The organism is Burkholderia alba, assembly GCF_034721475.1.
In the GTDB taxonomy this organism is placed as follows: Bacteria; Pseudomonadota; Gammaproteobacteria; order Burkholderiales; family Burkholderiaceae; genus Burkholderia; species Burkholderia alba.
In genome coordinates, this window is sequence record NZ_JAWJWL010000006.1 from 57107 (window position 1) to 171905 (window position 114799).

Annotated in this window: 103 protein-coding genes and 2 pseudogenes (2 of these 105 cut by a window edge); 60 read left to right on the forward strand and 45 right to left on the reverse strand. The window is 66.7% G+C overall.

The annotated features are described in order from the left end of the window. The 10 genes from RZR99_RS08230 to RZR99_RS08275 all read right to left on the reverse strand — a co-directional run. Positions 1-1498 carry the 5' portion of a site-specific DNA-methyltransferase gene (locus tag RZR99_RS08230; RefSeq protein WP_323119259.1) on the reverse strand. It extends 515 nt beyond the left edge of the window, so the window shows 1498 of its 2013 coding nt (coding positions 1-1498); the start codon lies at positions 1496-1498; its stop codon lies off the left edge, out of view. A 738-nt stretch (positions 1499-2236) separates the two neighbouring features. Continuing rightward, positions 2237-3019 (reverse strand): flagellar biosynthetic protein FliR, encoded by a 783-nt coding sequence (gene fliR / locus RZR99_RS08235; RefSeq protein ID WP_323119260.1) that lies wholly within the window; start codon positions 3017-3019, stop codon positions 2237-2239. Positions 3020-3062: 43 nt separating this feature from the next. Beyond that, positions 3063-3335, reverse strand: coding sequence for a flagellar biosynthesis protein FliQ (fliQ, locus tag RZR99_RS08240; protein WP_323119261.1), 273 nt, complete (start codon positions 3333-3335; stop codon positions 3063-3065). An 11-nt stretch (positions 3336-3346) separates the two neighbouring features. Then, a complete protein-coding gene (fliP, locus tag RZR99_RS08245) occupies positions 3347-4105 on the reverse strand; it encodes a flagellar type III secretion system pore protein FliP (RefSeq protein ID WP_323119473.1) in 759 nt (252 codons plus the stop codon). Between the two features lie 74 nt (positions 4106-4179). Further along, positions 4180-4701 (reverse strand): flagellar biosynthetic protein FliO, encoded by a 522-nt coding sequence (fliO, locus tag RZR99_RS08250; protein WP_323119262.1) that lies wholly within the window; start codon positions 4699-4701, stop codon positions 4180-4182. After that, positions 4698-5174 carry a flagellar motor switch protein FliN gene (gene fliN / locus RZR99_RS08255; protein WP_323119263.1) on the reverse strand — a complete coding sequence of 159 codons (477 nt, stop codon included), beginning with the start codon at positions 5172-5174 and terminating at the stop codon, positions 4698-4700. The genes fliO and fliN overlap by 4 nt, the downstream gene beginning before the upstream one ends. Then, positions 5167-6165, reverse strand: coding sequence for a flagellar motor switch protein FliM (gene fliM / locus RZR99_RS08260; protein ID WP_323119264.1), 999 nt, complete (start codon positions 6163-6165; stop codon positions 5167-5169). The genes fliN and fliM overlap by 8 nt, the downstream gene beginning before the upstream one ends. Before the next feature lie 22 nt (positions 6166-6187). Further along, positions 6188-6721 (reverse strand): flagellar basal body-associated protein FliL, encoded by a 534-nt coding sequence (fliL, locus tag RZR99_RS08265; protein WP_323119265.1) that lies wholly within the window; start codon positions 6719-6721, stop codon positions 6188-6190. A gap of 181 nt (positions 6722-6902) precedes the next feature. Next, entirely contained in the window at positions 6903-7625 is a 723-nt protein-coding gene (locus RZR99_RS08270) for an LrgB family protein (RefSeq protein ID WP_323119266.1), read from the reverse strand. A 34-nt stretch (positions 7626-7659) separates the two neighbouring features. Further along, positions 7660-8115 carry a CidA/LrgA family protein gene (locus tag RZR99_RS08275; RefSeq protein ID WP_323119267.1) on the reverse strand — a complete coding sequence of 152 codons (456 nt, stop codon included), beginning with the start codon at positions 8113-8115 and terminating at the stop codon, positions 7660-7662. Between the two features lie 121 nt (positions 8116-8236). On the opposite strand from RZR99_RS08275, the gene RZR99_RS08280 reads away from it, so the two are divergent. Further along, positions 8237-9160 carry a LysR family transcriptional regulator gene (locus tag RZR99_RS08280; RefSeq protein ID WP_323119268.1) on the forward strand — a complete coding sequence of 308 codons (924 nt, stop codon included), beginning with the start codon at positions 8237-8239 and terminating at the stop codon, positions 9158-9160. 24 nt (positions 9161-9184) lie between these two features. Here the strand turns inward: RZR99_RS08280 and RZR99_RS08285 are convergent, their stop codons facing one another. Then, positions 9185-10744, reverse strand: coding sequence for a DHA2 family efflux MFS transporter permease subunit (locus RZR99_RS08285; protein ID WP_323119269.1), 1560 nt, complete (start codon positions 10742-10744; stop codon positions 9185-9187). Between the two features lie 118 nt (positions 10745-10862). Then, entirely contained in the window at positions 10863-11357 is a 495-nt protein-coding gene (locus tag RZR99_RS08290) for a MarR family winged helix-turn-helix transcriptional regulator (protein WP_323119270.1), read from the reverse strand. 204 nt (positions 11358-11561) lie between these two features. Here RZR99_RS08290 and RZR99_RS08295 point away from each other — a divergent pair, with 204 nt between their 5' ends. Beyond that, on the forward strand, positions 11562-11837 hold the full coding sequence (locus tag RZR99_RS08295; protein ID WP_323119271.1) for a multidrug ABC transporter ATPase: 276 nt from the start codon (positions 11562-11564) through the stop codon (positions 11835-11837). 198 nt (positions 11838-12035) lie between these two features. Then, positions 12036-13574, forward strand: a complete 1539-nt coding sequence (locus tag RZR99_RS08300; protein ID WP_323119272.1) for an efflux transporter outer membrane subunit — start codon at positions 12036-12038, stop codon at positions 13572-13574. Positions 13575-13594: 20 nt separating this feature from the next. On the opposite strand, the gene RZR99_RS08305 is transcribed toward RZR99_RS08300, so the two are convergent. The 8 genes from RZR99_RS08305 to gspG all read right to left on the reverse strand — a co-directional run bounded on the left by RZR99_RS08305 (position 13595) and on the right by gspG (position 19641). After that, positions 13595-14380, reverse strand: coding sequence for a type II secretion system protein N (locus tag RZR99_RS08305; RefSeq protein WP_323119273.1), 786 nt, complete (start codon positions 14378-14380; stop codon positions 13595-13597). 85 nt (positions 14381-14465) lie between these two features. Next, a complete protein-coding gene (locus tag RZR99_RS08310; protein ID WP_323119274.1) occupies positions 14466-14969 on the reverse strand; it encodes a type II secretion system protein M in 504 nt (167 codons plus the stop codon). Beyond that, positions 14966-16381, reverse strand: coding sequence for a type II secretion system protein GspL (gene gspL, locus RZR99_RS08315; protein ID WP_323119275.1), 1416 nt, complete (start codon positions 16379-16381; stop codon positions 14966-14968). The genes RZR99_RS08310 and gspL overlap by 4 nt, the downstream gene beginning before the upstream one ends. 24 nt (positions 16382-16405) lie before the next feature. Further along, positions 16406-17479 carry a type II secretion system minor pseudopilin GspK gene (gene gspK, locus RZR99_RS08320; protein ID WP_323119474.1) on the reverse strand — a complete coding sequence of 358 codons (1074 nt, stop codon included), beginning with the start codon at positions 17477-17479 and terminating at the stop codon, positions 16406-16408. 64 nt (positions 17480-17543) lie between these two features. Next, positions 17544-18245, reverse strand: a complete 702-nt coding sequence (locus RZR99_RS08325; protein WP_323119276.1) for a PulJ/GspJ family protein — start codon at positions 18243-18245, stop codon at positions 17544-17546. Beyond that, positions 18223-18633 (reverse strand): type II secretion system minor pseudopilin GspI, encoded by a 411-nt coding sequence (gene gspI, locus RZR99_RS08330; RefSeq protein ID WP_323119277.1) that lies wholly within the window; start codon positions 18631-18633, stop codon positions 18223-18225. Before gspI ends, RZR99_RS08325 begins: the two co-directional genes overlap by 23 nt. 2 nt (positions 18634-18635) lie before the next feature. Further along, positions 18636-19145: a GspH/FimT family pseudopilin gene (locus RZR99_RS08335; RefSeq protein WP_323119278.1), complete on the reverse strand. Its 510-nt coding sequence runs from the start codon at positions 19143-19145 to the stop codon at positions 18636-18638. 43 nt (positions 19146-19188) lie between these two features. Beyond that, positions 19189-19641 (reverse strand): type II secretion system major pseudopilin GspG, encoded by a 453-nt coding sequence (gene gspG, locus RZR99_RS08340; protein ID WP_323119279.1) that lies wholly within the window; start codon positions 19639-19641, stop codon positions 19189-19191. A 158-nt stretch (positions 19642-19799) separates the two neighbouring features. Here gspG and RZR99_RS08345 point away from each other — a divergent pair, with 158 nt between their 5' ends. Continuing rightward, positions 19800-20210 (forward strand): hypothetical protein, encoded by a 411-nt coding sequence (locus tag RZR99_RS08345; protein WP_323119280.1) that lies wholly within the window; start codon positions 19800-19802, stop codon positions 20208-20210. An 86-nt stretch (positions 20211-20296) separates the two neighbouring features. Here the strand turns inward: RZR99_RS08345 and gspF are convergent, their stop codons facing one another. Genes gspF through gspD form a run of 3 tightly spaced genes read right to left on the reverse strand, consistent with a single transcriptional unit; the run spans position 20297 to position 25321 of the window. After that, positions 20297-21514, reverse strand: coding sequence for a type II secretion system inner membrane protein GspF (gspF, locus tag RZR99_RS08350; protein WP_323119281.1), 1218 nt, complete (start codon positions 21512-21514; stop codon positions 20297-20299). Positions 21515-21518: 4 nt separating this feature from the next. Further along, positions 21519-23027, reverse strand: a complete 1509-nt coding sequence (gene gspE, locus RZR99_RS08355) for a type II secretion system ATPase GspE (RefSeq protein WP_323119282.1) — start codon at positions 23025-23027, stop codon at positions 21519-21521. Then, complete coding sequence (gene gspD / locus RZR99_RS08360) at positions 23024-25321, reverse strand: type II secretion system secretin GspD (RefSeq protein ID WP_323119283.1); 2298 nt, start codon at positions 25319-25321, stop codon at positions 23024-23026. Before gspD ends, gspE begins: the two co-directional genes overlap by 4 nt. A 394-nt stretch (positions 25322-25715) precedes the next feature. Here gspD and RZR99_RS08365 point away from each other — a divergent pair, with 394 nt between their 5' ends. Then, complete coding sequence (locus tag RZR99_RS08365; protein WP_323119284.1) at positions 25716-26177, forward strand: lytic transglycosylase domain-containing protein; 462 nt, start codon at positions 25716-25718, stop codon at positions 26175-26177. A gap of 277 nt (positions 26178-26454) precedes the next feature. Further along, positions 26455-27756, forward strand: coding sequence for a GTP-binding protein (locus RZR99_RS08370; protein WP_323119285.1), 1302 nt, complete (start codon positions 26455-26457; stop codon positions 27754-27756). A 102-nt stretch (positions 27757-27858) separates the two neighbouring features. On the opposite strand, the gene RZR99_RS08375 is transcribed toward RZR99_RS08370, so the two are convergent. Then, positions 27859-28137: an HU family DNA-binding protein gene (locus RZR99_RS08375; protein WP_006401505.1), complete on the reverse strand. Its 279-nt coding sequence runs from the start codon at positions 28135-28137 to the stop codon at positions 27859-27861. A 391-nt stretch (positions 28138-28528) separates the two neighbouring features. Between RZR99_RS08375 and mnmC the strand changes: the two genes are divergently transcribed. The 7 genes from mnmC to RZR99_RS08410 all read left to right on the forward strand — a co-directional run bounded on the left by mnmC (position 28529) and on the right by RZR99_RS08410 (position 37419). Then, positions 28529-30493 (forward strand): bifunctional tRNA (5-methylaminomethyl-2-thiouridine)(34)-methyltransferase MnmD/FAD-dependent 5-carboxymethylaminomethyl-2-thiouridine(34) oxidoreductase MnmC, encoded by a 1965-nt coding sequence (mnmC, locus tag RZR99_RS08380; protein ID WP_323119286.1) that lies wholly within the window; start codon positions 28529-28531, stop codon positions 30491-30493. A 707-nt stretch (positions 30494-31200) separates the two neighbouring features. After that, positions 31201-32415 (forward strand): cation:proton antiporter, encoded by a 1215-nt coding sequence (locus RZR99_RS08385; RefSeq protein WP_323119287.1) that lies wholly within the window; start codon positions 31201-31203, stop codon positions 32413-32415. A 57-nt stretch (positions 32416-32472) separates the two neighbouring features. Next, positions 32473-33588: a YbdK family carboxylate-amine ligase gene (locus tag RZR99_RS08390; RefSeq protein ID WP_323119288.1), complete on the forward strand. Its 1116-nt coding sequence runs from the start codon at positions 32473-32475 to the stop codon at positions 33586-33588. Positions 33589-34103: 515 nt separating this feature from the next. Continuing rightward, positions 34104-34745 carry a MarR family winged helix-turn-helix transcriptional regulator gene (locus RZR99_RS08395; RefSeq protein WP_323119289.1) on the forward strand — a complete coding sequence of 214 codons (642 nt, stop codon included), beginning with the start codon at positions 34104-34106 and terminating at the stop codon, positions 34743-34745. Between the two features lie 38 nt (positions 34746-34783). Further along, positions 34784-35494: a glutamine amidotransferase gene (locus RZR99_RS08400; protein WP_323119290.1), complete on the forward strand. Its 711-nt coding sequence runs from the start codon at positions 34784-34786 to the stop codon at positions 35492-35494. A gap of 94 nt (positions 35495-35588) precedes the next feature. After that, positions 35589-36701 (forward strand): NADH:flavin oxidoreductase/NADH oxidase, encoded by a 1113-nt coding sequence (locus tag RZR99_RS08405; protein ID WP_323119291.1) that lies wholly within the window; start codon positions 35589-35591, stop codon positions 36699-36701. Positions 36702-36906: 205 nt separating this feature from the next. Further along, positions 36907-37419, forward strand: coding sequence for an SET domain-containing protein (locus tag RZR99_RS08410; RefSeq protein WP_323119292.1), 513 nt, complete (start codon positions 36907-36909; stop codon positions 37417-37419). 60 nt (positions 37420-37479) lie between these two features. On the opposite strand, the gene RZR99_RS08415 is transcribed toward RZR99_RS08410, so the two are convergent. Further along, positions 37480-38991, reverse strand: coding sequence for a sensor histidine kinase (locus RZR99_RS08415; RefSeq protein ID WP_323119293.1), 1512 nt, complete (start codon positions 38989-38991; stop codon positions 37480-37482). 98 nt (positions 38992-39089) lie between these two features. Beyond that, positions 39090-39782: a response regulator transcription factor gene (locus tag RZR99_RS08420; protein WP_004195796.1), complete on the reverse strand. Its 693-nt coding sequence runs from the start codon at positions 39780-39782 to the stop codon at positions 39090-39092. Positions 39783-39903: 121 nt separating this feature from the next. Here RZR99_RS08420 and RZR99_RS08425 point away from each other — a divergent pair, with 121 nt between their 5' ends. Beyond that, positions 39904-40134 carry a DUF3717 domain-containing protein gene (locus tag RZR99_RS08425; protein WP_323119475.1) on the forward strand — a complete coding sequence of 77 codons (231 nt, stop codon included), beginning with the start codon at positions 39904-39906 and terminating at the stop codon, positions 40132-40134. Between the two features lie 82 nt (positions 40135-40216). Here RZR99_RS08425 and RZR99_RS08430 read toward each other — a convergent pair whose 3' ends face one another. After that, positions 40217-40522: a 4a-hydroxytetrahydrobiopterin dehydratase gene (locus tag RZR99_RS08430; protein WP_323119294.1), complete on the reverse strand. Its 306-nt coding sequence runs from the start codon at positions 40520-40522 to the stop codon at positions 40217-40219. Positions 40523-40610: 88 nt separating this feature from the next. Continuing rightward, positions 40611-41504: a phenylalanine 4-monooxygenase gene (phhA, locus tag RZR99_RS08435; protein WP_323119295.1), complete on the reverse strand. Its 894-nt coding sequence runs from the start codon at positions 41502-41504 to the stop codon at positions 40611-40613. A 141-nt stretch (positions 41505-41645) separates the two neighbouring features. Here phhA and RZR99_RS08440 point away from each other — a divergent pair, with 141 nt between their 5' ends. Next, positions 41646-42137 (forward strand): Lrp/AsnC family transcriptional regulator, encoded by a 492-nt coding sequence (locus RZR99_RS08440; protein ID WP_323119296.1) that lies wholly within the window; start codon positions 41646-41648, stop codon positions 42135-42137. 30 nt (positions 42138-42167) lie between these two features. Here RZR99_RS08440 and RZR99_RS08445 read toward each other — a convergent pair whose 3' ends face one another. Then, positions 42168-42698 carry a class IV adenylate cyclase gene (locus tag RZR99_RS08445; RefSeq protein ID WP_323119297.1) on the reverse strand — a complete coding sequence of 177 codons (531 nt, stop codon included), beginning with the start codon at positions 42696-42698 and terminating at the stop codon, positions 42168-42170. Between the two features lie 103 nt (positions 42699-42801). Further along, the gene (locus RZR99_RS08450) at positions 42802-43701 is read right to left on the reverse strand and encodes a LysR family transcriptional regulator (RefSeq protein WP_323119298.1); all 900 of its coding nucleotides are present in this window, start codon (positions 43699-43701) and stop codon (positions 42802-42804) included. A 132-nt stretch (positions 43702-43833) separates the two neighbouring features. On the opposite strand from RZR99_RS08450, the gene RZR99_RS08455 reads away from it, so the two are divergent. The 28 genes from RZR99_RS08455 to RZR99_RS08590 all read left to right on the forward strand — a co-directional run bounded on the left by RZR99_RS08455 (position 43834) and on the right by RZR99_RS08590 (position 75561). Then, a complete protein-coding gene (locus RZR99_RS08455) occupies positions 43834-45357 on the forward strand; it encodes a CoA-acylating methylmalonate-semialdehyde dehydrogenase (RefSeq protein WP_323119299.1) in 1524 nt (507 codons plus the stop codon). 157 nt (positions 45358-45514) lie between these two features. Further along, the gene (locus tag RZR99_RS08460; protein ID WP_323119300.1) at positions 45515-47203 is read left to right on the forward strand and encodes a GMC family oxidoreductase; all 1689 of its coding nucleotides are present in this window, start codon (positions 45515-45517) and stop codon (positions 47201-47203) included. Between the two features lie 413 nt (positions 47204-47616). Beyond that, positions 47617-48396 carry an ABC transporter ATP-binding protein gene (locus tag RZR99_RS08465; RefSeq protein WP_323119301.1) on the forward strand — a complete coding sequence of 260 codons (780 nt, stop codon included), beginning with the start codon at positions 47617-47619 and terminating at the stop codon, positions 48394-48396. Then, on the forward strand, positions 48393-49148 hold the full coding sequence (locus RZR99_RS08470) for an ABC transporter ATP-binding protein (RefSeq protein WP_323119302.1): 756 nt from the start codon (positions 48393-48395) through the stop codon (positions 49146-49148). Before RZR99_RS08465 ends, RZR99_RS08470 begins: the two co-directional genes overlap by 4 nt. A gap of 85 nt (positions 49149-49233) precedes the next feature. Further along, entirely contained in the window at positions 49234-50430 is a 1197-nt protein-coding gene (locus tag RZR99_RS08475; RefSeq protein WP_323119303.1) for an ABC transporter substrate-binding protein, read from the forward strand. Between the two features lie 118 nt (positions 50431-50548). Beyond that, complete coding sequence (locus RZR99_RS08480) at positions 50549-51433, forward strand: branched-chain amino acid ABC transporter permease (RefSeq protein WP_323119304.1); 885 nt, start codon at positions 50549-50551, stop codon at positions 51431-51433. Then, positions 51433-52407, forward strand: a complete 975-nt coding sequence (locus RZR99_RS08485; protein WP_323119476.1) for a branched-chain amino acid ABC transporter permease — start codon at positions 51433-51435, stop codon at positions 52405-52407. Before RZR99_RS08480 ends, RZR99_RS08485 begins: the two co-directional genes overlap by 1 nt. Positions 52408-52871: 464 nt before the next feature. Next, on the forward strand, positions 52872-54032 hold the full coding sequence (locus RZR99_RS08490) for an ABC transporter substrate-binding protein (protein ID WP_323119305.1): 1161 nt from the start codon (positions 52872-52874) through the stop codon (positions 54030-54032). A 259-nt stretch (positions 54033-54291) separates the two neighbouring features. Then, complete coding sequence (locus tag RZR99_RS08495) at positions 54292-55449, forward strand: ABC transporter substrate-binding protein (RefSeq protein WP_323119306.1); 1158 nt, start codon at positions 54292-54294, stop codon at positions 55447-55449. A 155-nt stretch (positions 55450-55604) separates the two neighbouring features. Continuing rightward, positions 55605-56660: a branched-chain amino acid ABC transporter permease gene (locus tag RZR99_RS08500; protein WP_323119307.1), complete on the forward strand. Its 1056-nt coding sequence runs from the start codon at positions 55605-55607 to the stop codon at positions 56658-56660. A gap of 4 nt (positions 56661-56664) precedes the next feature. Continuing rightward, on the forward strand, positions 56665-58449 hold the full coding sequence (locus RZR99_RS08505) for a branched-chain amino acid ABC transporter ATP-binding protein/permease (protein WP_323119308.1): 1785 nt from the start codon (positions 56665-56667) through the stop codon (positions 58447-58449). Further along, on the forward strand, positions 58449-59204 hold the full coding sequence (locus RZR99_RS08510; protein ID WP_323119477.1) for an ABC transporter ATP-binding protein: 756 nt from the start codon (positions 58449-58451) through the stop codon (positions 59202-59204). Before RZR99_RS08505 ends, RZR99_RS08510 begins: the two co-directional genes overlap by 1 nt. A 163-nt stretch (positions 59205-59367) precedes the next feature. Next, positions 59368-61347: a tRNA uridine-5-carboxymethylaminomethyl(34) synthesis enzyme MnmG gene (gene mnmG, locus RZR99_RS08515; protein ID WP_323119309.1), complete on the forward strand. Its 1980-nt coding sequence runs from the start codon at positions 59368-59370 to the stop codon at positions 61345-61347. Beyond that, positions 61344-62036, forward strand: a complete 693-nt coding sequence (rsmG, locus tag RZR99_RS08520; RefSeq protein WP_323119310.1) for a 16S rRNA (guanine(527)-N(7))-methyltransferase RsmG — start codon at positions 61344-61346, stop codon at positions 62034-62036. Before mnmG ends, rsmG begins: the two co-directional genes overlap by 4 nt. A gap of 53 nt (positions 62037-62089) precedes the next feature. Further along, positions 62090-62860 carry a ParA family protein gene (locus tag RZR99_RS08525; RefSeq protein ID WP_323119311.1) on the forward strand — a complete coding sequence of 257 codons (771 nt, stop codon included), beginning with the start codon at positions 62090-62092 and terminating at the stop codon, positions 62858-62860. Between the two features lie 37 nt (positions 62861-62897). Next, positions 62898-63785, forward strand: coding sequence for a ParB/RepB/Spo0J family partition protein (locus RZR99_RS08530; RefSeq protein WP_323119312.1), 888 nt, complete (start codon positions 62898-62900; stop codon positions 63783-63785). A 9-nt stretch (positions 63786-63794) separates the two neighbouring features. Further along, positions 63795-64925: an SLC13 family permease gene (locus tag RZR99_RS08535; protein ID WP_323119313.1), complete on the forward strand. Its 1131-nt coding sequence runs from the start codon at positions 63795-63797 to the stop codon at positions 64923-64925. 277 nt (positions 64926-65202) lie between these two features. Continuing rightward, complete coding sequence (locus RZR99_RS08540; protein ID WP_323119314.1) at positions 65203-65730, forward strand: ATP synthase subunit I; 528 nt, start codon at positions 65203-65205, stop codon at positions 65728-65730. Positions 65731-65845: 115 nt separating this feature from the next. Continuing rightward, the gene (gene atpB, locus RZR99_RS08545) at positions 65846-66697 is read left to right on the forward strand and encodes a F0F1 ATP synthase subunit A (protein WP_323119315.1); all 852 of its coding nucleotides are present in this window, start codon (positions 65846-65848) and stop codon (positions 66695-66697) included. Between the two features lie 75 nt (positions 66698-66772). Next, positions 66773-67042: a F0F1 ATP synthase subunit C gene (gene atpE / locus RZR99_RS08550; RefSeq protein ID WP_025990054.1), complete on the forward strand. Its 270-nt coding sequence runs from the start codon at positions 66773-66775 to the stop codon at positions 67040-67042. Between the two features lie 130 nt (positions 67043-67172). Continuing rightward, entirely contained in the window at positions 67173-67643 is a 471-nt protein-coding gene (locus RZR99_RS08555; protein WP_323119316.1) for a F0F1 ATP synthase subunit B, read from the forward strand. A 2-nt stretch (positions 67644-67645) separates the two neighbouring features. Beyond that, entirely contained in the window at positions 67646-68185 is a 540-nt protein-coding gene (locus RZR99_RS08560) for a F0F1 ATP synthase subunit delta (protein WP_323119317.1), read from the forward strand. A 48-nt stretch (positions 68186-68233) separates the two neighbouring features. Further along, positions 68234-69775, forward strand: a complete 1542-nt coding sequence (atpA, locus tag RZR99_RS08565; protein WP_323119318.1) for a F0F1 ATP synthase subunit alpha — start codon at positions 68234-68236, stop codon at positions 69773-69775. Positions 69776-69846: 71 nt separating this feature from the next. Further along, positions 69847-70722, forward strand: a complete 876-nt coding sequence (gene atpG / locus RZR99_RS08570; protein WP_323119319.1) for a F0F1 ATP synthase subunit gamma — start codon at positions 69847-69849, stop codon at positions 70720-70722. Between the two features lie 72 nt (positions 70723-70794). Further along, positions 70795-72189 (forward strand): F0F1 ATP synthase subunit beta, encoded by a 1395-nt coding sequence (gene atpD, locus RZR99_RS08575; RefSeq protein WP_323119320.1) that lies wholly within the window; start codon positions 70795-70797, stop codon positions 72187-72189. Between the two features lie 147 nt (positions 72190-72336). After that, entirely contained in the window at positions 72337-72762 is a 426-nt protein-coding gene (locus RZR99_RS08580; protein WP_323119321.1) for a F0F1 ATP synthase subunit epsilon, read from the forward strand. Positions 72763-72920: 158 nt separating this feature from the next. Then, entirely contained in the window at positions 72921-74648 is a 1728-nt protein-coding gene (locus RZR99_RS08585) for an AMP-binding protein (protein WP_323119322.1), read from the forward strand. Between the two features lie 475 nt (positions 74649-75123). Next, complete coding sequence (locus RZR99_RS08590; protein WP_323119323.1) at positions 75124-75561, forward strand: CoA-binding protein; 438 nt, start codon at positions 75124-75126, stop codon at positions 75559-75561. A gap of 23 nt (positions 75562-75584) precedes the next feature. Here the strand turns inward: RZR99_RS08590 and RZR99_RS08595 are convergent, their stop codons facing one another. Then, positions 75585-76361, reverse strand: a complete 777-nt coding sequence (locus RZR99_RS08595; RefSeq protein WP_323119324.1) for a transporter substrate-binding domain-containing protein — start codon at positions 76359-76361, stop codon at positions 75585-75587. Positions 76362-76511: 150 nt separating this feature from the next. Here RZR99_RS08595 and hemE point away from each other — a divergent pair, with 150 nt between their 5' ends. Both hemE and RZR99_RS08605 read left to right on the forward strand, forming a co-directional pair. Further along, positions 76512-77606, forward strand: coding sequence for a uroporphyrinogen decarboxylase (hemE, locus tag RZR99_RS08600; RefSeq protein ID WP_323119325.1), 1095 nt, complete (start codon positions 76512-76514; stop codon positions 77604-77606). Positions 77607-78026: 420 nt separating this feature from the next. Next, positions 78027-80279 (forward strand): primosomal protein N', encoded by a 2253-nt coding sequence (locus RZR99_RS08605; protein ID WP_323119326.1) that lies wholly within the window; start codon positions 78027-78029, stop codon positions 80277-80279. Positions 80280-80283: 4 nt separating this feature from the next. On the opposite strand, the gene RZR99_RS08610 is transcribed toward RZR99_RS08605, so the two are convergent. Further along, on the reverse strand, positions 80284-80454 hold the full coding sequence (locus tag RZR99_RS08610; RefSeq protein ID WP_323119327.1) for a hypothetical protein: 171 nt from the start codon (positions 80452-80454) through the stop codon (positions 80284-80286). Between the two features lie 283 nt (positions 80455-80737). Here RZR99_RS08610 and putA point away from each other — a divergent pair, with 283 nt between their 5' ends. From putA to RZR99_RS08625, 3 genes and pseudogenes are all read left to right on the forward strand, one after another. Continuing rightward, complete coding sequence (putA, locus tag RZR99_RS08615; protein WP_323119328.1) at positions 80738-84664, forward strand: trifunctional transcriptional regulator/proline dehydrogenase/L-glutamate gamma-semialdehyde dehydrogenase; 3927 nt, start codon at positions 80738-80740, stop codon at positions 84662-84664. An 85-nt stretch (positions 84665-84749) separates the two neighbouring features. Further along, positions 84750-85889: a branched-chain amino acid ABC transporter substrate-binding protein gene (locus tag RZR99_RS08620; protein WP_323119329.1), complete on the forward strand. Its 1140-nt coding sequence runs from the start codon at positions 84750-84752 to the stop codon at positions 85887-85889. 139 nt (positions 85890-86028) lie between these two features. Beyond that, positions 86029-86118, forward strand: a pseudogene (locus RZR99_RS08625) (ion transporter); the annotation flags it as partial. 550 nt (positions 86119-86668) lie between these two features. On the opposite strand, the pseudogene RZR99_RS08630 reads toward RZR99_RS08625, so the two are convergent. Then, positions 86669-86758, reverse strand: a pseudogene (locus RZR99_RS08630) (ion transporter); the annotation flags it as partial. Positions 86759-87070: 312 nt separating this feature from the next. Here RZR99_RS08630 and RZR99_RS08635 point away from each other — a divergent pair. Genes RZR99_RS08635 through RZR99_RS08645 form a run of 3 tightly spaced genes read left to right on the forward strand, consistent with a single transcriptional unit; the run spans position 87071 to position 89203 of the window. Continuing rightward, the gene (locus RZR99_RS08635) at positions 87071-88225 is read left to right on the forward strand and encodes a pyridoxal phosphate-dependent aminotransferase (RefSeq protein ID WP_323119330.1); all 1155 of its coding nucleotides are present in this window, start codon (positions 87071-87073) and stop codon (positions 88223-88225) included. Between the two features lie 37 nt (positions 88226-88262). Then, on the forward strand, positions 88263-89063 hold the full coding sequence (locus tag RZR99_RS08640; protein WP_323119331.1) for a transporter substrate-binding domain-containing protein: 801 nt from the start codon (positions 88263-88265) through the stop codon (positions 89061-89063). Positions 89064-89077: 14 nt separating this feature from the next. Further along, complete coding sequence (locus RZR99_RS08645; protein ID WP_323119332.1) at positions 89078-89203, forward strand: hypothetical protein; 126 nt, start codon at positions 89078-89080, stop codon at positions 89201-89203. A gap of 200 nt (positions 89204-89403) precedes the next feature. Here the strand turns inward: RZR99_RS08645 and RZR99_RS08650 are convergent, their stop codons facing one another. The 4 genes from RZR99_RS08650 to RZR99_RS33280 form a co-directional block, all read right to left on the reverse strand. Continuing rightward, positions 89404-90771: an FAD-dependent oxidoreductase gene (locus RZR99_RS08650; RefSeq protein WP_323119333.1), complete on the reverse strand. Its 1368-nt coding sequence runs from the start codon at positions 90769-90771 to the stop codon at positions 89404-89406. A gap of 13 nt (positions 90772-90784) precedes the next feature. Then, positions 90785-91408: a PadR family transcriptional regulator gene (locus tag RZR99_RS08655; protein WP_323119334.1), complete on the reverse strand. Its 624-nt coding sequence runs from the start codon at positions 91406-91408 to the stop codon at positions 90785-90787. A gap of 98 nt (positions 91409-91506) precedes the next feature. Then, a complete protein-coding gene (cadR, locus tag RZR99_RS08660) occupies positions 91507-91938 on the reverse strand; it encodes a Cd(II)/Pb(II)-responsive transcriptional regulator (RefSeq protein ID WP_323119335.1) in 432 nt (143 codons plus the stop codon). 61 nt (positions 91939-91999) lie between these two features. Then, positions 92000-92389, reverse strand: a complete 390-nt coding sequence (locus RZR99_RS33280) for a hypothetical protein (RefSeq protein ID WP_407655419.1) — start codon at positions 92387-92389, stop codon at positions 92000-92002. Positions 92390-92494: 105 nt separating this feature from the next. Here RZR99_RS33280 and RZR99_RS08665 point away from each other — a divergent pair, with 105 nt between their 5' ends. Both RZR99_RS08665 and RZR99_RS08670 read left to right on the forward strand, forming a co-directional pair. Next, positions 92495-94597, forward strand: coding sequence for a heavy metal translocating P-type ATPase (locus RZR99_RS08665; RefSeq protein ID WP_407655420.1), 2103 nt, complete (start codon positions 92495-92497; stop codon positions 94595-94597). 11 nt (positions 94598-94608) lie between these two features. Further along, on the forward strand, positions 94609-94932 hold the full coding sequence (locus tag RZR99_RS08670) for a zinc ribbon domain-containing protein (RefSeq protein ID WP_323119337.1): 324 nt from the start codon (positions 94609-94611) through the stop codon (positions 94930-94932). 94 nt (positions 94933-95026) lie between these two features. Here the strand turns inward: RZR99_RS08670 and RZR99_RS08675 are convergent, their stop codons facing one another. Beyond that, positions 95027-95923, reverse strand: coding sequence for an AraC family transcriptional regulator (locus RZR99_RS08675; RefSeq protein ID WP_323119338.1), 897 nt, complete (start codon positions 95921-95923; stop codon positions 95027-95029). 271 nt (positions 95924-96194) lie between these two features. Between RZR99_RS08675 and RZR99_RS08680 the strand changes: the two genes are divergently transcribed. From RZR99_RS08680 to eutC, 4 genes are all read left to right on the forward strand, one after another. After that, complete coding sequence (locus RZR99_RS08680; RefSeq protein ID WP_323119339.1) at positions 96195-97661, forward strand: mechanosensitive ion channel; 1467 nt, start codon at positions 96195-96197, stop codon at positions 97659-97661. A 323-nt stretch (positions 97662-97984) separates the two neighbouring features. Further along, positions 97985-99394 (forward strand): ethanolamine permease, encoded by a 1410-nt coding sequence (eat, locus tag RZR99_RS08685; protein ID WP_323119340.1) that lies wholly within the window; start codon positions 97985-97987, stop codon positions 99392-99394. Positions 99395-99484: 90 nt separating this feature from the next. Further along, positions 99485-100882, forward strand: a complete 1398-nt coding sequence (locus RZR99_RS08690) for an ethanolamine ammonia-lyase subunit EutB (protein ID WP_323119341.1) — start codon at positions 99485-99487, stop codon at positions 100880-100882. Then, positions 100879-101664, forward strand: coding sequence for an ethanolamine ammonia-lyase subunit EutC (eutC, locus tag RZR99_RS08695; RefSeq protein ID WP_323119342.1), 786 nt, complete (start codon positions 100879-100881; stop codon positions 101662-101664). Before RZR99_RS08690 ends, eutC begins: the two co-directional genes overlap by 4 nt. A gap of 38 nt (positions 101665-101702) precedes the next feature. Here the strand turns inward: eutC and RZR99_RS08700 are convergent, their stop codons facing one another. After that, entirely contained in the window at positions 101703-102593 is an 891-nt protein-coding gene (locus RZR99_RS08700; RefSeq protein ID WP_323119343.1) for a LysR family transcriptional regulator, read from the reverse strand. Positions 102594-102759: 166 nt separating this feature from the next. On the opposite strand from RZR99_RS08700, the gene RZR99_RS08705 reads away from it, so the two are divergent. After that, positions 102760-104352, forward strand: coding sequence for an MFS transporter (locus RZR99_RS08705; protein ID WP_323119344.1), 1593 nt, complete (start codon positions 102760-102762; stop codon positions 104350-104352). Between the two features lie 226 nt (positions 104353-104578). Here RZR99_RS08705 and adh read toward each other — a convergent pair whose 3' ends face one another. Further along, positions 104579-106099, reverse strand: coding sequence for an aldehyde dehydrogenase (adh, locus tag RZR99_RS08710; RefSeq protein ID WP_323119345.1), 1521 nt, complete (start codon positions 106097-106099; stop codon positions 104579-104581). A gap of 308 nt (positions 106100-106407) precedes the next feature. Between adh and RZR99_RS08715 the strand changes: the two genes are divergently transcribed. Beyond that, on the forward strand, positions 106408-107427 hold the full coding sequence (locus RZR99_RS08715; protein WP_323119346.1) for a helix-turn-helix domain-containing protein: 1020 nt from the start codon (positions 106408-106410) through the stop codon (positions 107425-107427). 91 nt (positions 107428-107518) lie between these two features. Here RZR99_RS08715 and RZR99_RS08720 read toward each other — a convergent pair whose 3' ends face one another. Together RZR99_RS08720 and RZR99_RS08725 are read right to left on the reverse strand one after the other, a co-directional pair. Further along, positions 107519-108598 carry a glycosyltransferase family protein gene (locus tag RZR99_RS08720; RefSeq protein ID WP_323119347.1) on the reverse strand — a complete coding sequence of 360 codons (1080 nt, stop codon included), beginning with the start codon at positions 108596-108598 and terminating at the stop codon, positions 107519-107521. Beyond that, positions 108595-110298, reverse strand: coding sequence for a thiamine pyrophosphate-binding protein (locus RZR99_RS08725; protein ID WP_323119348.1), 1704 nt, complete (start codon positions 110296-110298; stop codon positions 108595-108597). Before RZR99_RS08725 ends, RZR99_RS08720 begins: the two co-directional genes overlap by 4 nt. Positions 110299-110640: 342 nt before the next feature. On the opposite strand from RZR99_RS08725, the gene RZR99_RS08730 reads away from it, so the two are divergent. Beyond that, on the forward strand, positions 110641-111906 hold the full coding sequence (locus tag RZR99_RS08730; RefSeq protein WP_323119349.1) for a sodium:proton exchanger: 1266 nt from the start codon (positions 110641-110643) through the stop codon (positions 111904-111906). Between the two features lie 61 nt (positions 111907-111967). Here RZR99_RS08730 and RZR99_RS08735 read toward each other — a convergent pair whose 3' ends face one another. From RZR99_RS08735 to gcvP, 3 genes are all read right to left on the reverse strand, one after another. After that, on the reverse strand, positions 111968-113356 hold the full coding sequence (locus RZR99_RS08735) for an L-serine ammonia-lyase (protein ID WP_323119350.1): 1389 nt from the start codon (positions 113354-113356) through the stop codon (positions 111968-111970). 29 nt (positions 113357-113385) lie between these two features. Beyond that, entirely contained in the window at positions 113386-114510 is a 1125-nt protein-coding gene (locus tag RZR99_RS08740) for an alginate lyase family protein (protein ID WP_323119351.1), read from the reverse strand. Between the two features lie 148 nt (positions 114511-114658). Beyond that, a protein-coding gene (gene gcvP / locus RZR99_RS08745) for an aminomethyl-transferring glycine dehydrogenase (protein WP_323119352.1) crosses the window boundary here: on the reverse strand, positions 114659-114799 show its final stretch. 2787 nt of this gene lie beyond the right edge of the window; only the last 141 of its 2928 coding nucleotides appear in the window; the start codon falls outside the window, past its right edge; its stop codon occupies positions 114659-114661.

A 114799-nucleotide genomic window follows, 5' to 3' on the forward strand; every position in this document is an offset into this window, starting at 1 on the left:
GCGGCTTTTTCAGCTTGGCGCAGAATTCGGCGGCCGCCTTCTGGTCCTTGTTGCCCGCATCGAGCGGCTCCGGCAGCTGCACCAGCGCATAGCGGCGCCGGGCGCCGTCGGCCGCGTTCAGCGCCATCACCGCGTGCGCGGTGGTGCCCGACCCGCCGAAGAAATCGACGATCAGGTCGTCCGCGCCGGTGCACCAGCCGACGATCGATGCCGCGAAGTCGGTCGGCTTCGGCTGGTCGAACGGTATCGCCAGATCCTTGAGGCGCGCGTCGTCCGACCCGCCGAACGGCAGGATCGACGGAACGTTCTCGAACATGTTCTCGTCGAGAAAATAGATCCGCTGCGGCTGCGTGGTCTCGTCCGCGCCGAACTCGACGAGCCCCTTGGCGAGCAGCTCGCGCATCGTGCCGGGCGGATTGCGCCAGCCGCGTTCGGGCACCGGGCAGGGCCGCTTCGTCAGCGGATGCACGAGCGGGATGAAATAGTCGTCCGGCGCCTTCTTCTTGTTCGGCCACGCCATCGACACCAGCCTGTACACCCGCCCGTCGGGCGAGATCCGGTCGTACATCGCCTCGCCGCCGGACAGCGTGGTCTGCGCGCGCACCCAGCCCCGGTAGGACTGGGTCGCCTCCGCGATCGACGCCGCGCTGCCGAGCGCCTGGCGCGCGGCATCCAGCATCCGCTGCGCGTTGCGCTTCGGCCGCTTGAGCGGCGCGTGTTCGAACAGCCAGTCCGCGTTGCGCGCGAACAGCACGATCGACTCGTGCTGGTACGCGATCCCGCGCGCATCGCCTTTCGGATTGCGCTTGTCCCAGACCGCGACGCCCAGTTCGTTTTCCTCGCCGAAGATCTCGCGCATCACCAGCACGAGCGCATGCAGTTCGTGCTCGTCGATGTGCACGGCGATCAGGCCGTCCTCGGCGAGCAGGTCGCGCGCGAGTTTCAGGCGCGGGTAGATCATGCTGAGCCAATCGGTATGGAACCGGCCGCTCGCGTCGGTGTTGCTGCTGACTTTCTGCCCGCCCGCGACCTGGCCCGTCAGCGCCAGGTAGTGGCGAATGCTGTCGGTGAAGTTGTCCGGGTAGACGAAATCCTTGCCGGTGTTGTACGGCGGGTCGATATAGACCAGCTTGACCTGGTTCGCGTAGCTCTTCTGCAGCAGCTTCAGCACCTCCAGGTTGTCGCCCTCGATCATCAGGTTGCGGGTCGACGCCCAGTCGACGCTTTCGTCGGGGCACGGGCGCAGCGTGCCCGTCGACGGAGTCAGCGCGAGCTGGCGGGCGCGGCGCTTGCCGTACCAGCCGAAGCCGTATTTTTCCTCGGCGTCGGTGACGCTGTGCTCGCCGACCAGCATCTTCAGCGCGTCGACGTTGACCGACGCGCCGTGCGGCCCCTCGGTCACGATCTCCGGGAACAGCGCCCTGAGCCGTTCGATGTTCTCGGACACGAGATCCGCGGATTGCGCTTCCGGACTGGACGCCTCGATTTTCTGCATCATCTTTCCCATCAATTGCCTGTCTGCCTGCCGTGTGCCGCTCCGCGCGCGGAATCCGCCCGCGGCAAAGGCGAAACGCTAACGATCCGCCCCGCGCAGGTCAAGGACCGGCGGAGCGCGCCCGCGGGAAATCCGCGCTCGGCGCCGGTGATGTATTACCACAAGTCCGGACCAGGACCGGCAATTCGGCCGCCCGCCGCCCAGGCAGCCCGGCGGGCGCAAGGGCAGGCGGGGCGGCTTGAACCGGGCGGGCGGGGCCGGGCAACGCAACGGGCGCCGGTTGCCGGGCAGGCATGACGCCGCGAAAGCGGGGTGGGGACACGGGACGGGCGAGTGGGTACGGCGCGCAACGGGGCGAAGCGGTCGCGCAACGGCCGGGCGGGGTTGGCTCGCGAAATCCGGCCGATTCGCGCAATCCAGGCCGCTTTCTTCCTGGCGTGAAGCCCGTCTCCGTCGCTCCCCGGGCGCCGTGCGCTCCGCAGCCGGCCCGCGCCGGCGGGCGCGCGAAGGCGCGTCGATCGGCCTTCCCCGGCGGGCGATGCCGCCGGCACGGCGAGCAGGGGGAGGCGGAGCCGTCCGACCGACCGGGATGTCCGGAAAGACATCCTCTTGACGAACCCGCGACGACCGGCGCCGCGATCCGGCTCGAACGGCATCCCTCAGGGGCGGCTCGCGATGCTTTCGCTCTCCATTCGAAGCGCGCCCTCACGCGGCCGGCCGCGCGTAGCGACGCGAGCCGCCCTAGCGCAGCCCGCTCGCCACCCGGCCCATCATGTCGATGCCCGTATCGAACAGCCGCGAGAAGAACGGAATCATGTTCGGCACCATCAGCTGCACGAGCAGCAGGCCGACCAGCATCGTCACGGGGAAGCCGACCTGGAAGATGCCGATCTGCGGCGCGGCGCGATTGAGGATGCCGAGCGCCAGATTCGCGATCAGGATCGCCGCGACCACCGGCAGCGCAAGCAGCAGGCCCATCGCGAACACCGCCGAGCCGAACGCCGCGAGGGTCTGCCAGCCGGGCGCGCGCAGCAGGTCGGCGGAGACGGGCAGCAGCCGGAACGACTCGACGAGCGCGGCGAACACCTGCAGGTGCCCGTCGAACGCGACGAACGCGAGCACGGCGATCGCGTTCAGGAAGCGGCCCAGCACCGGCGTCGCGCCGCTCGCGTGCGGATCGAAGAAGGTGGCGAAACCGAGGCCCATCTGCAGGCCGATGAAATCGCCCGCCGCCTCGATCGCCGCGAACACGACCTTCATCGTGAAGCCGAGCGCCGTGCCGATCAGCATCTGGTTGACGATGATCCACACGCCCTGCGCGGAGAACACCGTAACAGTCGGCATCGCGCCGAGCGTCGGCGCGACGATCAGCGCGATGAAGGCCGCCAGCCCGATCTTCACGCGCATCGGCACCGCGCTGTTGCCGACCACGGGCGCCGTCGCGACCAGCGCGAGCATCCGCACGAACGGCCACAGGAACGCGGTGAGCCAGCCGTTCAGCTGCGCGTAGGTGACGGTGAACATCGGTCGAAGGAAGGGAAAGGGAAGAGACCGGGCGCGGGCCGGATCAGCCCGCGCCGAGCGTCGCGACGCGCAGCAGGATCTCGCGCGTGTAGTCGAGCATCGTCGACAGCATCCACGGGCCGGCGATCACCATCGTCGCGGCCACCGCGAGCAGTTTCGGGATGAACGACAGCGTGGTTTCGTTGATCTGGGTCGCGGCCTGGAACAGGCTCACCACGAGGCCGACGCCGAGCGCGACGAGCAGCAGCGGCGCGGCGAGCAGCAGGCCGACGTACATCGCCTGGTGGGCGAGCGTCATTACGTTTTCGGGCGTCATCGCGATCCTCCTCAGACGAAGCTTTGCGCGAGCGAGCCGATCAGCAGCTGCCAGCCGTCGACCAGCACGAACAGCATCAGCTTGAACGGCAGCGAGATCGTCGCCGGCGACACCATCATCATCCCCATCGACATCAGCACGCTCGCGACCACCATGTCGATGATCAGGAACGGGATGAAGATCGTGAAACCGATCTGGAAACCCGTCTTCAGTTCGCTCGTCACGAACGCGGGCACCAGCAGCGACAGCGGCACGTCTTCCGGGCCCTGCATCGGCGCGGCCCGGGCGATCTTCGCGAACAGCGCGAGATCGGTCTCGCGGGTCTGTTTCAGCATGAAGGTCTTGAACGGCGCGACGCCGCGCTGCACCGCCTGATCCATCGTCAGCGCGCCTTCCGAGAACGGCTTGTAGCCGTCCGCGTACGCCTTGTCGAGCACCGGCGACATCACGAACAGCGTCAGGAACAGCGCGAGCCCGACCAGCACCTGGTTCGGCGGCGTCGTCGCCGTGCCGAGCGCCTGCCGCAGCAGCGACAGCACGATGATGATCCGCGTGAAGCTCGTCATCATCAGCACCATCGCGGGCAGGAACGACAGCATCGTGAGCAGCAGCATCGTCTGCACGCTCAGCGAATAGGTCGTACCGCCGTTCGGGCCGGGGCTCGTGTTGAACGCGGGCAGGCCGGCCGCCTGCGCGAACGCGAGGGCGGGCATCAGCCCGAGGACGAGCGCGGGAAGATAGCGCGCCGCGCGGCGCATCGCTGTGATCATCGTCGAACTGCGGTCGGGGAAGAAGCGGGCGGTCGCCCGCGCGCGTGGCGTCGCGATCCGGGGCGGCGTCATCGTCAGCGGTCCTGGCGGCCGAGACGCTTGCCCGCTTCGCCGCGCAGCGCGTCGCGAAAACGCTGGCCGAACGTGCCGGGCAGTGCCGGATCGGCGGCGGCCGGGCCGCCCGACGGCACGCTCACGCCGCCGGAGCCGGCGGGCAGCGTGTGCAAGAGGCGCACGTTGCCGGGCGCGACGCCGAGCACCAGCCAGGTGTCGCCGATCTCGACGACCGTCGCGCTTTCCTTCGCGCCGACGACGACGCTCGCCACCACTTTCAGCGCGCCGCTGCGGCGCGCCGGCTGGAAGCCGAAGCGGCGCGCGAGCCATGCGCAGCCGAACACGAGACCGATCACGATCGCGAGCCCGACGAGCGTCTGCAGTACCGCACCCACGCCGAGCGACGGCGCGGCCGAACCGACCACCACGCCGGACGCGATCGAACCGGGGTGATTCACCGCGTTCATGTCGGCGGCGGCCGCCACGCCGGCGAGCGGCGCGGCGGCCAGCGCCGCGATCGTGCTGGCAACCCGTCGGATCATCGGTTGAGCTTCCGGATCCGTTCCGACGGCGTGATGATGTCGGTCAGGCGAATCCCGAACTTGTCGTTGACGACGACCACCTCGCCCTGCGCGATCAGGCAGCCGTTCACCAGCACGTCCATCGGCTCGCCCGCGAGGCCGTCCAGCTCGACCACCGAGCCCTGCGCGAGCTGCAGCAGGTTGCGGATCGCGATCTTGGTGCGGCCCAGCTCCACGGTCATCTTGACCGGGATGTCGAGGATCATGTCGATGTCGTTGTGGGTCGACGTCGCGGCCGCCTTCGACAGCGGCTGGAACACGCCCGCGCCGGACGCGCCGGTGTCGAGCGGCTGCTGGTTCTGCTCGGCGAGCGCCGCCGCCCAGTCGTCCATGCCCGCGTCCTCCTGGGGCGCCGCGGCGCCCGCGGCCGCGAGCGCGGCGTCGGCGAGCGCCTGCGGATCGTCCGCGTCGGGCGTCTGGTTCAGTTCAGTCATATCCACCTTCCTTCATCGTGTCGCTGGCGCTGACCATTCGTTGCACGCGCAGCGCGTATTGACCATTGAAAATGCCGTAGCCGCACTCCATCACCGGCACGCCGTCGACCTTCGCGGTGATCGTGTCCGCGATGTCGAGCGGCAGCACGTCGCCCGTGCGCAGATTGAGAATCTTCTCGAACGTCGTCGGGATCTCGGCGAGATCCGCGGTGAGTTCCACTTCCGCCGCCTGCACCTGCTGCGACAGCACGCGCACCCAGCGGCGGTCGACTTCGAGCGCCTCGCCCTGGATCGGCGACGACAGGATGTCGCGGATCGGCTCGATCATCGAGTAGGGCATGCAGATGTGCAGCGTGCCGCCCGTCGGCCCGAACTCGATCGAGAACTGCGTGACGATCACGATCTCGTTCGGCGTCGCGACGTTCGCGAACTGCGTGTGCATCTCCGAGCGGACGTATTCGAACTGCAGCGGGCGCACGCTTTTCCACGCGCTCGAGTAGTGCTCGAACACCAGGTTGAGCAGCTTGCCGATGATCCGCTGCTCGGTCGCGGTGAAGTCGCGGCCCTCGACGCGCGTGTGAAAACGCCCGTCGCCGCCGAACAGGTTATCCACCACGAAGAACACGAGGTTCGGATCGAACACGAACAGCGACGTGCCGCGCAGCGGCTTCACGTGCACCAGGTTCAGGTTGGTCGGAATCGGCAGGTTGCGGGTGAACTCGCTGTACTTCTGCACCTTCACCTGGCTCACGGAGATTTCCGCCGTGCGCCGCATGAAATTGAAGATGCCGATCCGCAGGAGGCGAGCGAAGCGATCGTTGATGATCTCGAGGCCGGGCATCCGGCCGCGTACGATCCGCTCCTGCGTCGCGATGTTGTACGGGCGGACGCCCGATGCGTCGCCCTGCTCGGAGACCGAATCGATTTCACCCGTAACGCCCTTGAGGAGTGCATCGACCTCCTCCTGGGACATGAACTCTTCGTGGCCCATGCGCGCTCCTTCGCCGGCGGCGTTATTGGACGACGAATTCGGTGAACAGCACGTCGTCGACGCGTGCGCTCTGATTGCCCGGCTGGGTCGGCTGCTCGATCAGCGTCTTCAGTTCGTCGGCGAGCGCGTGCTTGCCGTCGAGGGTGGCCAGTTCTTCCGGGTGTTTGTTCGACAGCGCGAGCAGGATCCGGCTGCGGATCTCCGGCATGTGCTGGGTCAGGTGCTCCTGCGCCTTCGGATCGGTGAGCTTCAGCGACAGCCCGACGCGCAGATAGTGCAGGCCGTCGTCCGACTGCAGGTTGACGGTGAGCGGCTCGAGCGCGAAGAAGGTCGGGACCGGCAGCGGCGCCGGCGCGCGGACCGAGGCGGGCGCGTGCAGCCCTTCCTTGGTCAGGAAGACGTACATGCCGCCCGCGGCCGCGGCGGCGGCGCCGAGCCCGACCAGGACGATGAGCGCCATGCGCTTGAGCTTGCCGGTCGGGGCGGGTTTGTCTGCGGGCTGGTTTGCGGTCGTGGTGGCCATTGGGATGCGTGCGTGATGACTCGTAGCATGCATTGTTCGGCATCCGGGGCCGGCGCGATGGGCGGAATAGAAGGGGGAATTACGGCTATCTCAGCCGTTTGTCAGTGTCGCCGTCAGCCCGATGACAGCCCGGCGGCGGCGCCGGCGCGTCCCGACGTCGGCGCCGGGGCTGCCCCGGGCCGGCGGCGCTTCGGTCCCGGCGGGCCGGGTGCCTTCAGACGGGCAGCAGCGTCAGCAGCGGCGCGAGCAGCACCATCGCGACCCCGGCGATCATCATCGTGAGGCTCGACACCACGCCTTCCTCACCGCCGATCTCGCGCGCCTTCGCCGTGCCCACCGCGTGGGCGGCCGCGCCGAACAGCGCCCCGCGCGCGAGCCGCGTGCGCAGCGGCACGACGGCGAGCACCAGTTCGCCGATCAGCATCCCGCAGATGCCCGTCGCGATCACGAACAGCGCGGTCAGGTCGCGCGGCGCATGGATCTTGTCGGAGACGGCGAGCGCGAACGGCGTCGAGACCGAGCGCGTCATCAGGCAGCGCTGCAGCTCGGGCGACAGGTGCAGCAGCTTCGCGAGGAGCAGCGAGCCGCACACGGCCGCGGCGATCCCGACCACGACGCCGACCGTCAGCGACAGCCAGTGCCGCTTCATCAGATCGCGGTATTCGTAGATCGGCACCGCGAACGCGATCGTTGCCGGGCCGAGCAGCCACATCAGCCAGCGCGTGTCGTGGAAGTAGACCGGATAGGGCATGCCGGTGAGCGCCACCAGCGCGACGAGCACCGACGGCACGAGCACGAGCGGCGAGAACAGCAACGTCTTCCGGTACGCGTAGAGCCGCTTGGACGCGAAGTAGAGCGCGACCGTCAGCACGAAGCTGCCGGCCGACAGCGCGGCGTTCGCGCACGCGGACAGGGAGATGGAGGCAAGCGGAGTCATGGGCCGGGCGTTGAAGGTGACGAGCGCACGTCGTTCAGGCGCGGGCGCGGCGCCGTCCGGCGCGCACCCGGACCAGCGCGAGCCGCCGCTCGAAGCCCGCCGCGACGTCGACCGCGATCGCGACCGCGAGCATCACGAGGGTGGTGCCCGCGACGACGACGAGCGCGAGCCGCCAGCCGTCGGCGCGAAACAGGCCGCCGTACTGCACGGCCGCGACCGTCGCCGGAATGAAGAACAGCAGCATGTCGGACAGCAGCCAGTTCGCGCCGTCCTTCACCCAGCCGGGCGCGATGCCGCCGCTCCACAGCAGCGCGAGCAGCACCGCGAGGCCGATCACGCCGGACGGGACCGGCAGCGCGAGCGCGCGCACCGTCCAGTCGATCGCGAACCACAGCGCCGCGAGTCCGGCCGTTTGCAGCGCGATCCGGCCGCCGCGCGCGGCGGGTCCGGTGCGGACGGCGGAGAAAACGGCGGCGAACGACTTCGACATGATGATTCCAAGGCCTTGATTCGATTGACGAAGCCAGTATAGGATTCGCGTCATCATAAATAAAATGACTTACCTCTATTAAAATCATTCCATTTTGGAATTCACTGCCGAAGGAGACGCGATGGAGCTGCGTTCGCTGCGTTATTTCGTCGAGGTGGTCCGGCAGCAGAGCTTCACTGCCGCGGCCGAGCTGATGTTCGTCACCCAGCCGACCATCAGCAAGATGGTGAAGGCGCTCGAGGACGAGATCGGCTCGCCGCTGCTGCTGCGCGACGGGCGCCAGATGGTGCTGACGGACGCCGGCCGGATCGTGTTCCTGCGCGGCCAGGACGTGCTCGCCGCACAGGCGCAGCTGCAGGCCGAGCTGAACGACCTCGGCACGCTCGGGCGCGGCGAGCTGACGATCGGCATTCCGCCGCTCGGCGGGTCGCTCTTCACGCCGGCGATCGCGGCGTTCAAGCAGCGCTATCCGAAGATCGAGCTGAAGCTGATCGAGCAAGGCGCGCGGGCCATCGAGGCGGCGCTCGTCGCGGGCGAGCTGGAGCTGGGCGGCGTACTGGAGCCGGTCGATCCGGCGGTATTCGACGTACTGCCGATGGTGCGCGCGCCGCTGTGGCTTGTCGCGCGGCGCGGCGCGCGCTGGGAAAACGACGTCACGGTGCCGCTCGCCGACCTGTCGGACGAACCGTTCGTGTTCTACGGGGAAAGCCTCGCGCTGCACGACGCGGTGCTCGAGGCGTGCCGGCAGGCCGGCTTCGCGCCGTCGATCGTCAGCCGCAGCGGGCAGTGGGATTTCATGGCGGCGCTGGTTCACGCGGGGGTCGGCATCGCGCTGCTGCCCGAGCCGTATTGCCGGCGGCTCGACACCGCGCAGTTCTGCTGCCGGCCGATCGTCGAGCCGGAGATCTCCTGGGCGATCGCGGTCGGCTGGCTGAAGAAGGGGTATCTGTCGCACGCGGCGCGCGCGTGGCTCGACGTCGCGCGGGAAGCCCGCCCCGTCGATCCGGGCGACGATCTCGCGTTCGGGGGACTGCGGGCGCGGTGACGGCGGGGGAGCGCCGCCTCGCCGTCAATGCCCCATTGCCGGTCCCGCGCCTTTCCTCGGCTTCGTCACCCACACGAGCGCCGCGAGCCCGATGAACGCGAGCCCCGAGATGTGGAAGAAATCGTTCGTCGCCATCATGAAGCCCTGCTGGGTGACGATCTGGTTGATCTGCGCGGTCGACACGTCGCCGAGAATGCCGAGCTGCGCGAGCGCGCTTTGATACGACTGCGTGTTCTGCGCATAGACGTTCACCGATTCGGACAGCACCGCGTGATGATAGATCGCGTCGTTCTCCCAGAAGGTCGAACTGACCGCGGTGCCGATTGCGCCGGACAGCGTGCGCAGGAAGTTCGACAGCCCCGACGCGCTCGCGAGCCGCTCGTCCGACACGCTCGACAGCGTGATCGTCGTCATCGGCACGAAAAAGCATGCGACGCCGATCCCCTGCACGAGACGCGGCAGGATCACGTGGTTGAACGGCACGTCGAGGGTGAACGTCGCATTCCAGAACGACACGCCGGCGAACACGACGAACGCGAAGCTCGCCACCATCCGCAGGTCGAGCTTGTGCATGTTGCGGCCGATCAGCGGCGACAGCACCAGCGCGAGCAGCCCGACGGGCGCGGTCGCGAGGCCCGCCAGCCCCGCCGTGTAGCCCATCACCGTCTGCAGCCACAGCGGGAAGATCACCACCGAGCCGAAGAACGCCATGAAGCCGAACGAGATGATCATCGCGCCGAGCGCGAAGTTGCGGTCCTTGAACAGCGACAGGTCGACGACCGGCTCCTTCTCGGTCGCCTCCCAGACCAGCATGAACGCGAGCGACACCACCGCGATCAGCGCGAGCGCGACGATGAAGCCCGAATTGAACCAGTCGCGGTCCTTGCCCAGGTCGAGCATCATCTGCAGGCACGACACGCCGATCACCAGCAGCGCGAGCCCGATCGCGTCGATCCGCTGCTTGCTCGTCCTGGTCTCGCGGCCGCGCAGCAGGAAGTACGCGCACACCGCCGAGAAAATCCCGATCGGCAGGTTGATGTAGAAAATCCACGGCCACGTGTAGTTGTCGGTGATCCAGCCGCCCATCACGGGGCCGAAGATCGGTGCGACGATCACCGTCATCGCCCATAGCCCGAGCGCGAGGCCGCGCTTGGCGGGCGGATAGCTGCGCATCAGGATCGTCTGCGACAGCGGCACCATCGGACCGGATACGAGCCCCTGCAGCAGCCGGAACGCGATCAGCGATTCGAAATTGGTCGCGAAGCCGCACAGCGCCGATGCGATCGTGAACGCGAGCACCGACAGCGTGAACAGCCGCACCTCGCCGACCCGCCGTGCGAGCCAGCCGGTCAGCGGCACGGCGATCGCGGAGGCGACCGAGTACGACGAGATGACCCAGGTGCCTTCGCTGGTCGCGACCCCGAGACTGCCGGAAATCGTCGGCACGGCGACGTTCGCGATCGACGTATCGAGCACTTCCATGAAGGTGCCGAGCGCGAGCCCGATCGTCAGCAGCGCAAGGATGCCGCCCGACAACGGCGCGGGTTCGGCGGCTGGAGCAGTGGCGGGGGCCATGGCGGCCATGTGCATCTCCTAAGGGGCGCTCGCCCCGGCGTTCTTGCGTCCGGACAGTAAGTGCATTGTCATCTTCTGCCCAGACAGAGAAATAAGTGACCGCTGAGTCGCTTTTTGCGCGATTCCGTCAGTCCGCGTGCGCGCCCTCCGGCTGCGCGCACGCATGGGCCGTTGTTACAGGCCCGTTGGCGATGAAGCGTTGCAGCAGGCTCGTCAGCAGCGCCAGCTCCTCGGCGGAAAACCCCGTCAGCTGCGCATTCAGTTCGGTGGCGATCAGGCCCGGCAGCGCCTGCGCCGCGAGCCCGCCGCGTTCGGTCAGCGCCAGCTCGATCACCCGCCGGTCCGATGCGCTGCGGGTCCGCGCAATGAAGCCCTTCTTCTCCAGCCGGTCGAGCATCCGGGTCATCGAACCGCTGTCGTAGGACAGCTTGCGCGACAACTCGAACGGCGTGCGCGCATAGCCGCGCCCGAGCAGCAGGATCACGCTGATCTGCTGCGCCGTCAGGTCGAGCGGTCCGAGCGCGCGGTCCATCCGCTCGACGAGCGCTTGCCGCGCCTTCGTCAAGTAATAGCCGAGGCTCGATTCGAGCTCGATGTGCTGGGGGTCGTAAAGTCCGCTCATCGTGCGTGGTGGGTTCCGTTGCGTCCGTTGCAACAGTGCATTGCCGGGAAAAACGCGCCCAGTATCTTGAATATTGATTGCATAGTCAATATTATTTCAGTCAATGAGTTATGCGCTGCGAGCGCCGCCCGAGACGATGTTCTGACCGCTTTGACCCACGCACCGCGCCGCGCCCGCGGCGGCTGCGTCCCGAGGATTTCCGCGATGCTGTTCCTGAAAAATGCCGCCGGCGCGCTGCGCCGCAACCTGTCCGATACCGCTCACCACGTGTTCTCCGGCCCGCATCGCGGCTGGAAGATCGCGCTGTACGTGGCCATGCTGGTCGTGCCGGGCGGCTCGCTCGCGGCGCTCGGGTTCGCGTGGTTCGACCAGCGCCGGCATCGCGCCGCGAAGTCGGGCGCGCAGGGTTCGCGGACCGCCTCTGTCCAGGAGCCGTCACCGTGGCCGGCCGCCGCCGCGCCCGCCGTCCGCTGCCCGTGAATCGCCCGCCCCGCCGCCCGTAACGGGCGGTAAACCGGTCATCCGCACCGGTAACACATCGCACCCCGTCCCCGCTTTACCCTTACATCTGCGCATTCCCGCATCCGTCAGTTACCATTTCGGCCACGCCCCGCGCGACTCGGCCGCATCGTCCGCATGCCCGACCCACGGGTGGCCGCCTCGACAGGAATCCAGAACATGCCGTTTGCCCCCCAACCGCGCGCACCCCGCACGCTGAGCGCGGCGGTTGCCGTTGCCGCCGCCGCGCTGCTTGCCGGCTGCGCCGTCGGGCCCGACTACCACCGTCCGGACACGCCGGTGCCCGCCGCGTTCAAGGAAGCGCCGGCCGGCTGGAAGGTCGCGCAGCCGGACGACCGCACCGACCGCGGCGCATGGTGGTCCGTCTACGACGATCCGCAGCTCGATACGCTGGTAACCCGGCTCAACGCATCGAACCAGACCGTCGCGCAATACGCGGCGGCCTACCGGCAAGCCCGCGCGCTCGTCGCCGAAGCCCGCGCGTCGTATTTCCCGACCCTCGGCCTGACGGCGGGCGGCACCCGTTCCGGCAGCGCGGTATCGTCGAACGGCAGCAGCGCATCCCGCACCGTCAGCAACAGCTTCAACGCCGGTCTCGACGCGTCGTGGGAGCCGGACCTGTGGGGCAAGGTCAGCCGCACGGTCGGCGCGCAGAAGGCGGGGGAGGCCGCGGCGGCGGCCGATCTGGCGAACGCGCGGCTGTCCGCGCAGGCGACGCTCGCGCAAACCTACTTCCAGCTGCGCGCCGCCGATTCCGCGCAGCAGCTGCTCGACGAAACCGTCGCGTCGTACCAGAAATCGCTGCAACTCACCGAAAACCAGTATGCGCAAGGCGTCGCGGCCCGCGCGGACGTGATCCAGGCGCAGACCCAGCTGCAATCGGCCCAGGCCGCCGCGATCGACAACGGGGTCGCCCGCGCGCAGTACGAGCACGCGATCGCCACGCTGATCGGCGAACCCGCGTCGACGTTCTCGCTGCCGGCGATGCCGCTCACGGCCGAGCCGCCGACCACGCCGCTCGAAGTGCCGTCGGCGATCCTCGAACGGCGCCCGGACGTCGCCGCGGCAGAGCGGCGCGCGGCCGCCGCGAACGAGCAGATCGGTGTCGCGATCGCCGCGTTTTTCCCGACCCTCACGCTGTCGGCGACGGGCGGCTTCCAGAATTCGGTGCTGTCGCAGCTGTTCACGCTGCCGTCGCGCATGTGGACCGTCGGGCCGCAGCTGGCCGCGACGCTGTTCGACGCCGGCCTGCGCGCCGCGCAGACCGACGCCGCGCGCGCGACCTACGACCAGGACGTCGCGACCTACCGGTCGACCGTGCTGTCGGCATTCCAGGACGTCGAGGACAACCTCGCGTCGCTGCGAATCCTGGAGCGCGAAGTCGTCGTGCAGCGGCAAGCGGTCGATTCCGCGCAGCACGCGCTCGACATCACGCTGAATCAGTACAAGGCGGGCACCGTCGCGTACCTGAACGTGCTGACCGCGCAAACCACCGCGTTCAGCGCGAAACAGAAGCTCGAAAGCCTGGCGGGGCAGCGGATGGTGTCGTCGGTGGGACTCGTGAAGGCGCTCGGCGGCGGCTGGGATGTGTCGCAGATGGCCCGCGAGACGGGCAGCGCGCAGGCACCCGCCGCGTTGCCGGCGTCCAGCGTGCCCGCCGCAAGCGCCCCGATAGCCGTGCCGGTCGCGCAGAACTGACGCCGCTCAGGCGCCCGCGCTCACCGCGCGGCGTCGCCGTAGATCAGCGACACCGATCCGTCGCCGACCGGATGACCGAGCAGGTTCAGCAGCCCGGCGAGATTGTCGCGCTGTTCGGGCGTCGCGCTTGCGCTGCCGCGAAACGACGCCTGATTCGGGCCGAAGGTGCCGCGCCCCGTCATGAGCAGCGGCCCCTTGAGCGTCGTCAGATCGAGCGTGGATGCCGCGCCCTGCGCCTGCAGCACCGCGCGATAGGAGCCGAGCGGCTTCACGCGCGACACGCGCGACGTCATGTCGGTAATCGTCACGGTCATCTGGCCGAACGCGTCGTTGCCGAACAGCCGCCAGTCGCTCCAGTCGATCCGCACGTCGCCCTGCAGGTCGAGCGTGTTGAACGGCGTGCCGAGCCCGGCCAGCAGCGACGCGGGCACCGACATCGACCCGGCGGACAGCACCGCGCCGCGCAGCGTCGCATCGAGCGTCACCGCATTGGGCATCGCATCGGTCTGGCGCATCTGCATCCGCACCCGCCCGGTGAACAGCGGCCAGAACTGCGTGTGCCATTCGACCCGGCCCGGCAGCAGCGTCGACGCGCTGCGATCCGCGCCCGGCGCAAGCAGCAGCGTCGCCGAGCCTTCCCACAGCGAACCGGACGGATTGACGAGATTCACGTGCCCGCCCGTCGCCTGCGCGAATTGCGGCGTGACCCACGCGGCGGGCAGCAGCGTCACGAGCGTCAGCAGGATCGCGAGGCCGCCCGCGGCGATCCACGGCAGAGCAGCGCGCAGGCGCATCCAGCGTGTCATCGAAAGAGGCGCCCCGCGCAACGTGCGCCGGCTAGGCGCCCCGGCTTCATCGAACCCGTGTCCATCATTCTCCGCATCGGCGCGCTCATTTCGCCGCGGCAGGCTGCATCACCGCGCTCAGGTCGACCTGGCCGTCCGCCTTCAGCGCGGTCACGTGCGCTTCGCCGACCTGCACCTTGAACTGCCGGCGCACGTCGTCGAGCCACTGCGTCCAGACGGGAAACGCCGCGTTCTTCAACTGGATCTGCACGCCGCTGCCGACGATCTGCAGCTGCGCGGCGGCCAGTCCGTGATCGGACAGCGACGCGGTGAGCGCGTCCTTCAGCGCGAGCCCGGTCGGCGCGACGCCCTGCGCGGCGGCGGCCAGCGATCGCGCCTCGTTCGCCTGCGCGGTCATCTGCGCGAGCTGGCGCTGCATCGTCGGCAACTCGCGCCGGATCTTGTCGCGGCCATCCTGCGCGGGCGACCACAGCATCGAATAGGCGATCGCCAGCAGCAGCAGCGCGCCGCCCCAGCCGATCATCACCTTCTCGCGGCCGGTGCGGCCTTCCCAGAAGTTGGTCCAGGTTTCGTTCAGCTCGGCTTTCATGACCGGCTCCGGATAGTCCACTTGCCCGTGCTGCTGTCGATCTCGCCCGTGAGACCGTTGCGCGCCAGACGCTGGTTGAAATCGGGATCGACCTTGACCTCGGGCTTGAACCCGACGTCGAGACGGCGATCGTGATAGTCGAGCGACGCGATGCCGTTCGCGGGCAGCGGCCCGAGCGAACGCGATACGCCGCTCGCGAGCGACAGAAAATCGTTCGGCGACAATTCGCCGGCGGACACCCTCAGCTGATCGAGCTGGCGCGACATCTGCGCGGCCGGATCGAGCACCGTCGTGGTCTTCGGGAACGCGGACAGCAGCGTCTCGGTGATCTGCGCGGACAGCGCATCGCGCTCGCGCGACAGCTTCCACCAATCGAGATTCATGCCGACGAGCGCCACCAGCAGCGACAGCGCGGCAAGCGCGATCGGCACGCGCAGGCGCTTGAGCGTCGCGCGGTCGAAGCGCCACGGCGTGACTTCGAATTCGAACTGGCACAGGTCGAACCGCTCGTCGAGCGCGCGGCGCGCGAACGTATCGAACGGCAGGTTGGCCGCCCCGGCCAGCAAGCGCGCGTCGTCGCGCTGCTTCACCGACGACAGCTGCGGCTCCGCGCCCGGTTCGCCAAGCTCGTACAGCTCGAGCGGCGCGCCGCCCGTCAGCGCCGCGAGCGTCGCGTGCGCGGCGGTGGCCGGCGCGGCGAACCCTTCGCCCAGCCGACCGCGCGCGAGCGCCAGTTCGAGACGCGGCGCGGCGGGCGCCGCGGGAGCCAGCGCCGATTCTTCCGCGAGCGACGGCGCGGCGGTTTCGGCGATGCCGAGCACCACGGCCACCACCGCCTCGCGCGGCGGGGCGGTCTCGACGGCCGGATCGCCCGAGCCGGCGGCTTCGGTCGCTTCGCCGTCCAGCGCGGCAGCGGCCGCCGCCTCGCTGACCGCGGCGAGCGCATCGGTTTCGCGCTGCACGGGGGCTGTCGGCAACGGCAGGCAGCGGGTCGCGGACACCGCGCGCATATGGCGATGGCCCGCGGCCGTGAAGGCCTCGATGACGAACTTGAACCATCCGCGATCGACGATCGCCAGCACCCGGCGGCCGTCGTCGAGCGCGGCGGGATCGAGCGCGATGTGGCAGCCTTGCGGATCCTGGATCAGCTGATCCTCGACGATGTTCGGCAGCGCCTGCTTGAGCTTCTGCCCCTTCAACGGCGGCACGGCCGTCGCCAGCATCAGCAGGTCGCGCGCGGCGACGACGAGCACCGCCGAGGCCGCGTGCGGCAGCAGGGCCAGCGACGCGCGACCCGCGCGCTGCAGATGGCCGCCCTTGTCGATCAGCGCGAACGACAGCTCGGGCCATTGCCATTCCTGCAACGACACGGCCGGCTCGCGCGGCGGCAGTAAAACAATCAACGTGCTCAAGAGCTCCTCTCCCGAATGGCGTTGTTATAGCTGATCGCGGACGCGGACGATCCGCGTCGTATGCGTGGTCGGATCACGATACACGAGCGACGTGCGATCCACCTCCGCGCGATCGTGTTCGATCCGGCCGCGCACGATGAAATAGCTGGTCGTGACGTCGATCTGGCTCGAATCGAGGTTCGCGTTCGGCGCGCCCGCGCCGCGCAGCGCGAGCTGCACGTCGCCGACGTTACGGAAAAACACGGTCTCGCGGCGCGACACGAGCGACTGCGCCGACGACACCGACATGCCCGGCACCAGCGCCGCGATCACTTCGGCGGGCGCGGTATTCAGGTTGACCGGCGTGGTCGTCGGCAGCACGGTGACGAACGGGCGCAGCCGTTCGACCATCTCGGGCGTGAAGCCGTCCACGTCGAGCAGCGAATCGACGCTCGTCATCATCAACGGCGCGGGCCCGCGGCTGTCGTTGCTGTCGGACGAACCCGGATCGTCGGTGAAGTTGCCGTTGCCGGTGGTGCCGCCGCCGTCCGGCATCACCGCGGGCGCGCTCGCCGAACCGGGCAGCGCCGCCGACTGGAAGCGCGTCGCCGACTGCGACAGCCCCGAGCGCACGTATCGCGCGACGATCTTCGCGAGCTGCGAATCCAGCCCGAGCGACAGCAGCAGCCGCTGGAACGTCTGCACCTGCGAGGCGTTCAGCTGCAACTGGCCGGGCGCGGGCGAGGTCACGAGATTGCGCAGGTTGAACTTCGCCTGCGCATCCTCGATCGAGCCGGACAGATAGGTGTCGGACCCGTCGCGCGCATCCGTCACGCCGATCTTGCCGAGGAAATCGGACAGCTTGGTCTTCGCGATCGGCACCGCCCAGATGCCGCCCAGGTAGGTCACGCCCGGCGCGGTGTCGCCCTCGGAGCGCAGGATCATCCGGGTCCAGTCGAGCGCGCCGCGCGCGACCCACTGCGCCTGCGCGATCAGCCGCTGGTTCTCGATCCGGCGGATCTGCACCTGCTGGCGCCACAGCATGCCGGACACCAGGATCGCCGACAGCGCGACGACGAGCAGCGCGGTGATGATCGCAACGCCGCGTTGCGGGCCGATGACGGCCGCGCGGCCGGTGCGGCGCGAACGGGAAGCGGAGCGGGGCGGGAAGGAGGCACGCATATCACTCGCCCACCAGGAAAATGCGCGTGACGGGCACTTTCAGCGACGTCGCGCCGATGCTCACCTCGAGCCCCGTCACCGCGCGCGGCGGCGGCGCATTGCCGAGCAGCGGCACCTTCAGCGCGTTGTTGTTCTGCGCGAGCGCATCGTCGGCGTCGGGCATGCTGGTGGTCCAGCCGACCTTCGGTACATACAGGCGCGCGGTGATCGCGCCGACGCCGCGCATCAGCGGCACCGAACTCCAGCCCTCGGTGTCGCCGCCGCGCAGCGCGCTGCGCAATTCGTTGACGTTGCCGATCGGCGGCGACGCGAAGCGCACGACGCGGCCGTTGGAGATCCGGTAGCGGACCACCTGCAGGCGCGGCGCCGCGTCCGGCGCATCGAGGTCGCGCACGATCTGCAGCGTGTCGCCCGCGACCCGCACGGCCGGCTCGCCGGCTTCGTCGTCCGTCGCCGCGCGACGCACGTCGATGCGCATCTGGTCGAACATCTGCGCGAACACGCGCTCGTCCTCCATCGCGCTCGATACCTTGTCGCGGCCGCGCATGATCTGGTCGAGCCCGCGCCACGACAGGATCGCGACGACCGCGAGAATCGTGATCGCGATCATCAGCTCGATCAGCGTGAAGCCGCGCACCCCACGGGGGTTGCCCGCGGCACGCGTGCGGCGCGGCGCGCGCTCAGAGCGAACGGCTGGTTTCATTCGCCACCACCGTCACCATTTGCGCGAGCACGCCCTTGCGGCCGTTCAGCGTGACCGCGACCTCGACCCGCCGGAACACCGGGTTGGGCGTCGAACTCACGCGCTGCGTGCAGGTCATCGGCACGTTGCCCTGCGAACAGTCGAAGCTCTGCTCGCCGATCTCGGGCCACGCGTGCGCGAGGTGCAACTGGGCGAGCGCGTTGTCGGCGCTCCAGCCGGCCAGCAGACGTTCGTGCAGTTCGGAGGCTTCCGTCGCCATCGTGCCGACCGCGCGGATCGACGCGGCCAGCGCGACGGCGATGATCGCGAGCGCGACCAGCACCTCGATCATCGTGAAACCGCGCGCGGCGCGGCGGCGGGGCATGAAAGGAACCGGGAGGACACGCATCGTCAGCGCACCTCGTAGCGGCCGTTGCCGGTGCCGACGATCACCGCGCTGCCTACCGCGGAATAGAGCGTCACGCGCACCGGCGTGTCGATACTTTCGGTGCCGAACACGATCCGGGCGGGCTGCGTGTCCGAACCCGGATAGTCGATCGCGGCGCCCGTGACGCCGCCGTCCCAGCCGCGCGGGCGCAGCAGGTCGTCGCGCAGCGGGCGCCAGCCGTCGGCCGTGCGCACGTCAAAGCTGAAGCCGCGCTCGGTGGGCTGCCATGCGATCGGGCGAGCGCGCACCTGTGCCTCGTCGCCCGCCGTTTCGAACAGCAGCGCGAGCCGCTGCGCTTCTTCGCGCAGATCGGTGCGAGGATTGCGCCGCATCGACAGCGACGCGAGCGACACGAGCAGGCCCGCGATCACGAGCACGACCAGCATCTCGAGCAGCGTGAAGCCGCGTCCGTTCCGACGGAAGCCCGCCCGTGGAGCGGGGCCGCGAAGGGGAGTCGTGCCGGAGTCGTGCATGAAGGAAGCCGGTGGGCGTGCCTGGGGACGTGCCGTCAATCGCTCACTGCCACGAGCCGATGTCGGCATCGTTGCCTTCGCCGCCTTCCTTGCCGTCCGCGCCGTAGCTGAACACGTCGATCTCGCCGTGCACGCCGGGGTTCAGGTACTTGTACGCATTGCCCCACGGGTCGTTCGGCAGACGCTCGAGATAGCCGCCGTCCTTCCAGTTGTTCGGAATCGGATCGTTGGTCGGCTTCGCGATCAGCGCGCCGAGGCCTTGATCCTGCGTCGGGTAGCGGCCGTTGTCGAGACGGTACAGCTTGAGCGCCTGCATGATCGTGCCGATGTCCTGCTTCGCGGCGACCGCGCGGGCCTGATCCGGACGGCTCATGATCTTCGGCACGATCAGCGCCGCGAGAATGCCGAGAATCGCCACCACCACCATGATTTCGATCAGCGTGAAGCCGCGCTGACGGCGTGCGGCCTGCGAGCGGCGAGTGATCCACGTTTGCATGAGTAACTACCTCTTTTTAAAAAAATGATCGATGAGCGATGAACGCGGACGGCGTGCCGGAAGGCCGCGCCTGCCCGTGTGAAGCCGCATTGTAAGGCTGGCCGGGCTTTAGTCTTTCACTCAACGCAAATTTCACATTCATCCGTACAATAGGGCACATGAACGCGCTCTCGATCCGGATCCTTTCCCTTGCCCTCTTCGCGGTACTCTGCGCGACGGCCACTTATTGGGTCGTCACGGTGTCCGCGCATCAGGCCCCTCTACCCGCCGCCGCCGCCCATGCGCCGGCCCGCACCGAGGACGCCGCGGTGCTGTTCGGCGGCCAGCTGACGCACAACCCGGTGCAGGACATCCACCTGTTCGGCATCCTCGCGCTGCAGCGCGGCGCGGCAGCCATCATCGGTACCGGCAGCGACGCCCCGCGCGCGATCTCGCTCGGCGGCGAAGTCGCCCAGGGCACGACGCTCGCCGAGGTGCGCGACCGCTCGGTCATCGTCGACCGCAACGGCGCCCGCTCCGAAATCTTCCTGCCCACCAACACGCCGTCGCCCGCCATCTACGTTCGCTGAACGCCCGGCGCCGCATCCCGGCCGCTCCCGCATGATGCCGGGGCGGCCACCCCCTCCTGTCGATCTCCGCTTCCCGCCATCCCGCCTTACTGCACCATGTTGTTCAGTTCGATGATCGGCAGCATCACCGCCAGCACGATCACCAGCACGATGCCGCCCATCGCCAGGATCAGCAGCGGTTCGAGCAGACTCGTCAGGAACATGGTGCGGCGCTCCAGTTCGCGCGATTCGCCTTCCGCCGCGCGGTCGAGCATCGTCGTCACGTCGCCCGTCGCTTCGCCCGAACGAATCAGGTGAACCAGCACGGGTGGGAACGTCTTCACGTTGTTCAGCGCGCGCGACAGCGCGGAGCCTTCGCGAACCCGCACGATCGCATCGTCGATGTTGCCGCGCATCGCGCGGTTCGACAGCGTCTCGCCGGCAGCCTGCAACGCGCGCAGGATCGGCACGCCGGCTGCGCTCAGAATGCCGAGCGTACTCGCGAAACGCACCGTGTTGTAGCCGCGCACCAGCTTGCCGAGCAGCGGCGCGGTCAGCAGCCAGCGGTCGAACGCGAGACGCGGACCGTCGCGCGACAGCGTCGCTTTCACCAGATAGACGATCACGGCCACCGCGATCAGCATCGCCCACCACCAGTGCCGGACGAAGTCGGACAGCCCCATCATCACGATCGTGAGCAGCGGCAGCTGCTGCTTGGTGCTCGCGAACACGTTGACGACCTGCGGCACCACATAGCTCAGCAGGAACGTGACGATGCCGAGCGCGATCAGGGTCACGATCGCCGGGTAGGTGAATGCGAGCACGATCTTCTGCTTCAGCGCGTTGCGCTCCTCGATGTAGTCGGCGAGCCGCGACAGCACGATGCCGAGCTTGCCGGTGTGCTCGCCGGCCGACACCAGCGCGCGGTAGATCTCGGGAAAATCGCGCGGGTGCTCGCCGAGCGCGTTCGCGAGCGAATGGCCGCCCAGCACCTCGGCGCGGATCGCCGCCATCAGTTCGCGGATGTAGTCGCGCTCGGCCTGTTCGGTCAGCACGGACAGCGCTTCGTCGAGCGGCAGGCCGGCCGTCAGCAGGCTCGCGAGCTGGCGGGTCAGGATCGCCTGCTCGCGCTGCGACAGCTTGCGGCCGAGCGCGAGCCGCTGACTGCGCTCGCCGCGCGTGCGGCTCGCCGCCGGTTCGACGACGAGCGGCGTCAGCCCTTGCGTGCGCAACTGGCCGCGGGCGGACCGCGCGCTGTCGGCTTCGATGACTCCTTTCTGCGCACGCCCCGCTGAATCGATTGCTTCGAAACGGAATGCCGGCATCGCGCTATGCGCCTCCTGTCACACGCAGCACTTCCTCGAACGACGTGGCGCCCGCCGCGAGCCAGCGCTCGGCGTCGTCGCGTAGCGTGCGCATGCCGCCCGCACGGCCGGTCGCGAGGATCTCCGCATCGGCCGCGTTGCGGTGGATCAGCGACCGGATCGGTTCGTCGACGACCAGCAGTTCATACACGCCGCGCCGGCCCGAGTAGCCCGAGTGGCTGCACTTGTCGCAGCCGACCGGATGCCACGCCGTGCGGCCGTCCTCGTGCCGCTCCTCCTTGCACGCCGGACAGAGCTGGCGCACCAGCCGCTGCGCGAGCACGCCCAGCAGCGACGACGCGAGCAGGTAGGGTTCGACGCCCATGTCGGTAAGCCGGGTCACGGCGGACGCCGCGTCGTTGGTATGCAGCGTCGCCAGCACCAGGTGGCCCGTCAGCGACGCCTGCACCGCGATCTGCGCGGTTTCGAGGTCGCGGATTTCGCCGATCATGATGACGTCCGGATCCTGCCGCAGGATCGAGCGCAGCGCGCGCGCGAAGGTCATGCCGATCCGTTCGTTCACCTGGGTCTGGCCGATGCCACCCAGGTCGTATTCGATCGGATCCTCGACCGTCATGATGTTGGTGGTGGCCGTTTCGAGCCGCGACATCGACGCATACAGCGTCGTTGTCTTGCCCGAGCCCGTCGGGCCCGTGACGAGCACGATGCCGTGCGGACGGGAAATCAGCTTGTCGAATTCGGCGAGCGTGTCGCGGCCCATCCCGAGCGCTTCGAGATTCAGCCGCGCCGCGTCCTTTTCCAGCAGCCGCAGCACCGCGCGTTCGCCGTGCCCGGTCGGCAGCGTCGACACCCGCACGTCAACCGGACGCCCGCCGACCCGCAGCGTGATCCGGCCGTCCTGCGGCAGGCGCTTCTCGGCGATGTCGAGCTGCGCCATGATCTTGATCCGCGAGATCAGCGCGCCGTGCAGCGCCTTCTTCGGACGCACGACATCGCGCAGCGTGCCGTCGACGCGAAAGCGCACCACCGATGCATTCTCGAACGGCTCGATGTGGATGTCCGATGCCTGTTCGCGTGCCGCTTGCGTGAGCAGCGCGTTGATCATCCGGATGATCGGCGCGTCGTCTTCCGATTCGAGCAGATCCTCGACTTCGGGGATGTCCTGCATCAGCCGCGACAGGTCGACTTCGCCTTCGACCTCGCCGACCACCTGCGCCGCGCTGCCGTCCTGGCGCGCGTACGCCTGATTGATCGCCTGCGCGAGGTCCGCGGCCGGCAGCCGCTGCACCGACACCGCGCCGAAGTTGCGCGCGACCTCGGCCAGCGCCGCGTCGCTCGTACGCTCGCTGATCCATACCTCGAGCGTATCCGCGTGCTGATGCGCGATCAGGATCTGACCGGCTTTCGCAAAGCCGTACGGCAGCAGCCGCGCGGCGAGCGGCGACGGCGCCGCGCGCTCGCCCGCCGCCGCGTCCGGCTGGCCGTGGGTGGCCGCTTCGAGCGCGGGTGTCACGGCTGGGCTCCCGGCGACGCCGTGGCCGGCACCGTGCCGAACGGAACCGATCCCGCGGGCGCCGCGGCAGGTGCGCTCGCGCTCGCGGGCGGCGCCGCCTGCTGGCGGCGCATCTTGTCGAGATCGAACAGGTTCATCGCCGGCGACACGCCCTGGCTCGGGCCGAGCGGCATCGGCGGGACGACCGGATCGTCCTTGTCCTTGATGATGTTGTTGTCCGACTTGTACGCGCCCTGCACGCCCTGGATGTAGTCGTAGCGGTTCGACGTGACCGCCTGCGCGGTGCTGCGATCGGTGATGATCACCGGGCGCAGGAACACCATCAGGTTGGTCTTGGTGCGGCTCTTGCCTTCCGAACGGAACAGCTGGCCGATCCACGGGATGTCGCCGAGGAACGGAACCTTGTTGTTGTTCACGTTGTAGTTGTCCTGCATCAAGCCGCCCAGCACGATGATCTCGCCGTTGTCGGCGAGCACGGTCGACTGGATCGAACGCTTGTTGAAGGTCGGGCCGGCCTGGTTGGTCGCCGAATTGGTGGTGCCCGCGACGACCGACGAGTCTTCCGTATACAACTGCAGCTTCAGGATCCCGCCGTCGGTGATCTGCGGCTTCACATGCAGCGTCAGGCCGACGTCGCGGCGGTCGTAGGTGTTGAACGCATTGGCCGTCGTGCCGCTCGTGAGGTTCGAATACGAGCCCGTCGCCACCGGCACGTTCTGACCGACGACGATCTTCGCTTCCTCGTTGTCGAGCGTGATCAGGTTAGGCGTCGACAGCACGTTGGCATCGTTCGAGCCCGCGAACATCTGTAGCAGCCCGCCGAGCCCCTGGATGCCGAACATGTTGCGCAGCCAGCCGATGTTCAGGCCCGGCGTGAGCGCGCCGGCGACGGCAAGCGGGGTCAGCGTGGTGGACCCGGTCGGGTTGTTGATGAAATTGCCGCCGGCCGCACCGTTCGCGCCGGTCGAATTCAGGCTCGTGCCCGCGTACAGCGCATTGTTCGCGATCTGCCACTGAATCCCGAGGTTGGCGCTCGTCGTCGAATTCAGCTCGACGATCAGCGCTTCGATATAGACCTGCGCCCGGCGCGCATCGAGCTGGTCGATCACCGCGCGCAGGTTGCGGTAGACCGCGTCCGGCGCCGTGATGATCAGCGAATTGGTCGCCGCGTCGGCCTGGATCATCCCGCCCGGCTGGTTGTCGTCGCCCTTGTCCTTGTCGCCGCCGAGCAGGCCGCCGCTACCCATGCCGCCGTTGGACGACGAGCCGCCGCTGCCCGACGACGAACCCAGCCCGCCCGACGGCAACGGCGGGGTGCCCGACGAACCCGTCGAGAAATTGCTGCCGCTCGACGACGAGCCGTTCTGGTTGAAGGAGTTCGCATCGTTCGAGCTGGCCGACGAATTGCTGTCGCCGCTGCCCTTGCCGAGCATCCCGCGCAGCGTCTTGGCCAGCTTCACCGCATCGGCATTGCGCAGCGGCACGACGTGCATGTTGCCCGGCACCGCGCTCGGCGCGTCGAGCTGCTCGACGAGCTTCTTCGCAGCCGCGAGGCGCGAGCCGTTCGACGCCCGCAGCAGCACCGAGTTGGTCCGCGGGTCGGCGGTCGCGGTGACCTTGAGCGTGGCGTCGGTATTGCCGATCGCGCCCGGATCCAGCAGCTTGCCGAGCTGGGTCGCGATGTCGATCGCGTTGGCGTTCTTCAGCGGCACGACGACGATCTGGGCGCCGGCCGCGTTGTCCACTCCAGCGATGATCTGCGCAATCCGGCGGACATTGTCGGCGTAATCGGTGACGACGATCGTGTTGTTGGCCGGGTATGCGGTGATCGTATTGTTCGGCGAGATCAGCGGCCGCAGCACCGGCAGCAGGTTGTTGGCCGATTCGCTCCTCAGCTCGAACACCTGCGTGATGACCTGGTCGCCGCGCGCCTGCGGCGAATTGCCGACATAGGTCGGCACGCCCTGCAGCTTCGCGTCCGCCTCGGGCACCACCTTCAGCACGCCGTGATCCTGGACCAGCGAGAAGCCCTGCATCCGCAGCGCGGACTGCAGCGTCTTCAACGCCTGATCCTCGGGCACCGGCCGTTCGGACACGAGGTTCAGCTGGCCCTTGACCCGGGGGTCGACGATGATCGTCTTGCCCGTCGCGGCGCCGATCGCCTTGGCGACCTGGTCGATATCCGCGTTGACGAAGTTGAGCGTGACCTGGGCATGTGCGGCCTGCGCGGCGACAATTCCAGCGACGACGAGCGCCGTTGCGACGCGCCGCAAAACAAAGCGAGTTCTTGTCATGGAGTAGTAGATCGATGCCGGCGGTGGCCGTATCCGACGGTGTATTACAAGTGTCAATTTCAAAACGCAGACATTAGCAGCTTTTCATGTCCGAAATATCACATTGAACTGAGGACCGTCTCACTTACGACATAAAAAACTTCGAACATCGTATGCGGCATGTAAGTTTCCTCCTTCGCATGCGCGTTTCCGCCTTCGTTAATCAGAGAAGAACCGAAACAAAAAGGCGGTATAACCCGTACCTGTCAGAACCTGCAGTCCGTATGCGCCGTCGTGGCGCGCCGTCCGGCAGCCGGTATGATACGGGCGGCACAGTCGCTCCGCGCGAAAACCGTCTTCGGGTTTTCCCGATCCCGGGTGCCGAGGGTAAACAAACCAGCCATTTATTTTCAAGATGATGACGCGGCCTTCCTTAATCGCGATACTCGCTGCCGGCGCCTGGTTTGCCAGTTCGCCCGCGCACGCCGATTGCTACGACGAGGCTGCCAAGTATCAGAAGGTGAATCCGCTGATCCTGCGTGCGATTGCCTGGCAAGAATCGCGTAATCGCCCAGACGCGCTGAACAAGAACGCGAACGGCTCGATCGACTACGGGATCATGCAGATCAACTCGATCCACCTGCCCACGCTGGCCCAGTACGGCATCACGCGCAGCACGCTGATGGAGCCCTGCAAGAACGTCTATATCGCCGCGTGGCATCTGCGCCGCAAGATGGACAAGTACGGCAACACCTGGCAAGCGGTCGGGGCTTACCACTCGGAAACACCGCCGCTGCGCGACAAATACGCGAAGCAGATCGCCGATATTCTCGTCCGGTGGAAGAAGCTGCTCCCGGCACAGGAAGCCTCGGAATAAGCGAAGCCGCGCCGCGGTGGGGCCTTCCGACCGACTCGGCCGCCTTCGCGGCCGAATACCCGACGAGACGGCCGGCCCACGCGCGGCCCGGCTGACGGGCATCGGCACCGGCGGCCCGACCGTGGCCGGATCGACGCCCCGGCCGCCGCGTTTGATGCACAATGCGGCTTCACACCGTTCGTTCGCGCCGCCCGGCGCCCCGGCCGCCAGCCGGTGCCGCCCCTTTTTGCGGCTGCGACGCGGTCGCTTTTCTCTCTTTTCGTTGGTGCGTACCGCAATGAATCAGCCGTTGCCCGTCACCGTGCTGTCCGGCTTCCTCGGCGCCGGCAAGACCACGCTGCTCAACCATATCCTCGCCAATCGCGCCGGCCTGCGGGTCGCCGTGATCGTCAACGACCTCGCCGCCGTCAATATCGACGCATCGCTGGTTCGCGACGCGGCCGCGCTGTCGCATGTCGAGGAGCGCCTCGTCGAGATGTCGAACGGCTGCATCTGCTGCACGCTGCGCGACGATCTGCTCGTCGAGATCCGTCAGTTGGCCGGCGAAGGCCGCTTCGACGCGATCCTGATCGAATCGACCGGTATCGCAGAGCCGATGCCGATCGCGGAGACCTTCACGTTCGTCGACGACGACGGCACGACGCTCGGCGACCTCGCGCGCCTCGACACGATGGTCACGGTGGTCGATGCATTCAATTTCCTGCGCGACTACGGATGCGACGACGCACTCGCCGAGCGCGGCATCGCCGCGACCGACGAAGACGACCGCACGCTTGTCGAGCTGCTGATCGAACAGATCGAATTCTGCGACGTCCTGGTCGTCAACAAGGCCGACCTCGTCGACGCCGACGAACTCGGCCGCCTGCAGAAGATTCTCGCGAGCCTCAATCCGCGCGCGCGGCAGGTGGTGAGCCGATTCGGCGATGTGCCGCTCGCGGAAGTGCTCGATACCGGCCGCTTCGATTTCGACGCGGCGGCCAGCGCGCCGGGATGGCTCGCGTCGCTCGACCATCACGATCACGCGCATGGCCATGCGCATCCGCACGGCGAAGCCGACGAATACGGCATCGGCAATTTCGTCTATCGCGCGCGTCGCCCGTTTCATCCCGAACGGTTCTGGACGCTGCTGCATCAGGAATGGAAGGGGGTGCTGCGCAGCAAGGGTTTCTTCTGGCTCGCGACCCGCGCCGACGTCGCCGGCTCGCTCTCGCAGGCGGGCGGAGTGTGCCGGCACGGTCCGGCGGGATTGTGGTGGGCTGCGCAGGACCGCGCCGAATGGCCGGCGCACGACGACGAACTGTTCGCCGAAATTCGCGCCGACTGGCACGGCGATCTGGACGACGCGTCGATCGGCGATCGCCGCCAGGAACTCGTGCTGATCGGAATCGGCATCGATGCGGCCGCATGGTGCGCGCGATTCGATGCGTGCCTGTTGACCGACGACGAATACGCGCTGGGTCAAGCGGCATGGTCGCATTACCCGGACCCGTTCCCCGCGTGGGACATCGATGAGCACGACGATGATCACGACCACGATCATGACCACGACGGCGACGCCGAAATCGTGCATCGCCACTGATCGTTAAATCTTGAAAAGGGCCGCGCAGTGTGGTGAAAAAGCTGCGCGCACTGACGAAAAAACCCGCTCGCAGGCGGGTTTTTTCATTCGCAAACGCGGAATTCAGCGCTTGTTCACTGCGTCCTTGAACGCTTTGCCAGCCGTGAACTTGACCGTCTTGGCTGCCGGGATCTTGATGGTTTCACCCGTCTTCGGGTTGCGGCCCGTGCGTGCCGCACGCTTGCCCGAACCGAAGCTGCCGAAGCCGATCAGTTGCACCGCGTCGCCTTTCGACACAGCCTTCTTGATGACTTCGAGGAGCGTGTCCAGCGTTTCGCCGGTTTGAGCCTTGCTGGCGCCCGTCTGAGCGGCGACGGCGTCGATCAGTTCCTGTTTGTTCATTAAGGTTCCTTTCTCAGGTTAGGTTGACACGAACAGCGCGAACGCGCCGATTATACGTGCGCGAACCGTGCCGTCGATAGTTGGTAGCGACGGCACAGCGCCGAATACTGCGCCGCGCGACGTACCGCCAGGCCGGCCTGCGACAGGCCCCGTGATACGGCGCTTGCTATGATAGCGCAGCGCAAACCCAATAACGACAAGGGTTTCAAAGATTTTCATCCGGATTTTGCCAAATGATTCCTCGGCCGCGCGGTTTCCGATCAGTGCAAACCCGCCGCGCCGCGCCGCGCGAACGGCCCGCGCGCGGCGCCGTTGGTTTTTGCCAACGCCAAGCTGGACGGGGCTTGCGCGGCGGTTCGCCGCATTTCGGCGTCACTCTTTTTTGTTTCGCATGCCCGACCGAATCGTTCCAGCGACGCTCGCTTTCCGTGAAGACGGCACGCTCGTTTCACAGGATTACGGCGACATCTATCACAGCGAGGCCGGCGCGCTCGAGCAGGCCCGGTACGTTTTCCTGCAGGGCAACAACCTGCCGCAGCGCTGGCGCGGACGGCGCATCTTCACGATCGTCGAGACCGGTTTTGGCATGGGGTGCAATTTTCTCGCGACCTGGGCCGCGTGGCGGGCCGACCCCGAGCGGTGCGAGCGGCTCCACTTCGTCTCCGTCGAAAAGCATCCGTTCTCGCGCGACGATCTACGTCGCGCGGCACGCCATTTCGTTGCGGACACAACTATCTATCCGCTCGTCGATGCGCTCGTGGATAGCTGGCCCGTCCTCACGCCCGGTCTGCACCGGCTCGCATTCGACGCCGGCGGCGTCACGCTGACGCTCGCATTCGGCGACGTGGGGACGGTGCTGCCGAACCTCGTGCTGCGCGCCGATGCGTTCTATCTCGACGGCTTCGCCCCGTCGAAAAATCCCGACATGTGGTCGCCCTCCGTCTTCAGATCGCTTGCACGGCTCGCCGACGAACACGCGACGTTTGCAACCTATACGAGTGCGGGCGACGTGAAGCGCGCGCTCGATGCCGCCGGTTTCCGCTATCGGAAGATCGACGGTTTCGCTAGCAAGCGCGCGATGCTCGTCGGCGAATTCGCGCCGCGCTGGCGCGTGCGGCGTCACGAGCCGCCGCGTGCGTTTCCGGTCGAGCGCCGCGACGCGCTTGTGATCGGCGCGGGGCTCGCCGGCTGCGCGATCGTCGAACGGCTCGCCGCTCGAGGCTGGCACGCGACGCTGATCGAGCGCCATCCGGTCCTGGCGAACGAGGCGTCGGGCAATCCCGCCGGCGTGTTTCATCCGCTGATCGCGCGCGACGACAATCTCGCCGCGCGCCTGTCGCGCACAGGCTTTTTCCATGCGCTGACAGGTTGGCGCGCGCTCGAACTTGCGGGCCACACCTTCGAGCGCAGCACGCGAGGGCTCGTGCAACTCGCATCGTCCGACGACGAATTCGACAGGATGCGCGCCGCGCTCGACGCGCTGGATCTGCCCGCCGAACTGGCGTCGATGCTGTCGCGCGACGCGGCGGGCGAGCGGCTGCACGCGACAGTCGCTCGGGGCGGCTGGCTGTTCCCGGAAGGCGGCTCGGTCCGGCCCGCCGCGCTCGCGGCCGCGCAGTGCGAGATGGCCGGTCAACGCGTGACCCGGCTGACGGGCGTCGACGTCGCGCGGCTCGAGCGCGGCGACGACGGCGCATGGCGCGCGCTCGACGCCGACGGCACGACGATCGCGCAGGCGCACATCGCAATCGTCGCCAACGCGGGCGAAGCGGCGCGCATCGCCGGACTCCGTCACGCGCCGACCCAGATCGTGCGCGGCCAACTGACGCTGTTGCCGCCGGGCAGTACGCCGGCGCTCGACGCACCCGTGATCGGCGACGGCTACGCGGTACCGCTCGCGGACGGCGTCACGCTCACCGGCGCAACCTACGAACCCGACGATACGGACCCCGCTCTACGCGTCTCGGGCCATCGAGAAAACCTGGCCCGGCTCGAACAACTGCTACCGCAGTTTGCCGCCGCCGGCTTCGACGCCGAGACGCTTGCCGGCCGGGTTGCCTTCCGCTGCGTCGCGAGCGACCGGCTACCGCTGATCGGACCGCTCGGCGACGAAGCCGCGGCCGCTGCCCACGCGCAGGCGCTGAGCGGCGCCCAGCCGCGCGACGTGCCGCGCGCCGCGGGCTTGTACGGCGCCTTCGGCTACGGCTCGCGCGGTCTCATCTGGGCCGCGCTCGGCGCCGAATTGATCGCCTGTCAAATCGAAGGCGAGCCGTGGCCCGTCGAACGCGACCTGGCCGAAGCGATCGATCCCGCACGCTTCCTGATCCGCGCGCTCAGGCAGGGCGACCTCGCCTGAGCATCGCATCCCGACGCCCATTTTTCTCCGCATCCGGGTCGCTCGCACAGCTCCGCGCCTACACCGCCGCGCACAGTTATCCACGCCGATCTGTGGATAACTGTGCGAATTGAATGCTCAATCCTTGTGCAGTCGATGTGGACGTAAACGGGGTAACTTCGCACAGCCGCACAGTACGCAAAAAGTTACTCAATGAAACCCTGTGCGGACGAACAGGCTGTGCATCCTGTTATGCGTCACGCAAGCCTATGATCCGGCAGCGTAAACAGAAGTTATCCACAGAAATTCGGGGGGCTTGTTAACTGCTACTACGTATACATACAGGTAAACCTATACGTAAACAGCCCAGCCCCTGCCGGTTGGCCAGGTCCGGGTAAATTCGGTCCGGACCGCCTGAGCTGTGGCACAATCAGTTTCCTTCGCGTACCCATGGCCATGTGCCGCGGGTGCATCAACGGAACGGTTGGCGCAGATCCGGATCTGAAGATTTGAGATCTCGCTTTCCTTCCGCACACCAGGCCGGCATGCCAGACCGGCCGCGAGCCTGACCCGACATCGCCCCTTTGCCGCGATGCAGGCTTTACCCCTGTCCTGCCGTCACACCACGACTAATAACGGGGCAACGACTCAGCCAGCGCGCATCACTCGTTCATTTCGCTTGCCCATTGCGTCGCTGGCGGTTGCCTTCCAAAGGAGAAGTCACCACGATGAAGTCGGCATTCTCATTCCTGCCCAGTTGGCCGCTCGCGCCGGACGCCATTTTCTGGGCCGGCTTCGCGCTCTTCGCCGCCGGCCTGTGCGGCGAGCTCTGCTATCGCGCCTGGCGCCTGCCGCGCATCACCGGTTATGCGGTGATCGGGCTCATCGCCGGCTCGTTCGGTTTCGGCGTGATCGACGCGAGCACCGACGAGACATCCCGGCTCCTGATCAACGTGGCGCTCGGCCTGCTGCTGTTCGAACTCGGCAGCCGACTCGACCTGCGCTGGATCCGCCGCAATCCCTGGCTGATCGCATCGAGTCTCGCGGAAGCCACGCTCACCTTCGTATTCGTGCTCGTCGCGCTGCTGCTGCTCAACGTCCCCGCCATGATCGCGATCGTGCTCGCGGCGATCGCGATCTCGACATCGCCGGCAATGGTGATCCAGCTCAAGACCGAGCTGCGCGCCGAAGGGCAGGTGTCGCAGCGCCTCATCACGTTGTCGGCGCTCAATAGCGTGTACGCGGTCGTGCTGACCAAGCTCGTGACCAGCTGGCTGCATCAGGAAGCCTACGGCAACGTGTTCGCGACGATCATCCAGCCGATCTATCTGCTGGTCGGCTCGCTGATCGTCGCCTACCTGTTCGCGCGCGCGTGCAACTTCCTGTTCCGGCACGTCGCGTCGACGATGCGCGACGAGCATTCGTTCGTCGCGCTGTTCGGTCTCGTCGTGCTTGCGATCGCAGTTGCGCAGGCGCTCAAGCTGTCGACCATGCTGACGCTGCTGCTGGCCGGGATTATCGTGAAGAATCTCGAAGCGCGGCCGCAGCTGTGGCCCGAGCACTTCGGCACCGCGGGCTGGCTGCTGACAGTCATCCTGTTCGTGCTGACGCTCACGTCGTTCGAATGGCGGGACATCGCGACGGGCGGCCTGATCGCCGCCGTGCTGATCGTCGCGCGCCTCGTCGCGAAGCTGGTCGGCGTGCTCGCGTTCGCGAAGCCGAGCGGCATCGGCACCAAGCAGGGCATCGCGCTGGGGCTGTCGCTTGCGCCGATGTCCGCGCTCGCGTACCTGCTGACCGACGATACCTACCAGCTTTATCCGAATTTCGATCCGCAACTGCGCGCGGTCGTCATGTGTTCGATCGTGGTCCTGCAGCTGGCGGGCCCGCTGCTCGTCTACCGCTGCCTGTCCGCCGTCGGCGAACGACGCGACAGCAACTGACCGGCGCGGCGCCCCCCTCCGGGCGGGCGCCCTTCATCCCGTTTTCCGGAAACCGCCATGGCACTCGAAACCTTCATCAACTCCGAGCCGTTCACGTTCGGCATCGAACTCGAAATCCAGATCGTCAACACGCACAACTACGATCTGACCAAAGCGTCTTCCGACCTGATGCGGCTCATCAAGGACGAGCAGTTTCCCGGCAACATCACGCCGGAAATCACCGAGAGCATGATCGAGCTGTCGACCGGAGTGTGCAAAACGCACGATCAGGCACTGGGCGAACTGCACGCCATCCGCGATACGCTCGTGAAGGCCGCCGACCAGCTGAACGTCGGGCTGTGCGGCGGCGGCACGCACGGCTTCCAGCAATGGAGCGACCGGCAGATCTTCGACGCGCCGCGCTTCCAGTACATCTCGGAGCTGTACGGCTATCTCGCCAAGCAATTCACCGTGTTCGGCCAGCACGTACACATCGGCTGCCCGGATCCCGACAGCGCGCTGTACCTGCTGCATTCGATGTCGCGCTTCATCCCGCACTTCATCGCGCTGTCAGCGTCGTCGCCGTACGTGCAGAACGTCGACACCGGCTTTCATTCGGCACGCCTGAATTCGGTATTCGCGTTTCCGCTGTCCGGCCGCGCGCCGTTCGTGCTCTCGTGGAACGGCTTCGAAGAATATTTCACGAAGATGGTGAACACCGGCGTCGTCAACAGCATGAAGGATTTCTATTGGGACATCCGGCCGAAGCCCGGCTACGGAACGATCGAGGTCCGGGTCATGGATACCCCGCTATCGGTCGATCGGGCCGCGGCCATTGCCTGCTACATCCAGACGCTGGCGCGCTACCTGCTGCTCGACAAACCGTTGAAGCTGTCCGAGGACGACTACCTGGTGTACACGTTCAACCGCTTCGAAGCCTGCCGGTTCGGGCTCGAAGGCACCTGCGTGAATCCGCAGACGGGCGAACGCAAGACGATCGCCGAGGACATCCTCGACACCCTCGATCGCATCGCGCCGCACGCGGCGGAACTGGGATCGCGCGCGGCGCTCGACCAGATCGGGTCGCTGGCGAAAGCCCGGGTCAACGATGCGGCGTGGCTGAGAACGGTCTTCAAGCAGGAGAAGTCGCTGAACGAGACAGTGCGACAGCAATGCCTGCGCTGGCGCGAATGAAAAATAGTTTTTCAATTCCACGCTCCCGACAGCCGGGGGTTTAGGTTTACCTCCGGTTTACGTATACATACGTAGTAGTAGTTAACAAGCCTCGCCCGATCCTGTGGATAACCCCATATTCCATTGGAAAGTCAAAGGCATGCAAAATGGACAACCGCGCGGAACCGGACGGGGTCCGCGTGGATGGCTCGGGATGAAAAAGTGCTTGTGCGTCCAGGGTGTCCGGTTGTCAAGAAACCGCGCACAGCCCGTTCCCGTGGTTATTCAGGGGTTATCCACAGATTCAATGGGATAACTTAGCTGTGCGATTTTCCTCTCTCGCTTAGAATGTCGGCTTCGCGGTGACCGGCGCTGACGGGAGCGTCGCAACCGCACGCATGTTCGTGGCGTGTGCCTCGCGACGGACTTGTGGGACGCGCTTGTCCAGGCGCGTCCTTTTTGAGATAGAGATCCGGATCAGATCTCCCCACAATGGCCGCCCGGGAACAACGGTGGCCGGTAACAGCGAAAAGACTATGAGCGAAGGCGTTTACGGGAATCAGGCAGCCGGGCGAGTGACCCACAGCCTGTTACGGTTGAGCACGGCCATGCGGAGTCAGGCATGGGATTGGGCGGAAGGCGCGGGGTTGACGCCGACGCAGGGCGAGATCCTGGTGCTGCTGCTGCAGCGCAAAGGGCCGATGCGCCTGGGCGAGATTGCGCGCGAAACGCAATTGACCGCGGCCACCACGAGCGATGCGGTGAGCACGCTCGAGCACAAGGGACTGGTCGAAAAGCGCCGCGCGCTCGACGACGGCCGCGCGCTGGCGGTGCGCCTGAGCGCACGCGGTCGTACGGCCGCGAAGAAGGCGCTGCAATGGCCTGACTTCTTGTCGAAAGCGGTCGGTACGCTGGCTGCCGACGAGCAGGGTGCGCTGTATCGCGCGCTGCTGAAGACGCTGCGCGAGCTGCAGGTGCGCGGCGACATTCCGCCGCACCGCATGTGCGTGACGTGCAAGCACTTCCAGCCCGGCAAGGCGGCAAAGAAGCCTTCGTACCGCTGCGCGCTGCTCGACCTGACGATGGCCGATAACGATCTGCGTCTCGATTGCTCGGTGCATGAAGAGGCGGACGCGGCCACGCAGAAGAAAACCTGGAAGGTCTTCGCGCAGATCTGATCCGCGCGACGCGCATCCCGTTCGACCGGAGCCTGCCGATGAATGCCGAAGTCGTTGCGATTCGTCACGTGCATTTCGAGGATCTCGGGAGCTTCGAACGGGTGCTCGGCGAGCGCGGTCGGCGGGTGCGTTACGTCGATGTCGGCGGCTCGCGGTTCGAGGTGCTGGATCCGCTCGAGCCGTCGCTGCTCGTGATCCTCGGCGGGCCGATCAGCGCGTACGACGACGATCAGTATCCGACCACGGCGCCGCTCGTGGCGCTGATCAAGAAACGGATCGACGCGGGTTTGCCGACGCTCGGCATTTGCCTCGGCGCGCAGCTGATCGCCCGGGCGCTCGGCGCGCGGGTCTATCCGGGTGCGCAGAAGGAGCTGGGCTGGATTCCGCTCACGCTGACGGGAGCGGGGCGCGCGTCGCCGCTGCGGCACCTGGACGGCGCGCGGACCTCGATGCTGCACTGGCACGGCGATACCTTCGATCTGCCGCCCGGCGCGATTCACCTGGCGTCCACGCCGTCATGCCGGAACCAGGCTTTCTCGTGGGGCGGCCACGTGCTTGCGCTGCAATGCCACCCGGAAATCCGCACGGACGGTTTCGAGCCCTGGCTGATCGGCCATGCGGGCGAAGTGGCCGCGACCCCAGGTACCGACGCGAAGCAGTTGCGCGAACACACGGCGCTGCACGGCCCGAGCCTCGAAGCGGCCGCGCGCGCGATGCTCGGCGAATGGCTCGACGCAACCGGCGTCTGATCTCCGTTCGCCATTCGCCGGGAGCGCCGTCAGCGCGCGACAGCACCGCGTGCTAACCTCGTCCGCTCGTTCTTCTTCTCTGCGAGCGGTTTCCATGAGCGCCTTGTTCTCCCCGTTCACGCTGCGCGGTGTGACCCTTCCGAATCGCATCGTCATCTCGCCGATGTGCCAGTACTCGGCCGAGCGCGGCGAGGCGAGCGCATGGCACATGATCCATCTCGGCCATCTCGCGCTGTCGGGTGCGGGCCTGCTGTGTCTCGAAGCGACCGCGGTCGAGCCCGACGGGCGTATCTCGCCGGCCGATCTCGGGTTGTGGGACGACGTCACCGAAGCGGCGCTCGAGCCGGTGCTGGCGGCGATCCGCAGACATTCGCCGATTCGCGTCGCGATGCAGCTGTCGCATGCGGGCCGCAAGGCATCGAGCCAGGTGCCGTGGGAGGGCGGCCAGCTGATCCCGGTTGCGGAGGGCGGCTGGCTGCCGCATGCGCCGTCGGCCGTGCCGCACAAGCACGGCGAGACGCCGCCGCTCGCACTCGACACGGCCGGGCTGAACCGGATCCGCCACGCCTTCGGCGCGGCGGCGAAGCGGGCGGCGCGGCTCGGCATCGACGCGCTCGAAGTGCATGCGGCGCACGGCTATCTGCTGCACCAGTTTCTGTCGCCGCTCGCGAACCAGCGCACCGACGAATATGGCGGGTCGCGGGAGAACCGGATGCGGTTTCCGCTGGAAATCTTCGACATCGTGCGCGAGGCGTTTCCGGCCGAGCGCCCGGTCGGCGTGCGGGTGTCCGCGACGGACTGGGTAGAGGGCGGCTGGGAGCTGGACGATACGGTCGCGTTCGCGCATGCGCTGAAGGCGCGCGGGTGCGACTGGGTGGACGTGTCGTCGGGCGGTGTGTCGCCGCTGCAGAAGATCCCGCTGTCGCCAGGCTATCAGGTGCCGTTCGCACAGGCGGTGAAGCATGCGGTCGGCATGCCGACGATCGCGGTCGGACTGATCAGCGATCCCGAGCATGCGAACCGGCTGATCGAGGAGGGCGACGCCGACTTCGTCGCGATGGCGCGCGCGATGCTCTACGATCCGCGCTGGCCGTGGCATGCGGCGGCGCAACTCGGCGCGACGGTGAGCGCGCCTCCGCAATATTGGCGCTCGCAGCCGCGCGACCAGAAAATGCTGTTCGGCGACGTGTCGTTCGGGCAGCGTTGAAGGAACAAGACGACATTCACGCGCGATATCGGCGCCTGATGTTGAACGAAGCAACATCAACCGTGTACGATTCGGTTGGTTCGTCGCTTCCCGGCACGCGGCGCCCCCGGCGCCGCGTTTCCATTTCGGCGGCGTATCGGCAAACAGCGGCCGGCGCCGCGTTTCACCGTTTCAGGTTCAAGTCGTCTTCACAAGGATTCGTTCGATGAGTTCACGCAGGATCGCGGTACGCCGCTCGGGGGTACACGGCAAGGGCGTTTTCGCCGTGGCATCCATCAAGGCGGGTGAGCGCGTGGTGGAATACAAGGGCGAGCGGATCTCCTGGAAGGAGGCGCTGCGACGCCACCCGCACGATCCCGACCAGCCGAACCACACGTTCTACTTCGCGCTCGAGGAAGGCGGCGTGATCGACGGCAAGATCGACGGCAACAGCGCGCGCTGGATCAATCACTCGTGCGCGCCGAACTGCGAGGCCGAGGAAACCGGCGGCCGCGTGTATGTGCACGCGCTGCGCGACATCGAGCCGGAAGAAGAACTGTTCTACGACTACGGCCTCGTGATCGACGCGCGCATGACCAAGAAGCTCAAGCGCGAATACGCCTGCCATTGCGGGGCGAGCACCTGCCGCGGCACGCTGCTCGCGACGACGCAAGACGAAGCCAAGAAGAAAAAGAAGAAGGACAAGAAAGACGGCAAGGACAAGAAAAAGAAGAAGTAACGGTCCTTGCCGGACGCTGCGCGAGCGCGCAGCGTCCCGGCCGGCGGCTTCGCCGCCGCGTCAGGCGGAGGCCGCCGACGATTCGGGAGCGGGATGCGCGGGCGCGACAGCCGCGCCCGCGAGCGGAATTCGCACGATGAAGCGGGAACCGCCTTCCGGCGCGTCGCGGTAGGTCACGGTGCCGCCGTGCATCGCGATGATGTCGTGCACGATCGCGAGACCGAGCCCCGCGCCGGTTTCGACACCGTTGCCGCTCTGCGCGTCGCCGCGGAAGAAGCGCTTGAACAGGTCCGCCTGCTGGCCTGCCGGGACGCCCGAGCCGTTGTCCTCGACGCTGATTTCGGCGGCTGGCATGCCGCTCTCCAAGCCGTGCGAAACATTCACCGTGATGCGGGCGCCTTCCGGCCGCGCGAGCGGCACGTACTTCAGCGCATTGTCGAGCAGGTTCGCGATCACCTCGCGCAGCAGCACCGGATTGCCGCGCACGATCATCGGCGGCTCGTCGGCGGCGTGGGCCATCGAGTGATCGTCGGCCGCCGGATCGTCGCTGCGCTGGAAACCGAGATCGACGTGCGCGGCCAGCGCGCGCGGCACCCATTCCGCACCGGTTTCGAAAGCGAGCGCCGCGATGTCGACGTTGACGAAGCGTGCGGCCTGTTCGCCCGGCTCCGCGCGCGCGAGCGACAGCAGCTGGTTGGAGAGCCGCACCGCGCGATCGGCGGCGGAGCGCAATTCGTGGACGGCGGTGAGGGTCTGCTGCGGATCGCGCGCGATGGCGGCCTGTTCCGCATGCAGCTTCACGGCGGTGAGCGGCGTGCGCAGCTGGTGCGCGGCGTCGGCGATGAACTTGCGCTGGGCGTCGAGCGCCGTTTTCAGGCGACCGAGCAGGGCGTTCATCGCGCTCGTCAGCGGCCGGATTTCGAGCGGCACCTCGGTTTCGTCGACGGGTTCGAGCGACGTATGGGTCTGCCGGTTCAGCGAGTCGGCGAGATGGGTGAGCGGGCCGAGCTGCTGGTTGACGACGCGCCACACGATCCCCCAGCCGGCGAGCAGCAGCAGCAGCAGCGGCATCATGATCGCGACGAGGAACTCCGCCGCGATCTGGTAGCGATGCCGCACCGGCTGAGCCACCTCGACGATCATCGGGTTGCCGCCGTCCGACTGCTCGACCCGTACCTGCGCGACCCGCACGGAGTGATTGTCGTACTCGGCTTCGAAGACATACGCGAAATGCATGCGCCGCACGCTGGTGCCTTGCAGCGGCAGCTTCGGATCGCCCGCGAGTTCGTGCTCGCCGTCGCTGATCCGGTAGATCAGCTGTTCGGCGGGATCGGAGAACATCGCCTGCGCGAGCGGCGGGACGGTGAAAGGCGCATCGGGGCCGGCGATCTGGATCTGCTTCGAGATCGCGGTGGCGAGATCGGCGAGCGAGCGGTCGATCACGTGCTGCGTGTACTGCCACGCGAGCCAGTAGGCAATGAGGCCGCTCATCAGCGCGAGCATCGACAGCGGCGCGGCAAGGCGCCGCAACAGGGAGCGGCGCAGGCTGGTCACAGCCGGATCAGATGACATCGCGTGACGGAAATGGATAAGCGCCGCTCATCCGAGCGGCGCGGTCTTGCATCAGGCAAAGCGAGGCGACGTCGCGCCGCGCTTGCCGCACGTGCGTGTCAGACGCTGGCGGTCTGGCGAATTTCCTGCAACAGATAGCCGAAGCCGCGAACCGTGACGATTTCGACTCGGCACTGTTCGAGCTTTTTGCGGACCCGGTGCACGTAGACTTCGATCGCGGTGTCGCCGAGATCGCCGCCGAAGTGCGTCAGGTGATCCTGCAGCTGAGCCTTGCTGACCACGCGGCCGTGACGCAGCAGCAGCATCTCGAGCACCGCGAATTCGCGCGGCGACAGTTCGAGCGGCTTGTCGTCGTTGAAGATGCGGCGGTCGACGCCCGACAGGCGCACGCCACCGAGCGACACTTCCGGACGCGGCATGTCGCTGTGCGGGCCGCTGCGGCGCATCACCGCACGGATCCGCGCTTCCAGCTCGGCGGGTTCGAACGGCTTCAGCATGTAGTCGTCCGCGCCGGAGTTCAGGCCTTGCACGCGGTCGTTCAGCTCGTCGCGCGCGGTCAGCACGATGACGGGCGTATGCCGGTTGGTCTGGCGAAAACGCGACAGCAGGGTCATGCCGTCGATACCGGGCAGGCCGAGGTCGAGGATCACGAGTTCGTGGCGATTCTGCGCGAGCGCCTGCTCGGCAAAAATGCCGTCGTGAACCATGTCGACGGTGAAGCCTGCTTGTTCGAGGCTGCTTTGAATGCCGCGTGCGATGGGGCGGTCATCTTCGATCAGAAGGAGTCGCATGAGATTCGCTCAAGTACAATGGGTTGGCGGTTCAGGCACGCGGACAGCACGACGCCGTTTCCACAGGGACGTCACAAGCCTGACGACAAGCGCAGCGGCCAGCGAACACATTCATTTCCCTATGTCCGACATCTCGATCCACGACCTTGAAGCCGCGATCAATTTCTGGCGCGCTCGCTCACCGTCGAGCGGCGACGAACTCAAACTCTGCGAAGAGGCAAGCGCGCTCTCCAAGCCGTATGCGCTGCTGATTGTACAGCGCCAAAGCGCGCTGCAACTGCAAGGATTAGACCCTAAGGCGAGGAAGGCTTGGGAGTCTTACGTTCGCCTTAAGGACGGCTTGGAAAGCTGAAGGCTTTCGCTTCATTCATCATAGAAAACGCTTGTTGAAAGCGAAACGTTGACGTGAAGGTTTTCTTGCCGCGTCAGGGTTATTACGCAATATTCGCGTGCTTGCCCGCGGTGTCGATGAAGTGCGCGAGCTTGATGTCGCGTTCGGTGAGCCCGTCGGCGTCGTGGGTCGACAGCGTGATGTCCACGCGGTTGTAGACGTTGAACCATTCGGGATGGTGATCCATTTCCTGCGCCTTGATCGCGACGCGCGTCATGAAGCCGAATGCCTCGTTGAAGTCGGCGAAGCGCAGGCTGCGCTGGATGGCGTCGCGGCCGGCGACGGCTGCCCAGTGCGGCAGGTCGGCGAGCAGGGTCTTGCGTTCTTCGGATGTCAGTTTGTGAATCATGGCGTACCTCGTTCGGTGGCGGCGCGGCCGCGCGCGTGACGCGCGGCGTGGCGCCGGTTCCGGACATTCTTCCACACTTGGCCGGCGCTCAGGCGTCCTCGTCGTCCGCCCAGCCTTCCCCGGTGCCGCGGGTCAGCACGAGATCGGTGTCGAGCACCGCGCCCGCCGGATGTTCCGCGGCTTGCGCAAGCCGGCTCGCGAGGGCGCGCGCATCGACGTGAGCGAGCGCGAACAGCTGGTCGAAATCGTCGATGACGAAGTACGTCTTCTGGAACGTGTCGATACGGAAGCGGGTGCGCATCACGCGGTCGAGCTCGAAGCCGATCCGGTTCGGCGCATCGCTTTCCAGGCTGTAGAGCGTTTCGCCCTTGCTCGACACGATCCCCGCGCCGTAGATGCGCAGGTCGCCCGTCTGCGCGTTCACGCGGATCAGGCCGAATTCGACCGTGTACCAGTAGAGGCGGCCCAGCAGCGCGAGCGCTTGCGGATCGTCGGCGACCGCGAGCGCGGCCCGGCCGTACGCGTGCATGTAGTCGGCGAACACCGGATCGATCAGCAGCGGGACATGGCCGAACAGGTCGTGGAAGCAGTCCGGCTCTTGCAGGTAGTCGAGCTGGTCCGGGCGGCGCATCCACCAGGTGACCGGGAAACGGCGGTTCGCGAGGTGCTCGAAAAATACCCGGTCGGGCACGAGGCCCGGCACGGCGACGATTTCCCAGCCGGTCGCCGGCTTCAACTGGCGATTGATGGCGGAGAACGACGGCACGCCGGCGGGGGACAGATCGAGACGCGCGAGACCGGCGACGAATGCATCGCATGCGCGGCCCTGCAGTAGCGCCGCCTGGCGCGCGTAGAGTTGGTTCCACACTGCGTGGTCGACCTGGCCGTAGCGTTCGAACGGCTGGTCGATGGTGAAATCGGCGCGGGTTTCGAGACCCGCGTCGAACTGTTCTTTCAGTTTCGCGGTGACGACGGTGGACATGATCGGCTCTGGCTTTGCATCGGGTTTCAATGATTGCAAGTGTAGAGCGGCCGACGCGCGGATTGGGCGCAAAGATGGCGGAAATTCCATTTGTAATGCGATAATCCCGCATCAAATATAAAATTGACGCGGAGGATGCTCATGTTGGAACTCGATCACTTCGATCTCGCGCTGCTGGAGGTGCTGCAGCGTTTCGGCCGGGCGACGCACCAGCAGCTCGGCGAGGAGGTGCCGCTGTCGCCGTCGCAGATCGGCCGGCGGTTGCAGCGTCTCGAGGCGGCGGGGGTCATCGACGGCTATCGGGTCGTGTTGCGGCCCGAACGGCTCGGGCTCGGCGTGACCGCATTCACGAGCCTGAAGCTCAAGCACCACGGCGATTCGATCATCGAGCAGTTCCAGCAGCAGATCGACGTGCTGCCCGAGGTGCTCGAATGCCATGCGGTGGTCGGCGATGCGGACTATCTGCTGCGGATCGTCGCGCCGGATCTGAACGCGCTGTCGTCGTTCGTGATGAAGAAGCTGATGCGGGTGCCGGGCGTCGACAGCGTGCGCTCGAACATCGTGCTGACGACCTTCAAGCGCAACGGGCCGCTGCCGCTCGCCCATCTGGAGCCGGGCGCGCCGGCCGCGTGACGGGCCGGCGCCTCGGCCGCCGCCCGGAGCTCAGGCGGGCGTGCCGGCCTGCGCGTTGAGCAGGTCGACATAGGCGAGCGCGACCAGATCGTCGCTGTGCACGCCCAGCTTCTCGAACACGGCATGCGCCTCGGCTTCGCCGCCCGCTTCGTCGTCGTCGGGCGCGAGCACGACTTCCAGTTCGACGAAATCGCCCAGGCCGTCGACGCGGTCGAGGTGAATCCGCGTGCGTCCCGCCAGGTAGACGTGGCGCCCCTTGGTCACGATGCCGCGGGTGGTCAGCGCGGTGGCGAGCAGCGAGTGCATCGCGTCGGGGTTGGTGACCGGGCTGCGCGTGTAGTACGACGCCTTCGGGCCGTCCAGGTCGTCGCGCTGGTAGAAAATCAGTTCGGCGGGCGTGCCGTCCTCGAAGCGGCGCAGCTTCAGGCGACCGCGCGGGACGTCGTAGAAGAAATCCTGCTGGCGATAGAACAGCGGGGCGTCGGTTGCGAGCGAGGCGGCGCGTTCGCGCAGCTGGTCGAATTCGCGGGCTCGGGCTTTGATTTCGATATTGCGGGCCATGCGGATCTCCTTCGGTGAACGGGCGACGGCGTCGAACGGACAATCTAACAAAAAGCATGCGACCGCGGCGTGACGCGTGCGTGCCCGACATCATGAGCCGGGCTCATATCGCCCATTGTGCGTCGATCAGTCGCAGCGCGGCAGCGATCGCCGGTTCGTCGCGGCGGGCGGCGAGCGTCACGAAGGTCAGCTCGGTCGCCACCGTCACGCGCTCGACGATCGTCAGTGCGTGCGCATGCGCTTCGCGCAGCGCAATCGAGTCGCGCGCGAGCGTCAGGCCCACTCCCGATTTGACCAGGTCGAGCATCGACGGCTCCTGGTCGACTTCCGCCACCTTCACCGGCTGCGCGCGCGCTTCGGCGAAGCGGCGCGACAGCAGCCGGTGGTGCGCGGACGCCGGCGGCGTCCAGATCCACGGCAGCGCGGCGAGCGAGCGCCAGTCGTGCGCGCGCAGCACGCGCTCCTTCCAGCCGGCGGGCGCGAGCACCCGGTACTGGAAGTGAGTCAGCGTCAGGGTGTGGAACAGCGCGGCGTCGCGCGGCTCGTCCTCGGCCGGCTGGCCGATGTAGTAGCCGACGTCCAGCTCGCGCGCGCGCACCTGATCGAGCACCCAGCCGGACATCCCATGCCGGAGCGCGGTCTCGATCTGCGGATAGGTTTCGACCAACTGCTTCAGAAATCCGCCCAGCCGCAGGAATTCGGGATCGAGGATGGTGCCGATCCGTAGCCGTCCGCGCACTTCCTGGCGCAGCGCGGCGGCGGCCCGCTGCACGTCGGTCGCGGCGGCGAGCGCCCGCTCCGCGTGCGGCAGCAGCGCCTGGCCGTCGCGAGTCAGCGCCAGCCCGCGAGACGTTCGCGTGAACAGCACCACGCCGAGCAGTTCCTGCAAATGCTTGATCTGCAGGCTGACGGCCGGCTGGGTGAGGTGCAGCTGGGTCGCGGCGCGCGTCAGATTGCCTTCGCGGGCCACCGCGGCGAACGCGCGGAGCAGTGTCAGGTCCATCGAGTGATATTAGCGCGGCTTATAACGCAGTTGAGCATAACTCATTGGATTCGCGGCGGGGCGCGCGGGTACGCTTGATTCGAACGCCGCCGGATACCCGGCGCCCGGATCATCCCAACGGAGAACAAGGACATGAGCGAGACTCACCCCGACGCGGCCCGCGTGCGCGCGCTGCATCACTTCATCGGCGGCCGCGCGGTGGACGGCGCCAGCGATCGCTACAGCGACGTGTTCAACCCGGCCACCGGTGCCGTGACGGCCCGTGCGCCGCTCGCCGGCGCGGCCGAGGTCGATGCGGCCGTCGCGGCGGCGCAAGCCGCGTTTCCGGCCTGGAGCGAGACCGCGCCGATCAAGCGCGCGCGGGTGATGTTCCGCTTCAAGGCGCTGCTCGACCAGCATCACGAGGCGCTGGCCGAGCTGATTACCCGCGAGCACGGCAAGGTGCTGTCCGACGCGAAGGGCGAGGTGATGCGCGGCATCGAAATCGTCGAATTCGCGTGCGGCATTCCGAACCTCCTGAAGACCGATTTCACCGACCAGATCGGCGGCGGCATCGACAACTGGAACCTGCGCCAGCCGCTGGGCGTCGTGGCCGGGGTCACGCCGTTCAATTTCCCGATGATGGTGCCGTGCTGGATGTTCCCGGTCGCGATCGCGTGCGGCAACACGTTCGTGCTGAAGCCTTCCGAGCGCGATCCGTCGACGGCGCTGCGGCTGGCCGAACTGTTGAAGGAAGCGGGCCTGCCCGACGGCGTGTTCAACGTCGTGCACGGCGACAAGACGGCGGTCGATGCGCTGATCGAACACCCGGACGTCGCGGCGCTGTCGTTCGTCGGCTCGACGCCGATCGCCGAATACATCTACACGGAAGCCACGCGGCGCGGCAAGCGCGTGCAGGCGCTGGGCGGCGCGAAGAATCACCTGGTCGTGATGCCCGACGCGGATCTCGATCAGGCGGTCGATGCGCTGATCGGCGCCGCCTACGGGTCGGCGGGCGAGCGCTGCATGGCGATCTCGGTCGCCGTGGCGGTCGGCCACGTCGCCGATGCGCTGATCGAGCGTCTCGTGCCGCGCGTGAAGTCGCTCAAGATTCGCGACGGCATGGACGGCGAAGCCGAAATGGGGCCGCTCGTCACGGCCGCGCATCGCGCAAAGGTGTCCGCGTACATCGACGCGGGTGTCGCGGCGGGCGCGAAGCTCGTGGTCGACGGGCGCGGCCATGTCGTCGAGGGGCGCGAGAGCGGCTTCTTCCTCGGCGGGACGTTGTTCGACGACGTGTCGACCGACATGTCGATCTATCGCGAGGAGATTTTCGGGCCGGTGCTCGCGATCGTCCGCGTGCCGGATTTCGCGAGCGCGGTGAAGCTGATCAACGCGCACGAGTTCGCGAACGGCGTGTCGTGCTTCACGTCGGACGGCGGCGTCGCGCGCGCCTTTTCGCGGCAGATCCAGGTCGGGATGGTCGGCATCAACGTGCCGATTCCGGTGCCGATGGCGTGGCATTCGTTCGGCGGCTGGAAGCGGTCGCTGTTCGGCGATCATCACGCGTACGGCGAGGAGGGCGTGCGCTTCTACACGCGCTACAAGAGCATCATGCAGCGCTGGCCGGACAGCATCGCGAAGGGTGCGGAATTCACGATGCCGGTCGCGAAGTGACATCGACCGGCACCCATGCAACGGGCGCTTCGCATCGACGTAGAGCGAAGCGTTCCGCGCGCACTATGCTATGAAGGAGACGCGGCGCGCGGAGCGGTCCGACGGGACGTTGGCGCGCGCCGCGCCGCATGGGAACAGAGGAGACAGGAGGCGAGTAGTGGCCATACAAGCAACGCTCGAAGGCGAATTCGACTACATCGTCGTCGGTGCCGGCACAGCCGGCTGCGTACTGGCGAACCGGCTCACGGAGGACGCCAATGTGTCCGTGCTGCTGCTCGAGGCGGGCGGCAGGGACGACTATCACTGGATTCACATTCCGGTCGGCTACCTGTATTGCATCGGCAATCCGCGCACCGACTGGCTCTACAAGACGCAGCCCGAGGCGGCGCTGAACGGCCGCGCGCTGGCGTATCCGCGCGGCAGGGTGCTGGGCGGCTCGTCGTCGATCAACGGCATGATCTACATGCGCGGCCAGCGCGAGGACTACGACGAGTGGGCGCGCGCGACGGGCGACTCGGGCTGGGCGTGGGACGCGGTGCTGCCGATTTTCAAGCGCAGCGAAGACCATCACGCCGGGCCGAGCGACGCGCACGGCGCGGGCGGTCTGTGGCGCGTCGAGAAGCAGCGGCTGCGCTGGGAGATCCTGGAAGCGTTCGCGCAGGCGGCGCAGCAGACCGGCATCCCGGCCACCGACGATTTCAATCGAGGCGACAACGCGGGCGTCGGCTATTTCGAGGTCAACCAGAAGCGCGGCGTGCGTTGGAATGCGTCGAAAGCCTTTCTGCGGCCGGCGTTTTCGCGCGCGAACCTTACCGTGATCACCGGCGCGCAGGTGGACCGTCTGCTGTTCGAGGGCAAGCGCTGTACCGGTGTCGCGTATCGCGGCGGCGGCACCGACTATTTCGCGCGCGCGCGCGGCGAGGTGCTGCTGACGGCCGGCGCGGTGAATTCGCCGCAGCTGCTCGAACTGTCGGGCATCGGCGCGGGGCGCCGGCTGCAATCGTTCGGGATCGACGTCGTGCATGATCTGCCGGGCGTCGGCGAGAATCTGCAGGATCATCTGCAGTTACGGATGGCGTTCCGCGTGCAGCACGTGCGCACGCTGAATACGTTGTCCGCGCACTGGTGGGGCAAGCTCGCGATCGGCGCCGAATATGCGTTGCTGCAGCGAGGGCCGATGTCGATGGCGCCGTCGCAGCTGGGCGCGTTCGCCAAGTCGAACCCCGGCGATCCGGCATTGACCCGGCCCGATCTCGAATACCATGTGCAGCCGTTGTCGCTCGATCGCTTCGGCGAGCCGTTGCATCGCTTCAATGCGTTTACCGCGTCGGTGTGCCACTTGCGTCCCACGTCGCGCGGCAGCATCCATATCGCGTCGCCGGACCCGCTGCAGGCGCCCTCGATCGCGCCCAATTACCTGTCGACGGAGCACGACCGCCGCGTGGCCGCGAATGCACTGCGGCTGACGCGCCGCATTGCCGGCGCGCAGGCGCTCGCGCGCTACGCGCCGGAGGAAATCCTGCCCGGCGCGCGCTACCAGACCGAAGCGGAACTGATCGAAGCGGCCGCCGCGGTGGGCACGACGATCTTTCATCCGGTCGGCACCTGCAGGATGGGCCGCGACGACGATCCCGCCGCGGTGGTCGACAGTCGGCTGCGGGTGCGCGGCGTGACCGGCTTGCGGGTGGTGGACGCCTCCGTGATGCCGACGATCACGTCGGGCAATACGAATTCGCCGACGCTGATGATCGCCGAGCGCGCGAGCGATCTGATTCGGGCGGACCGGCGGCACGCGGCGGAAAACCGCGCGCCCGCGCACGATGGCATGACGGCGTCCGCGGTCTAGCCGCCACGACGAGCGAACGCGCCGGACGATGGGTTAACCCGCATCCGGCGCGGCGCATCGAACCGGTCGCGCAGTGCGCGTGGCGTGCGCTCGCGTGCCGGCCACGATCGATGGCGCGCGACTGCGTCGCCGCCGTCCGGCGAAAGCGAACCGCCGGCGGAAAAATCCTTCGCATTCCCTTCAGACTGGATTGCAAGCTCGCAATCCTTACAGCTTATAAGTGCAAATCCCGATGAATGCGCTGCACCAACGGCGCGACAATGACGCGCAGTGTGCAGCATGCATCTGCGCGGGGAGATGCATCCCCGATGCCGCACACCACGCTCGGGGGCAGCCCTCTTACCCGCTGAATCATTCGCAGCCGCTTGTGCGAACTCTCCCAGTGCTTCGCCTCACTTCGTATGGAAGGGAACATGATTCTCGGCGACACGATTCTGGAAACGCGCGGGCTCACGAAGGAATTCAAGGGCTTCACCGCGGTGAACGACGTCAATCTGCGCGTGCGGCGCGGTTCGATCCATGCGCTGATCGGCCCGAACGGCGCGGGCAAGACCACCTGCTTCAATCTGCTGACCAAATTCCTGACGCCGACGGCGGGCCAGATCGTCTTCAACGGTATCGACATCACCGACGAGCGTCCCGCGCAGATCGCGCGGCGCGGCATCATCCGCTCGTTCCAGATCTCCGCCGTGTTTCCGCACCTGAGCGCGCTGCAGAACGTGCGCGTGGGACTGCAGCGCTCGCTTGGCACGGCGTTCCATTTCTGGCGCAGCGAACGCGCGCTGAAGCGGCTCGACGATCGTGCGATGGACCTGCTCACCCAGGTCGGCCTCACCGACTTCGCGCACGTGCCGACGGTGGAGCTGGCTTACGGCCGGAAGCGCGCGCTCGAGATCGCGACGACGCTCGCGATGGAGCCGGAGCTGATGCTGCTCGACGAACCGACCCAGGGCATGGGTCACGAGGACGTCGACCGCGTGACCGCGCTGATCAAGAAAGTCGCGAACGGCCGCACGATCCTGATGGTCGAGCACAACATGAACGTGATCGCGGGCATCTCCGACACGATTACCGTCCTGCAGCGCGGCGAAGTGCTCGCCGAGGGCGCCTATGCGGAAGTGTCGAAGAATCCGCTCGTCGTCGAAGCCTACATGGGCAGCGCCGAAGCCGCGCTCGCGGGGGCGCACGCATGAAGCACAGCGAACGGGAGGAGCGGGAATTGAGCGGCGTCGAGAGCGGCACGCCCGCGCTGACGATCGCCGGCCTCGAAGCGTGGTACGGCGAGTCGCATATCCTGCATGGCGTCGACCTCACGGTGTACCGCGGCGAGGTCGTGACCCTGCTCGGCCGCAACGGTGCGGGCCGCACGACGACGCTGCGCGCGATCATGGGCCTGACCGGCCGGCGCAGCGGCTCCGTCCGGATCGCGGGACACGAAACGATCGATCTCGCGACGCACCGGATCGCGCACCACGGGGTCGGCTATTGCCCGGAGGAGCGCGGCATCTTCTCGAGCCTGTCGTGCGAGGAAAACCTGTTGCTTCCGCCCGTGGTCGGCGTGCGCGACGATGCGATGTCGCTCGACGAGATCTACGCGCTGTTTCCGAATCTCGCGTCGCGGCGGCAGAGTCAGGGCACGCGCCTGTCGGGCGGCGAACAGCAGATGCTCGCGGTGGCGCGGATCCTGCGCACCGGCGCGAACCTGCTGCTGCTCGACGAGATTTCCGAAGGGCTCGCGCCCGTGATCGTGCAGACCCTCGCGAAGATGATCGTCACGCTGAAGGCGCGCGGTTACACCATCGTGATGGTCGAGCAGAACTTTCGTTTCGCGGCGCCGCTCGCCGACCGCTTCTACGTGATGGAGCACGGCCGCATCGTCGAGCATTTCGGCGCGGCGGCGCTCGAATCCAAGATGCCCGTATTGCACGATTTGCTCGGCGTCTAGCCCGCGGGCCGACGCCGGGGACAGCCTTGCCCGTTCAGGCTGTGATGACGCCGATAACCACAACGCACAACACCAGGAGACGTCAATGAAACTGAAGACCCTCGCGCACGCGTGTCTGGCCGTCGCGGCCGTCTGGGCGGCCGGCGCGGCGCAGGCCGCCGATACGGTGAAGATCGGCTTCATCACCGACATGTCGGGCCTGTATGCGGACATCGACGGCCAGGGCGGCCTCGAGGCGATCCGGATGGCCGTCGCCGATTTCGGCGGCAAGGTCAACGGCAAGCCGATCGAGGTGATGTACGCCGATCACCAGAACAAGGCCGACATCGCGGCGTCGAAGGCGCGGGAATGGATGGACCGAGGCGGGCTCGACCTGCTGGTCGGCGGCACGAATTCCGCGACGGCGCTGTCGATGAACCAGGTCGCGGCGGAGAAGAAGCGCGTGTACATCAACATCGGCGCCGGCGCGGACACGCTGACCAACGAACAGTGCACGCCGTACACGGTCCATTACGCGTACGACACGATGGCGCTCGCGAAGGGCACGGGGTCGGCGGTGACGAAGCAGGGCGGCAAGACCTGGTTTTTCCTGACCGCCGATTACGCGTTCGGCAAGGCGCTCGAGAAGAACACGTCCGACGTCGTGAAGGCGAACGGCGGGCAGGTGCTGGGCCAGGTGCGGCATCCGCTGTCGGCGTCGGATTTCTCTTCCTTCCTGCTGCAGGCGCAGGCGTCGAAGGCGCAGATCCTCGGGCTCGCGAACGCGGGCGGCGACACGGTCAACGCGATCAAGGCGGCGAAGGAGTTCGGCATCACGAAGACGATGAAGCTCGCGGCGCTGCTGGTATTCATCGACGACATCCACAGCCTGGGCCTCGAGACGACCCAGGGTCTCGTGCTGACGGACAGCTGGTACTGGAATCGCGACGACGCGTCGCGCCAATGGGCGCAGCGCTATTTCACGAAGACCAAGAAGATGCCGTCCAGCCTGCAGGCCGCCGACTATTCGTCGGTGACGACCTACCTGAAGGCTGTGCAGGCGGTCGGCTCGACCGATTCGGACAAGGTGATGGCGCAGCTCAAGAAACAGAAGATCGACGACTTCTACGCGAAGGGTTACATCCGGACCGACGGCAGCATGATTCACGACATGTACCTGATGGAAGTGAAGAAGCCGTCGGAGTCGAAGGAGCCGTGGGATTACTACAAGATCCTCGCGACGATTCCGGGCGAGCAGGCGTTCGGCACCAAGCAGGAAACGCGCTGCGCGCTGTGGAAGTGACGGGCTGACGCCGCCGCGCCGGGGAGCGGCGCGCGGCGTTCAGAGCGGGCGGCGGAGGGCGTCGCCCGCGAGCGGTACGGGCTGCGGACATAACGATTTCATTCTGACGGCAGATTCGATGGATATCTTCGGCATTCCGATGTCGGCGATGCTGAGCCAGTTGCTGCTCGGGCTCGTCAACGGTTCGTTCTACGCGATTCTGAGTCTCGGGCTCGCGGTGATCTTCGGGCTGCTCAACGTGATCAACTTCGCGCACGGCGCGCTGTTCATGCTGGGCGCGATGCTTGCCTGGATGGGCCTCGCGTATTTCGACGTGCCGTACTGGGCGATGCTGGCGATCGCGCCCGCGATCGTCGGCCTGTTCGGTATCCTGATCGAACGATCGATGCTGCGCTGGCTCTACAAGCTCGATCATCTGTACGGGCTGCTGCTGACGTTCGGCCTGACGCTCGTCGTCGAAGGCGTGTTCCGCTCGGTCTACGGATCGTCCGGGCAGCCGTACGACGTGCCGGCGCTGCTGTCCGGCGCGACCGATCTCGGCTTCATGTTCCTGCCGAACTATCGCGCGTGGGTCGTGGCGGCGTCGCTCGCGGTGTGTCTCGCGACCTGGTTCGTGATCGAGAAGACCCGCCTCGGCGCGTACCTGCGCGCTGGCACGGAAAACCCGAAGCTGGTCGAGGCGTTCGGTGTGAACGTGCCGCTGATGATCACGCTGACCTACGGCTTCGGTGTCGCGCTGGCCGCTTTCGCGGGCGTGCTGGCCGCGCCGGTCATCCAGGTGTCGCCGCTGATGGGGCAGCCGATGATCATCACGGTATTCGCGGTGGTCGTGATCGGCGGGATGGGCTCGATCCTCGGCTCGATCCTGACGGGGCTGCTGCTCGGCGTCGTCGAGGGCTTCACTCGGGTGTTCTATCCGGAAGCCTCGGCGACGGTCGTGTTCGTCATCATGGCGATCGTGTTGCTGATCCGCCCGGCGGGTTTATTCGGCAAGGAAAAATGATGCGGAAGAAAGCGCTCTACGGCCTGCTGCTGCTCGGCATGATTGCCGCGCCGTTCGCGGGCGCGTATCCGGTGTTCGTGATGAAAGTGCTGTGCTTCGCCCTTTTCGCGGCCGCGTTCAACCTGCTGATCGGCTATACCGGACTGCTGTCGTTCGGACATGCGATGTTCCTCGCGACCGCGGGCTACGCGACCGGCTATGCGATCCAGACGCTCGGCGTCACGCCCGAATTGGGCGTGCTCGCGGGCACCGCGGCCGCGACCCTGCTCGGGCTGGTCGTCGGCCTGTTCGCGATCCGACGGCAAGGAATCTATTTTGCGATGATCACGCTCGCGTTCGCGCAGATGGTGTACTTCATCTATCTGCAGGCGCCGTTCACGCACGGCGAGGACGGTTTGCAGGGCGTGCCGCGCGGCCGTCTGTTCGGGCTGCTCGATCTCTCGTCGGATCTCACGCTCTACTACGTGGTGCTCGCCGTTGTGGTGCTCGCGTGCCTGTTTATCGTGCGCATCGTCCATTCGCCGTTCGGCCAGGTGCTGGTTGCGATCAAGGAAAACGAGCCGCGCGCGATTTCGCTCGGCTACGACACCGACCGTTTCAAACTGCTCGCGTTCGTTTTGTCGGCCGGCCTGGCGGGCCTGGCGGGGTCGCTGAAAGTCGTCGTGCTCGGCTTCGAGACGTTGGGCGATGCGTACTGGACGATGTCGGGCCTCGTGATCCTGATGACGCTGGTGGGCGGGATGGGGACGCTGTTCGGCCCGCTGCTGGGCGCCGCGCTGATCGTCGCGCTCGAGGACCGGCTCGGCGACATCGGGGGATGGCTCGCCGCGCTCACGGGCGTGGACTGGTTCCATTCGCTCGGCGAGTCCGCCACGATCGTCACCGGCCTGATCTTCATCGCTTGCGTGCTGGCGTTCCGCAGGGGCATCGTCGGCGAGGTCGTGGCTCGGATAAAGCCGCTGCGCACGTCATGATGCAGAGCACCAAAATGATTCGGAATCCGATGCAATTTGTCTGGCAAATGGCGATGTGGGAAGGGATCGGCGATGCCCCAATTTCGTGCGGCGATGCACCATAGGGGTAAATGCTAGGTTGTCGCGCCGCGTAGGGTTGCTTTAATCTTCGTCTCAGTTCTGATGCACCGCGATACGAATTTGCAGGTGGAGAACGAGGAGACAATCGAGGCACTCAGTGCCCGGCCCGAAAGCGCTGTTGGACGGAATCCAACAGCGCTTTTTATTTTTGCGCGCGCGAATGCGTTGCGCCCGCCCGATTCCGCAACGGCATCTTGCCGATTTCGCGCCACCCGCGCCGGTCCGGGCTAACCCGTGTGTCGCGCGCGGTATGCGTCCGCTACACTCGCTTTTCCCTGACCGTTCGGTCGGGAATTGCGGGGCATCCTCAGAACAACGATCAGCGAATCTCGGAGACAGGTTTGATGAAGCGGGCGTGGCGGTTTCTCGGCATCAGCGCGGCATGGGTGGCAACGGGCATCGCAGGCCCGGCATTCGCCGATATCAAGGTCGGCGTGACGCTCTCCGCCACCGGCCCGGCCGCGTCGCTCGGCATCCCCGAAAAGAACACCATCGCGCTCCTGCCGAAGGAGATCGCGGGCCAGAAGGTCAGCTACGTCGTCCTCGACGACGCGACCGATTCCACCCAGGCCGTGAAAAACACCCGCAAGCTCACCAGCGAAGACAAGGTCGACGTGGTGATCGGTTCCACGTCGGTGCCCAATTCGCTCGCGATGATCGACGTTGCCGCCGGTACTTCCACGCCGATGATCTCGATGGCGGCTGCCGCGTCGATCGTCGAGCCGATGGACGCGAAGCGCGCCTGGGTGTTCAAGACGCCGCAGAACGACATCCTGATGGCGAGCGCGATCGCCGATCACATGGCGAAGCGCGGCGTGAAGACGGTCGCGTTCATCGGCTTCAGCGACGCGTACGGCGAGAGCTGGTTCAAGGAGTTCGGCCGGGCGGCCGCGGGCCGGAAGATCGAGGTCGTCGCGAGCGAGCGGTTCGCGCGCAACGATGCATCGGTGACGGGCCAGGTGCTCAAGATGATGTCGAAGCGACCCGACGCGATTCTGATCGCGGGCGCGGGCACGCCGGCCGCGCTGCCGCAGAAGACGCTGAAGGAGCGCGGCTACCGGGGCGGGATCTACCAGACGCACGGCGTCGCCAACAACGATTTCCTGCGGGTGTGCGGCAAGGATTGCGAGGGCACGTATCTGCCCGCCGGTCCGCTGCTCGTCGCCGACCAGCTGCCCGATTCCAACCCCGTCAAGCCATCCGCGCTCGCGTACAAGCGTGCCTACGAGGCGGCCTACGGCGCGGGGACCGTCTCGACTTTCGGCGGTCATGCGTGGGATGCCGGGCAGTTGCTGCAGCGAGCGATCCCGGTCGCGCTGAAGAAAGGGCCGCCCGGCACGCCGGCGTTTCGCGAGGCGCTGCGCGGCGCGCTCGAGGACACGCGCAATGTGGCAGGCGCGCACGGCGTGTTCAACTTGAGCGCGACCGATCACGCGGGCCTCGATCAGCGCGCGCGCGTGATGGTCGAGATCGTCGGCGGCCAGTGGAAGCTGGTGCAGGATTAGTCGACGGGCCGCTCGTCACGATACGGAATGAACGGACAAGGCGCGTGCAGCAGGACGCGCCTTTTTTGTTGATCGCGCGGCGCGCCGCGCGAGTCGCACGCAGGATGCGCGACGCCACAGCGCGCAGGGAGGGCGGGGCGCACGACCCGCGCCGGTACTCGTCGGCGGAAGACGAGGCTGGACGCGAGGCGGCACGATGCTTGGATTCGGGTACCGGTCACGCGCCGGATCGATCAATACGCGGGTTTGGAGACACGCAATGAAGATGAATCGATGGATGCAGGCCGTGCTGGCGGCCGGCCTGGTGTGCGGGGTAACGGCCGCATCGGCGCAGGTGAAGATCGGCGTGACCGTGTCGGCCACCGGGCCCGCCGCGTCGCTCGGCATTCCCGAGAAGAACACCATCGCGCTGCTGCCGAAGGAGATCGGCGGAAAGCGCGTCGACTACATCGTGCTCGACGATGCCTCGGATACGAGCCGCGCGGTGCAGAACGCCCGCAAGCTGATCGACGAGGATCACGTCGACGCGATCATCGGTTCGTCGGTGACACCGAACTCGCTGGCGATGATCGACACCGTCGCGCAAGGCAAGACGCCCACGATCTCGCTCGCCGCAAGTGCGCAGATCATCGCGCCGATGGATGCGAAGCGCGCGTGGGTATTCAAGACGCCGCAGAACGATCGGCTGATGGCCGACGCGATCGCCGGCTACATGGCGAAGCACGGCGTGAAGACGGTCGGCTTCATCGGTTTCGCGGATGCGTACGGCGAAGGCTGGTACGCGGTGTTCAACGCCGCGGCTGCCGCGAACGGACTCAAGATCGTGAGCAACGAGCGCTACAACCGCACCGATGCGTCCGTGACCGGGCAGGTGCTGAAGGCGCTGAGCGCGAACCCCGATGCGATTCTGATCGCCGGCGCGGGCACGCCGGCCGCGCTGCCGGCGAAGACGCTGAAGGAGCGTGGCTACAAGGGCAAGGTCTATCAGACGCACGGCGTCGCCAACAACGATTTCCTGCGCGTGTGCGGCAAGGATTGCGACGGCGAGCTGCTGCCCGCCGGCCCGGTGCTCGTGACCGACCAACTGCCCGATTCGAATCCGGTGAAGAAGCCGTCGCAGGCGTACAAGGCGGCCTACGAGAAAGCATACGGCGCGGGCACCGTCGCGACGTTCGGCGGCCACGCGTGGGACGCCGGGCTGATGCTGTCGCGCGCGATCCCGGAGGCGCTCAAGAAGGCCCAGCCGGGGACCGAGGCGTTCCGCGAAGCGCTGCGTTCGGCGCTCGAAAACGTCAAGGATCTGCCGGTGTCGCATGGCATGATCAACACGGCGCCGACCGATCACAACGGCTTCGATACGCGCGCCCGCGTGATGGTCCAGATCGTCGACGACAAATGGAAGTTGCTGGGCGACTGAGCCTCGCGGGGCGGGGTGCGCGTTCCGGAAAGTGCGCCGCTGGGCATATCCCGCCGGCGCGCCGGATGCTCTAATCCTCCGGCGGGGTTTGCTGCGCGCCCCGGACCCGCTTCCTTCGGTTCCTCTCTCGACGCACTCTCACGACAAGAAACGGTATGGATCTCTCTATTGCGGCGATCCTCGCGCAAGACGGCATCACGACAGGTGCCATCTACGCGTTGCTCTCGCTGGCGCTGGTGCTCGTGTTTTCGGTCACGCGGGTGATCTTCATTCCCCAGGGTGAATTCGTCGCCTATGGCGCGCTCACCCTCGCGGCATTGCAGGCGCAGAAGTTTCCGGCGACCTGCTGGCTGCTGCTCGCGATGGGCATCGCGTGCTTCATGCTCGAAGTCGGCGGGCTGATCCGGCATCGTGAGCGTCGGCATCGGCTCGGCCGCACCGTGACGATGCTCGCGAGCCGCTACGTGCTGCTGCCGCTCGCGATCTATGCGGTGACGCGCGCCGTCGCGCCGCAGCCGCTGCCGATGCTTGTGCAGATCGCGCTGACGCTGGCGATCGTCGTGCCGATGGGGCCGTTCGTTTACCGTCTCGCGTTCCAGCCGGTCGCCGAGGGCACGACTTTGCTGCTGCTGATCGTGTCGGTGGCGGTGCACTTCGCGATGGTCGGCCTCGGGCTCGTGATGTTCGGTGCGGAAGGCTCGCGCACGACCGCGTTTTCCGATGCGTCGGTCATGCTCGGCAGCCTGTCGATCTCGATGCAGAGCATCTGGGTGGTGGGCACGGCGCTGGTGTTGATCGCCGCGCTCTACCTGTACTTCGACCGGACGATTTCCGGCAAGGCGCTGCGGGCGACGTCGGTGAACCGGCTCGGCGCGCGCCTTGTCGGGATCGGCACCACCCAGGCCGGGCGGCTTGCGTTTACGCTCGCGGCGGGGCTGGGCGTGCTGTCCGGCATCCTGGTCGGGCCGCTGACGACGATCTACTACGACTCGGGGTTCCTGATCGGGCTGAAGGGTTTCGTCGGCGCGATCATCGGCGGGCTGGTCAGCTATCCGCTCGCCGCGGCCGGCTCGCTGCTGGTCGGGGTGCTCGAATCGTATTCGTCGTTTTGGGCCAGTGCGTACAAGGAAGTCATCGTTTTCACGTTGATCATTCCCGTGCTGTTGTGGCGCAGCTTCGTCACGCCGCATGTCGAAGAGGACCAGGAGTGACGCGATGAAAACGATTTTTCGGAATAAGGCGTTCTGGCTCTTCCTGGTGGTGCTGTTCGCGCTGCCGGTGCTGCCCGGCGCGGTCCGTGTCCCCGAGTACTGGATCACGCTCCTGAACTACATCGGGCTGTATTCGATCGTCGCGATCGGGCTCGTGCTGCTGACGGGTGTCGGCGGAATGACGAGCTTCGGGCAGGCGGCATTCGTCGGTATCGGGGCCTATGCGACCGCGTATCTGACGACGGTCTGCGGCGCGTCGCCGTGGCTCGGGCTGATCGCCGGCGTCGTGCTGACGGCGTTGATCGCACTGGTACTCGGCGCGGTGACGATGCGGCTGTCGGGGCACTTCCTGCCGCTCGGGACGATCGCGTGGGGGCTCGCGCTATTTTTCCTGTTCGGCAATTTGGAGATGCTCGGCAAATACGACGGCATCAACGGTATTCCCGCGCTGAGCGTGTTCGGCCTGGTGCTGGACAGCGGCCGAAGCCTCTATTTCCTGATCTGGGCGGTGGTGCTGGCGGCGGTGGTGTCGGTCCAGAACCTGTTGAACAGCCGGCCGGGCCGGGCGATCCGTGCGCTGCGCGGCGGCGGCGTGATGGCCGAGGCGATGGGGGTGAACACCGCGTGGATGCGGGTCGTGATCTTCGTCTACGCAGCCGTGCTCGCGGCGATTTCGGGCTTCCTCTACGCGCACCTGCAGCGGGCGGTGAACCCGACGCCGTTCGGCCTGAACCACGGTATCGAATTCCTGTTCATGGCGGTGGTCGGTGGTGTCGCGCATGTGTGGGGGGCGGTGCTCGGCGCGGCGATTCTCACCGTGTTGCAAGACTATCTGCAGACTCTGCTGCCCAAGTTGCTCGGTGAGGACGGCAATTTCGAAATCATCGTGTTCGGCGTGCTGATGGTGCTGCTGCTGCAATACGCGCGACAGGGTGTGTGGCCGTTCGTGGCCAGGCTGTTTCCGCGCGCTCCGCATGCGCGGGTGCCTGACCACGCGGAGCCGCTGCCGCAACGACCCAGACCGCAAGCCGGCGAGACGCTGCTCGCGGTCGACCGGGCGCGCAAGCAGTTCGGCGGCCTCGTGGCGGTGAACGATGTCAGCTTCGAGGTGAAGGCCGGGCAGATCATCGGCCTGATCGGCCCGAACGGCGCGGGAAAATCGACGACCTTCAATCTCGTGACGGGCGTGCTGCAGGCCACCAGCGGCTCGATCACGTTCCGCGGCGAACGGATCGATGCGCTCACTTCACGTGAAATCGTGAAACGCGGTATCGGCCGGACGTTTCAGCACGTGAAGCTGCTGCCGACGATGACGGTGCTGGAGAACGTCGCGATCGGTGCGCATTTGCGCGGCTCGACGGGGGTGTGGCGCAGCATTGCTCGGCTGAACGGCGCGGAGGAGGCCCGTCTGATGGCGGAAGCGGCCCGGCAGATTCGGCGCGTCGGACTGGAGCAGCACATGGATGATGAGGCCGGCAGCCTGGCGCTCGGCCAGCAGCGAATCCTGGAAATCGCCCGGGCGCTATGCTGCGATCCGACCTTGCTGCTGCTCGACGAGCCGGCTGCGGGCCTGCGCTACCAGGAGAAGCTGCAGCTGGCCGATCTGCTTCGCAAGCTGAAGTCGGAGGGAATGAGCGTGCTGCTGGTTGAGCACGACATGGATTTCGTGATGAACCTCACCGATCGGCTGGTCGTGATGGAGTTCGGAACACGCATCGCGGAAGGATTGCCGCAGGAGGTCCAGCAGGATCCGGCGGTGCTCGAAGCCTATCTCGGCGGGGTGGAATGATGACGCAGGCAACGGCGCCGATTCTCGAGGTGCGGGATCTGTCGGTGAGGTATGGCAAGGTCGAAGCGCTGCATGGGGCCGCGATTCGGGTGGGCGCGGGGCAGATCGTCAGCGTGATCGGCCCGAATGGCGCCGGTAAATCGACGCTGCTCAATGCGATCATGGGTGCGCTGCCGGTGATCGGTCACGCACGTGGCGTGGTGCTGTACCAAGGGCAGGATGTCGTCATGCTGCCGGTCGAGCAGCGGGTGGCGGGCGGGATGTGCCTGGTTCCTGAGAAGCGAGAGCTGTTCAGTACGATGACGGTCGAAGACAACCTCGTGCTGGGTGCGTATCGGCGCAAGCGGGCGGGCGAGGCGAATTTTCTCGATCAACTTGATCCCGTATTTGCGCTATTTCCGCGCTTGAAGGAGCGACGCAAGCAGGCGGCGGGGACGTTGTCGGGTGGCGAACGGCAGATGCTAGCGGTGGGGCGGGCGCTGATGGGCAAGCCCGATTTGCTGATGCTCGATGAACCGAGCCTCGGGCTGGCACCGCTGATCGTGAAGGAAATCTTCCATATCATCAGCGCGTTGCGCGGGACGGGGGTTGCGACACTCCTGATCGAGCAGAACGCGCGTGCCGCGTTGCAAATCTCCGATTACGGCTATGTGCTTGAAACCGGTGAGTTCGCGCTGGAAGGACCGGCGAAAGAGTTGGCGCAGAACCCGCAGGTGATCGAAACCTATCTCGGCCTGACGAAGAAGACGGCCTAGGCAGCGAGCAAAGTGTTGGAAAAAGGCGGCGTGTTTCACGTGAAACACGCCGTTTTTGTTTGCCGGCCATTCGGATGAGATTCGGGTCAAAAGCGAACCCGCTATAATTCGCTCACACATTTCTCTGATAGGTTCGTGCGCGGTCCTGCGTGCGAAGTCCGCAATGCTTTATCCCACTGAATTTGACGTAATCGTCGTCGGCGGAGGTCATGCCGGCACGGAAGCCGCTTTGGCGTCCGCGCGCATGGGCGCCAAGACGCTGCTGCTGACACACAATATCGAAACCCTCGGGCAGATGAGCTGCAATCCGTCGATCGGCGGGATTGGCAAGGGCCATCTGGTCAAGGAGGTCGATGCCCTGGGCGGGGCAATGGCGGCAGCCACCGACGAAGGCGGTATCCAGTTCCGTATCCTGAACTCGTCGAAAGGGCCGGCTGTCCGCGCCACGCGGGCGCAAGCCGACCGTCTGCTGTACAAGCAGGCGATCCGACATCGTCTGGAGAATCAACCGAATCTCTGGCTGTTCCAGCAAGCCGTCGACGATCTGATCGTCGAAGGGGACCGTGTTGTCGGTGCGGTCACGCAGATCGGCATTCGCTTCCTGTCGCGCGCTGTGGTGCTGACGGCGGGTACGTTCCTGGACGGCAAGATCCACGTGGGTTTGAATAACTACACGGGCGGCCGTGCGGGTGATCCGGCTGCGGTGTCGTTGTCGGCGCGTTTGAAGGAGTTGAAGCTGCCGCAAGGGCGGCTGAAGACCGGTACGCCGCCCCGTATTGACGGCCGGACGATCGATTTTTCGAAGCTCGAGGAGCAGCCCGGCGATCTGGATCCTGTTCCGGTGTTCTCCTTCCTGGGTCGGGCCGAGCAGCATCCGCAGCAAATGCCGTGCTGGGTCACGCATACGAATGAGCGGACGCACGACATTATCCGCAGCGGCCTCGATCGTTCGCCGATGTATACCGGCGTGATCGAAGGTGTCGGGCCGCGTTACTGCCCGTCGATCGAAGACAAGATTCATCGTTTCGCATCGAAGGATTCACACCAGATCTTCCTGGAGCCTGAAGGGCTGACGACTAACGAGTTCTATCCGAACGGGATCTCGACGAGCCTGCCATTCGACGTGCAACTCGACCTCGTGCACTCGATGCGGGGGCTCGAACAGGCACATATCCTGCGTCCGGGCTACGCGATCGAGTACGACTACTTCGATCCGCGCGGGCTCAAGGCATCGCTGGAGACCAAGGTGATCAATGGCCTGTTCTTTGCGGGTCAGATCAATGGGACGACCGGCTACGAAGAGGCCGCGGCGCAAGGGCTGTTGGCCGGCATCAATGCCGGTCGCTACGTTCAGGAAAAAGACGCGTGGTGTCCGCGCCGAGATCAGGCTTACCTGGGCGTGCTGGTCGACGATCTGGTGACGCGTGGGGTTTCCGAGCCGTACCGGATGTTCACGAGTCGCGCGGAATACCGGCTGAGCTTGCGTGAGGACAATGCGGATATGCGCCTGACCGAAATAGGGCGCGAGTTGGGGGTCGTCGATGATGCCCGCTGGGACGCGTTCAGTCGGAAGCGCGATGCTGTTTCACGTGAAACAGAACGACTCCGCACGACGTGGGTGAACCCCAAAACCCTGCCTGCGGACGAAGCGATTGCGTTGCTCGGCAAGCCGATCGACCACGAATACAGCCTGGCTGAACTGCTTCGTCGTCCCGGTGTGAGCTATGAAGGCGTCTGCGGCCTGCGGGGGGGCGAGTGCGGCCCGGACGAATTGCTGGCCGACGATCCGGTGTTGCTCGCGCAGATCAACGAGCAGATCGAAATCGGCGTCAAATATCAGGGCTATATCGAACGTCAGGCCGGTGAGATCGAACGCAACGGTGCGCACGAGAACACGCGTTTGCCCGAGGGGCTCGATTACACGGAGGTACGGGGTTTGTCGTTCGAAGCCAGCCAGAAGTTGAATCAGTTCCGACCGGAAACGATCGGCCAGGCATCCCGAATTTCCGGCATCACCCCGGCGGCGATCTCGCTGCTGATGGTGCACCTGAAGCGCGGGCTGGGCCGTCGCGGCAGTGCGAGTACTGCCGCCGCCGCATCGAGCGCCGATGTGGGGGGCAGTAACGTCCCGACGCAGCAATGACGGCGCGGCATCAGTCCCCGAACGCCAGCCGGGAAACGCTGGCGGCGCTGCTCTCGGACGGCGCGCAGGCGCTGGGTGTTGCGCTGACCGACATGCAGCATCGCCAATTGCTGGACTATGTTGTGCTGCTTGCGAAATGGAACACGGTGTATAACCTCACCGCGATTCGCGATCCGCGGCAAATGCTGGTCCAGCATATCCTCGATTCCTTATCGATCCTCCCTCATCTGAGCCAGCGCGGTGCGTCATCGTCCGTGCTGGATGTCGGCTCGGGCGGCGGCTTGCCCGGCATTGTGCTGGCCATCGTCGAACCCGAGTGGCAAGTCACGTTGAACGATATCGTTCACAAGAAATCGGCATTTCAGACCCAGACCAAGGTCGAAATGAAGCTCGGCAACCTGTCGGTCGTAACGGGCAGGGTGGAATCGCTGCAGCCGGGTAAGGACGTTCCCGGAAAATTCGATTTAATCGTGTCGCGAGCATTCGCGGATCTCGCCGACTTCGTTACACTTGCCCGGCACCTCGTGGCGCCGGGCGGTTCGATCTGGGCGATGAAGGGTGTGCGCCCGGAAGGTGAGATCGAGCGTTTGCCCGAGGGCGCGCGCGTCGAACAGGTGATTCGGCTGACGGTGCCTTCGCTCAATGCAGAGCGGCACCTGATCGAAGTCAGGCTCGACGAAGCAATGTAACCGGCGCGCCGTGTGGCGCCCGGACTGTTTGAGGAAAGAAGGACACACCAACGATGGCAAAAATCTTCTGCGTGGCGAACCAGAAGGGTGGCGTCGGTAAGACGACGACGACGGTCAATCTCGCCGCAAGCCTGGCAGCGCAGGGCCAACGTGTGCTGCTGATCGACCTGGATCCGCAGGGCAATGCCACGATGGGCAGCGGCATCGACAAGGCCGAATGCGAATCGACGGTCTACGAGGTACTTGTCGACGGCGTGACGGTCGAGAATGCGCGCGTGCGCTCGGAGGCGGTGAAGTACGACGTACTGCCCGCGAACCGCGAGCTGGCCGGTGCTGAAATCGAACTGGTGAGCATGGAGAATCGCGAGCGCCAGCTGAAGGCGGCGCTCGAGAAAGTCGAAGGCGACTACGATTTCGTGCTGATCGACTGTCCGCCGGCGTTGTCGCTGCTGACGCTGAACGGTCTGTGCGCGGCGCACGGTGTGGTGATCCCGATGCAGTGCGAATACTTCGCGCTGGAAGGGCTGTCCGACCTCGTCAACACGATCAAGCAGGTGCATGCGAACCTGAATCGCGATCTGAAGGTGATCGGCTTGCTGCGGGTGATGTTCGATCCGCGCATCACGCTGCAGCAGCAGGTGTCCGACCAGCTCAAGGCGCATTTCGGCGACAAGGTGTTCGACGCGGTGATTCCGCGTAACGTGCGTTTGGCCGAGGCACCCAGCTACGGGCTACCCGGCGTGGTGTTCGATCGGGGCTCGCGCGGCGCGCAGGCCTACATTCAATTCGGCGCGGAAATGATCGAGCGGGTGCGCGCGCTGTGAGCGCGGCGACCCGGGCAAGCGAAGCGAGGAACACGAGATGAATGCGGTAGCAAAGAAGAAAGGATTGGGGCGCGGTCTGGAAGCGTTGCTTGGCGGGACTGCGGACATCACCGAAGCGGTCAAGATCGAAGGTTCGCCGAACGTGCTGGCGCTCGGCAAATTGCAGGCCGGCAAATATCAGCCGCGTACCCGAATGGACGAGGGCAGCCTGCAGGAACTGGCCGCGAGCATTCGTGCGCAAGGCGTGATGCAGCCGATTCTGGTACGTCCGATTTCATCAGACAAATATGAAATCATTGCCGGCGAGCGTCGCTTCCGTGCCGCGCGTCTCGCGGGTCTCGAAGAAGTGCCGGTGCTGGTGAAGGACGTGTCCGACCAGGCCGCGGCCGCGATGGCGCTGATCGAGAACATCCAGCGCGAGGATCTGAACCCGCTCGAAGAGGCGCACGGTATCCAGCGTTTGCTCGACGAGTTCGGTTTTACCCACGAACAGGCGGCGGAGTCGGTTGGCCGGTCGCGCAGCGCGGTGTCGAACCTGCTGCGTCTGCTGAATCTCGCCGCACCGGTGCAAACGATGCTGCTCGCGGGCGATCTCGACATGGGGCATGCGCGTGCGCTGCTGGCCGTCGATGCCGCGACGCAAATCACGCTGGCGCACCAGGTCGTCAACAAGCGGATGTCGGTGCGCGAAACCGAGAAGCTTGTCACGCACACCACGAAGGCCGAGCCGGCGGTCAAGGCGCGCGCGAAGGATGATGGCGGCCGCGATACGCGTCGTCTCGAAGAGGAGTTGTCCGACCTGCTGGCATCGAATGTGAAGATCAAGCTGGGTCGCCGCGGCCGCGGACAGGTCACGATCGATTTCGGCGATCTCGACGCCCTCGAAGGGATTCTCGTGCGCTTGCGCGGCAATGTCGCGGCCTGATCCGGCGGCATGACGGGGTCGATCGCGCGGGTGCTCGGCCGCTTCATCGGATTCGTCGCGCGGGAGCCCGTGCTGTCGGTTCTCGCGGTGGCGCTCATCGCGCTGCAGATCGTGCAGCCGCAGTCGGCGCCGGCGCTGCTGCAACAGGTCGACTGGCAGACCGTCGCCACGCTGGCCGGCCTGCTGATGGTGACCAAGGCCCTGGAATTGTCAGGATTCCTGATGTGGCTGGCGCACCGGATCGTGCGGCATGTGCATTCGGAGCGGGCGCTCGCGGTGCTGCTGGTGGTGTTCTCGGCCGTGTTGTCGATGTGGCTGACGAACGATGTGGCGCTGTTTGTCGTGATTCCGCTGATCGTTTCGCTGCGCGCGCTGACGCCGCTGCCGTTCAGGCGTCTCGTGATCTACGTCGCGATCTCCGTCAATGCCGGCGCGGTCGCGACACCGCTCGGCAATCCTCAGAATCTCTACCTCTGGCAATTGAGCGGGGTGTCGTTCGGCCGCTTCGTGATCGCGCTCGCGCCGCTCGCGCTTGCACTGATGGCGCTCCTGCTGGCCGTGACGCTCGGTACGTTTCGGTCTCGTCCGCTCGATCTGTCGACGGATCGCGCCGTCCATCCGGTGGCGCGGGGGCAGGCGCTGGCGGCGGCGGCGCTGTTCGCGGGATTCGTGCTGCTGGCCGATGCGCATCACGCGTTGCCGGGCCTGGCGGGCGTCGCGGCGATCCTGCTGGCGCTGCGCCGAAACGCGGTGCTGAAGATCGACTGGCTGCTGCTGCTGATCTTCGTGCTGATGTTCGTGGTGTTGCGCGGCGCGGCTGCATTGCCCGCCGTGCACGCTACGGTTGCCGCGGTCGGCCTCGATACGCCGCTGCGCGTGTACGTGGCGGGCGCGCTGCTGTCGCAGGGCATCAGCAATGTGCCGGCCGCGATCCTGCTGTCCGAATTCACCCGCGACTGGCGCGCGCTGGCGTTCGGCGTCAGTGTCGGCGGTTTCGGGTTCGCGATCGGCTCGCTCGCGAACCTGATCGCAATCCGGCTGGCGAAGGCGCAGGGGATGTGGCTGCGATTCCATCTCGCATCGATTCCGTTCGGGCTCGCGAGCGGCTTACTGGGCCTCCTCGTTCTGCGATATTTCTAACGCGAACTCCCCCTAATGTCGCTGAAAAACGCGGCATACCGGGCCCTTCGACAGACAACGCGGAACCCACCTTACAACCGTCAGCTGTGGGTGCCGCCGAGGGCCGGGATTCATCGTCTTTCCGTATGGTGAAGCGTCGTTTCAGGCAAGTTTTTGTCGTGTCTAAGGCCTTGAATCACCTGCAACTATCGCTTACAATCGCCCGGATTTGTTAGCTAGGCACCCCTGAAAGCTTTCGGAAAGTTTGGGGCGGAACGGGATTTTGCGGAAGATTGCGATGGCGGGTCAGGCGCCGACTGATGGGCACGACAAGCACCGCGCGCAACGCACCGCACCAGCGGCCGACGGGCGACATGCGTCCGACGACGATTGGGATGTCGAGCAACAAGATAACAATATCGTTCCGCTTACGCGGGCCGAAGCGGAAACGCTGTTCGGCCCGGGCGTGAGTCGACCGTCGCGCGTCACACCCTACCGGGTCGTGATCGCGCAAGTGGTCCTGTCCCTGGTTGCAACGCTGGCGTGGTGGCTGTGTGTCTCGAAGTCACCGGCTGCGGCTGCGCAATCGGCTTTCATGGGCGGAGCGATTGGCTGGGTGCCGAGTGCATTGTTCGCGGCACGTTTGAAGCAACGTGGGGCCGACACCGTGGCGGGCTGGGTGGTCGGCGAGGTGCTCAAGATGGGCGCGACGATCGCGATGTTCGCGGCGGTCGCGGTGTGGTACCCCGGCGTGCATTGGGTGCCGCTGCTCATTACCTACCTGCTCGTGCTGAAGACGTACTGGATTGCGCTGGCCTGGCGATAGGCATCGAAGTGCCGCGCGGAGTTCGACCAGTCGCCGCGCAGGCCCGTTCCCGCAATAGATTCCTGCGGCGAAACGGATAGACCGATTTTCGACAATTTGGGTGGCATTAACGATTATGGCAGCTAGCGAAGGAACGCGTGCTCTGGATCCGTCCGAGTACATTGCGCACCACTTGCAGAACTTCTCCACCGCGCATCAGACGTCGATTTTCGATATCCACGTCTGGAATCTCGACACGCTGTTCTGGTCGATCGTTTGCGGCCTTGTCACGATTTTCGTGCTCCATCTCGCGGCCCGCAAGGCAACGTCGGGCGTGCCCGGCCGTTTCCAGTGCCTGATCGAGATGATCGTCGAGATGGTCGAAGACCAATCGAAGGCTGTCGTTCACGGCAATCGCACCTTCATCGCTCCGCTGGCCCTGACCGTGTTCGTCTGGGTCCTGCTGATGAACTCCCTCGACTTCCTCCCCGTCGACCTGCCGGGCCGCGTCATCGGCTGGCTGGGTCTGTCGCAAATCATTTCGCATCATCGCATCGTGCCGACGGCCGACCTGAACGGCACGCTCGGCATCGCGCTCGGCGTGTTCGTGCTGATGATCTACTACAGCGTGAAGATCAAGGGTGTCGGCGGCTTCGCGCATGAACTCGTGTCGGCGCCGTTCGGCGCGCATCCGCTGCTGTGGATTCCGAACCTCGCGCTGAACATCGTCGAATACGTCGCGAAGACCGTGTCGCTCGGCATGCGGCTGTTCGGCAACATGTATGCGGGCGAACTGCTGTTCCTGCTGATCGCCCTGCTCGGCAGCATGTGGGGCTTCGGCGCGGACGCGTCGGTGCTCGGCTTCGTCGGCCACGTGCTCGCGGGCAGCATCTGGGCGATCTTCCACATCCTGATTGTTTTGCTGCAAGCGTTCATTTTCATGATGCTGACGCTGGTGTATCTCGGTCAGGCACACGAGTCGCACTAAGCGGCCGGACAATCAAGCAGGTTTGTTTTTAGTTTTTTAAATTCCAGTTCCAAGTCTTTTCACAAAGGAGTGATCATGCAAGCTTTCATCGCCAACATCCAGGGTCTGACCGCCATCGGTATCGGTATCATCATTGGCCTGGGTGCAATCGGCGCCTGTATCGGTATCGGCCTGATGGGCGGCAAGTACATCGAAGCGTGCGCGCGTCAGCCGGAACTCATCAACCCGCTGCAAACGAAGATGTTCCTGCTGGCTGGTCTGATCGATGCGGCGTTCCTGATTGGCGTGGGCGTGGCCATGCTGTTTGCATTCGCGAACCCGCTGCTGTCGAAGCTCGCAGGCTAAGGTTCCTCGGAAACTATTGCGCCAGGCTTGGCCGGCGCAGGGCGGAACGGAAGATGAGCGCCAATCGAAAGCCATTTTCGACGCGCTCCTCCTCGTTTCAATTTTCCGGAATAGCAGATAAGGAAACACCGTGAATCTCAACGCAACCCTGTTTGCGCAAATGGTCGTGTTCCTGATCCTCGCGTGGTTCACGATGAAGTTCGTGTGGCCGCCGTTGATCAACGCCCTCGACGAGCGCTCGAAGAAAATTGCCGACGGCCTCTCCGCCGCGGAAAAGGGTCAGGCGGAACTCGCAGCGGCGCACAAGCGCGTCGACCAGGAACTCGCGCAGGCCCGCAACGACGGTCAACAACGCATTGCCGACGCTGAAAAGCGCGCGCAATCGGTTGCCGAAGAAATCAAGGCTCAAGCCCATGCCGAAGCCGCCCGCATCATCGCTCAGGCGAAGGCGGACGCGGATCAGCAAATCGTGAAGGCGCGTGAAACGCTGCGCGGCGAAGTCGCCTCGCTGGCGGTCAAGGGCGCCGAGCAGATCCTGAAGCGCGAAGTCGATCAAACGGCCCACGCCGAACTGCTGAATCAACTGAAAGCCGAGCTCTGATCATGGCCGAACTTGCAACCATCGCCCGCCCTTACGCAGAAGCGCTGTTCCGCGTGGCCGAGGGTGGTGATATCGCCGCCTGGTCCACGCTCGTGCAAGAGCTGGCTCAGGTTGCGCACCTGCCCGAAGTGCTGTCCGTCGCGTCGAGCCCGAAAGTGAGCCGCACGCAGGTCAACGAGCTGCTGCTCGCCGCGGTGAAATCGCCGCTCGCGACCAGCGCGGAAGCGAAGAATTTCGTGCAGATGCTGGTCGAAAATCACCGTATCGCGCTGCTGCCGGAAATCTCCGCGCAGTTCGACGAGCTGAAGAATGCGCGCGAAGGCGCGGCCGACGTGCAGATCGTCAGCGCGTTTCCGCTCGAAGGCGCACAGCTCACCGAACTCCTCGCCAGCCTCGAGCACAAGTTCAAGCGCAAACTGAAACCGACGGTCGAAATCGATGCGTCGCTGATCGGCGGCGTGCGCGTGACGGTCGGTGACGAAGTGCTCGATACCTCGGTCCGCGCGCGGCTCGCCAGCATGCAGACAGCTTTGAGCGCTTGAGCGCCCAGGCAGCCGGCACGCAACAGAATTGACTATCAGGAGCGAATAATGCAACTCAATCCCTCTGAGATCAGCGAGCTGATCAAGAGCCGGATCCAGGGCCTTGAAGCGAGCGCAGACGTTCGCAACCAGGGCACCGTGATCTCCGTGACCGACGGTATCGTGCGTATCCACGGTCTGTCCGACGTGATGCAGGGCGAAATGCTCGAATTCCCGGGCAACACGTTCGGCCTTGCGCTGAACCTCGAGCGCGACTCGGTCGGCGCGGTGATTCTCGGCGAATACGAACACATCTCGGAAGGCGACATCGTCAAGACGACGGGCCGCATTCTCGAAGTTCCGGTGGGTCCGGAGCTGATCGGCCGCGTGGTCGACGCGCTCGGCAACCCGATCGACGGCAAGGGTCCGGTCAACGCGAAGCTGACCGACGCGATCGAAAAGATCGCCCCGGGCGTGATCTGGCGCAAGTCGGTGTCGCAGCCGGTACAGACCGGCATCAAGTCGATCGACGCGATGGTGCCGATCGGCCGCGGCCAGCGCGAGCTGATCATCGGCGACCGTCAGTGCGGCAAGACCGCGGTGGCGCTCGACGCGATCATCAACCAGAAGGGCAAGGATCTCATCTGTATCTACGTCGCGATCGGCCAGAAGGCTTCGTCGATCATGAACGTGGTGCGCAAGCTCGAAGAAACCGGCGCGCTCGAATACACGATCGTCGTCGCCGCTTCGGCGTCGGAATCGGCCGCGATGCAATACCTCGCGCCGTACGCCGGCTGCACGATGGGCGAATACTTCCGCGATCGCGGCCAAGACGCGCTGATCATCTATGACGACTTGACCAAGCAGGCTTGGGCGTACCGTCAGATCTCGCTGCTGCTGCGCCGCCCGCCGGGCCGCGAAGCGTACCCGGGCGACGTGTTCTATCTGCACTCACGTCTGCTCGAGCGTGCGGCTCGCGTGTCGGAAGAGTACGTCGAGAAGTTCACGAACGGCGAAGTGAAGGGCAAGAGCGGTTCGCTGACGGCGCTGCCCGTGATTGAAACGCAGGCCGGCGACGTGACCGCGTTCGTGCCGACCAACGTGATCTCGATCACCGACGGCCAGATCTTCCTGGAAACCGACCTGTTCAACGCAGGCATCCGCCCGGCAATCAACGCCGGCGTGTCGGTGTCGCGCGTGGGCGGTGCCGCCCAGACGAAGGTCGTGAAGAAGCTGTCGGGCGGTATCCGTACCGACCTCGCGCAGTACCGTGAACTGGCAGCGTTCGCGCAGTTCGCATCGGATCTCGACGAAGCCACCCGCAAGCAGCTCGAGCGCGGCCGCCGCGTGACCGAACTGCTGAAGCAGCCGCAGTATCAGCCGCTGCAGGTATGGGAACTGGCCGTGTCGCTGTTCGCGGCGAACAACGGCTATCTCGACGACCTCGACGTCAAGGACGTCCTGCCGTTCGAGAAGGGCCTGCGCGAATATCTGAAGACGAGCCACGCTGACCTCATCAAGCGTATCGAAGACACCAAGGACTTGTCGAAGGACGACGACGGCGCGCTGCATGCCGCTCTGAAGGACTTCAAGAAGTCGGGTGCCTATTGATCCGCGAGGGACACCTTGAAGCGGCGCGGGCCGCGTAAAGCGCCCGCACCGCTTCGGTCAAGGAGCAAGCAATGGCTGGAATGAAGGAAATTCGCGGCAAGATCAAGAGCGTGCAAAACACGCGCAAGATCACCAAGGCGATGGAGATGGTGGCGGCATCGAAGATGCGCCGCGCGCAGGAACGCATGCGCGCTGCCCGTCCGTATGCCGACAAGGTCCGCGCGATCGCCGCGCACATGAGCCGCGCGAACCCGGAGTACCGCCACCCGTTCATGGTGGCGAACGACGAAGCCAAGACCGCGGGCATCATCCTCGTCACGACCGACAAGGGTCTGTGCGGCGGTCTGAACACGAACGTGTTGCGCGCGTCGGTGCAGAAGTTCAAGGAGCTGGACGAGAAGGGCCAGACGCTCGAAGCCACCGCGATCGGTAGCAAGGGCCTCGGTTTCCTGAACCGTTTCGGCGCGAAGGTGATCTCGCAGGTCGTGCATCTGGGCGACACGCCGCACCTCGACAAGCTGATCGGCGCGGTGAAGACGCAGCTCGACCAGTACTCGGAAGGCAAGCTGTCGGCCGTTTATATCGCGTACACGCGCTTCGTCAACACGATGAAGCAGGAAGCGGTGATCGAGCAACTGCTGCCGCTGTCGTCGGAGCGTCTCGAGCACACCGACGAGATGCCGGCCACGTCGTGGGATTACATCTACGAACCGGACGCGCCGGCAGTGGTGGACGAGCTGCTCGTGCGTTACGTCGAGGCGCTGGTGTACCAGGCCGTCGCGGAAAACATGGCGTCCGAGCAATCGGCGCGGATGGTCGCGATGAAGGCCGCGTCGGATAACGCGAAGACGGTGATCAGCGAACTGCAGCTGGTGTACAACAAGAGCCGTCAGGCCGCGATCACGAAAGAATTGTCGGAGATCGTCGGCGGCGCCGCCGCGGTGTAAGCGGGCGGATGTCCCACGCTTCGAAACAGCGCCTTTGCGCGAGTGAAGAATCAGGTATTTAAAGGAAAAGCGATGAGTACTACTGCTTTGGTAGAAGGCAAGATCGTACAGTGCATCGGCGCCGTTATCGACGTGGAATTCCCGCGCGACAGCATGCCGAAGATTTACGACGCGCTCATTCTCGATGGCTCGGAACTGACGCTCGAAGTCCAGCAGCAGCTGGGCGACGGCGTGGTTCGCACCATCTGTCTGGGTGCATCCGACGGCCTGCGCCGCGGCCTGGTGGTGAAGAACACGAACAAGCCGATCTCGGTGCCGGTCGGCAAGCCGACCCTCGGTCGGATCATGGACGTGCTCGGCCGCCCGATCGACGAAGCCGGTCCGATCAACAGCGAACACACCCGTTCGATCCACCAGAAGGCGCCGGCGTTCGACGAACTGTCGCCGTCGACCGAACTGCTCGAAACGGGCATCAAGGTGATCGACCTGATCTGCCCGTTCGCAAAGGGCGGCAAGGTGGGTCTGTTCGGCGGTGCGGGCGTGGGCAAGACCGTCAACATGATGGAGCTCATCAACAACATCGCGAAGGAACACGGCGGTTACTCCGTGTTCGCGGGCGTGGGCGAGCGGACCCGTGAAGGGAACGACTTCTACCACGAAATGAAGGACTCGAACGTTCTCGACAAGGTCGCGCTGGTGTACGGCCAGATGAACGAGCCGCCGGGCAACCGTCTGCGCGTTGCGCTGACCGGCCTGACGATGGCCGAGCACTTCCGTGACGAAGGCCTCGACGTGCTGTTCTTCGTCGACAACATCTACCGTTTCACGCTGGCCGGTACCGAAGTGTCGGCACTGCTCGGCCGGATGCCGTCGGCCGTGGGCTATCAGCCGACGCTGGCTGAAGAAATGGGCAAGCTGCAGGAACGCATCACGTCGACCAAGAAGGGCTCGATCACGTCGGTGCAGGCCGTGTACGTCCCTGCGGATGACTTGACCGACCCGTCGCCGGCGACGACCTTCGGCCACTTGGACGCAACCGTCGTGCTGTCGCGTGACATCGCTTCGCTCGGTATCTACCCCGCGGTGGATCCGCTCGACTCGACGTCGCGCCAGATCGACCCGAACGTGATCGGCGAAGAGCACTACTCGATCACGCGCGGCGTGCAGCAGACGCTGCAGCGCTACAAGGAACTGCGCGACATCATCGCGATTCTGGGCATGGACGAACTGTCGCCGGAAGACAAGCTGTCGGTCGCCCGCGCGCGGAAGATCCAGCGTTTCCTGTCGCAGCCGTTCCACGTCGCTGAAGTGTTCACGGGCTCGCCGGGCAAGTACGTGCCGCTGAAGGAAACGATCCGTGGCTTCAAGATGATCGTCGAAGGCGAGTGCGACCACTTGCCGGAACAGGCGTTCTACATGGTCGGCACGATCGACGAAGCCTTCGAAAAGGCCAAGAAGATCCAGTAACGGTTCGGGATCGGAGTAAGCGCCGAAGCGCTTGCTCCCGTCGACCGCCGCAGGGCAGGAGTCAGCGCTGAAGCGCTCACGCTTGCCAACTGCGGCATGGGGCGGGAGTAAGGGCTGAAGCGCTCACTCCCGCCGACAGGAGTCGATATGGCAACCATCAAAGTAGACGTCGTCAGCGCGGAAGAGCAGATCTTCTCGGGCGAGGCGAAGTTCGTCGCGCTGCCGGGCGAAACGGGTGAGCTGGGTATTCTGCCGGGTCACACGCCGCTCATCACGCGGATTCGTCCGGGCGCGGTGCGCATCGAGGTCGAGAGCGGCGCCGAAGAGTTCGTGTTCGTCGCGGGCGGCATTCTCGAAGTGCAGCCGGGCGCCGTGACGGTGCTCGCGGACACCGCGATTCGCGGCAAGGATCTCGACGCGGCGAAAGCCGAGGAAGCGAGAAAGCGCGCGGAAGAAACGCTGCAGAACGCGAAGTCGGATCTCGACCTCGCGAAAGCGCAGTCGGAACTCGCGACCGCCATGGCGCAGCTCGAAGCGATCCAGCGTCTCGCGAAGATTCGCAGCAAGCACTGAAGCTCGCGCTTCGGTCGGGAAAAAGCAGCCTTCGGGCTGCTTTTTTTTGTTATGGCGTACTTGGCATCGGACACGTACCGGGTAAGACTTGATGTCAGATTGTCGTAAGTGGATGGCAGAATAATCGGACACCGACGATTCGATACGGAGACGGGTTCATGACGGCGGACGGACGCGGCGCAGCACTGATTGCACCCCGGGACGGGCTTTCCTATGTGCGGGGCTCGACCGAGGTGCCGCTTAGCGAAGCGACCGTCGGGCAGTTCCTGCGCGATACCGCGCAGCGTTTTCCCGATCGGCCCGCGGTCGTATTTCGCGAGCAGGGAGTGCGATGGACCTGGCGGGAATTCGCCGATGAGGTCGACGTGCTGGCGGCGGCACTGGTCGAACGCGGGGTCGTCAAGGGCTACCGGGTCGGCATCTGGTCGCCGAATCGGGTGGAGTGGCTGCTGACGCAGTTCGCGACCGCGCGGATCGGCGCGGTGCTCGTCAACATCAACCCGGCCTACCGGCTCGCGGAACTCGAGTACGCGCTGAACAAGGTAGGCTGCACGCTGCTGATCGCGGCGGAGCGCTTCAAATCGTCGGCCTACGTCGAGATGCTGGAGGAACTGGCACCGGAACTGGCCGAGCATGCGCCGGGCGAACTGCGCGCGGCCCGTGTGCCGGCGCTTCGCACGATCGTGTCGATGACGGCTGTCGCGCCGCGCGGCATGCTGAGTTTTGCCGATCTGCTGGCGGGCGGACGCGCCGTGCGCGATACCGCGCGGCTCGACGCGCTCGGCGCGGCGCTGGCGTCGCGCGAGCCGATCAACATCCAGTTCACGAGCGGCACGACCGGCAGCCCGAAGGGCGCGACCCTCACGCACCGCAATGTCGTCAACAACGCGCGCTCGATCGCGAGCGTGATGAAACTCACCGAGCAGGACGCGCTGTGCATCCCCGTGCCGCTGTATCACTGCTTCGGGATGGTGCTGGCGGTGCTCGCATGCGTGTCGGTCGGCGCGAAGATGGTGTTCCCCGGCGAAGCGTTCGAGCCGGGCGCGACGCTCGCGGCCGTGGCGGACGAACAGTGCACCGCGCTGCATGGCGTGCCGACGATGTTCATCGCCGAGCTCGATCACCCTGAATTCGCCCGCTTCGATTTGAGCACGCTGCGCACCGGGATCATGGCGGGCTCGCCGTGTCCGATCGAGACGATGAAGCGGGTCGTGTCGGGGATGCACATGGCCGAGGTGACGATCGCGTACGGGATGACGGAAACCAGCCCGGTATCGTTCCAAAGCTCCACCACCGACACGCTCGAGAAGCGCACGACGACGGTCGGCCGCATCCAGCCCCATCTCGAGGCGAAGATCGTCGATCCGCTCGGTCGGATCGTGCCGGTCGGCGTGACGGGCGAGCTGTGCACGAAGGGCTATTCGGTGATGCGCGGCTATTGGGACGAGGAGGCGAAGACCGCGGAGGTGATCGTCGACGGCTGGATGCGTACCGGCGATCTCGCCACGCTCGACGAAGAGGGGTTCTGCAACATCGTCGGCCGCTTGAAGGACATGCTGATTCGCGGCGGCGAGAACATCTACCCGCGCGAGATCGAGGAATTCCTGTTCCGGCACCCCAAGATCCAGAGCGCGCAGGTGTTCGGCGTGCCCGATCCGAAATACGGCGAGGAAGTGTGCGCGTGGGTGGTGCTGCGCGCGGGCGAGACGATGAGCGAGGAGGAATTGCGCGAGTTTTGCCGCGGCCAGATCGCGCACTACAAGGTGCCGCGCTATGTGCGGTTCGTCGACGAGCTGCCGATGACCGTGACGGGCAAGGTGCAGAAGTTCGTGATGCGCGACCGGATGATCGACGAACTGCACCTGAACGTGCCGCGAACGGCCTGAGCGGGCGGGGCCCGTTGCGTTTTCTATGGACGAAAAAAAGCGGGCTTATGAGCCCGCTAAAAACCACACGCTACGGGGTTAGCGCGAGGAGACCAAGGGTGGAACGCTTCGGCGGGGGCCGAAGACGACTCCAACAAGGATGCCCCTAAGAAGGGCTTCGGTACGAGACCGACGGACTTTCGACGTGCTTTGTATCCGCTCACACTCGGCACAAAAGACCGCATCCGTGTTGAAACCGTGAGAAGCATTTTGGGCGAATTGCCCATACTGCGCGGTAACAAAGTGTTTCAGGTTGTAACGCACGCCAGATAAGGCTCTCCGGGATTTTTTACTGTTTTACAACGCGTCGAAAACGTCATTTTTACCGCTTCCTCGGGGTGTCTTTCCGGTGGTGTGCCGAGCCCCTTTTTGCGACGTGCTAGGCTCGTAGCGAAGCGCGCCCAAAATCGGGCGCGATCCATTTATCGGGACCGGGATGAACGTGACGGACACCAGCCTGAGAAGGATTCTGCAACGCGACAAGGTGATCGCGGTAGTCGGCCTTTCGGACAGGCCATCTCGCCCGAGCCATGAGGTGGCCGCCTACCTGCAGCGGCACGGCTACCGGATCGTGCCCGTCAATCCGCGGCTGGCCGGCGAGACCGTGCTGGGCGAAACGGTCCATGCGTCGCTGGCCGACGCACAGGCGGCGCTGGCATCCGAGGGTGCCGCGATCGGGATGGTCGATGTGTTCCGCAAATCCGCCGACGTGCCGTCCGTGGTCGCCGATGCGATCGCGATCGGCGCCCGCTCTCTGTGGCTGCAACTCGACGTGAGGCACGATGCGGCCGCCGCGCAGGCCGAGGCGGCGGGGCTCGATGTCGTGACGGACCGCTGCGTGAAGATCGAGCATCGGCGACTGAGCGCCGGATAGGCGCGGGCCGGGCGAACGCTAGATCACTTCAGCCACTTGTCCGAGATCGAGCGGTACTCGCCGGTCTCGCGCGCCAGGTGAAGCCACTGGTCGACGTACTGCTGGAACACCACGTCGCCGCGCGGCAGCATGTACGCCTTTTCGCCGAACTGGAACGGGCGGTCCGGATGCACGGAGCACAGGCCCGGGTTCAGCTTCTGCTGCAGCAGTGTTTCGGAGGCGTCGGTCACCATCACGTCCGCGCGTCCCGCGAGGATCTCCTTGAAGATCGTGACGTTGTCGGGATAGACGGTGAGGTTCGCGTGCGAGAGGGACTGTTTCGCGAAGCGCTCGTTGGTGCCGCCCGGATTCACGATCACCCGCGTCGACGGCCGGTCGATCTGCGCGACCGTCTGGTACTTGTCGACGTCGGCGCAGCGCACGATCGGCGTTTTGCCGTCGGTGGCGTACGGCGCGGTGAAGAACACGCGCTTTTGCCGGTCGAGCGTCGTCGAGACGCCGCCTACCGCGATATCGCATTTCGCGACGAAATCGCCGGTCAGGGTCGGCCAGGTGCTTTTCACGAACGCCGTTTTGACGCCCAGCGATTTCGCGAGCGATTCGGCCATGTCGATGTCGATGCCCTCGAAGGTGCCGTCCGCCCGGTAGTACGAATAGGGTTTGTAGTCGCCCGTCGTGCACACGCGCAGCGTGCCGCGTGCCAGCACCTCGTCGAGCCGGGACGGCGCGGCGGTTTGGGCATGGGCCGCGCCCGCGCAGCAGGCGAGCGCCGTGCCGAGTGCGATCAGCGTCTTGTTCATGGATCTCCTTGAAAGCCGGGTTGTTTCAGCCTGCGATGATAACGGAGCCGTTTCGCGCGTCATATGGCCGCCGAACGCGGGCGGCGGCGCGGCCCGGCGCGCGGTGTCCGGTAGAATGCCCCTTTGCCTCACGCTTCGTTCGCTTCCACCGTGGCCCATACCCTGCTCAACGACACCTTCCTGCGCGCGCTGCTGCGCGAGCCGACCGACTACACCCCGATCTGGCTGATGCGCCAGGCAGGCCGTTATCTGCCGGAGTACAACGCAACGCGCGCCCGCGCCGGCAGCTTCCTCGGGCTGGCGAAGAATCCCGATTACGCAACGGAAGTCACGCTGCAGCCGCTCGAACGCTTCCCGCTCGATGCGGCGATCCTGTTTTCCGACATCCTGACGATTCCGGACGCGATGGGCCTCGGCCTCGATTTCGCTGCCGGCGAGGGGCCGAAGTTCGCGCATCCGGTGCGCACCGAGGCCGACGTCGCGAAGCTCGCGGTGCCCGATATCGGCGCGACGCTCGGCTATGTGACCGACGCGGTTCGCGAGATCCGTCGCGCGCTGACGGACGCGCAAGGCCGTCAGCGGGTGCCGCTGATCGGTTTTTCGGGCAGCCCGTGGACACTGGCGTGCTACATGGTCGAGGGCGGCGGGTCGGACGATTTCCGCACGGTGAAGTCGATGGCCTATGCGCGGCCCGACCTGATGCACCGGATTCTCGAGATCAACGCGCAGGCGGTGGCGGCGTACCTGAACGCGCAGATCGAGGCCGGCGCGCAGGCGGTGATGATTTTCGATACCTGGGGCGGCGCGCTGGCCGACGGCGCTTACCAGCGCTACTCGCTCGACTACATCCGCCGCGTGGTGGCGCAGCTCAAGCGCGAGCACGACGGCGTTCGCGTGCCGGTCATCACATTTACCAAGGGCGGTGGCCTGTGGCTCGAGGAAATCGCGCAGACCGGCGTCGACGCCGTGGGGCTCGACTGGACGGTCAATCCGGGCCGGGCGCGTGAGCGGGTGGCCGGGCGGGTGGCGCTGCAAGGCAACCTTGACCCCACGATCCTGTTTGCCCCGCCGGCGGCGATCCGTGCCGAGGCGCGCGTGGTGCTCGACAGCTACGGCAATCATCCTGGCCACGTGTTCAACCTCGGCCACGGCATTTCGCAGTTCACGCCGCCCGACCACGTCGCCGAACTGGTCGACGAGGTGCATCGGCATAGCCGGGCAATCCGTAGCGGAGCCGTGTCCTGATTGCAAATAGGGACATGCTGCACCGCGGAGGGCGGGGCGCGCACCGGGGTGTCTAAACAGGGCGCAACCCCCCGCCCAATGGTGCTCTTATGCTTGTCAAGGCTTGACTTATACACATTTCGCACGTTGCAGCGCGGTAGAGCGGCGCGTCGGTGAATTCATCTCGCTATGGCGATGGAAAATAGATAGCGGCCTTACGGGATAAGGCTTTGCGGTCCTTGCTCCTAATCTCGAAAAAGCAGCGGCCGGCCGGACGCGACGCCGTTTCATCCCGATCCGGGGCAAGTTCTCAACAAAGTTATCCACAGCTCGGACGGGCTCGCCGCGATTCCCAATGAGAATCCAAAACTTAGCGCCGAAAGTGATGTTTTACTTTAACTTCGCCCGCGCCTTCGGCCGCTGCCCGGTGGCCCCACTCCGATGACGGATCGATTCGTTCGCGTCGCACTCGACCATCCGCTGCAAACGCTGTTCGACTACCGCTATCGCGCGGAGGATGCACCGCCCGTGCCGGGCATGCTCGTCCAGGTGCCGTTCGGCAAGCGCTTGGCGGTCGGGCTGGTTTGCGAAGTGACCGCTCACAGCGACGTTCCCGCGAGCCGGCTGCGCGATGTCGAATCGGTGTGCGCCGAGCTGCCGCCGCTGTCTCCGCACTGGCTCGACCTGGTGTCTTTCGCCGCCGACTATTACCAGCGCGGCCGCGGCGAGGTGGCGCTGCCCGCGTTGCCTCAAGCCCTTCGCGACGCATCCCGCTGGGGGCGGCTGTTGGCGCCGGAGCTGCGCTACCGGCTGCTGCCGGCGGGCCGGGCCGCGCTGCCCGACGCGTTGCCGGCTCGCGCGGGCGCGCTGCGCCGTCTCGCGCAGGCGCTGGGCGACACCGTGTCGCTGTCGCTCGCCGAGGTGCGCGCGCTGCACCCGAAGGCGGCCGCGGTGCTCGACGACTGGCAGGCGCGCGGCTGGGCTGCTTGCGATGAGATCGCGGCCGCCGCGGCCGGTGCACAACTTGTGGATAACTCAACCGCGGCGGCGGTGCTGCCGCAGCTTACCGATCAGCAGGCCGAAGCGCTCGACGCCATCACGACGGCGCAAGGCTTCGCGCCGTTCCTGCTGCATGGCGTGACGGGCAGCGGCAAGACCGAGGTGTATCTGCATGCGCTGGCGGCGCTGCTGTCCGCCCGGCCTGACGCGCAGGCGCTGGTGCTGGTGCCCGAAATCAACCTGACGCCGCAGTTCGAGGCCGCTTTCCGCGCGCGCTTCGCGGCGAGCCTGCCCGACGGCGCGATCGTGACGCTGCATAGCGGTCTCGCCGAGGGCGAGCGCGCCCGTCACTGGCTGGCCGCGCACACCGGCCGCGCCCGGATCGTGCTCGGCACGCGGCTCGCGGTACTCGCGTCGCTGCCCGCGCTCGCGCTGATCGTGGTCGACGAGGAGCACGAGCCCGCCTACAAGCAGCAGGAAGGTTTGCGCTATTCGGCGCGCGACCTGGCCGTCTGGCGCGCGAAGCACCTGGCGATTCCGGTGGTGCTCGGCTCGGCCACGCCGTCGCTCGAGACCTGGTGGCAGGCCGAACAGGGCCGCTACACGCGGCTCACGCTGTCGCGCCGCGCGGTGGCCGACGCGGTGCTCCCGTCCGTGCGCCTGATCGATCTCGAGGAGGAACGGCGGCGCGGCCGCGCGTCGCTGGGCGGGCTGTCGGGGCCGCTCGTCGCCGCGCTGAAAGCGCGCGTCGAACGCGGCGAGCAGAGCCTCGTGTTCCTGAATCGCCGGGGCTATGCGCCGCAACTCGCGTGCGATGCCTGCGGCTGGGTGGCCGGCTGCCCGCGCTGCAGTGCTTACGTCGTCCTGCACAAGCCCGAGCATGCGCTGCGCTGCCATCACTGCGGTTGGGAAGCGCGCATCCCGCGTTCGTGCCCGGAATGCGGCAACGTCGATATCGCGCCGCTCGGGCGCGGTACTCAGCGCGTCGAAGAAACCCTGGCGGAAGCCGTGCCGGGTGCACGGATCTTGCGGATCGACGCCGACAGCACGCGCCGCAAGGGCAGCGCGCAGGCGCTGTTTTCGGACGTCCATGCGGGTGAGGTCGACATCCTGGTCGGCACGCAGATGATCGCGAAGGGGCACGATTTCCAGCGCGTGTCGCTGGTCGGCGTGCTCAACGCCGATACCGCGCTGTTTTCGCACGACTTTCGCGCGAGCGAGCGGCTGTTCGCGCAGCTGATGCAGGTGAGCGGCCGGGCCGGCCGCGCGGGGCTGCCGGGCGAGGTGCTGATCCAGACGCGCTATCCGCGCCATGCGCTGTATCACGCGCTCGCGCGCCACGACTACGTCGGCTTCGCGAATGCGACGCTCGGCGAGCGTCGTGATGCGCACTTGCCGCCGTTCGTCTATCAGGCGCTGCTGCGCGCGGAAGCGCGCACGCTCGATGCCGCGCTGGGTTTCCTCCAGCAGGCGGCCGGGGTGCTGTCGGGTTTGCCGGGAGCGGAGCGCGTAACGGTGTACGACGCGGTGCCGATGACGATCGTCAAGGTCGCGAACGTGCATCGGGCGCAACTGCTGCTCGAAAGCGCGTCGAGAGCCGTGCTGCAGCACACGCTGCGCGCGTGGCAACCGGCCCTGCGGGAACTGAAAGGGGTGCTGCGCTGGAGCGTCGAAGTCGACCCGCTCGATATCTGACGCGTTACTCGTGCGCCCCGCGTACCGTACGGAAACGCCGGCTTTCCGCCATGCGCCGTTCGACGCGCGCGCGCATGAAAGCCTGACTCAACACCGGCGACGCGCCGCGCACGAACACGATCACGCACGCTACCCAGCCTGCCAACACCATTCCGATGACTACCCAGCTATCCATCCTGCCTCCTCGCGTCCGCAAAGAGGCGGCCGCATGCTACCCGGGTATACGGCCACATTCCGCCGTTTTTCGAGCCGGTAGAACTGACAGGAATCAGGGAAAATACTGATCGGCCGAGCCGCTGGCAAGATCGGGTTGCACGTCGTCAACGTATTGATAACAAAGCATTTTATTTGGGTGCAACCGTCTATTTGATTTGGTTGCACCTTTTTATTGGGTGACTTACGATTCCGCGAGTCTTTTCAAGTCATCCGCCGGCATCGGGCCGGCGCTAGAAGGAATCATGGCAAGCACCACCCTAGGCGTCAAAGTCGACGATCTGCTCCGCTCGCGCCTGAAAGACGCAGCGTCGCGGCTCGAACGCACCCCCCACTGGCTGATCAAGCAGGCGATCTTCGCGTATCTCGAGCGCATCGAGCACGGCCAGTTGCCGCCGGAGCTGTCCGGCCACCAAGGCGTCACGGACCTGTCGGACAGCCACGCCGACTCCGACGAAGACGGCGTGCCGCATCCGTTCCTCGAATTCGCGCAGAACGTGCAGCCGCAATCGGTGCTGCGCGCGGCGATCACGGCCGCGTATCGCCGGCCCGAGCCGGAATGCGTGCCGTTCCTGCTCGGCCAGGCGCGCTTGCCGTCGAACCTTGCCGCGGACGTGCAGACGATGGCGGCCACGCTGGTGGAGGCGCTGCGCGAGAAGAGCACGGGCGGCGGCGTCGAGGGGCTGATCCACGAATTCTCGCTGTCGAGCCAGGAAGGCGTCGCGCTGATGTGTCTCGCCGAGGCGCTGCTGCGGATTCCCGACCGCGCGACCCGCGATGCGCTGATTCGCGACAAGATCAGCAAGGGCGACTGGCGCTCGCACGTCGGCCATGCGCCGTCGCTGTTCGTGAACGCGGCCACCTGGGGTTTGATGATCACGGGCAAGCTCGTGACGACGAACAGCGAGGCGGGCTTGTCGTCGGCGCTCACGCGGCTGATCGGCAAGGGCGGCGAGCCGCTGATCCGCAAGGGCGTGGACATGGCGATGCGCCTGATGGGCGAGCAGTTCGTGACCGGGGAGACCATTTCCGAGGCGCTCGCGAATAGCCGCAAGTACGAAGCGCGCGGCTTCCGCTATTCGTACGACATGCTCGGCGAAGCCGCGACGACGGAAGAGGATGCGCAGCGCTACTACGCATCCTACGAGCAGGCGATCCACGCGATCGGCAAGGCCGCGGGCGGGCGGGGCATCTATGAGGGCCCGGGCATCTCGATCAAGCTGTCGGCGCTGCACGCGCGCTATTCGCGCGCGCAGCAGGAGCGCACGATGATCGAACTGCTGCCGCGCGTGCGCTCGCTGGCGCTGCTCGCGCGCCGCTACGACATCGGCTTGAACATCGACGCGGAAGAGGCGGACCGCCTCGAACTGTCGCTCGATCTGCTCGAGGCGCTGTGCTTCGATCCGGAGCTGGCCGGCTGGAACGGCATCGGCTTCGTCGTGCAGGCGTACCAGAAGCGCTGCCCGTTCGTGATCGACTATCTGGTCGATCTCGCGCGCCGCAGCCGTCACCGCTTGATGGTGCGGCTCGTGAAGGGCGCGTACTGGGATTCCGAGATCAAGCGCGCGCAGGTGGACGGCCTCGAAGGCTATCCGGTCTATACCCGCAAGATCTACACCGATGTGTCGTACCTCGCGTGCGCGAAGAAGCTGCTCGGCGCGCCCGATGCGGTGTACCCGCAGTTCGCGACGCACAACGCGCACACGCTGTCGGCGATCTACCACCTCGCCGGCCAGAACTACTACCCCGGCCAGTACGAGTTCCAGTGCCTGCACGGGATGGGCGAGCCGCTGTACGAGGAAGTGACGGGCCGCGACAAGCTGAACCGTCCGTGCCGCGTTTACGCGCCGGTCGGCACGCATGAAACGCTGCTCGCATACTTGGTGCGCCGGCTGCTGGAGAACGGCGCGAATACGTCGTTCGTGAACCGCATCGCCGACAAGACGGTCGCCGTGAAGGAGCTGGTGGCCGATCCGGTCGACGAGGCGTCGAAGCTGGTGCCGCTCGGCGCGCCCCACGCGAAGATCCCGCTGCCGCGTCAGTTGTACGGCGACGAGCGTCTCAACTCGATGGGGCTCGATCTGTCGAACGAGCACCGGCTGGCGTCGCTGTCGTCGGCGCTGCTCGCGAGCGCGCACTATCCGTGGCGCGCCGCGCCGCTGCTCGCCGACGACGCGCTGGCCGATGCGCCGGCGCGCGACGTGCGCAACCCGGCCGATCTGCGCGATCTCGTCGGGACGGTCAGCGAGGCGACGGCCGAGCATGTGAGCGCCGCGCTCGCGCATGCGGTGGCTGCCGCGCCGATCTGGCAGGCGACCCCGGTCGATGCGCGAGCCGATTGCCTCGCGCGAGCCGCCGACCTGCTCGAAGCGCAGATGCACACGCTGATGGGTCTCGTGGTCCGCGAGGCGGGCAAATCGTTGCCGAACGCGGTGGCGGAGATCCGCGAGGCGATTGACTTTCTGCGCTACTACTCGGCGCAGATCCGCGACGAATTTTCGAACGACACGCACCGCCCGCTCGGTCCGGTGGTGTGCATCAGCCCGTGGAACTTCCCGCTGGCGATCTTCATGGGACAGGTGGCCGCCGCGCTCGCGGCCGGCAACACCGTGCTCGCGAAGCCGGCGGAGCAGACGCCGCTGATTGCCGCGGAAGCGGTGCGGATCCTGCGCGAGGCCGGCGTGCCGGCCGGCGCGGTGCAGCTGCTGCCGGGCGACGGCGAGACCGTGGGCGCGGCGCTGGTGGCCGATGCCCGGACCCGCGCGGTGATGTTCACCGGCTCGACCGAAGTGGCGCGGCTGATCAACAAGACGCTGTCGTCGCGCCTCGATCCGGACGGCAAGCCGATCCCGCTGATCGCGGAAACGGGCGGCCAGAACGCGATGATCGTCGATTCGTCGGCGCTCGCGGAGCAGGTGGTCGCGGACGTGATGCAGTCGTCGTTCGATTCCGCGGGTCAACGATGTTCGGCGCTGCGCGTTCTGTGTCTGCAGGACGACGTTGCGGACCGTACGCTGACGATGCTGAAGGGCGCGATGCGCGAGCTGGCGCTCGGCAACCCCGATCGCCTGTCGGTCGACGTCGGGCCCGTGATCGACGCCGATGCGAAGCGGATGATCGATACGCACGTTGCCGCGATGAAGGACAAGGGGCACGGCGTGACCCAGCTGCCGCTGCCGGACGGATGCGCGCAGGGCACGTTCGTGGCGCCGACGCTGATCGAGATCGGCAGCATCGACGAGTTGAAGCGCGAAGTGTTCGGCCCGGTGCTGCATGTCGTGCGCTACCGCCGCAACGCGCTCGACAAGCTGCTGGAGCAGATTCGCGCGACGGGATATGGTTTGACGCTCGGCATTCATACGCGGATCGACGAGACGATCGCGCACGTGATCGGCCATGCGCATGTGGGCAATATTTACGTGAATCGCAACGTGATCGGCGCGGTGGTGGGTGTCCAGCCGTTCGGCGGCGAGGGGTTGTCGGGCACGGGGCCGAAGGCGGGCGGCGCGCTGTATCTGCAGCGTTTGCTGGCTACGCGGCCGGCTGGTCTGCCGCGTTCGCTGGCGACGTCGCTCGTCGTCGATGCGGTGGCGGAGGGTGGGGCGCGCGATCATCCGGCGCAAGCGTTGACGGTGCTGCGCGATTGGTTGATCGAACAGCGCGAGCCCGTGCTGGCGGCGCGTTGCGACGGCTATCTGTCGCATGGGCTGGCGGGCGCGACGGCCGTGCTGGCCGGGCCGACGGGCGAGCGCAATACGTATACACTCGGCGCGCGAGGCACGGTGCTGTGCGTTGCCGCGACGGCGGGCGGCGCGCGTGCGCAGTTCGCGGCGGTGCTGGCGACGGGCAATCGGGCGCTGTTTTCGGGCGCGGCGGGCGAGGCGCTGGCGGCGGCGTTGCCGGCGGGGCTGAAGGCGCATGCGGGTGTGCGCAAGCAGGCGGACGCCGTGTTCGACGCGGTGCTGTTCGAGGGCGACAGCGATGAGCTGCTCGCGCTGGTGAAGGAGGTGGCGCAGCGGCCGGGGCCGATCGTATCGGTGCAGGGCGTGGCGGCTGGCGCGCTTGGGCAGGGCGACGAGGATTACGCACTCGAGCGCCTGTTGACGGAGCGCTCGGTGAGCGTGAATACCGCGGCGGCGGGGGGCAATGCGAATTTGATGACGATCGGCTGAGCAATCCTGGCTGGTCGATTCACACAAACGGAAGCGGCAAGGCGAACCCGAAGTCGCTCCATTTACCCTGGTATTAGGAGAAGCTATGCAACACACGATGAAAAAGCTGGCAGGCGCAACGTTCGTTGCCGTCATGTCGCTTGCGGGGACGGCGCATGCGGATGACGTCAAGGTGGGTTATGCAGGGCCGATGACGGGCGCGCAGGCCCACTATGGCAAGGACATGCAGAACGGCATCGTGCTTGCGATCGAGGACATCAATGCGACGAAGCCGGTGATCGGTGGCAAGCCGGTCAAGTTCGTGCTCGACACGCAGGATGACCAGGCCGATCCGCGTACCGGCACGACGGTTGCGCAGAAGCTGGTCGACGACGGCATCAAGGGCATGCTCGGCCACTTCAACTCGGGCACGACGATCCCGGCTTCGCGGATTTACGCGAACGCGGGCATTCCGCAGATCGCGATGGCGACCGCGCCGGAATACACGCAGCAGGGCTACAAGACGACCTTCCGCATGATGACGTCCGACACGCAGCAGGGTTCGGTGGCGGGTACGTTCGTGGTGAAGGATCTCGGCATGAAGAAGATCGCGATCGTCGATGACCGTACCGCGTATGGTCAGGGTTTGGCCGATCAGTTCGAGAAGGCGGCGAAGGCGGCGGGCGGCACGATCATCGATCGCGAGTTCACGAACGACAAGGCCGTGGATTTCAAGGCGATTCTGACCAAGCTGAAGGCCGTGAAGCCGGACATCGTGTATTACGGCGGTGCGGATTCGCAGGCAGCGCCGATGGCCAAGCAGATGAAGACGCTGGGGATCACGGTGCCGCTGATGGGCGGCGAGATGGTCAAGACGCCGACCTTCCTGAAGATCGCGGGCGACGCGGCCGACGGTACGATCGCTTCGCTGGCGGGCCTGCCGCTGACGGAAATGCCGGGTGGCAAGGCATACGCGGACAAGTACAAGAAGCGCTTCGGCGAAGACGTGCAGACCTACTCGCCGTATTCGTATGACGGCGCGATGGCGCTGTTCGATGCGATGAAGAAGGCGAACTCGACGGACCCGGCGAAGTATCTGCCGCTGCTCGCGAAGACCGACATGGCAGGGGTGACGTCCACGCATATCGCGTATGACGCGAAGGGCGATCTCAAGAACGGCGGGATCACCATGTACAAGGTCGAGAAGGGCGTCTGGACGCCGCTGAAGAGCATCGGCGGGAAGTAACGGGTTCGGTTTTTTTTGCGGTTGCTGTTTGAGGGGTGAGGTTTTTCTGGGCTCTTCGCCGAAATCGGCGGGGAGGTCGGGGGCTTCATCCCTCTTTGCTTTTGTTCTTTTGGGGGTTTCTGTCGTTGAACTTGTTTTCGTGTCGGTCTATCAGCGTCGCCCCTCCCCGGGGCAGGGGTCACTTTTCTTTGTCTTGCCAAAGAAAAGTAACCAAAAGAAAGTCGCTTTCCCGATCCAAGCTTAAGGTGCCCTCATAAAACAAACTGGCCCAGCACCTAAGTGTCCACCACGTTCAAAACGCGAATAGGCGCGCGCAGGCACCGTGACATCGCACCACGAAACAGAGTGGTATGCCCCCAGTCCGCTCCATCCTCGCAAGCTCGGACATCGGGTACATCATCCACGCACAAGCAAACGGTCCCGGCACATAAACCTCTTGACCTCCATACCCGCCCATCGTCATTCAACGACGCCCCCCTTCCTTCCACCATCTCCAGACCCACATGCAACAACGCCCGCATTCATCACTGATATGCGGGCGCTGCTGATTGATCGACGAATCCGGAGCGGGCGATATCAGTTCGACCGCCCGCAAACATCTCGAGCAGGGGTGAACCTGACGTCCGAGCGAAGCGAGGATGGAGCGGACTGGGGGCATACCACTTCGTGCCGTGGTGCGATGCCTCAGTGCCTGCGCGCGCCTATCCGCGTTCTCATCGTGGTGGACACTTAGGTGCTGGGCCAGTTCGTTTTATGAGGGCACCTTAAGCTTGGATCAGAAAAGCGCCTTTCTTTTGGTTACTTTTCTTTGGCAAGACAAAGAAAAGTGACCCCTGCCCCGGGGAGGGGCGACGCTGATAGACCGACACGAAAACAAGTTCCCCGCCCAAATCGGGTTCCCCACCTGAATATGAATCTCAACGCCTAAGCGAAGAGAAAAAGACTAACGCTGAGCGAAGAGAGCGTGCTTGAAATGAATGACGTTGGGGAGGAGTTGAAGCGAAGGGTACCGCAGCCTTATTCCTATGACTTCCCCTCATACCTCTTATGAAAAACTTTCGATTGCTGGTCGAAATTGGCTGGGGCTAAATCCCTCGACGGTTGCGCGCGTGGTTGGGCGACCGAGGGCGAACAGCCACCCGCGTCGCGAGAAACATTCGGAAAGAAAGAGGAGAACCAGCATGCAGAGCACCGCCGCGCCCCGTTCGAAGCTCCCTGACGTCGGCACGACGATCTTCACGGTGATCGGCCAACTGGCCGCCGAACACGATGCATTGAACCTTTCGCAGGGCGCCCCCAACTTCGCCCCTGATCCGGCCTTGATCGAATGCGTCAGTCGCGCGATGCGCGACGGACACAACCAGTACGCGCCGATGTCCGGCATCGCCGCCCTGCGCGACGCGCTTGCCGACAAGACGGAGCGCCTGTACGGCAGCCGCTACGATCCCGAAAGGGAAATCACCGTGATCGCGAGCGCGAGCGAAGGGCTCTACGCTGCGATCAGCGCACTCGTACACCCCGGCGACGAAGTGATCTACTTCGAACCGTCGTTCGACAGCTACGCCCCCATCGTCCGGCTGCAAGGCGCGACGCCCGTCGCGATCAAGCTGTCGCCCGACACGTTCCGGGTGAACTGGGACGAGGTGGCGGCCGCGATCACGCCCCGCACGCGGATGATGATCGTCAACACCCCGCACAACCCGACCGCCACGATCTTCAGCGACGCCGACATCGCCCGGCTCACGCAGCTGACCCGCGACACCGGCATCGTGATCCTCTCCGACGAGGTCTACGAGCACGTCGTGTTCGACGGCGCAGGCCATCACAGCATGGCGCGCCATCGCGAACTGGCCGAACGCAGCGTGATCGTGTCGTCGTTCGGCAAGTCGTACCACGTGACCGGCTGGCGGATCGGCTATTGCCTTGCGCCCGCCGCACTCATGGACGAGATCCGCAAGGTGCACCAGTTCATGGTGTTCTCGGCGGATACGCCGATGCAATACGCATTCGCCGAAGCACTCGCCGACCCGTCCAGCTACCTGGGCCTGAGCGCGTTCTACCAGCGCAAGCGCGACCTGCTTGCCGGCGAACTCGCTGGATCGCGATTCGAACTGCTGCCGAGCGAAGGCTCGTTCTTCACGCTCGCGCGGTTTCACGCAATCTCGGATCAAAGCGACAGCGACTTCGTCCTGCGGCTGATCCGCGATGCGCGCGTCGCGACGATTCCGCTGTCCGCGTTCTATACGGACGGCACGGATACCGGCCTGATCCGCCTTAGCTTTTCGAAAGACGACGCGACGCTGGTCGAAGGCGCCCGCCGCCTGCGCCGCCTGTGAGCGCGCCCGATTCCCACCGATTTCAAGGAGAGCCTCGATGAAACGACTGGACTTCTGTCTCGCGCTGGCCTGCGCACTGGGTGCCGCAACCGCAACCGCCGCCGGCGCGGCGCTCGCCGATATGCCGCAGACGCTGCGCTTCGGCCTGGAAGCGCAATACCCGCCGTTCGAATCGAAGGCGCCGAACGGCGAACTGCAGGGCTTCGACATCGATGTCGGCAACGCGGTCTGCCGGACGGCGAAACTCAGCTGCAAATGGGTGGAAACCTCGTTCGACGGACTGATCCCGGCGCTGCAGGGCCGCAAGTTCGACGCGATCAACTCGGCGATGAACGCGACCGAGCAGCGCCGCCAGGCAATCGAGTTCTCGACGATCATCTATCGCGTGCCGACCCAACTGATCGCGCGCACGAAGAGCGGCCTCTCGCCGACGCCCGACGCGCTGAAAGGCAAACGGGTAGGCGTGCTGCAAGGCTCGATCCAGGAAACCTATGCGAACGTGCATTGGGCCTCCGCCGGGGTCGCCATCGTCGCGTACCAGGATCAGAACCAGGCCTACACGGATCTGGTCGCGGGTCGCCTCGACGGCACCCTCGTGCTCGCGCCCGCCGGACAACGCGGCTTCCTGTCCCGGCCGGACGGCAAGGGCTTCGGGTTCGTCGGCCAGCCGGTGCGCGACGACCGGATCCTCGGCAGCGGCATCGCGTTCGGGCTGCGCAAGGGCGACGACGCGCTGAAGGCCCGGCTCAACGCGGCGATCGACCAACTGAAGACGGACGGCACGGTGAAGTCGCTCGGCCGGAAGTATTTCGGCGACATCGACATCTCCGCCAAGTGACGCGTGTCCCCGCGATGAATGGCATCGCCACGCCCGGCCACGCGCCCCCGCCGGCCGATGCGCTCGAGGCGGCGCTCGCCGCCGAACGCGGCGAGGCGATCGTCACGGCTTCCGCCGACCGGACGAGGATATCGGCCTGATCGGCAACGCCTGATCCTCGGATTCGCGGAATCCGGTCGGAGAGACGTAAGCGAGGGCGTTGCGGTACGTGACGTACTCAACCAGCAGCCTTGCATCCGCACGCTGAGGCACGGCGGCCGCCGGATGCGCCGGGAATGCCGATGCGTGTTGGGTCCATGCCTCCGCCCGCCGAACGTTTCGCGAGATATCTTGACGCGCGCTACACGTGCGGCGCGTACTCGGGGGCATCGCCGCGAAACTGGTTCTCCGAATCGATCATCCGGCGCTTGAGCGGCGGCACGTGATTCACGATCCGCATCCCGGTGCGCATCACGCCCAGCGCGACGCGCCCGACCACCGGGCGATGCACGGCGCCTCGGTCGTCGAATTGCTTGCGCGACTCGGCCACCGCATGAAAACCGTACGCCCGCATGTTCCGCTCGTAGTCGGCCACCGCGTCGAGCAGCGAACGCGTGCCGCGCGCCGCTTCGCCGAGACGCATCGCGAGCAGGCGCGCGTCGCGCAGCGCGGTATTGGCGCCGACGCCGCGGCCGGGTGTCATCAGGTGTATCGCGTCGCCCAGCACGGTGACGTTCGACGCGGGCCACGGATCGACGGGCACCGACGTGCGCACGTCGATCGCGATGGTTGTCGTGACGTCGGAGGCGCGGATCAGCGCGCGCAGGTTCGGGTGCCAGCCGTCCGTCATCTGCGTCGCCAGCGCGAGGCGGGCGGCAGGATCGAGCCGGGTCGGATCGGCGGGGAGGTTGCGGCGCGCGCCCCACAGGCCCCACATCAGGTAGTCGCGGGTGTTGTCGTACAGCAGCCCCGGCCAGCGCGCGAGCAGCGCGGCGTCGCTCGCGCCCACGCCGGGCTTCACGCCCGCGCGATCCCAGTTGAACTCCATCGTGTGCAGGATCGCGCCGTAGCCCTTCGGCGCGGTGACGAGCGTGATGCCGTCGAGGACTTTCGACGGCAGCAGCGCGCGGTTTTCCGCCGTCATCGGCACTTTCGCACCGACGCTCAGGATGCCGGTGTCTTCCAGCCGGGCGTGCGGCAGCAACTGACGCCGCACCTTCGAGCGCGCGCCGTCCGCGCCGACCAGCAGGTCGGCCGTCGCGCGGGTGCCGTCGGCGAACAGCGCACCGACGCGGCCGTCGGGATGCGGCTCGTACGACACGAAGGTCTTGTCGAAATGCACGCAGTCATCGAGCCCCGTCAGCAGTACCTGGCGCAGCGTCATCCGGCTGACCGACTTGCCGCCGTCCAGTCGGTCGTCGCCGATCTCGACCGACAGCAGTTCCGTCATCCGCTCGGTCAGCATGTTGAAATGCCCGGGGGTACGGGCGCAGGTGGCGAGGAAGGTTGCGAACAGATCCGGCGGCAGCGTTGTGCGCAAAGCCGCGATGCCGTGCTCGTTGATGCCCACCCGGTAGCCCTGCAGGCCGTCGGTGCGCGTGCGGTCGCGCTCGTAGACGTCGACCGCGATGCCGGCGCGGCGCAGCCCGTGCGCGAGGCAGAGGCCGCCCGTTCCTGCACCGATGATGGCGACCTTGAGGGGGCGGGGGGAAGCGGACGGGGTGGACATGGCGGCCTCGGCGTCAGGGTTGGTCGGACGGCGCATCCTGTTGGGCGAAGCGCTCGGCGACTTCGCGCAGCCAGGCTTCGCTCCAGGTGAGCGCGCCAACCTTCAGATGGCCGACCACGCTGCGCACCCAGTTGAGCTCGGTTTCGAGCGTGGCTTCCATCAGCTCGCCCTCGAGCAGGAAGAGTCGCGGAATCTGCATCGCCTGTGCGGCGTTGCGAGCGGCAGCGTGGCGCGCAAGCTCGCGCTCCAGCGCGCCGATCCGGGTTTCGAGCTGGCGGCGCGCGTCGTCGACCGACAGCAGCGGCAGGATCGACAGCGCGGCCGGGAACGACGGAAACTCCCGCGCCGGGTGGGCCAGCTGCTCGCGCAGCCACATGCGCGCGGTATCGCGGCCTTCGTCGGTGATCTGATAGACGGTCCGCTCCGGGAATGCCCCGTCGCGCTCGGTTTCGCGCACGGCGATCAGATCGTCCCTCAGCAGCCGATCGATCGTCTGGTAAAGGCTGTTGCGCTGTCGGACGTTGATGACCTCGTCCTTGCCGCGCATCTTGATGAGCTGCTGCATCCGGTACACATGCATCGGGGCTTCGGTGAGCATCGCAAGCACGGCAAGCGCCAGCGGAGAGTATCGCGCCATAATATAAGTAGTTCAGTTATTTCTAGTTATTCTATGACTAGACATAAATGCGCGCAAGCCCGCCGAGCCTTATGCGGCGGCCCGGCTGTATCGACGCGTCAGCCGACGTGGGTGCGTTTCGCGGGTGACGCGAGGGTTTCCATCGTCGCAAGCCCGTGCACGATGCCGCAATCCTCGACCGTGTGCTCGCCCTGGCATTGTTCGCGCAGCTCGGTGAGCTGGGCCTTCAGATGCAGCAATTCCCTGAGCCGGGCGTCCACATGCCCGATGTGCTCGTCGAGCAGCGAATTGATCGAATTGCAGCGGTCGGCGGGATCGTCGGTGAGGTGCAGCAGCGCGCGGATCTCGTCATGCGTCATATCGAGCGCGCGGCAGTTGCGGATGAAGCGCAGCCGTTCGACGTGTACATCGCTATAGCTGCGGTAGTTGGAATCGGTCCGTTCCGCGTCGGGCATCAGGCCCTCTTTCTCATAGAAACGAATCGTTTCGGGCGTGCAGCGCGCCGCTTTGGCCAGTTCGCCGATTTTCATTCGAATCTCCTTACGGAAAGGGTTGACCCTGTAGTGGCTTCAGGGTGTTAACTGTACACCGTTAGCCATCCAGGAGGTTGCAATGACCGAAGCCACCCAAGTGCGAGACCGGCTCCGCGAACCCGAGCATGTCCATGACGATACGTGCGCCGGACACGCGCACGAGCACGCCCGCGACAACGCATCGACCGCCGCGCGCCCGCACGGCGGTGGCGGTGCGCCCGCGCACGACCACGACCACGACCACGCCGGCCATCGGCACGGCGACGAGCAGGACGGCGCCGCGCACGTTCACGGCGCGGGGTGCGGTCACGGCCACTCGGCCGGGCATGATCACGACCACGGCGCGGACGGCCATGACCATCGTCACGCGAAAGGGCATGACCACGATCACGACCACGGCGCCGCCGGCCATCAGCACGATCACGCCGGCGACCACGATCACGATCACGCCGCGGGCGCCTGCTGCGCGCCGGCCGCGGTCGCGCTCGCGCCGCTGCCCGGCAGCCGGGCGGTCGCGAACGGCAACGTGCGCTCGGCCTTCCGCATCATGCAGATGGACTGCCCGACCGAAGAAACGCTGATCCGCAAGAAGCTCGGCGGCTTGAAGGACGTATCGGCGCTGGAATTCAACCTGATGCAGCGGATGTTGACGGTGGACCACGTCCCCGGCGCGGAAGACACGATCACGGGCGCGATCCGTTCGCTCGGCATGACGCCCGAAGCGGCGGGCGGCGCATCCGCGCAACCCGGCGGCGCGGCGCTGCCCGCCGAACGCGCGAAGCCGTGGTGGCCGCTCGCCGTCGCCGGCGCGGCGGCGATCGCATCGGAGGCTGCCACCTGGTTCGGCCTGCCGACCTGGCTGGCCGCGGTGCTCGCGGTGCTGGCGGTGGCCGCGTGCGGCCTGACCACCTACAAGAAAGGCTGGATCGCGATCCGCAACGGCAACCTGAACATCAACGCGTTGATGAGCATCGCGGTCACGGGTGCGATGGTGATCGGCCAGTGGCCGGAAGCCGCGATGGTGATGGTGCTGTTCACGGTCGCCGAACTGATCGAGGCGAAGTCGCTCGACCGCGCGCGCAACGCGATCCAGGGCCTGATGCGTCTCGCGCCCGATACCGCGACGGTCCGTCAGCCCGACGGCTCGTGGGCGACGGTCGAAGCCGCGCAGGTCGTGCTGGGTGCCGTCGTGCGGGTGAAGCCGGGCGAGCGCATCGGCCTCGACGGTGAAATCGTGTCCGGCCGCTCGACGGTGAACCAGGCGCCGATCACGGGCGAAAGCCTGCCGGTCGAAAAGGCGCAGGGCGATCCGGTATTCGCCGGCACGATCAACGAATCGGGCTCATTCGAATACCAGGTGACCGCGATCGCGGGCAACACGACGCTCGCCCGCATCATCCACGCGGTCGAGGAAGCGCAGGGCGCGAAGGCGCCGACTCAGCGTTTCGTCGATCAGTTCGCGCGGGTGTACACGCCGATCGTGTTCGCGATCGCGCTGCTGGTCGCGATCGTGCCGCCGCTGCTGATCGATGGCGCGTGGCGCGACTGGATCTACCGCGCGCTGGTGCTGCTCGTGATCGCTTGCCCTTGCGCGCTGGTGATCTCGACGCCGGTGACGATCGTGTCCGGACTCGCGGCGGCCGCGCGGCGCGGCATCCTGGTGAAGGGCGGCGTGTATCTCGAGGAAGGCCGCAAGCTGGTCTGGCTCGCCCTCGACAAGACCGGCACGATCACGCACGGCAAGCCGGTGCAGACCGACTTCGAAATGCGGGCGGCCGACGTCGATGCCGCGCAGGTCAAGCATCTGGCCGCGAGTCTCGCCGGCCGCTCCGACCACCCGGTCTCGCAGGCGATCGCCGCGGCGGGCAAGGTCGAGGCAGCGAATGCGAACACCGGCACGGCGTTCGCGGAAGTGAGCGAGTTCGAGGCGATTCCGGGCCGGGGCGTGCGCGGCGTCATCGCCGGCACCGCGTACTGGCTCGGCAACCACCGGCTGGTCGAGGAACTGAACCGCTGCTCGCCCGCGCTCGAAGAGCGTCTCGACGCGCTCGAGAAGCAGGGCAAGACGGTCGTGATGCTGATCGACCAGACGCGGGTGCTGGGGCTGTTCGCCGTGGCCGACACGGTGAAGGAAACCAGCCGCGCGGCGGTGGCCGAACTGCACCAGCTGGGCATCCGGACCGCGATGCTGACGGGCGACAACCCGCACACCGCGACGGCGATCGCGCGGCAGGTCGGCATCGACGATGCGCGCGGCAACCAGCTGCCCGAGGACAAGCTCGCGGCCGTCACCGAACTGACGGCGGGGCGCGGCTCGGTGGGGATGGTCGGCGACGGCATCAACGATGCGCCGGCGCTCGCGCGCGCCGACATCGGTTTCGCGATGGGCGCGATGGGTACCGACACCGCGATCGAGACCGCCGACGTCGCGCTGATGGACGACGATCTGCGCAAGATTCCCGCATTCGTGCGGTTGTCGAAGGCGACCCACAGCGTGCTCGTGCAGAACATCGTGTTCGCGCTGCTGGTGAAGGCGGTGTTCCTCGGTCTGACGATCGCGGGGCTCGGCACGATGTGGATGGCGGTGTTCGCCGACGCGGGCGCGAGCCTGATCGTGGTCGGCAACGGTTTGCGTCTATTGCGTCAACAACGCTGAAGGAGGCGACGATGAGCTTGCTCAAATGGATTACCGGCGGCCACGGCCGCGGCGGAAACGGCGGCGGCGGCCATGGGCGCGGCCACGGCGGCGGACATAGCGGCTACGGCTGGGGCAATCAGGGCGGTCATGGCGGCGGGGGCTTCCCGCCGCCGGGGCCGGGCGGCCCCGCGCAGAGCCAGGCCTGCTCGCGCTGCGGGACGATCAACGCCGCCGCCGCGCAGTTCTGCTCGCAATGCGGCACATCGCAGCGGGCGGCGGCATGCGGCAAGTGTAATGCGACGCTTGACGCCGGCGCACGCTTTTGCCAGCAGTGCGGCACTCAGGTCGCGTGAATCCCGGTGCGCGCCGGCGGCGTCAGGCAGCCGGTGCGCATCGATCCGGTTGACTCGCTTGCCGCCGCCGCCCGCGCTCGCCGGTTCGCGGCGTTCAGCGCAGCGGCAGGTGAATTTCCGTCAATAGATCGACAGGCTTCGCGTTCTCCGGCGAATTCAGATACAGCTCGAAGGACGGTGCATCGGCCGCCTCCCGGCCCGAGTTGGGCAGCCAGGTGCCGTACAGCCAGTCATAGGTGTCCTTCAGGTTCTGGTATGGCCCTCGGTGCACCAGCACCGCGTAGTCGCCGCCCGCGATCACGGTACGCTCGACGGGCGCCGCCGCCTCCACGGCCAGCGGCCCCGCGCCGAGCGCGAAGCACGCCTTCGAGCGCAACTGCGGCGCGGGCGTCGCGTCCGGATCGTCGTAGAAGATGCCGATGCAGCGGGTGTCGGGGCCGAACAGGTTGCGTTCGCCGAGCCATCGCGACAACACCTCGAAGGCGCGGCCGATTTCAGGATATGGCCCGATATGCTCGACCGAGAGCACCTCGATCGGTTCGAGCCGGCGAAACGTGACGGCATGCTGAGTCATCTGTCGTTCTCCCGTTGCGGATGGGTAGGGGGTGCGCTGCACGCCTTCGCGCCGATACTGCGCGGGCGGCACGCCGAACGCGTCGCGAAAGGCGCGCGTGAACGCATGCGGCGAGCCGTAGCCGGCGCGGCGCGCGACGGTGCCGATCGGCAGCGCCGAATGCACCAGATCCTCCGACGCGCGCGCGAGCCGCATGCGCCGCACGGTCATCACCACCGATTCGCCGTACATCCCCTGATAGATCCGATGCCAGTGATAGGGCGACAGGCACGCGATTTCCGCGAGCCGGTTCAGGTCGAGCGCATCGTCGAGATGGGCGCGGATGTAGTCGTGCACGCGGTCGATGCGCGAGCGGTAGCGGGACCAGCAGGGCGTGGCGGGCATCGGCGCGGCGACGAAGGAAGGGACGCCCAACATAGCACGGCGGCTTTTGACAAATCTTGCTGATATCGTCCCGAGCGGCGGGCGCCGGAACCGGTGCCGCCGGTTGACGGCCATCTGTCGCTATTTGCAGAGAGACAGTGCGGCGAGTTGCGTCATTTTTCTGACTAATGTTTAAGTACGGTGAAATCCGATTGAACCCGTCATCGTTCCCCGTGTAAGGTCGCGCTAGCAGCCCCGTTTTTTCGGAGTCCGCAGGTTGTCCATCGATGTCCAACCGCAGCACCACGCTTTCGGGAGAGAACAAATGGATTCATCCAGCTTCTTGACATCGCTGCAAAGCACCTTGGGCGTCTACCTGCCCAAGATCGCCGGAGCACTCGGCATCCTGATCGTCGGCTGGCTGATCGCCGTGATCGTCCGGGCCGGCGTGCGCAAGCTGCTGAGTGCGCTGAAGGTCGACAAGCGTATTGCGGACAGTACCGGGCAGGGTGCGCAGATCGAAGGCATCATCGCGGGCGGCCTGTTCTGGCTGATCCTGCTCGTGACCGCGGTCGGGATCTTCAACGTCCTGAATCTCTACGCGGTATCGAATCCGTTCTCGCTGCTCGTCACCAAGATCGTCAACTATCTGCCGAACCTGATCGGCGGCGCGGCGCTCGCATTGATCGCGTGGCTGATCGCATCGCTGCTGAGAAGCGTCGCGGAAAAGGCGCTGAAGGCGAGCAAGATCGACGGCAAGCTGTCCGAAACGGCCGGCATGAAGCCGATGAGCGGCTATCTCGGCGACGTGCTGTTCTGGTTGGTGATCCTGATGTTCATCCCGGCGATCCTCGCCGCGTTCGATCTGAACGGCCTGCTGTCGCCGGTGCAGGGGATGGTCGACAAGATCCTCGCGATCGTGCCGAATATCTTCGCGGCCGTGGTGATCGGCTTCGTCGGCTGGGTGGTCGCGAAAATCCTGCGCGGCCTCGTCACCAACCTGCTCGTGGCGGCGGGCGCCGACCGGCTCACGCAGAACGTCGACAGCCGCACCCCCGTGAAGCTGTCGAGCCTGATCGGTACCGTGGTCTACATCTTCGTGTTCGTGCCGACCCTGATCTCGGCGCTCGATGCGCTGAAGATCGAGGCGATCTCGCGGCCGGCCACCAACCTGCTCGACCAGTTCCTCGGCGCGGTGCCCGACATCGTCGCGGCGGTGGTGATCCTGCTCGTCACGTTCTATGTCGCGCGCTTCGTCGCGGCGCTGGTGGAGAAGCTGCTGGTTGCGGCGGGCGTCGACGGCCTGCCGGCGGCGCTCGGGCTCGAGCGGGTGTTTTCGGGCGTATTGCAGCCGTCGGTGCTGACGGGCCGGCTCGTGATTTTCTTCGCGATGCTGTTCGCGGCCGTCGAAGCCGCCAACCGGCTCGGCTTCACGCAGGTGCGCGACGTCGTCACGCTGTTCATCGAGTTCGGCGCGCACATCCTGATGGGCGGCGTGATCCTGGTGATCGGCTTCTGGCTCGCGAGCCTCGCGCGCCGCGTGATCCAGCAGGCCGACCACGATCAGAGCGGCCTGCTCGCGAGGATCGCGCAGTTCGCGATCCTCGGCCTCGTGTTCGCGATGGGCCTGCGCGCGATGGGGATCGCCAACGAGATCGTGCAGCTCGCGTTCGGCCTCGTGCTCGGCGCGATCGCCGTCGCGGTGGCGCTGGCGTTCGGCCTCGGCGGCCGCGAAGCGGCGGGCAAGCTGCTCGACCGCTGGTTCAACACGCGCGGCGACAAGCGCGAATAAGCAACCCTGCAACGCGGCGCGGCCCGCCGCGTTGCGCGGGCGGGCCGAACAGGCGGACCGGCGGACTCACCGGTTCGCCTGTTTTCATGTGGGCGAGATGGGCGGCGCGATGCGCGCGGGGGCGGCGGACATCGCGCGGCACCCCGCGCACGACGGGCGCGCCGTCCCGCCGGACGGCCGTCGGCGGCCTATTCGCTTATGAAATGAAAGTCCGGACGTTTGCCGATTTTCGATAACACGTCGAATAATGACTCTCTACGATCGATCTTCAGTCGCGGCGCGGCCGACGGCCCGCCCGGCCAGCCGCCATTGAGGAGAGATCCATGCAGACAGCATCGAACGGCCGTCCGGGTGCGGGCGGCAAGGCGCCGCAACCGGCCCTCCAGCAAACGCTCGGCACCTGGCAGTTGTGGGGCATCGCGGTCGGGCTCGTGATTTCCGGCGAATACTTCGGCTGGAGCTACGGCTGGGCCAGCGCCGGCACGCTGGGCTTCGTCGTCACCGCGCTGTTCGTCGCGGCGATGTACACCACCTTCATCTTCAGCTTCACCGAACTCACCACCTCGATTCCGCACGCGGGCGGCCCGTTCGCCTACGCGCGCCGCGCGTTCGGTCCGACGGGCGGCTATCTGGCGGGCGCGGCGACGCTCGTCGAATTCGTGTTCGCGCCGCCCGCCATTGCGCTGGCGATCGGCGCGTATCTGCACGTGCAGTTCCCCGGTCTCGAGCCGAAGCATGCGGCGATGGGCGCCTATCTCGTCTTCATGGCGCTCAACATCGTCGGCGTGCAGATCGCGGCCACGTTCGAGCTCGTCGTCACGCTGCTCGCGATCTTCGAGCTGCTGGTGTTCATGGGCGTCGTGTCGCCGGGCTTCTCGTGGAGTCATTTCACGAAGGGCGGCTGGGCGGGCGCCGATCATTTCAGCGTCGGCGCGTTCCACGGCATGTTCGCCGCGATTCCGTTCGCGATCTGGTTCTTTCTCGCGATCGAAGGCGTCGCGATGGCGGCCGAGGAGGCGAAGAACCCGAAGCGCTCGATCCCGATCGCCTACGTGGCCGGCATCCTCACGCTCGTCGCGCTCGCGATCGGCGTGATGGTGTTCGCGGGCGGCGCGGGCGACTGGACTCAGCTCGCCAACATCAACGATCCGCTGCCGCAGGCGATGAAGTACATCGTCGGCGCGAACAGCGGTTGGATGCACATGCTGGTGTGGCTCGGCCTGTTCGGCCTCGTCGCGTCGTTCCACGGCATCATCCTCGGCTATTCGCGCCAGATCTTCGCGCTCGCCCGCGAAGGCTACCTGCCCGAATGGCTCGCGAAGGTGCATCCGCGCTTCAAGACGCCGTACCGCGCGATCCTCGCGGGCGGCGTGGTCGGCATCGCCGCGATCTACAGCGACGAGCTGATTCAGTTCGGCGGCCAGACGCTGACCGCGAATATCGTGACGATGTCGGTGTTCGGCGCTATCGTGATGTATATCGTCAGCATGGCGGCGCTCTTCAAGCTGCGTCGCACGCAGCCCCGGATGGAGCGTCCGTTCCGCGCGCCGCTGTATCCGTTCTTTCCGGCGTTCGCACTGGCCGCCGCGCTCGTGTGTCTCGCGACGATGGTGTATTTCAACGGGCTCGTCGCGCTGGTCTTCGTGATCTTCCTCGCGCTCGGGTACGGCTACTTCCTCGCCACCGGCTCGCAGCGCGCGGCGGCGCCGGTAGAGGCGCTGCTGGAGGAGTGAACGCGGCATGCGCGCGGCCGGCGCGCGGGCAGCAGGCGGCGCGTCATGCGGGACGGCGCGCCGCGGGTACGACAAGGAGCACCGCACCAGATGGCTTATACGGAGACGATCGGCCCGCGCAGCTACCGCTTCGCGGATCTGAAAACCCTGCTCGCGAAGGCGAGCCCGCTGCGTTCCGGCGATCAGCTGGCGGGGGTCGCGGCCGCGAGCGAGGAGGAGCGCGTTGCCGCGAAGATGGCGCTCGCGAACGTGCCGCTTTCGACTTTCCTGAACGAAGCGCTGATTCCCTACGAAGACGACGAGGTGACCCGGCTGATCGTCGACGATCATTCGCGCGATGCGTTCGCGGAGATCGCGCACCTGACCGTCGGCGATTTCCGTAACTGGCTGCTGTCGTCGGCCGCGGACGGCGCCGCGCTCGAACGGATCGCGCCGGGTCTGACGCCCGAGATGGTCGCGGCGGTGTCGAAGCTGATGCGCAACCAGGATCTGATCGCGGCCGCGCGCAAGCGGCGCGTCGTCACGCGTTTTCGCAACACGATCGGGCTGCCGGGGCGCATGTCGGTGCGCCTGCAGCCGAATCATCCGACCGACGACGTGAAGGGCATCGCCGCCTCGATGCTCGACGGGCTGATGTACGGCTGCGGCGATGCGATGATCGGCATCAACCCGGCCACCGACAGCCTCGCGGCGATCGTGAAGCTGCTCGTGATGATCGACACGTTCCGCGAGCGTTATCGGGTGCCGACGCAATCGTGCGTGCTGACCCACGTGACGAACACGATCGCGGCGGTCGAGAAGGGCGCGCCGGTCGATCTGGTATTCCAGTCGATCGCCGGCACCGAGAAGGCGAACGCGAGCTTCGGCATTTCGCTCGCGCTGCTGCGGGAAGCGCACGACGCGGCGCTGTCGCTGAAGCGCGGCACGGTCGGCGACAACCTGATGTACTTCGAAACCGGGCAGGGCAGCGCGCTGTCGGCGAATGCGCACCACGGCGTGGACCAGCAGACCTGCGAGGTGCGCGCCTATGCGGTCGCGCGCAAGTACCGGCCGTTCCTCGTCAACACGGTGGTGGGCTTCATCGGGCCGGAATATCTGTACGACGGCAAGCAGATCATCCGAGCGGGGCTCGAGGATCACTTCTGCGGCAAGCTGCTCGGCGTGCCGATGGGCTGCGACATCTGCTACACGAATCACGCGGAAGCCGACCAGGACGACATGGACACGCTGCTGACCCTGCTCGGCGCCGCCGGCATCAACTTCATCATGGGCATTCCCGGCGCGGACGACGTGATGCTCAACTATCAGAGCACGTCGTTCCACGATGCGCTGTACGTGCGCGAGGTGCTCGGCCTGCGCCGCGCGCCCGAATTCGAGGAATGGCTGGAGGCGATGGAGATCGCCGATGCGCGCGGCGCGCTGCTGTCGGCGTCGCCGCGCCAGCCGCTGCTCGCGGGCGCGCACGAATGGATGGGGCTCGACCCATGAGCGATGCCGTCGAAAAGAATCCGTGGGGCGGCCTGAAGGCATTCACCCAGGCGCGGATCGCGCTCGGCCGCGCGGGCAACAGTCTGCCGACCGCGCCGTTGCTGGCGTTCAACCTCTCGCATGCCCAGGCGCGCGACGCGGTGCACCAGCCGCTCGACGCCGATGCGCTGCATCGCGACCTGCGCGCGGCCGGTTTCGCGTCGCTCGATGCCGAAAGCGCCGCGCCGGACCGCCAGCACTATCTGCGGCGGCCCGATCTGGGGCGGCGATTGTCCGATGCGAGCCGCGAGGCGCTTGCACGGGCGGGCCGCGCGGCCGGCGAGCCGCCGGACGTCGTGTTCGTGATCGGCGACGGGCTGTCCGCGTTCGCCGCCGCGAAGCAGGCGCTGCCGCTGCTGCAGGCGGTGCGCGCGCGGCTCGACGGCTGGCGGATCGGGCCGGTCGTGGTGGCGCGGCAGGCGCGCGTCGCGCTTGGCGACGAAATCGGCGAACTGCTTCGCGCGCCGCTCGTCGCGATGCTGATCGGCGAGCGGCCGGGGCTCAGTTCGCCGGACAGTCTCGGCGTGTATCTCACCTATGCGCCGAAGGTCGGTTGCCACGATGCGCTGCGCAACTGCATTTCGAACGTGCGGCCGGAAGGGCTGCCGCACGACGCGGCGGCGCACAAGCTGCATTACCTGATGACGCACGCGCGGCGGCTCGGCGTGACGGGCGTCGGGCTCAAGGACGACAGCGATGCGCTGCTGCCCGGCGCGCCGGCGGCGCCGCTGCAGGTGGAGTAATCGGCAAGCGTCGACGGCAGGGCGGATGTTGCCGCCGTCTACGTCGACTGGAACAGTCGCGCGCACATGAAATCGACAAACACGCGCAGCTTCGGCGACAGTTGCCTGCTCGACGGCCACAGCACGGAGAACTGCCCGGGATCGATCGGGTGGTCGTCCAGCACGGTCGCGAGCGCGCCGTCCGCGAGCGCGTCGCGGGCGAGGAAGTCCGGCATGTAGCCGATGCCGAAACCCGCGATCACGGCCGCGCGCAACGCCTCCATGTTGTTGCAGGTCATCGCGGTGCGCAGGTACGGCGGCTCGCCGCGGTCCGGCGCGAGCGCCCACGGCTGGAGCTTGCCGGTGGTCGGGAAGCGGTAGCGCACGCACCCGTGCGCGGCGAGATCCGGCAGCGTGCGCGGCGTGCCCGTCTGCGCGAGATAGCCGGGCGCCGCGCACAGCAGGAAGCGGAACGGCCCGAGGCGCCGCGACATCAGGCTCGAATCGGTCAGCTGGCCGCTGCGGATCACCGCATCGAAACCGCCGTCGACGACGTCGATCAGCCGGTCGTTGAAATCCAGGTCCAGCTCGATATCCGGATAGCGCTGCCTGAATTCCGGCAGCACCGGCAGCAGGAAGCGGTAGCCGATCACGGGCAGGCTCACCCGCAGCCGGCCGCGCGGCGTCTGCGCGGCCTCCGACAGCATCGCCTCCGCGTCGCGCAACTCCTCGAGGATGCGGTGGCAGCGTTCGTGGAAATGCCGCCCTTCGTCGGTGAGCGTGACCTTGCGCGTGGTGCGGTGAAACAGCCGCACGCCGAGCGACTGTTCGAGTTTCGCAATGGTCTTGCCGACCGCCGACGCGGAGATGCCGAGCCTGCGCCCGGCCGCGACGAAGCTCAGGGTCTCCGCCGTGCGCACGAAGGCGACGATGCCGTTGAGATTGTCCATCCGGGTCCGATTCCCGAAGAAGTCATTCGATTCAGGAATTTAACTCCGCTATTTGCGGAGTTGCACGTCATTTTTCTTTGATTAGATCCGAATTATCGTTCCTCACTCTGCCGGACCGTCGCTCATCGTCGAGCTTCGCGGGGCCGGCCTTCTTCGAGGAGCGGTGATGGACAGCACGTTTTCCCCTGTATCGGCGCGTCGGCGGGGCGTCATCCTGCTGGCGGTCTGCCTGGCCGCGCTCGCGCTGCCGCTCAGCTTTGCCGGCGGCGCGGTGGCGACGCCCGCGATCGGCCGCGATCTCGCGGGCGGGCCGGTGGCGATGAACTGGATCACCAACGCGTTCATGCTCACCTTCGGCAGTTTCCTGATGGCGGCGGGCGCGCTGGCGGATCAGTTCGGCCGCAAGCGGATCTTCACGATCGGCGTCGGCGGCTTCACGCTGTTCTCGGCGGCGCTCGGCTTCGCGCCGACGATCCTGGCGGTCGACTTGCTGCGGGCGGCGCAGGGCATCGCGGCCGCGGCCGCGCTGTCGGGCGGCACGGCGGCGCTCGCGCAGGAGTTCGACGGGCATGCGCGCACCCGCGCGTTCAGCCTGCTCGGCACGACCTTCGGGATCGGCCTCGCGTTCGGCCCGGTGCTGGCCGGCCTGCTGATCGAGCGTTTCGGCTGGCGCGCGATCTTCACGACGGGCGCGGTGGCGGGGGCGCTGTCGCTGTGGTTCGGCGTGCCGAGGATGCGCGAATCGCGCGACCCGAACGCGGCGGGCCTCGACTGGGCGGGCACGACGGCCTTCACGGGCGCGTTGTCGCTGTTCACGTTCGGCGTGATCCAGGCGCCCGAAAGCGGCTGGGCGAGCCCGCTCGTCGTTGGGCTGCTCGCGGGCGCGGCGGTGCTGGCCGCCGGATTCGTCGCGATCGAGGCGCGGGTGGCGCGGCCGATGCTCGATCTGTCGCTGTTCCGCTATCCGCGCTTCGTCGGCGTGCAGGTGCTGCCGATCGCGACCTGCTATTGCTACATCGTGCTGCTCGTCGTGCTGCCGCTGCGCTTCATCGGGATCGACGGGTACCGCGAACTCGACGCGGGCCTGCTGATGATGGCGCTGTCCGCGCCGATGCTGGTCGTGCCGCTCGTGGCCGCGACGCTGACCCGCTGGCTGTCCGCGGGCGTGATTTCGGGGCTGGGCCTGCTGCTCGCGGCGGCCGGGTTGTACTGGTTGAGCACGGCGCTCGACCACGGCGCCGGGCGCGCCGCGATCGGCCCGATGCTGGCGATCGGGATCGGCGCGGGCATGCCGTGGGGCTTGATGGACGGCCTGTCGATCAGCGTCGTGCCGAAAGAGCGCGCGGGGATGGCGACGGGCATCTTCAGCACCACGCGCGTCGCGGGCGAAGGAATCGCGCTCGCGACCGTGAGCGCGATCCTCGCGGCGCTCACGCAGACCCACGTGCGGCGGGCCGCGGCACTGGCGGAGGGCGCGCAGGCCCATCTCGCGGAAGCCGCCGCCCGGCTTGCGGCCGGCGATCTCGCTCATGCGGCGGGGGGGCTGCCGGGCGTCGCGCGCGACGTCCTGCAGCAGAGCTACCGCAGCGCGTTCGGCAGCCTGCTCGAAGGTCTGACGGTCGTCACGCTGCTGTGCGCCGTGGCTGTGTTCGTGTTCTTGAGCCGGGTTCGGGTGGGCGAGGCGGGGGCGGCGAACGAGCGCCGCGCGGAGACGAAGCCGGCGGGGCGGCCGCTCGTGCTGGAGCGCGAGTGCCGGTGAATGCGTGCGCGCGCCGCCGGATCGTACCGGAGGGCGTCGCGGCGGCAATGCCGGATTGCCTGCAAGGGTGACCACCATACTCGCGCGAGGCGCTGCTCGGCACGTCGATCGAGCTGCCCTGCGCAGTGGCGCGTCGCATCGCCCGCGCAAAAAAAGCCCGGGATCGCGGGCGGCGAACCGCCTGCGATCCCGGGCGAGATTGACGCTCGGCGCGCGGCGCCGTCGCTCAGAAGAACCCGAGCGGCTTGTCGCTGTAGCTGACGAGCAGGTTCTTCGTCTGCTGGTAGTGATCCAGCATCATCTTGTGGGTTTCGCGGCCGATCCCCGACTGCTTGTAGCCGCCGAACGCCGCATGCGCGGGATAAGCGTGGTAGCAGTTGGTCCACACGCGGCCCGCCTGGATCGCGCGGCCGAAGCGGTACGCGCGGTTGCCGTCGCGGGTCCAGACGCCGGCGCCCAGCCCGTACAGCGTGTCGTTGGCGATCTCGAGCGCTTCCTCCTCGTTCTTGAAGGTCGTCACTGACAGCACCGGGCCGAAGATCTCTTCCTGGAAGATGCGCATCCGGTTGTGGCCGCGGAACACGGTCGGCTTCACGTAATAGCCTTCCGACAGCTCGCCGCCGAGCACGTTGCGCTCGCCGCCCGTCAGGCACTGCGCGCCTTCCTGGCGGCCCAGGTCGATGTACGACAGGATCTTCTCGAGCTGCTCGGCCGACGCCTGCGCGCCGATCATCGTCTGCGAGTCGAGCGGATGCCCCTGCCTGATCGCCTCGACGCGCTTGAGCGCGCGCTCGATGAAGCGGTCGTAGACGCTCTCCTCGACGAGCGCGCGCGACGGACACGTACACACCTCGCCCTGGTTCAGCGCGAACATCGCGAAGCCTTCGAGCGCTTTGTCGAAATAGCTGTCGTCCCGATCCATCACGTCGGCGAAGAAGATGTTCGGGCTCTTGCCGCCGAGTTCGAGCGTGACGGGAATCAGGTTTTCGCTCGCGTACTGCATGATCAGCCGGCCCGTCGAGGTCTCGCCGGTGAACGCGATCTTGGAGATCCGCTTGCTCGACGCGAGCGGTTTGCCGGCTTCGAGGCCGAAGCCGTTGACGATGTTGAGCACGCCGGGCGGCAGCAGGTCCTGCACCAGCTCCGCGAACACGAGGATCGACGCGGGAGTCTGCTCGGCGGGCTTCAGCACCACGCAGTTGCCGGCCGCGAGCGCGGGCGCGAGCTTCCACGAGGCCATCAGGATCGGGAAGTTCCACGGGATGATCTGCCCGACGACGCCGAGCGGCTCGTGGAAGTGGTAGGCGACCAGATCGCCGCCGATGTCGGCGATCGAGCCTTCCTGCGCGCGGATGCAGCCCGCGAAATAGCGGAAGTGGTCGATCGCGAGCGGGATGTCGGCCGCGGTGGTTTCGCGCAGCGGCTTGCCGTTGTCGATCGTTTCCGCGACGGCGAGCCGCGCGAGATTCGCCTCCATCCGGTCGGCGATCTTCAGCAGCACGTTCGCGCGTTCGGCGGCGGGGGTCGCGCCCCAGCCGGCCTTCGCCGCATGCGCGGCATCCAGCGCGCGTTCGATGTCGGCTTCGCGCGAGCGCGGGATCGCGGTGAACGGCTGGCCGGTGACGGGCGAGATGTTGTCGAAGTACTCGCCGCCGGCCGGGGCGACCCATTCGCCGCCGATGAAATTCCCGTACTGCTTGCGGTACGGGAATTCGATGTTTAGGTGCTTCATGTCCGCGTGATTCATCGCGTTGCTCCTCGCATGTCGGTATGGGTGGACGGGCCGCGCGAACGCGCGCGGTTGATCCGGTTTACGCCAGAAGCGTGCCAGCCGGCAGTGCGGCGGTGCGCAGGGCCTGAGCGCCGCGCACCGTCGCTGCACCGCGCGGGTGCGGGGCGGCGGCTGTGCCGTGGATGAACAACGCGGGTGCGCCGGGTGTCCCGTTGCTGAACAGCGCCGCGGCACGATGCCCGCCGCGGCGGGCACGGCGATTCGGCACGGGAATTGCGTCGTTCGCTGTTCGTTCAAGGTCAGCGAGGCCGGTGGAGGCAGCAATGGAGCATGGGCATCTGGGTGGCGAGACGACGGCGGCGGATACCCGGCGCAGCGCGGGCGGCGACGACGAAGCGGCCGGCCGCGCGGTGGTCAGCGTCGCGCACGACGCCGACGAGCAGGCCCGCAACCTGATCGGCTGGCGCCAGACCTACGACCAGCTCGCGGCGGGCCGCTTCGTCGGTACGCTGACCGAGCTGCCGCTCGACACGATGAAGCTGTTCCGCGAGACGACGAGTCACACGCTGCGGCAGGCGTGCGAGGTGCGCGGCGACGCGTACTGGTTCGGCATCCCGCTCGCGCGCGACGGCGCGGCGCGCATCGACGCGCGTCCGATCGCCGCCGACGCGCTGGCGTTCCGGCCGGGCCATGTCGAATTCGAGCTGCTCACGCCCGCGCGCTTTTCGATCTACGGCGTGGTGGTGCGCGGCGAGGTGCTGCGGCGCTATGCGGAGCAGGTCGAGCAGTGCGGCTTCGACGACCGTCTGCCGAGGCAGGCGGTGATGCCGGTCGGCGAGGCGCGGCTCGAGCGGCTGTGCGCGCAGCTTGCGCGGCAGTTCGATCGGGTGGAGGCGGCGTCCGCGCCGCTGTCGGCGGGCGAGCGCAACGATCTGCAGGCGGCGGTGCTGGCGGCGCTGTTCGATGTATGCGCGGCGCCGGGCGACGGAGCCGCCGGCGAGCCGCCGTCGCGGCGGCGCAGGATCGTCGCGCAGGCGCGCGACTACGTGCTCGCGCACCGGTCGCGGCCGGTCGGCGTGCCGGAGCTGTGCGAGCAGCTGCACGTGAGCCGGCGCACGCTGCAGTACTGCTTTCAGGACGTGCTCGGCATGGCGCCTGCAACCTACCTGCGCACGCTGCGCCTGAACGGCGCGCGCCGCGATCTGTGCGGCCGCGATGCCGGTTCGGTGCAGGATGTCGCGGCCGCGTGGGGATTCTGGCATCTGAGCCAGTTCGCGACCGACTACCGGCGCATGTTCGGCAACCGGCCGTCGGAAGCGCTGCGACGCGCGATGGCGTGCTGAATGCGCGGCGGCCGGGCGACGCACGTGCGGCAACGGGGCGGCGGAGCGCTTCCGGCCGGATGCCGGGCCGTGTGCGAGATCCGGCTCGCGCTTACTTCCGCGCGCGCGGCCACACAACCGCGTCCCAGTCCATCCGCCGATACGCCGCTTCGAGTTCGGTGAGTTCGGCCGGCGAGGCGCCCGTGTGCCGGTTGCGCAACGCGGCCGGCACGTCCAGCTCGAGCGTCGCGCAGTGCGGATAATCGCGGACCCGCAGCGCGGGCGCGATGCTCGAAAAGCACGCGAGCGTCGGCACGTCGAACGCATCCGCGAGATGCGCCGCCGACGTATCCGAGCACAGCAGCACGCTCGCATGCTTCACCCAGGCGATGAATTGGGCGGTGTTGCCGGAGTAGGGACTCACATCGACATACGCCGGATGGTAGAACGGCTCGAAGCCGAGTACCGGAAGGCCGTACACGTCGGCCAGCCGGCCGACCAGCGCGGCGCGCTGCGACGCCGGCATGCTGCGCAGCGGCGTACTGGCGTCCGGGCAGAACAGGACATAGCGCCGGCGCCGCCACGCGAACGGCAATGCCGGCAGCGTCAACCGGCCGAGCCAGCGATTGCGTTTCGCTTCGGCCGGAATCGATTCCGGTTCGGCGCCGAGCGCGGACAGGAAAAAATCGATCATCGGCCGCACGGCGAATTCGGGCCAGTAAAGGTGGTTGCCGAGATCGATGCGCGTCTCGCCCGGCGGCAGCGCGGCCACCGGCCAGGGCAGCGACCGGCTCGGCGCGACCGCGTCCGCCGCGAGCCGGTACAGCGCTTCGACGTAGGCCGGCGCATGCGCGGGCCGGTAGAGCACGAAGCGTAGCCGCGGGTAGCGATCGCGCAGTGCGGCGAGCGCGGTCAGCCCGATCACCGAGTCTCCCAGCGCGACGCCCATCCCGTTGATCACGTGCACCGTCGACAGCGACGCATAGTCGAGCCGGAACGGCCGGTGCGCGGCATTGAGAATGTCGGGCCGGTGCGACGCGGCGACATAGCCGGGCGCGGCATTCGCCGCGCGTTCGAGATCGTAGGGCGCGACGAGCCGCCCGTCCGGCGCCAGCAGCGTGCCCGGATGCACGAGCGCCTCGCGAGCCGACAGCGGGGCCGCCGCCGCGCGAGGTCCGCGATCGGCGGTCATCCCCGGCGGGCGCGCTCGGCTTGCTCGCGGATCTGGTCGAGGGTCGCGGCGGGGGTGCTCGCCGCCTGCGGCACCCGGATCTCGATCAGCGCGGGCAGCCGGCTGGCCAGCGCGCGGTCGAGGGCGGGGACGAACTCGGCGGTGCGCTCGACGGTCTCGCCGTGCGCGCCGAACGCGCGCGCATAGGCGGCGAAGTCCGGATTGGTCAGCCCCGTGCCGTGGACGCGCCCCGGATAGTTGCGCTCCTGGTGCATCCGGATCGTGCCGAAATGGCCGTTGTTCACGACGATCACGACGATCGCGAGGCCGTACTGCATCGCGGTCGCCAGCTCGTTGCCGGCCATCATGAAGCAGCCGTCGCCCGCGAGTGCGATGACGGGCCGTTCCGGATACAGCGATTTCGCGGCGAGCGCGGCCGGTACGCCATAGCCCATTGCCCCGCTGGTCGGCGCGAGCTGCGAGCGGAAGTGCCGGTACGCGAAATGGCGGTGCAGCCAGATCGCGTAATTGCCCGCGCCGTTGGTGACGATCGCGTCGTGCGGCAGGCGCTCGCGCAGCAGCTGCATGACCTCGCCGAGCTGCACGCTGCCCGGCATCGGCAGCGGCGCGCGCCAGTCGAGATACGCGCGATGCGCGTCGGCGGCGCTGCCCGCCCATGCGAGGGTGTCGGGCGGCGCGAGCGCGGCGAGCAGCGCCGCGATCTCCGGCATGCCGGACACGATCGGCAGGTCGGCCGCATATACCCGGCCCAGCTCGTCCGCGCCCTGATGGACGTGGATCAGCGTCTGTTTCGTTTTCGGGATGTCGAGCAGCGTGTAGCCGCCGGTGGTCGCTTCGCCCAGACGCGGGCCGAGCGCGAACAGCAGATCCGCTTCCTTGATGCGGCGCGCGAGCGCGGGATTCACGCCGAGGCCGACGTCGCCCGCGTACAGCGGATGCTCGTTGTCGAACGTATCCTGGTAGCGAAACGCGCAACCGACCGGCAACTGCCAGTTTTCGGCGAAGCGGCGCAGATCGGCGCAGGCCTCGGGGGTCCAGCCGCTGCCGCCCGCGATCACGAACGGCCGTTCGGCGCGCGCGAGACGCTCGCGCAACTCCGCCATCTGCGCGCCCGACGGCGCGGCGGCCACCCGCTTCGCGGCGGGCAGCACCGGCTGCGGCTCGCACGGGTCCGACAGCATGTCCTCGGGCAGCGCGAGCACGACGGGGCCGGGGCGGCCGGACGTCGCGACGTGAAACGCGTGGCTGAGGTATTCGGGCAGCCGGCGCGGGTCGTCGATCTGCGCGACCCATTTCGCCATCTGGCCGAACATGCGCCGGTAGTCGATTTCCTGGAAGGCTTCGCGGTCGAGGTGGTCGCGCGCGCACTGGCCGATGAACAGGATCATCGGCGTCGAATCCTGAAACGCGGTATGCACGCCGATCGACGCGTGCGTCGCGCCGGGGCCGCGCGTGACGAACGCGATGCCGGGCTTGCCGGTGAGCTTGCCGAGCGCGTCCGCCATGTTGGCGGCGGCGGCTTCGTGGCGGCAGACGACGGTCTCGATACGGGCGGTGGCGTCGGCCAGCGCGTCGAGAACAGCGAGAAAGCTCTCGCCGGGAACGCAGAACACGCGCTCGACGTGGTTGGCGAGCAAGGCGTCGACGAGCAGGTGCGCACCGGTGGTGGTGCGCCGCTCGAGATCCGGGGAATTCGACATGTGATGCGGGCTCCCTTCTTGGCGGGACGTACAGCTTACGCTGGATTTCCGGCGGAAGGGAACACCGCGACGGCGGGCGCGAATCCGCCCGGACGGCGCGCGTACGGGTGCGATCGCGGATCGATGGCGCGCGTTCGCAACGGTTCGGCGACGGTTCGCGGACGAACGCGTGTCGCCGCCGCCGGCGGCCGCGACGCGGGATATTGACCGATTGGCCGACTGGAATCGCGTGCCCGGCCGCGTCATTCCATCCGGGCGCGATGCAAGGAAAGGAAACGGTAGGCAAAGTCGCCGGATCGCCCCGATACTGCCGACATCGATCCGCACCGCAACGGAGGCTCCGTGCCATCGTCACGCCAGTTCGTTTCCGCCTTTCTGATCCCCGTCGGCGCCGCCGTGATCGCGATGCTGCCCGCGCTGTGGCTACGCACGAGCGGGACGAGCGCCGGGCTCGCGCTCGACGCGGCCTGCTTCGGCGTGGCGATTCTCGCGGCCGGCTTCATGCTGTCGTGGGGCGCGGAGACGGCCGAGCGCTATATCTCGGCGGGCTTCGTGATCGCGCTCGTGGCGCTCGTCACGGTGCTGCCCGAATACGCGGTCGACATCTACTACGCGTTCCGGGCCGGGCAGGATCCGCAGTCCGGCTACGTCGCGTACGCGGCCGCCAACATGACGGGCGCGAACCGGATGCTGATCGGCGTCGCGTGGCCGCTGCTGGTCGGGTTGCATTGCTGGCGCGCCCGGCAGAAAGCGGTCGAACTGCAGCCGGACAACGCGGTCGAGATCGTGTTCCTCGCGCTGGCGAGCGCGTACGCGTTCGTGATCGTGCTGAAGAACAGCATCGGCTTGCTCGATTTCGTGATCCTCACCGCGCTGTTCCTGTTCTATCTGTGGCGCACGTCGCAGGCGTCGGCCGCGGCGGGCGACGGCGGCGACGAGGACGAGGATGCCGAACCGGGGCCAGGCGCGTTCGTCGCGACGCTGGCGCCGGGCCGGCGCTGGGCCGCGATCGGCGCGATGACCGTGCTGTCGGCGGTGGTGATCCTGCTGTCCGCGGAGCCGTTCGCGGAATCGCTCGTCAAGCTGGGCGGGCGGCTCGGCATCGACCAGTTCCTGCTGATCCAGTGGCTCGCGCCGCTCGCGAGCGAGGCGCCCGCCGTCACGATCGCGGTGATCTTCGTGTTCAACAGTCGCGCTCGCGCGGGGCTGTCCGCGATGATCAGCGACAAGATCAATCAATGGACGCTGCTGGTCGGCATGTTGCCGATCGCGATGAGCGTCGGCGCGGGCGCGCTGACCACGCTGCCGCTCGACGCGCGGCAGCACGAGGAGTTCTTCCTGACGGCCGCGCAATCGCTGTTCGGTCTCGCGCTGCTGCTGCGCCTGCGTCTGAGCCTGGCCGGCGCGATCGCGCTGCTCGTGCTGTTCGTCGTGCAACTGGGGCTTGCGATGGCGCTGCAGTCGCAGCCGGCGCGCGAGATTGCGGCGCTCACGTGGATGGCGTGGCTCTACATGGGGCTCGCGGCGGCGGTGTTCGCGGCGAACTGGCAGCGCCTGCTGGCGCTCGTGCGCACGGCGTTCGGGCGTTCCGCCGCCGTGGCGGAGTGACGACTGGGCGGGGCGCGCCGGCCGGCGTGCCCGCGCCTTGGCGCTTCAGTGCTTCAGTGCTTCAGCACTCGACGATGTTCACGGCGAGGCCGCCGCGCGAGGTTTCCTTGTACTTGGTCTTCATGTCCGCGCCGGTCTCGCGCATCGTCTTGATCACGGAATCGAGCGAGACGTAGTGGCTGCCGTCGCCGCGCAGCGCCATCCGCGCGGCGTTGACGGCCTTCACCGACGCCATCGCGTTGCGCTCGATGCATGGAATCTGCACCATCCCGCCGACCGGGTCGCAGGTGAGACCGAGGTTGTGCTCCATGCCGATCTCGGCCGCGTTCTCGACCTGCCGCGGCGTGCCGCCGAGCACGGCCGCGAGCGCGCCCGCCGCCATCGAGCACGCGACGCCCACTTCGCCCTGGCAGCCCACTTCCGCGCCCGAGATCGACGCGTTCAGCTTGTAGAGAACGCCGATCGCGGCGGCCGTCAGCAGGAAGTCGATCACGCCCTGGTCGTTCGCGCCGGGCGTGAAGCGCGTGTAGTAGTGCAGCACGGCGGGGATGATGCCCGCCGCGCCGTTGGTCGGCGCGGTGACGACCCGGCCGCCCGCCGCGTTCTCCTCGTTCACCGCGATCGCATACAGGTTGATCCAGTCGACCATCGACAGCGGATCGCGCAGCGCCTGCTCCGGATTGCCGGTCAGCGTGCGGTACAGCTGCGGCGCGCGCCGCTTGACCTGGAACGGGCCGGGCAGGTTGCCGTCCGCGTCGGGGTTGCCGATCCCGCAGCCGCGCGACACGCACGATTGCATCACGCCCCAGATCTTCAGCAGCCCGGTGCGGGTCTCTTCCTCGGTATGCCACACGCGTTCGTTTTCCCACATCAGCCGGGCGATCGACTTGCCGGTCGCCTCGGTCAGCGCGAGCAGCTCCGCGCCGGTGCGGAACGGGTGCGCCATCTGCTCGGCGGCGCCCAGCACTTTCGTGTTCGGCGCACCCGCCGTCACGACGAAGCCGCCGCCGACCGACAGATAGGTCGTTTCGCGCAGCACCGCGCCGTCCGCGTCGGTCGCGCGCAGCTTCATCGCGTTCGGATGCTCGGGCAGCGCCTGCCGGTAGAACGCGATGTGTTCCTTCAGCACGAACGGGACCGGATGGCTGCCGAGCAGCGCGAGGGTTTTCGACGTGCGCACCGCGTCGAGGCGCGTGGCGATCGTCTCGGGATCGACGGTGTCGGGCGCGTCGCCCATCAGGCCGAGCATCACGCCGCGGTCGGTGCCGTGGCCCTTGCCCGTCGCGCCCAGCGAGCCGTACAGCTCGACTTTCACGCCGGCGGTGGCGGCAAGCAGCGCGTCGCGTTCGAGCCCTTGCACGAACATGAGCGCAGCGCGCATCGGGCCGACCGTATGTGAACTGGACGGACCGATACCGATTTTGAACAGATCGAACACGCTGACTGCCATTTTGTTTCCTGAAAATGCGATGAAGGGGATTAGCGCGCCGGTAGTGGCAGGCATACGGCCAGCCAGGCCGGCGTCGTGGGGGACAGCTGCTGCGCGACGCTCAGGTAGCGGCCGTCGAGTCGCGCGGCCAGATAAAAGAGTTCCGTGGCGTTCTTCGGATCCCATTGGCCCGAATAGCCGGGCAGGCCCGCTTCGCGGCGCTTCGCGTCGAACGGCACCGGCGAGTTGACGAATTCCTCGTGGGTTTTCTCGCCGCGCGCATACGGTTCGAGCCAGTTCAGCGCGGCCGCGAGCGTCGCGCCGTTCGAGGCGCGCTCGCGTAGCCAGTTGCGGTTGAAGCGCCGCGCGGCGAGCGCCGCCGTGACGAGCGGCTGCAGGTCGTAGACCGCGTAGTGGAGCGCATCGCGCTCCTCGAAATCGTAGGTGGTGCCGTCGGGCTTGATGTTGTCGGCGAGATGCTCGGCGAAGAGCCGCTGTGCGGCGTTCATCATCCGCCGGTCGCCGAGCGTGAACGCCGACAGCGCGATCAGCTTGATCCGGTGGCTCTGCCAGTTGTTGCGCCAGGTGCCCGCGAGCGGGCGCTTCTGCGCATCGATCTGCTGCACGTAGCCGTTGCCGAGCTTCGCGATGAAGGCGGCGGTCGCGTTGCGCGTTTTCACGGGCAGCACGCTCGCCGTCATGTCGTATGCGAGGATCAGATTCTCGAAACGGGTTTCGTCGATCGGATTGAAGCTGGGCTGATAGGTCGCCACCCACGCGGACAGGAAGCGGTCGACGAGCGCCAGGTAGCGGCTCTGGTTCGTCACCCGCCACGCCAGCGCGGCGTTGCGCATCAGTTCCATGTCCTTCATCGCTTCGGCGCTCTGGTCATAGAGGCCTTCGTGCGGCAGCGTGCCCTCGGTGTGCACGCGCGGCATGGCCTTCGGCAGGTCGCCGAGGCGCGCTTCGACACTTCTCACGAGCGCCTGCACGCCCGGCTCGGTGGAGGTGGCTTCGTTGCTCTGCAACGCGGGGGCGGCGCAGAAATTCATCGCGGCGCGCGCGTGGCCGGCCGCCGCGAGCGCGACGCAGGCCAGCGCGGCCTGCACGAGCGCCTGGGCGCCAACCCGTCGCGGCATCGCCCATGCGTTGCCCGGATACATCTTACGCACCATGCGGAACTCCTTCTTTGGCTGGATCGCGGTGTGAGATGTTAGCCGGACTTGCGAATGAACGCGAACGCGAAAACCGCACGCAACCCGGGGTTGCGTGCGGGGCATCATCGCGGGGCTCGAGCGGGCTCGGGGACGGAACGGTGCGGAGTTACGCGTATTCCGACATCGGCACGCACGCGCAGAACAGGTTGCGGTCGCCATAGACGTTGTCCGCCCGGCCGACGGGCGGCCAGTATTTGTTCGCGGTCAGCGACGCGACCGGGTAGGCCGCTTCCTCGCGCGAGTACGC

Coding starts and splice junctions, on each gene's coding strand:
- fliM (WP_323119264.1), bottom strand. CDS start 6,165: ATGGGCCACGAAGAGTTCATGTCCCAGGAGGAGGTCGATGCACTCCTC.
- RZR99_RS08375 (WP_006401505.1), bottom strand. CDS start 28,137: ATGAACAAACAGGAACTGATCGACGCCGTCGCCGCTCAGACGGGCGCC.
- RZR99_RS08455 (WP_323119299.1), top strand. CDS start 43,834: ATGAGCGAGACTCACCCCGACGCGGCCCGCGTGCGCGCGCTGCATCAC.
- RZR99_RS08440 (WP_323119296.1), top strand. CDS start 41,646: ATGTTGGAACTCGATCACTTCGATCTCGCGCTGCTGGAGGTGCTGCAG.
- RZR99_RS08740 (WP_323119351.1), bottom strand. CDS start 114,510: ATGGTGCGTAAGATGTATCCGGGCAACGCATGGGCGATGCCGCGACGG.
- RZR99_RS08700 (WP_323119343.1), bottom strand. CDS start 102,593: ATGGACAATCTCAACGGCATCGTCGCCTTCGTGCGCACGGCGGAGACC.
- gspI (WP_323119277.1), bottom strand. CDS start 18,633: ATGCGTGTCCTCCCGGTTCCTTTCATGCCCCGCCGCCGCGCCGCGCGC.
- eat (WP_323119340.1), top strand. CDS start 97,985: ATGCAGACAGCATCGAACGGCCGTCCGGGTGCGGGCGGCAAGGCGCCG.
- fliO (WP_323119262.1), bottom strand. CDS start 4,701: ATGATCCGACGGGTTGCCAGCACGATCGCGGCGCTGGCCGCCGCGCCG.
- RZR99_RS08465 (WP_323119301.1), top strand. CDS start 47,617: ATGATTCTCGGCGACACGATTCTGGAAACGCGCGGGCTCACGAAGGAA.
- RZR99_RS08385 (WP_323119287.1), top strand. CDS start 31,201: ATGAAGTCGGCATTCTCATTCCTGCCCAGTTGGCCGCTCGCGCCGGAC.
- mnmG (WP_323119309.1), top strand. CDS start 59,368: ATGCTTTATCCCACTGAATTTGACGTAATCGTCGTCGGCGGAGGTCAT.
- RZR99_RS08690 (WP_323119341.1), top strand. CDS start 99,485: ATGGCTTATACGGAGACGATCGGCCCGCGCAGCTACCGCTTCGCGGAT.
- mnmC (WP_323119286.1), top strand. CDS start 28,529: ATGCCCGACCGAATCGTTCCAGCGACGCTCGCTTTCCGTGAAGACGGC.
- RZR99_RS08505 (WP_323119308.1), top strand. CDS start 56,665: ATGAAAACGATTTTTCGGAATAAGGCGTTCTGGCTCTTCCTGGTGGTG.
- RZR99_RS08305 (WP_323119273.1), bottom strand. CDS start 14,380: ATGACACGCTGGATGCGCCTGCGCGCTGCTCTGCCGTGGATCGCCGCG.
- RZR99_RS08650 (WP_323119333.1), bottom strand. CDS start 90,771: ATGTCCACCCCGTCCGCTTCCCCCCGCCCCCTCAAGGTCGCCATCATC.
- RZR99_RS08430 (WP_323119294.1), bottom strand. CDS start 40,522: ATGATTCACAAACTGACATCCGAAGAACGCAAGACCCTGCTCGCCGAC.
- RZR99_RS08365 (WP_323119284.1), top strand. CDS start 25,716: ATGATGACGCGGCCTTCCTTAATCGCGATACTCGCTGCCGGCGCCTGG.
- RZR99_RS08425 (WP_323119475.1), top strand. CDS start 39,904: ATGTCCGACATCTCGATCCACGACCTTGAAGCCGCGATCAATTTCTGG.
- RZR99_RS08595 (WP_323119324.1), bottom strand. CDS start 76,361: ATGAACAAGACGCTGATCGCACTCGGCACGGCGCTCGCCTGCTGCGCG.
- atpD (WP_323119320.1), top strand. CDS start 70,795: ATGAGTACTACTGCTTTGGTAGAAGGCAAGATCGTACAGTGCATCGGC.
- RZR99_RS08510 (WP_323119477.1), top strand. CDS start 58,449: ATGACGCAGGCAACGGCGCCGATTCTCGAGGTGCGGGATCTGTCGGTG.
- RZR99_RS08715 (WP_323119346.1), top strand. CDS start 106,408: ATGGAGCATGGGCATCTGGGTGGCGAGACGACGGCGGCGGATACCCGG.
- RZR99_RS08655 (WP_323119334.1), bottom strand. CDS start 91,408: ATGGCGCGATACTCTCCGCTGGCGCTTGCCGTGCTTGCGATGCTCACC.
- RZR99_RS08530 (WP_323119312.1), top strand. CDS start 62,898: ATGAATGCGGTAGCAAAGAAGAAAGGATTGGGGCGCGGTCTGGAAGCG.
- RZR99_RS08285 (WP_323119269.1), bottom strand. CDS start 10,744: ATGGCCGCCATGGCCCCCGCCACTGCTCCAGCCGCCGAACCCGCGCCG.
- RZR99_RS08670 (WP_323119337.1), top strand. CDS start 94,609: ATGAGCTTGCTCAAATGGATTACCGGCGGCCACGGCCGCGGCGGAAAC.
- fliN (WP_323119263.1), bottom strand. CDS start 5,174: ATGACTGAACTGAACCAGACGCCCGACGCGGACGATCCGCAGGCGCTC.
- RZR99_RS08290 (WP_323119270.1), bottom strand. CDS start 11,357: ATGAGCGGACTTTACGACCCCCAGCACATCGAGCTCGAATCGAGCCTC.
- RZR99_RS08475 (WP_323119303.1), top strand. CDS start 49,234: ATGAAACTGAAGACCCTCGCGCACGCGTGTCTGGCCGTCGCGGCCGTC.
- RZR99_RS08540 (WP_323119314.1), top strand. CDS start 65,203: ATGGCGGGTCAGGCGCCGACTGATGGGCACGACAAGCACCGCGCGCAA.
- RZR99_RS08445 (WP_323119297.1), bottom strand. CDS start 42,698: ATGGCCCGCAATATCGAAATCAAAGCCCGAGCCCGCGAATTCGACCAG.
- RZR99_RS08370 (WP_323119285.1), top strand. CDS start 26,455: ATGAATCAGCCGTTGCCCGTCACCGTGCTGTCCGGCTTCCTCGGCGCC.
- RZR99_RS08495 (WP_323119306.1), top strand. CDS start 54,292: ATGAAGATGAATCGATGGATGCAGGCCGTGCTGGCGGCCGGCCTGGTG.
- RZR99_RS08640 (WP_323119331.1), top strand. CDS start 88,263: ATGAAACGACTGGACTTCTGTCTCGCGCTGGCCTGCGCACTGGGTGCC.
- RZR99_RS08560 (WP_323119317.1), top strand. CDS start 67,646: ATGGCCGAACTTGCAACCATCGCCCGCCCTTACGCAGAAGCGCTGTTC.
- RZR99_RS08725 (WP_323119348.1), bottom strand. CDS start 110,298: ATGTCGAATTCCCCGGATCTCGAGCGGCGCACCACCACCGGTGCGCAC.
- RZR99_RS08295 (WP_323119271.1), top strand. CDS start 11,562: ATGCTGTTCCTGAAAAATGCCGCCGGCGCGCTGCGCCGCAACCTGTCC.
- fliL (WP_323119265.1), bottom strand. CDS start 6,721: ATGCATGCTACGAGTCATCACGCACGCATCCCAATGGCCACCACGACC.
- RZR99_RS08415 (WP_323119293.1), bottom strand. CDS start 38,991: ATGTCATCTGATCCGGCTGTGACCAGCCTGCGCCGCTCCCTGTTGCGG.
- rsmG (WP_323119310.1), top strand. CDS start 61,344: ATGACGGCGCGGCATCAGTCCCCGAACGCCAGCCGGGAAACGCTGGCG.
- RZR99_RS08275 (WP_323119267.1), bottom strand. CDS start 8,115: ATGTCGAAGTCGTTCGCCGCCGTTTTCTCCGCCGTCCGCACCGGACCC.
- RZR99_RS08500 (WP_323119307.1), top strand. CDS start 55,605: ATGGATCTCTCTATTGCGGCGATCCTCGCGCAAGACGGCATCACGACA.
- fliQ (WP_323119261.1), bottom strand. CDS start 3,335: ATGACGCCCGAAAACGTAATGACGCTCGCCCACCAGGCGATGTACGTC.
- RZR99_RS08665 (WP_407655420.1), top strand. CDS start 92,495: ATGGACTGCCCGACCGAAGAAACGCTGATCCGCAAGAAGCTCGGCGGC.
- RZR99_RS08610 (WP_323119327.1), bottom strand. CDS start 80,454: ATGGATAGCTGGGTAGTCATCGGAATGGTGTTGGCAGGCTGGGTAGCG.
- RZR99_RS08720 (WP_323119347.1), bottom strand. CDS start 108,598: ATGACCGCCGATCGCGGACCTCGCGCGGCGGCGGCCCCGCTGTCGGCT.
- gspG (WP_323119279.1), bottom strand. CDS start 19,641: ATGCAAACGTGGATCACTCGCCGCTCGCAGGCCGCACGCCGTCAGCGC.
- RZR99_RS08645 (WP_323119332.1), top strand. CDS start 89,078: ATGAATGGCATCGCCACGCCCGGCCACGCGCCCCCGCCGGCCGATGCG.
- RZR99_RS08420 (WP_004195796.1), bottom strand. CDS start 39,782: ATGCGACTCCTTCTGATCGAAGATGACCGCCCCATCGCACGCGGCATT.
- RZR99_RS08345 (WP_323119280.1), top strand. CDS start 19,800: ATGAACGCGCTCTCGATCCGGATCCTTTCCCTTGCCCTCTTCGCGGTA.
- RZR99_RS08620 (WP_323119329.1), top strand. CDS start 84,750: ATGCAACACACGATGAAAAAGCTGGCAGGCGCAACGTTCGTTGCCGTC.
- RZR99_RS08325 (WP_323119276.1), bottom strand. CDS start 18,245: ATGAAACCAGCCGTTCGCTCTGAGCGCGCGCCGCGCCGCACGCGTGCC.
- RZR99_RS08525 (WP_323119311.1), top strand. CDS start 62,090: ATGGCAAAAATCTTCTGCGTGGCGAACCAGAAGGGTGGCGTCGGTAAG.
- RZR99_RS08470 (WP_323119302.1), top strand. CDS start 48,393: ATGAAGCACAGCGAACGGGAGGAGCGGGAATTGAGCGGCGTCGAGAGC.
- cadR (WP_323119335.1), bottom strand. CDS start 91,938: ATGAAAATCGGCGAACTGGCCAAAGCGGCGCGCTGCACGCCCGAAACG.
- atpB (WP_323119315.1), top strand. CDS start 65,846: ATGGCAGCTAGCGAAGGAACGCGTGCTCTGGATCCGTCCGAGTACATT.
- atpG (WP_323119319.1), top strand. CDS start 69,847: ATGGCTGGAATGAAGGAAATTCGCGGCAAGATCAAGAGCGTGCAAAAC.
- RZR99_RS08590 (WP_323119323.1), top strand. CDS start 75,124: ATGAACGTGACGGACACCAGCCTGAGAAGGATTCTGCAACGCGACAAG.
- RZR99_RS08450 (WP_323119298.1), bottom strand. CDS start 43,701: ATGGACCTGACACTGCTCCGCGCGTTCGCCGCGGTGGCCCGCGAAGGC.
- RZR99_RS08270 (WP_323119266.1), bottom strand. CDS start 7,625: ATGACTCCGCTTGCCTCCATCTCCCTGTCCGCGTGCGCGAACGCCGCG.
- RZR99_RS08490 (WP_323119305.1), top strand. CDS start 52,872: ATGAAGCGGGCGTGGCGGTTTCTCGGCATCAGCGCGGCATGGGTGGCA.
- atpE (WP_025990054.1), top strand. CDS start 66,773: ATGCAAGCTTTCATCGCCAACATCCAGGGTCTGACCGCCATCGGTATC.
- RZR99_RS08390 (WP_323119288.1), top strand. CDS start 32,473: ATGGCACTCGAAACCTTCATCAACTCCGAGCCGTTCACGTTCGGCATC.
- RZR99_RS08410 (WP_323119292.1), top strand. CDS start 36,907: ATGAGTTCACGCAGGATCGCGGTACGCCGCTCGGGGGTACACGGCAAG.
- RZR99_RS08395 (WP_323119289.1), top strand. CDS start 34,104: ATGAGCGAAGGCGTTTACGGGAATCAGGCAGCCGGGCGAGTGACCCAC.
- RZR99_RS08705 (WP_323119344.1), top strand. CDS start 102,760: ATGGACAGCACGTTTTCCCCTGTATCGGCGCGTCGGCGGGGCGTCATC.
- RZR99_RS08485 (WP_323119476.1), top strand. CDS start 51,433: ATGCGGAAGAAAGCGCTCTACGGCCTGCTGCTGCTCGGCATGATTGCC.
- RZR99_RS08635 (WP_323119330.1), top strand. CDS start 87,071: ATGCAGAGCACCGCCGCGCCCCGTTCGAAGCTCCCTGACGTCGGCACG.
- fliR (WP_323119260.1), bottom strand. CDS start 3,019: ATGTTCACCGTCACCTACGCGCAGCTGAACGGCTGGCTCACCGCGTTC.
- gspD (WP_323119283.1), bottom strand. CDS start 25,321: ATGACAAGAACTCGCTTTGTTTTGCGGCGCGTCGCAACGGCGCTCGTC.
- RZR99_RS08310 (WP_323119274.1), bottom strand. CDS start 14,969: ATGAAAGCCGAGCTGAACGAAACCTGGACCAACTTCTGGGAAGGCCGC.
- RZR99_RS08675 (WP_323119338.1), bottom strand. CDS start 95,923: ATGTTGGGCGTCCCTTCCTTCGTCGCCGCGCCGATGCCCGCCACGCCC.
- phhA (WP_323119295.1), bottom strand. CDS start 41,504: ATGTCCACCGTCGTCACCGCGAAACTGAAAGAACAGTTCGACGCGGGT.
- RZR99_RS08585 (WP_323119322.1), top strand. CDS start 72,921: ATGACGGCGGACGGACGCGGCGCAGCACTGATTGCACCCCGGGACGGG.
- RZR99_RS08335 (WP_323119278.1), bottom strand. CDS start 19,145: ATGCACGACTCCGGCACGACTCCCCTTCGCGGCCCCGCTCCACGGGCG.
- RZR99_RS08400 (WP_323119290.1), top strand. CDS start 34,784: ATGAATGCCGAAGTCGTTGCGATTCGTCACGTGCATTTCGAGGATCTC.
- gspF (WP_323119281.1), bottom strand. CDS start 21,514: ATGCCGGCATTCCGTTTCGAAGCAATCGATTCAGCGGGGCGTGCGCAG.
- RZR99_RS08580 (WP_323119321.1), top strand. CDS start 72,337: ATGGCAACCATCAAAGTAGACGTCGTCAGCGCGGAAGAGCAGATCTTC.
- RZR99_RS08605 (WP_323119326.1), top strand. CDS start 78,027: ATGACGGATCGATTCGTTCGCGTCGCACTCGACCATCCGCTGCAAACG.
- RZR99_RS08300 (WP_323119272.1), top strand. CDS start 12,036: ATGCCGTTTGCCCCCCAACCGCGCGCACCCCGCACGCTGAGCGCGGCG.
- adh (WP_323119345.1), bottom strand. CDS start 106,099: ATGAATCACGCGGACATGAAGCACCTAAACATCGAATTCCCGTACCGC.
- putA (WP_323119328.1), top strand. CDS start 80,738: ATGGCAAGCACCACCCTAGGCGTCAAAGTCGACGATCTGCTCCGCTCG.
- fliP (WP_323119473.1), bottom strand. CDS start 4,105: ATGATCACAGCGATGCGCCGCGCGGCGCGCTATCTTCCCGCGCTCGTC.
- RZR99_RS08405 (WP_323119291.1), top strand. CDS start 35,589: ATGAGCGCCTTGTTCTCCCCGTTCACGCTGCGCGGTGTGACCCTTCCG.
- RZR99_RS08480 (WP_323119304.1), top strand. CDS start 50,549: ATGGATATCTTCGGCATTCCGATGTCGGCGATGCTGAGCCAGTTGCTG.
- RZR99_RS08280 (WP_323119268.1), top strand. CDS start 8,237: ATGGAGCTGCGTTCGCTGCGTTATTTCGTCGAGGTGGTCCGGCAGCAG.
- RZR99_RS08735 (WP_323119350.1), bottom strand. CDS start 113,356: ATGGCAGTCAGCGTGTTCGATCTGTTCAAAATCGGTATCGGTCCGTCC.
- RZR99_RS08535 (WP_323119313.1), top strand. CDS start 63,795: ATGACGGGGTCGATCGCGCGGGTGCTCGGCCGCTTCATCGGATTCGTC.
- eutC (WP_323119342.1), top strand. CDS start 100,879: ATGAGCGATGCCGTCGAAAAGAATCCGTGGGGCGGCCTGAAGGCATTC.
- atpA (WP_323119318.1), top strand. CDS start 68,234: ATGCAACTCAATCCCTCTGAGATCAGCGAGCTGATCAAGAGCCGGATC.
- RZR99_RS08680 (WP_323119339.1), top strand. CDS start 96,195: ATGGATTCATCCAGCTTCTTGACATCGCTGCAAAGCACCTTGGGCGTC.